This window comes from Mucilaginibacter rivuli (assembly GCF_019391655.1).
Taxonomy (GTDB): Bacteria; Bacteroidota; Bacteroidia; order Sphingobacteriales; family Sphingobacteriaceae; genus Mucilaginibacter; species Mucilaginibacter rivuli.
Genome location: NZ_JAHXPQ010000008.1, coordinates 115,343 through 230,685 on the forward strand (window position 1 = coordinate 115,343; position 115,343 = coordinate 230,685).

At 41.6% G+C, this 115,343-nt stretch carries 93 protein-coding genes and 3 tRNA genes (2 of these 96 running past the window's edge); 43 read left to right on the top strand and 53 right to left on the bottom strand.

Annotated features, from left to right (window positions below; translation table 11 throughout):
• A protein-coding gene (locus KXQ82_RS17725) for a bifunctional UDP-N-acetylmuramoyl-tripeptide:D-alanyl-D-alanine ligase/alanine racemase (RefSeq protein ID WP_219489829.1) crosses the window boundary here: on the bottom strand, positions 1-887 show its 5' portion. The gene continues 1,585 nt to the left of window position 1, outside the view; the window shows 887 of its 2,472 coding nt (coding positions 1-887); the start codon lies at positions 885-887; the stop codon falls past the left edge of the window.
• 58 nt (positions 888-945) lie between these two features.
• On the opposite strand from KXQ82_RS17725, the gene KXQ82_RS17730 reads away from it, so the two are divergent.
• From KXQ82_RS17730 to KXQ82_RS17750, 5 genes are all read left to right on the top strand, one after another.
• On the top strand, positions 946-1,431 hold the full coding sequence (locus tag KXQ82_RS17730; RefSeq protein ID WP_219489830.1) for a regulatory protein RecX: 486 nt from the start codon (positions 946-948) through the stop codon (positions 1,429-1,431).
• Between the two features lie 97 nt (positions 1,432-1,528).
• Entirely contained in the window at positions 1,529-1,990 is a 462-nt protein-coding gene (locus tag KXQ82_RS19895) for a cold-shock protein (RefSeq protein ID WP_255563712.1), read from the top strand.
• A 224-nt stretch (positions 1,991-2,214) separates the two neighbouring features.
• Positions 2,215-2,287: transfer RNA gene (locus KXQ82_RS17740), tRNA-Gly, on the top strand.
• A 51-nt stretch (positions 2,288-2,338) separates the two neighbouring features.
• Positions 2,339-2,423, top strand: a tRNA-Leu gene (locus KXQ82_RS17745).
• 171 nt (positions 2,424-2,594) lie between these two features.
• Entirely contained in the window at positions 2,595-3,974 is a 1,380-nt protein-coding gene (locus KXQ82_RS17750; RefSeq protein ID WP_219489832.1) for an eCIS core domain-containing protein, read from the top strand.
• 115 nt (positions 3,975-4,089) lie between these two features.
• Here the strand turns inward: KXQ82_RS17750 and KXQ82_RS17755 are convergent, their stop codons facing one another.
• From KXQ82_RS17755 to KXQ82_RS17770, 4 genes are all read right to left on the bottom strand, one after another.
• Positions 4,090-4,554 carry a hypothetical protein gene (locus tag KXQ82_RS17755; RefSeq protein ID WP_219489834.1) on the bottom strand — a complete coding sequence of 155 codons (465 nt, stop codon included), beginning with the start codon at positions 4,552-4,554 and terminating at the stop codon, positions 4,090-4,092.
• A 98-nt stretch (positions 4,555-4,652) separates the two neighbouring features.
• On the bottom strand, positions 4,653-4,964 hold the full coding sequence (locus tag KXQ82_RS17760; protein WP_219489836.1) for a YdhR family protein: 312 nt from the start codon (positions 4,962-4,964) through the stop codon (positions 4,653-4,655).
• A gap of 86 nt (positions 4,965-5,050) precedes the next feature.
• Entirely contained in the window at positions 5,051-5,932 is an 882-nt protein-coding gene (locus tag KXQ82_RS17765) for a helix-turn-helix domain-containing protein (RefSeq protein WP_219489837.1), read from the bottom strand.
• Positions 5,933-6,153: 221 nt separating this feature from the next.
• Complete coding sequence (locus KXQ82_RS17770) at positions 6,154-7,446, bottom strand: glycoside hydrolase family 28 protein (protein WP_219489838.1); 1,293 nt, start codon at positions 7,444-7,446, stop codon at positions 6,154-6,156.
• Between the two features lie 466 nt (positions 7,447-7,912).
• On the opposite strand from KXQ82_RS17770, the gene KXQ82_RS17775 reads away from it, so the two are divergent.
• From KXQ82_RS17775 to KXQ82_RS17805, 7 genes are all read left to right on the top strand, one after another.
• Positions 7,913-9,706: a hypothetical protein gene (locus KXQ82_RS17775; protein WP_219489839.1), complete on the top strand. Its 1,794-nt coding sequence runs from the start codon at positions 7,913-7,915 to the stop codon at positions 9,704-9,706.
• Between the two features lie 197 nt (positions 9,707-9,903).
• Complete coding sequence (locus KXQ82_RS17780; RefSeq protein WP_219489840.1) at positions 9,904-10,755, top strand: hypothetical protein; 852 nt, start codon at positions 9,904-9,906, stop codon at positions 10,753-10,755.
• A 2-nt stretch (positions 10,756-10,757) separates the two neighbouring features.
• Positions 10,758-12,155 (top strand): S1 family peptidase, encoded by a 1,398-nt coding sequence (locus KXQ82_RS17785; protein ID WP_219489841.1) that lies wholly within the window; start codon positions 10,758-10,760, stop codon positions 12,153-12,155.
• Positions 12,156-12,233: 78 nt separating this feature from the next.
• Positions 12,234-12,701 (top strand): pyrophosphohydrolase domain-containing protein, encoded by a 468-nt coding sequence (locus KXQ82_RS17790; protein ID WP_219489842.1) that lies wholly within the window; start codon positions 12,234-12,236, stop codon positions 12,699-12,701.
• A gap of 103 nt (positions 12,702-12,804) precedes the next feature.
• Positions 12,805-13,557, top strand: coding sequence for a proteasome-type protease (locus KXQ82_RS17795; protein WP_219489843.1), 753 nt, complete (start codon positions 12,805-12,807; stop codon positions 13,555-13,557).
• Positions 13,554-14,399 (top strand): transglutaminase-like domain-containing protein, encoded by an 846-nt coding sequence (locus KXQ82_RS17800; protein WP_219489844.1) that lies wholly within the window; start codon positions 13,554-13,556, stop codon positions 14,397-14,399. The genes KXQ82_RS17795 and KXQ82_RS17800 overlap by 4 nt, the downstream gene beginning before the upstream one ends.
• Before the next feature lie 98 nt (positions 14,400-14,497).
• Positions 14,498-15,682: an eCIS core domain-containing protein gene (locus KXQ82_RS17805; RefSeq protein ID WP_219489846.1), complete on the top strand. Its 1,185-nt coding sequence runs from the start codon at positions 14,498-14,500 to the stop codon at positions 15,680-15,682.
• A 16-nt stretch (positions 15,683-15,698) separates the two neighbouring features.
• Here KXQ82_RS17805 and KXQ82_RS17810 read toward each other — a convergent pair whose 3' ends face one another.
• Genes KXQ82_RS17810 through KXQ82_RS17885 form a run of 16 tightly spaced genes read right to left on the bottom strand, consistent with a single transcriptional unit; the run spans position 15,699 to position 37,081 of the window.
• A complete protein-coding gene (locus KXQ82_RS17810) occupies positions 15,699-16,301 on the bottom strand; it encodes a class I SAM-dependent methyltransferase (RefSeq protein WP_219489848.1) in 603 nt (200 codons plus the stop codon).
• A gap of 5 nt (positions 16,302-16,306) precedes the next feature.
• Entirely contained in the window at positions 16,307-17,656 is a 1,350-nt protein-coding gene (locus KXQ82_RS17815; protein ID WP_219489851.1) for an ATP-binding protein, read from the bottom strand.
• A complete protein-coding gene (locus KXQ82_RS17820) occupies positions 17,653-21,615 on the bottom strand; it encodes a contractile injection system tape measure protein (RefSeq protein ID WP_219489852.1) in 3,963 nt (1,320 codons plus the stop codon). The genes KXQ82_RS17815 and KXQ82_RS17820 overlap by 4 nt, the downstream gene beginning before the upstream one ends.
• 8 nt (positions 21,616-21,623) lie before the next feature.
• Complete coding sequence (locus KXQ82_RS17825) at positions 21,624-24,911, bottom strand: baseplate wedge protein (RefSeq protein WP_219489853.1); 3,288 nt, start codon at positions 24,909-24,911, stop codon at positions 21,624-21,626.
• A complete protein-coding gene (locus tag KXQ82_RS17830; protein WP_219489854.1) occupies positions 24,908-25,711 on the bottom strand; it encodes a hypothetical protein in 804 nt (267 codons plus the stop codon). The genes KXQ82_RS17825 and KXQ82_RS17830 overlap by 4 nt, the downstream gene beginning before the upstream one ends.
• 6 nt (positions 25,712-25,717) lie before the next feature.
• Entirely contained in the window at positions 25,718-29,533 is a 3,816-nt protein-coding gene (locus tag KXQ82_RS17835) for a baseplate J/gp47 family protein (RefSeq protein ID WP_219489855.1), read from the bottom strand.
• Positions 29,534-29,547: 14 nt separating this feature from the next.
• Positions 29,548-29,970: a GPW/gp25 family protein gene (locus KXQ82_RS17840; RefSeq protein ID WP_219489856.1), complete on the bottom strand. Its 423-nt coding sequence runs from the start codon at positions 29,968-29,970 to the stop codon at positions 29,548-29,550.
• A 6-nt stretch (positions 29,971-29,976) separates the two neighbouring features.
• Entirely contained in the window at positions 29,977-30,279 is a 303-nt protein-coding gene (locus tag KXQ82_RS17845) for a PAAR domain-containing protein (RefSeq protein ID WP_255563715.1), read from the bottom strand.
• Between the two features lie 13 nt (positions 30,280-30,292).
• Positions 30,293-32,086: a type VI secretion system tip protein VgrG gene (vgrG, locus tag KXQ82_RS17850; protein ID WP_219489857.1), complete on the bottom strand. Its 1,794-nt coding sequence runs from the start codon at positions 32,084-32,086 to the stop codon at positions 30,293-30,295.
• A 3-nt stretch (positions 32,087-32,089) separates the two neighbouring features.
• Entirely contained in the window at positions 32,090-32,764 is a 675-nt protein-coding gene (locus KXQ82_RS17855) for a CIS tube protein (RefSeq protein ID WP_219489858.1), read from the bottom strand.
• 1 nt (position 32,765) lies between these two features.
• Positions 32,766-32,930, bottom strand: a complete 165-nt coding sequence (locus tag KXQ82_RS17860; protein WP_219489859.1) for a DUF5908 family protein — start codon at positions 32,928-32,930, stop codon at positions 32,766-32,768.
• Between the two features lies 1 nt (position 32,931).
• Positions 32,932-33,408, bottom strand: a complete 477-nt coding sequence (locus KXQ82_RS17865) for a phage tail protein (RefSeq protein ID WP_219489861.1) — start codon at positions 33,406-33,408, stop codon at positions 32,932-32,934.
• Between the two features lie 6 nt (positions 33,409-33,414).
• Positions 33,415-33,870 (bottom strand): phage tail protein, encoded by a 456-nt coding sequence (locus KXQ82_RS17870; protein WP_219489863.1) that lies wholly within the window; start codon positions 33,868-33,870, stop codon positions 33,415-33,417.
• Positions 33,871-33,917: 47 nt separating this feature from the next.
• Positions 33,918-35,642, bottom strand: coding sequence for a phage tail sheath family protein (locus KXQ82_RS17875; RefSeq protein ID WP_219489865.1), 1,725 nt, complete (start codon positions 35,640-35,642; stop codon positions 33,918-33,920).
• Between the two features lie 15 nt (positions 35,643-35,657).
• Positions 35,658-36,494 (bottom strand): hypothetical protein, encoded by an 837-nt coding sequence (locus tag KXQ82_RS17880; protein WP_219489867.1) that lies wholly within the window; start codon positions 36,492-36,494, stop codon positions 35,658-35,660.
• Between the two features lie 17 nt (positions 36,495-36,511).
• Positions 36,512-37,081, bottom strand: a complete 570-nt coding sequence (locus KXQ82_RS17885; RefSeq protein ID WP_219489869.1) for a Pvc16 family protein — start codon at positions 37,079-37,081, stop codon at positions 36,512-36,514.
• A gap of 257 nt (positions 37,082-37,338) precedes the next feature.
• Between KXQ82_RS17885 and KXQ82_RS17890 the strand changes: the two genes are divergently transcribed.
• Entirely contained in the window at positions 37,339-39,459 is a 2,121-nt protein-coding gene (locus KXQ82_RS17890; protein ID WP_219489871.1) for a glycoside hydrolase family 18 protein, read from the top strand.
• 216 nt (positions 39,460-39,675) lie between these two features.
• Entirely contained in the window at positions 39,676-40,749 is a 1,074-nt protein-coding gene (locus KXQ82_RS17895) for a metallophosphoesterase family protein (protein ID WP_219489873.1), read from the top strand.
• A gap of 4 nt (positions 40,750-40,753) precedes the next feature.
• On the opposite strand, the gene KXQ82_RS17900 is transcribed toward KXQ82_RS17895, so the two are convergent.
• On the bottom strand, positions 40,754-42,232 hold the full coding sequence (locus tag KXQ82_RS17900) for a family 43 glycosylhydrolase (protein WP_219489876.1): 1,479 nt from the start codon (positions 42,230-42,232) through the stop codon (positions 40,754-40,756).
• Positions 42,233-42,510: 278 nt separating this feature from the next.
• Between KXQ82_RS17900 and KXQ82_RS17905 the strand changes: the two genes are divergently transcribed.
• The 5 genes from KXQ82_RS17905 to KXQ82_RS17925 all read left to right on the top strand — a co-directional run bounded on the left by KXQ82_RS17905 (position 42,511) and on the right by KXQ82_RS17925 (position 48,324).
• Entirely contained in the window at positions 42,511-43,629 is a 1,119-nt protein-coding gene (locus KXQ82_RS17905) for a GAF domain-containing protein (protein WP_219489877.1), read from the top strand.
• Between the two features lie 438 nt (positions 43,630-44,067).
• Positions 44,068-45,042 carry a ribonucleoside-diphosphate reductase small subunit gene (locus KXQ82_RS17910; protein ID WP_219489879.1) on the top strand — a complete coding sequence of 325 codons (975 nt, stop codon included), beginning with the start codon at positions 44,068-44,070 and terminating at the stop codon, positions 45,040-45,042.
• Between the two features lie 82 nt (positions 45,043-45,124).
• Positions 45,125-47,503, top strand: a complete 2,379-nt coding sequence (locus KXQ82_RS17915) for a ribonucleoside-diphosphate reductase subunit alpha (RefSeq protein ID WP_219489881.1) — start codon at positions 45,125-45,127, stop codon at positions 47,501-47,503.
• A 182-nt stretch (positions 47,504-47,685) separates the two neighbouring features.
• Entirely contained in the window at positions 47,686-48,012 is a 327-nt protein-coding gene (locus tag KXQ82_RS17920) for a phosphoribosylpyrophosphate synthetase (RefSeq protein WP_219489882.1), read from the top strand.
• Between the two features lie 93 nt (positions 48,013-48,105).
• Positions 48,106-48,324, top strand: coding sequence for a (4Fe-4S)-binding protein (locus KXQ82_RS17925; protein WP_219489883.1), 219 nt, complete (start codon positions 48,106-48,108; stop codon positions 48,322-48,324).
• Here KXQ82_RS17925 and KXQ82_RS17930 read toward each other — a convergent pair whose 3' ends face one another.
• Both KXQ82_RS17930 and KXQ82_RS17935 read right to left on the bottom strand, forming a co-directional pair.
• Positions 48,325-48,894, bottom strand: coding sequence for a HEAT-like fold family protein (locus tag KXQ82_RS17930; protein WP_219489884.1), 570 nt, complete (start codon positions 48,892-48,894; stop codon positions 48,325-48,327).
• 51 nt (positions 48,895-48,945) lie between these two features.
• A complete protein-coding gene (locus KXQ82_RS17935) occupies positions 48,946-49,515 on the bottom strand; it encodes a HEAT-like fold family protein (protein ID WP_219489885.1) in 570 nt (189 codons plus the stop codon).
• Positions 49,516-49,625: 110 nt separating this feature from the next.
• On the opposite strand from KXQ82_RS17935, the gene KXQ82_RS17940 reads away from it, so the two are divergent.
• Entirely contained in the window at positions 49,626-51,254 is a 1,629-nt protein-coding gene (locus KXQ82_RS17940) for an ABC-F family ATP-binding cassette domain-containing protein (RefSeq protein WP_219489886.1), read from the top strand.
• 126 nt (positions 51,255-51,380) lie between these two features.
• Positions 51,381-51,453 (top strand) — tRNA-Lys (locus tag KXQ82_RS17945).
• 119 nt (positions 51,454-51,572) lie between these two features.
• Here the strand turns inward: KXQ82_RS17945 and KXQ82_RS17950 are convergent.
• Both KXQ82_RS17950 and KXQ82_RS17955 read right to left on the bottom strand, forming a co-directional pair.
• On the bottom strand, positions 51,573-57,059 hold the full coding sequence (locus tag KXQ82_RS17950) for a cellulose binding domain-containing protein (RefSeq protein WP_219489887.1): 5,487 nt from the start codon (positions 57,057-57,059) through the stop codon (positions 51,573-51,575).
• A gap of 285 nt (positions 57,060-57,344) precedes the next feature.
• Positions 57,345-58,583 carry a M20 family metallo-hydrolase gene (locus tag KXQ82_RS17955; protein WP_219489888.1) on the bottom strand — a complete coding sequence of 413 codons (1,239 nt, stop codon included), beginning with the start codon at positions 58,581-58,583 and terminating at the stop codon, positions 57,345-57,347.
• A 158-nt stretch (positions 58,584-58,741) separates the two neighbouring features.
• Between KXQ82_RS17955 and KXQ82_RS17960 the strand changes: the two genes are divergently transcribed.
• The 3 genes from KXQ82_RS17960 to KXQ82_RS17970 all read left to right on the top strand — a co-directional run bounded on the left by KXQ82_RS17960 (position 58,742) and on the right by KXQ82_RS17970 (position 61,361).
• On the top strand, positions 58,742-59,200 hold the full coding sequence (locus KXQ82_RS17960; RefSeq protein WP_219489889.1) for a VOC family protein: 459 nt from the start codon (positions 58,742-58,744) through the stop codon (positions 59,198-59,200).
• Between the two features lie 61 nt (positions 59,201-59,261).
• Positions 59,262-60,212 (top strand): alpha/beta hydrolase, encoded by a 951-nt coding sequence (locus tag KXQ82_RS17965; RefSeq protein WP_219489891.1) that lies wholly within the window; start codon positions 59,262-59,264, stop codon positions 60,210-60,212.
• 558 nt (positions 60,213-60,770) lie between these two features.
• Positions 60,771-61,361, top strand: a complete 591-nt coding sequence (locus KXQ82_RS17970) for a 2OG-Fe(II) oxygenase (RefSeq protein ID WP_255563719.1) — start codon at positions 60,771-60,773, stop codon at positions 61,359-61,361.
• A gap of 91 nt (positions 61,362-61,452) precedes the next feature.
• Here the strand turns inward: KXQ82_RS17970 and KXQ82_RS17975 are convergent, their stop codons facing one another.
• Both KXQ82_RS17975 and KXQ82_RS17980 read right to left on the bottom strand, forming a co-directional pair.
• Positions 61,453-63,408, bottom strand: a complete 1,956-nt coding sequence (locus KXQ82_RS17975) for an eCIS core domain-containing protein (RefSeq protein ID WP_219489892.1) — start codon at positions 63,406-63,408, stop codon at positions 61,453-61,455.
• Between the two features lie 91 nt (positions 63,409-63,499).
• Positions 63,500-64,039, bottom strand: a complete 540-nt coding sequence (locus tag KXQ82_RS17980) for a GNAT family N-acetyltransferase (RefSeq protein ID WP_219489894.1) — start codon at positions 64,037-64,039, stop codon at positions 63,500-63,502.
• A 266-nt stretch (positions 64,040-64,305) separates the two neighbouring features.
• Between KXQ82_RS17980 and KXQ82_RS17985 the strand changes: the two genes are divergently transcribed.
• The 5 genes from KXQ82_RS17985 to KXQ82_RS18005 all read left to right on the top strand — a co-directional run bounded on the left by KXQ82_RS17985 (position 64,306) and on the right by KXQ82_RS18005 (position 69,799).
• Complete coding sequence (locus tag KXQ82_RS17985) at positions 64,306-65,889, top strand: flavin monoamine oxidase family protein (protein ID WP_219489895.1); 1,584 nt, start codon at positions 64,306-64,308, stop codon at positions 65,887-65,889.
• Between the two features lie 37 nt (positions 65,890-65,926).
• Positions 65,927-67,102, top strand: coding sequence for a pyridoxal phosphate-dependent aminotransferase (locus tag KXQ82_RS17990; RefSeq protein ID WP_219489896.1), 1,176 nt, complete (start codon positions 65,927-65,929; stop codon positions 67,100-67,102).
• A 130-nt stretch (positions 67,103-67,232) separates the two neighbouring features.
• The gene (locus tag KXQ82_RS17995; protein ID WP_219489897.1) at positions 67,233-68,228 is read left to right on the top strand and encodes a Hint domain-containing protein; all 996 of its coding nucleotides are present in this window, start codon (positions 67,233-67,235) and stop codon (positions 68,226-68,228) included.
• A 90-nt stretch (positions 68,229-68,318) separates the two neighbouring features.
• Positions 68,319-69,092 (top strand): S1/P1 nuclease, encoded by a 774-nt coding sequence (locus tag KXQ82_RS18000; protein ID WP_219489898.1) that lies wholly within the window; start codon positions 68,319-68,321, stop codon positions 69,090-69,092.
• 47 nt (positions 69,093-69,139) lie between these two features.
• The gene (locus KXQ82_RS18005; RefSeq protein ID WP_219489899.1) at positions 69,140-69,799 is read left to right on the top strand and encodes a 4'-phosphopantetheinyl transferase family protein; all 660 of its coding nucleotides are present in this window, start codon (positions 69,140-69,142) and stop codon (positions 69,797-69,799) included.
• Here the strand turns inward: KXQ82_RS18005 and KXQ82_RS18010 are convergent.
• The 3 genes from KXQ82_RS18010 to KXQ82_RS18020 all read right to left on the bottom strand — a co-directional run bounded on the left by KXQ82_RS18010 (position 69,778) and on the right by KXQ82_RS18020 (position 73,574).
• Positions 69,778-71,400, bottom strand: a complete 1,623-nt coding sequence (locus KXQ82_RS18010; protein ID WP_219489900.1) for a glycoside hydrolase family 43 protein — start codon at positions 71,398-71,400, stop codon at positions 69,778-69,780. The two genes, KXQ82_RS18005 and KXQ82_RS18010, sit on opposite strands and share 22 nt — an antisense overlap.
• Positions 71,401-71,449: 49 nt before the next feature.
• Complete coding sequence (locus KXQ82_RS18015; protein ID WP_219489902.1) at positions 71,450-71,875, bottom strand: c-type cytochrome; 426 nt, start codon at positions 71,873-71,875, stop codon at positions 71,450-71,452.
• Positions 71,876-71,981: 106 nt separating this feature from the next.
• On the bottom strand, positions 71,982-73,574 hold the full coding sequence (locus KXQ82_RS18020) for a rhamnogalacturonidase (protein WP_255563720.1): 1,593 nt from the start codon (positions 73,572-73,574) through the stop codon (positions 71,982-71,984).
• Between the two features lie 150 nt (positions 73,575-73,724).
• Between KXQ82_RS18020 and KXQ82_RS18025 the strand changes: the two genes are divergently transcribed.
• The 4 genes from KXQ82_RS18025 to KXQ82_RS18040 all read left to right on the top strand — a co-directional run bounded on the left by KXQ82_RS18025 (position 73,725) and on the right by KXQ82_RS18040 (position 77,572).
• Complete coding sequence (locus KXQ82_RS18025) at positions 73,725-73,877, top strand: hypothetical protein (protein ID WP_219489904.1); 153 nt, start codon at positions 73,725-73,727, stop codon at positions 73,875-73,877.
• Between the two features lie 72 nt (positions 73,878-73,949).
• Positions 73,950-74,999 carry a tRNA preQ1(34) S-adenosylmethionine ribosyltransferase-isomerase QueA gene (gene queA / locus KXQ82_RS18030; protein WP_219489906.1) on the top strand — a complete coding sequence of 350 codons (1,050 nt, stop codon included), beginning with the start codon at positions 73,950-73,952 and terminating at the stop codon, positions 74,997-74,999.
• Positions 75,000-75,110: 111 nt separating this feature from the next.
• Complete coding sequence (locus tag KXQ82_RS18035; RefSeq protein ID WP_219489908.1) at positions 75,111-75,812, top strand: 2-C-methyl-D-erythritol 4-phosphate cytidylyltransferase; 702 nt, start codon at positions 75,111-75,113, stop codon at positions 75,810-75,812.
• A 113-nt stretch (positions 75,813-75,925) separates the two neighbouring features.
• Positions 75,926-77,572 carry a TlpA family protein disulfide reductase gene (locus KXQ82_RS18040; RefSeq protein ID WP_219489911.1) on the top strand — a complete coding sequence of 549 codons (1,647 nt, stop codon included), beginning with the start codon at positions 75,926-75,928 and terminating at the stop codon, positions 77,570-77,572.
• Between the two features lie 73 nt (positions 77,573-77,645).
• Here the strand turns inward: KXQ82_RS18040 and KXQ82_RS18045 are convergent, their stop codons facing one another.
• From KXQ82_RS18045 to KXQ82_RS18060, 4 genes are all read right to left on the bottom strand, one after another.
• Positions 77,646-79,553 (bottom strand): DUF294 nucleotidyltransferase-like domain-containing protein, encoded by a 1,908-nt coding sequence (locus KXQ82_RS18045; RefSeq protein ID WP_219489912.1) that lies wholly within the window; start codon positions 79,551-79,553, stop codon positions 77,646-77,648.
• Positions 79,550-80,248: a 3'-5' exonuclease gene (locus tag KXQ82_RS18050; protein ID WP_219489914.1), complete on the bottom strand. Its 699-nt coding sequence runs from the start codon at positions 80,246-80,248 to the stop codon at positions 79,550-79,552. Before KXQ82_RS18050 ends, KXQ82_RS18045 begins: the two co-directional genes overlap by 4 nt.
• Before the next feature lie 161 nt (positions 80,249-80,409).
• Positions 80,410-80,943, bottom strand: a complete 534-nt coding sequence (locus KXQ82_RS18055) for a hypothetical protein (RefSeq protein ID WP_219489916.1) — start codon at positions 80,941-80,943, stop codon at positions 80,410-80,412.
• Positions 80,944-81,212: 269 nt separating this feature from the next.
• Complete coding sequence (locus KXQ82_RS18060) at positions 81,213-81,743, bottom strand: DUF4142 domain-containing protein (RefSeq protein WP_219489917.1); 531 nt, start codon at positions 81,741-81,743, stop codon at positions 81,213-81,215.
• Positions 81,744-82,562: 819 nt separating this feature from the next.
• Here KXQ82_RS18060 and KXQ82_RS18065 point away from each other — a divergent pair.
• Positions 82,563-83,900, top strand: a complete 1,338-nt coding sequence (locus KXQ82_RS18065; RefSeq protein WP_219489918.1) for a PhoH family protein — start codon at positions 82,563-82,565, stop codon at positions 83,898-83,900.
• A 7-nt stretch (positions 83,901-83,907) separates the two neighbouring features.
• On the opposite strand, the gene KXQ82_RS18070 is transcribed toward KXQ82_RS18065, so the two are convergent.
• Positions 83,908-86,040 (bottom strand): FUSC family membrane protein, encoded by a 2,133-nt coding sequence (locus KXQ82_RS18070; protein WP_219489919.1) that lies wholly within the window; start codon positions 86,038-86,040, stop codon positions 83,908-83,910.
• A gap of 202 nt (positions 86,041-86,242) precedes the next feature.
• On the opposite strand from KXQ82_RS18070, the gene KXQ82_RS18075 reads away from it, so the two are divergent.
• Positions 86,243-88,828, top strand: a complete 2,586-nt coding sequence (locus KXQ82_RS18075; RefSeq protein WP_219489920.1) for a phosphoenolpyruvate carboxylase — start codon at positions 86,243-86,245, stop codon at positions 88,826-88,828.
• 757 nt (positions 88,829-89,585) lie between these two features.
• On the opposite strand, the gene KXQ82_RS18080 is transcribed toward KXQ82_RS18075, so the two are convergent.
• Positions 89,586-90,341: a TIGR03915 family putative DNA repair protein gene (locus KXQ82_RS18080; RefSeq protein ID WP_219489921.1), complete on the bottom strand. Its 756-nt coding sequence runs from the start codon at positions 90,339-90,341 to the stop codon at positions 89,586-89,588.
• Between the two features lie 2 nt (positions 90,342-90,343).
• The gene (locus tag KXQ82_RS18085) at positions 90,344-91,600 is read right to left on the bottom strand and encodes a putative DNA modification/repair radical SAM protein (RefSeq protein ID WP_219489922.1); all 1,257 of its coding nucleotides are present in this window, start codon (positions 91,598-91,600) and stop codon (positions 90,344-90,346) included.
• A 130-nt stretch (positions 91,601-91,730) separates the two neighbouring features.
• Between KXQ82_RS18085 and KXQ82_RS18090 the strand changes: the two genes are divergently transcribed.
• Entirely contained in the window at positions 91,731-92,609 is an 879-nt protein-coding gene (locus KXQ82_RS18090) for a diiron oxygenase (RefSeq protein WP_219489924.1), read from the top strand.
• A 200-nt stretch (positions 92,610-92,809) separates the two neighbouring features.
• Here the strand turns inward: KXQ82_RS18090 and bioB are convergent, their stop codons facing one another.
• The 4 genes from bioB to ribD form a co-directional block, all read right to left on the bottom strand.
• On the bottom strand, positions 92,810-93,814 hold the full coding sequence (gene bioB / locus KXQ82_RS18095) for a biotin synthase BioB (protein WP_219489926.1): 1,005 nt from the start codon (positions 93,812-93,814) through the stop codon (positions 92,810-92,812).
• Positions 93,815-93,840: 26 nt separating this feature from the next.
• Positions 93,841-95,190 (bottom strand): magnesium transporter, encoded by a 1,350-nt coding sequence (mgtE, locus tag KXQ82_RS18100; protein ID WP_219489928.1) that lies wholly within the window; start codon positions 95,188-95,190, stop codon positions 93,841-93,843.
• 213 nt (positions 95,191-95,403) lie between these two features.
• A complete protein-coding gene (locus KXQ82_RS18105) occupies positions 95,404-96,012 on the bottom strand; it encodes an IMPACT family protein (protein ID WP_219489930.1) in 609 nt (202 codons plus the stop codon).
• Entirely contained in the window at positions 96,002-97,054 is a 1,053-nt protein-coding gene (gene ribD, locus KXQ82_RS18110; RefSeq protein WP_219489932.1) for a bifunctional diaminohydroxyphosphoribosylaminopyrimidine deaminase/5-amino-6-(5-phosphoribosylamino)uracil reductase RibD, read from the bottom strand. The genes KXQ82_RS18105 and ribD overlap by 11 nt, the downstream gene beginning before the upstream one ends.
• A gap of 34 nt (positions 97,055-97,088) precedes the next feature.
• On the opposite strand from ribD, the gene prmC reads away from it, so the two are divergent.
• Positions 97,089-97,958, top strand: a complete 870-nt coding sequence (prmC, locus tag KXQ82_RS18115) for a peptide chain release factor N(5)-glutamine methyltransferase (RefSeq protein ID WP_219489934.1) — start codon at positions 97,089-97,091, stop codon at positions 97,956-97,958.
• Between the two features lie 44 nt (positions 97,959-98,002).
• Here prmC and KXQ82_RS18120 read toward each other — a convergent pair whose 3' ends face one another.
• Together KXQ82_RS18120 and xerD are read right to left on the bottom strand one after the other, a co-directional pair.
• Entirely contained in the window at positions 98,003-98,599 is a 597-nt protein-coding gene (locus tag KXQ82_RS18120; RefSeq protein ID WP_219489936.1) for a hypothetical protein, read from the bottom strand.
• 19 nt (positions 98,600-98,618) lie between these two features.
• The gene (gene xerD, locus KXQ82_RS18125) at positions 98,619-99,536 is read right to left on the bottom strand and encodes a site-specific tyrosine recombinase XerD (RefSeq protein WP_219489938.1); all 918 of its coding nucleotides are present in this window, start codon (positions 99,534-99,536) and stop codon (positions 98,619-98,621) included.
• 30 nt (positions 99,537-99,566) lie between these two features.
• Here xerD and aroQ point away from each other — a divergent pair, with 30 nt between their 5' ends.
• Together aroQ and KXQ82_RS18135 are read left to right on the top strand one after the other, a co-directional pair.
• Entirely contained in the window at positions 99,567-99,986 is a 420-nt protein-coding gene (aroQ, locus tag KXQ82_RS18130; protein ID WP_219489941.1) for a type II 3-dehydroquinate dehydratase, read from the top strand.
• Between the two features lie 8 nt (positions 99,987-99,994).
• On the top strand, positions 99,995-102,562 hold the full coding sequence (locus KXQ82_RS18135) for a mechanosensitive ion channel family protein (protein ID WP_219489943.1): 2,568 nt from the start codon (positions 99,995-99,997) through the stop codon (positions 102,560-102,562).
• On the opposite strand, the gene KXQ82_RS18140 is transcribed toward KXQ82_RS18135, so the two are convergent.
• Together KXQ82_RS18140 and KXQ82_RS18145 are read right to left on the bottom strand one after the other, a co-directional pair.
• Positions 102,531-103,607 (bottom strand): glycosyltransferase family 2 protein, encoded by a 1,077-nt coding sequence (locus tag KXQ82_RS18140; RefSeq protein WP_439650961.1) that lies wholly within the window; start codon positions 103,605-103,607, stop codon positions 102,531-102,533. The two genes, KXQ82_RS18135 and KXQ82_RS18140, sit on opposite strands and share 32 nt — an antisense overlap.
• A complete protein-coding gene (locus KXQ82_RS18145; protein WP_219489946.1) occupies positions 103,559-104,443 on the bottom strand; it encodes a lysophospholipid acyltransferase family protein in 885 nt (294 codons plus the stop codon). The genes KXQ82_RS18140 and KXQ82_RS18145 overlap by 49 nt, the downstream gene beginning before the upstream one ends.
• A gap of 41 nt (positions 104,444-104,484) precedes the next feature.
• On the opposite strand from KXQ82_RS18145, the gene KXQ82_RS18150 reads away from it, so the two are divergent.
• A complete protein-coding gene (locus KXQ82_RS18150) occupies positions 104,485-105,132 on the top strand; it encodes a WbqC family protein (RefSeq protein ID WP_219489948.1) in 648 nt (215 codons plus the stop codon).
• A gap of 88 nt (positions 105,133-105,220) precedes the next feature.
• Here the strand turns inward: KXQ82_RS18150 and msrA are convergent, their stop codons facing one another.
• Both msrA and KXQ82_RS18160 read right to left on the bottom strand, forming a co-directional pair.
• Complete coding sequence (msrA, locus tag KXQ82_RS18155; RefSeq protein WP_219489949.1) at positions 105,221-105,862, bottom strand: peptide-methionine (S)-S-oxide reductase MsrA; 642 nt, start codon at positions 105,860-105,862, stop codon at positions 105,221-105,223.
• A 120-nt stretch (positions 105,863-105,982) separates the two neighbouring features.
• On the bottom strand, positions 105,983-106,201 hold the full coding sequence (locus KXQ82_RS18160) for a DUF3820 family protein (RefSeq protein WP_219489950.1): 219 nt from the start codon (positions 106,199-106,201) through the stop codon (positions 105,983-105,985).
• Positions 106,202-106,428: 227 nt separating this feature from the next.
• Here KXQ82_RS18160 and KXQ82_RS18165 point away from each other — a divergent pair, with 227 nt between their 5' ends.
• Positions 106,429-106,671 (top strand): hypothetical protein, encoded by a 243-nt coding sequence (locus KXQ82_RS18165; RefSeq protein ID WP_219489951.1) that lies wholly within the window; start codon positions 106,429-106,431, stop codon positions 106,669-106,671.
• Between the two features lie 19 nt (positions 106,672-106,690).
• Here KXQ82_RS18165 and KXQ82_RS18170 read toward each other — a convergent pair whose 3' ends face one another.
• Complete coding sequence (locus KXQ82_RS18170; protein WP_219489952.1) at positions 106,691-108,043, bottom strand: GH1 family beta-glucosidase; 1,353 nt, start codon at positions 108,041-108,043, stop codon at positions 106,691-106,693.
• 439 nt (positions 108,044-108,482) lie between these two features.
• Between KXQ82_RS18170 and KXQ82_RS18175 the strand changes: the two genes are divergently transcribed.
• Positions 108,483-109,262: a hypothetical protein gene (locus KXQ82_RS18175; protein WP_219489953.1), complete on the top strand. Its 780-nt coding sequence runs from the start codon at positions 108,483-108,485 to the stop codon at positions 109,260-109,262.
• Here the strand turns inward: KXQ82_RS18175 and lysA are convergent, their stop codons facing one another.
• The 4 genes from lysA to KXQ82_RS18195 all read right to left on the bottom strand — a co-directional run bounded on the left by lysA (position 109,263) and on the right by KXQ82_RS18195 (position 114,090).
• Positions 109,263-110,462 (bottom strand): diaminopimelate decarboxylase, encoded by a 1,200-nt coding sequence (gene lysA, locus KXQ82_RS18180; RefSeq protein WP_219489954.1) that lies wholly within the window; start codon positions 110,460-110,462, stop codon positions 109,263-109,265. It lies immediately after the preceding gene.
• A gap of 104 nt (positions 110,463-110,566) precedes the next feature.
• Entirely contained in the window at positions 110,567-111,877 is a 1,311-nt protein-coding gene (locus KXQ82_RS18185; RefSeq protein WP_219489955.1) for an aspartate kinase, read from the bottom strand.
• Positions 111,878-112,169: 292 nt separating this feature from the next.
• Complete coding sequence (locus KXQ82_RS18190) at positions 112,170-113,198, bottom strand: LLM class flavin-dependent oxidoreductase (RefSeq protein ID WP_219489956.1); 1,029 nt, start codon at positions 113,196-113,198, stop codon at positions 112,170-112,172.
• A gap of 121 nt (positions 113,199-113,319) precedes the next feature.
• Complete coding sequence (locus tag KXQ82_RS18195) at positions 113,320-114,090, bottom strand: hypothetical protein (RefSeq protein ID WP_219489958.1); 771 nt, start codon at positions 114,088-114,090, stop codon at positions 113,320-113,322.
• Between the two features lie 489 nt (positions 114,091-114,579).
• Here KXQ82_RS18195 and KXQ82_RS18200 point away from each other — a divergent pair, with 489 nt between their 5' ends.
• A protein-coding gene (locus KXQ82_RS18200; protein ID WP_219489961.1) for an NAD-dependent succinate-semialdehyde dehydrogenase crosses the window boundary here: on the top strand, positions 114,580-115,343 show its 5' portion. The gene runs 604 nt beyond the window's last position; only the first 764 of its 1,368 coding nucleotides appear in the window; the start codon lies at positions 114,580-114,582; the stop codon falls past the right edge of the window.

Below are 115,343 nucleotides of genomic sequence, written 5' to 3' on the forward strand. Positions count from 1 at the left end.
GTCGCCCAACAGCTAATGGCATTTTCTATCGATGCTTCATCCACAAAAGGTACCAGGCACTCTATCTCCGTATCTTTAAACTTTGCCCGCAGATAATACTTTTTAGCTATCACAGTTTCGCTGAACACATACAGGTCGGCCTGGTTAAATTTCCGGCTCCAGGTAAAATGGCGCTTACCGGGCACTTTACCTTTATATGCCGCCAGGTCATCATACTGATAAACTAGCAGGTTACTGTGCGTAAACAGTTTGAGTTTTTCGGTGAGCTTTTCGGCATCATCTTTAAAACCTTCATTATGCGCAGTACCTATGTGTGTAAGCACCCCAACTGTAGGCTTTATCATGTGTTCCAGCTGTTCCATCTCGTGCGTGGTTGATATGCCCGCCTCAAAAATACCCAGATTATGCTGCTCCTCTATCTGCCATACAGAAAGCGCCACCCCTATTTGTGAGTTATAGCTTTTAGGGTTACGCACTATCTTTTTATCGGGGCAAAGCAACTGGTATAACCACTCCTTTACAATGGTTTTTCCGTTACTGCCCGTTACGCCAATTATTTCCAGATCAAATGCTTTACGGTGCTGTGCAGCCAGTTTTTGCAGGGCCTTTAACACATTGCTTACTACCAGAAAATTTGCTTTAGGGTATGCCGCAACATCATCGGGCAGGTGCTTAACCACAAAGTTGTGTACCCCTGCCTTATATACTTCGGGTATAAAGGTGTGGCCGTCCCTCCTGTCGCTCAGCGCGAAAAATACCGATGCCCCTGGATTGTTAATTTTACGACTGTCTGTTAAAAGGTTAGTTATTGGTGTATCGGTAATAAGTTTACCGCTGGCACCAATAATATGCTGTATTTTGCTGATGGTATAATGAATAGCTGGCATGTATGCGAATTTGAAGATATTTATTGTGATACAAGAATTTTAACGAAATTTGGTTTGGATGGATGTTGAAATTAAGCCCGTTAAAATTACCGACCCAAAAGTTGGCCTTGCCAAAGCCGAACATTATTGCGCCTACCAGGAGCGTGCCCAGCAAGAGGTACGCAACAAATTATACGATTGGGGCCTGTACCCAAAAGATGTTGAGCAAATTATATCCACCCTTATTGAGAACAACTTTTTAAACGAAGAGCGCTTTGCCAAAACCTTCGCGAAAAGCAAATTTAACCAGAAAGGCTGGGGCCGGATAAAAATAAAACAAGCCCTAAAATTTAAAAAAGTGCCCGATGTACTCATCAGGAAAGCATTGCTTACTATTGATGGTGATGAGTACCAGGCAACGCTAAAACATATGCTACAAAAAAAAGCCGCCACGGTAACAGAAAAAGAAGGCTTTAAGCGCCAATACAAATTACAGCAGTATGCCATGAGCCGTGGTTTTGAGGGCGATATTGTTGCCGACACAATTAAAAATATTGAATGGTAAATGCCCGGCTTAACAAGGCGCTATTGTGGAAAAGTATAGTATCATTAAAAAAGGTTAGCTTTGCGTTAATACCAAAATTAAAATCGTATATTCATAAATGGCTAAATCAGTAGAAACGTACAACAAAAAAGAGCGGGAAAAAAAGAAATCCAAAAAGCAACAAGATAAGCGCGAGAAGGCGGAAGAAAGAAAGGCTAACGGCACCAAAGGCAAGAGCCTTGAGGATATGATGGCTTATTTAGATGAGAACGGCAATATTACCTCCACCCCGCCGGATGAAACTAAAAAGAAAAAGGTTGTATCTGTTGAAGATATACAGATATCTGTACCCAAACAGGAAGCCATGGCACCTGAGGATCCGAACAGAAAAGGAACGGTAACATTTTTTAACGAAAGCAAAGGTTTTGGCTTTATACAGGATTCTGTTTCGCAGGAAAGCATTTTTGTGCACATAAAAGCCCTGGAAGAACCAATAGGCGAAGGCGACAAAGTAAGTTTTGAAACCGAACCCGGTTTAAAAGGCCCAAGTGCTATTAAAGTTAAAAAGATCACCAAGTAAACTTTCATAAAAAAAAAGTGAAAAAATTATCACAACATAAACTTACTGTTGCTTAGTTAATTACCGCCGCTGTGGTATTTAAATTGATACTTTTTTCATTTTTTTTAGAAAAAGTATTTGGAGGTTTTTCAATTCTGTCTATATTTGCACTCCCAACAGCGAAACAGGTTATCACAACCTAAGCCAAGGGAAGCTGAGATTGATACCAACATCTCAAAATATATGCGAAAGTAGCTCAGTTGGTAGAGCACGACCTTGCCAAGGTCGGGGTCGCGAGTTCGAATCTCGTCTTTCGCTCTAAATCCTTTCTGACCAGCAGAAGGGATTTTTTATAAAAGGTGAAAACCTGCCCAGGTGGTGGAACTGGTAGACACGCAGGACTTAAAATCCTGTGCCCGTCAAAGGCGTGCGGGTTCGATTCCCGCCCTGGGTACTCAAAATTAAATCGACAAAAAGGCTGACATTAATGTCGGCCTTTTTTGTTCAACCTAATCGAGATTACTCTTCCCCTTTTTTAATCCTCAAAAATTGTTTGATTATTTTTATATCATATTTATTAAAATATTATTGGTAGTTTTAACCTGCACGCTTTCATGTAGTTAATATGCAAAACACCCGGGTTAAAAAAAACACCGAAGATAGCAACCATGCCCAGGCTGGTATTAATAGTCGCACTATGCCGGCTGTTCCCATAGCTCAAAAACAAGGTGTACCTGATGAGGAGGCTATCCAGAAAAAGGAGAATAAAACCGGCCTGCCTGATAATTTAAAGTCGGGCATCGAACACCTGTCGGGTATGCCAATGGACGATACACGGGTGCATTATAACTCATCAAAACCAGCCCAATTAAATGCCCATGCTTACGCACAGGGTACAGATATACATATAGGCCCCGGGCAGGAAAAGCACCTCCCCCACGAGGCATGGCATGTGGTACAACAGGCACAGGGCCGCGTTAAGCCCACCAAACAAATGAAAGCCAGCGTACCTGTTAATGATGATGCCGGACTTGAGCACGAAGCCGATGTAATGGGTAGTAAAGCACTATCGGCAGCTACAGGTGTCGGGCAGATGAAATCAAAAAGTAACCCGATTATTGCGCCTGCTGTTAAAGTGGCACAGTTGGCTGGTACCAAACCTAACCAGCCATCCATGAGCGGGCAATACAGGATAAAGCTATCATCAGAACGGGAGGCTTTTACATATAACAACCGCGTTGCCCTGGGCCTTGATAATGTTTTGCCCGGGAGCCACAAGGTTATTGATAAGCTGGCCGGTGTAAAAGCCGACAAGCTGCATGCCGTAAAAATTGAAGGTAACCCCAGTTGGGTGGTTTTGGCCAAAGAGATACCCTGGCCGGCAGACAACCAGGAAGTTTTGTGTATTGATACAGTGGGCTGGGAAAACGAACGGAATAAACCCTTAGAAGAACGGGACAAAAAGTGCGTAATGGATATCAAAATAGGCACCTATACAAAAAGCACGGAGCAATTCGCGCTTGAAGGCGCCGGGATTTTCAAACGGTTCTTTAAACGGATAGAGCATGATATGAAAGACAGCAGCCGCGCCAACCGTCTAACGGGCTATGATATTGATGCCACCGATCTGGTTAATTTTACCGCGGCCTACAACAACCCGGGAAGCCGCGGTAATATAAAATTGGCTATGGCAGCGCTGCAGCCAAAATTAGCGGCAATAAAAACCCGCATGGCGGCAGCACCTGTAACTTTTGTAGGTAGCAGCTTATTTATTGTATTTAACATAACTACTCCTGAAAGTAGTGATGTAAAACTCATAGACCCCGACCACCCCATAGTAACGGATGCAACAGGCCTTAATATGCCAGACCAGTTGATTAAGAAGAAGAATTTTGACGGGCAAACCAGGACCTGGGATGAATATATTACCAAATGGAAAGGCAGCTTTGGAACCGGTATGGATAACTTTTTAGCATGGTTTAACCTTACCGCGGCTAAAAAGTAAAGCCCGAAATGCACTTATCAGGCCATAAAAAAACATAGCCCAGTATAATCCGGGCTATGCAAAAACTGATATATTTATTATCTTCCGGATGGCACACGGGATCTCGGACAATAGCTTATTTAAAACTGTAATTAACCTCTTTGAAAGTTTCGCCGGCATTGATCACATCAAAGAACCAGGAATAACCAACATCCTGAATAGTGTATTCAAAGCCGACTTTAAGTGTTGAAGGATCATTACCGGGCACTAAGCGTTCTACAACTATTTTGTGCAGGCTTTTAGGGATATCCTTAACTTTCATTGGCGGAAGTATAGAATCCCAAACGGTAGTATTGTTGGGCCTTTGCATAAACAACCTGAAGGTGATGAGTTTGGAATCTGTCGAGAAGTTTTGGTCCGTATAAAGCACATACTTTACTTTTCGTGGAGCTGTTGTGTTTTGATTATTTACAACTATGCCGATGTTATCAATAACCGGTTGAGTTGTACCATTGTTGGGTGTAACTGTTCCTTGTTTTTTGCAAGATGATGCGATCATTATGGCAAAAGCGCCAATAAGGATCATGTTAAATTGTTTCATTGTTATTATAGATTTAGATAAAAAAATACTGTGTTGGTTTATTATTTACTTATTTATTTAAACAAAGAACGGCTTAACGGGTAAACCGTTCTTTGATGTTATGCCGCTACTATATTCATTGTAATAGCGGTATCGAACTGCTCAATGCGTAAAGTTTCAGGTATTACACCGTACCTTTCCGGGATGCCTTTTGCCAGGTCGGATTCTAAAAAGGCCGTCCGTTGTTCCCTGTTTTCAAACAGGTAGATCCCGCTTAACGCTCCTGTAGATTCTTCTACGATGTAGTATTTTTGAATTAGCCCCGGAACTTTTTTGAATTGCTCCAGGTCGTTTTGGCAAATAGTCATAAGGTTATCCGCGCTGTGTTTCGAACTGAATTTTACTGATAATACTGATTTTGATTTTTTCATCTTAATAATTGTAAATAATATCAGCAAAGGTATCGGGGGTAACGTTGGCCGGATAGACTAAAAGGTTCAATAAATCGACTTTAAGGTTAAAATGCATATGCTAATTGTGTGTGATTTTGCCTGTATTGCAGTGGCGTCAGATCATACTTTTCTTTAAACACCCTGATGAAATGCGAAGGATCTTCAAAACCGCATTCAAATGCTACCTGGCTCACTGTCATATCAGATGTAATGATATGGCTTAGCGCAAGGTCAAGCTTTTTATTTTTGAGCCACAACGCTGGTGTGGTATTATATTGCTGTTTAAAAGCATTTTTGAAGGCAGATAAACTCATATTGCAAAGTTGTGCCAGTTCTTCAAGCTTTAGGTTATATGCAAAATTTGCCTCCATTATCCGGCTCATATGATCGTGCGGATTGCGGCACAGGGATACAAAATAATCTGTGAGATGCTTATGTCGTTCGTTTGCAAACAGGCTCAGCAAAAGCTCATCGAATTTTAACGATAGTAATTGCTTATTAGGCTCTTCGGACATCGATAAAAAGGAATGGACAGATTGGCAATAGTTTTTCAACAACTCATCAGGTTGTACCCGCAATACAGCATCCTGAGTAGCAACATCGCTAACCGGGCCTTCAAGCAGATTAACATTCCGTTTCAGGAACGTCCTGATAAAATCATCAGGTATAAAAACGAACGTGGCACAAAACTCATCGTCAAAAAATGCATGGGTAAGGTTGGCCCCTTTTTTCACAAAGATGATATCGCCATCGGCAACTTCGTAAGAGTTATAGATGGAGCGCCAGATCTTCTTGCCCGATGATATAAAGGCGAAATAGTTATTATCTGACCAAATACCGAACTGGCTAACCTTTTTTGAACAGGTATACTCAACAAAGAGCAACTCGTTCACCTCTATTTTTCGGTACAGGTTACTTTCTTTTATGGTGGAATAAAGGTTTACCATTAATTATAATGTGACTGGTTATTTGCTTTAGATGCAATTGGTTATTAAAAATTACGATGATCATATCAGCAGCGGGGAGCAGCTCATTGAATCAATTACATCAACATTACGCAAAGAATAACCTGAGGGTTGCTTAATGATTTTGATTTATTAAAAAGCAGAAAACAACAAAGCCCGCCATTTTGGGTGACGGGCCTTATAAATTGGAGTAATGTATGTAGCTATTTAGCTGTTGATGATTGAGGTGCTTTTACTGAGGTGCCATTAATAACTACGTTATCAAGCTTAGGGGCTTTAAATTTGCTTACATCGTAATCAGCATTCTTTAGGGTTACGTTAAAGTTTTTTAAAGTAATATCCTCAAATGTAGTACCATCATTACCCTTAACAATACCCAGCGATCCGCCGGTGCCTTTAATGTTTGATAATTTAATGTTACGCACCAACGATGTTGGCGGCGCCTGCCCTTTCAGGTCAAAATATTGTGTCCATGGCGCTACGCTCAGGATAACTACTCCCGGGCCGTTAATAGTGATATCATCAAGGCTGATGTTTTCGTATTGCTGTGGGGTATCGGGGCGCAGTTTTAAGCGTAATACGGTTGGGCCGGTGGTGGTGCAACGTTTAATATCCACATCGCGCACAATGGTAGCCTCGCTCCCGCAAGTCATTATACCACCGCCTGCTTCAAATACACAATCGTAAATATGAATACGCTCTACCGGCGGACTATCTTTATCCTGCATGGCAAAAGGGCCTTTTGATCCTTTTAAAGCAATATCATCATCCCCAACCGAAAACGAACATTTGGTAATGGTAATATCCTGCGAGCTGTCCACATCTATACCATCAGAACTTGGTGCATGATCGTTAGGCACGGCACCATGCGGGGCTTCAAAACGGCAATTGTCTACGGTAACCTGCTGGTCGCGGTACAGGTGCAGGTTCCAGAAACCGGAGTTATGGAAAGTGATACCCTGTATCAACACGTCTTTTGAGTTTTGAATAAAAGTAAGCTGCGGGCGCTCAACACTCAGGTTAGTTGTTGTACGGTCGGCACTGCGGCGGCTGTAAAACAATTTCCAGTAAGGCTCGCCGTTACCATCAAGCATACCTTTGCCGGTAATGTGCAGGTGATCCACCTTGTCGCCATTTACCAGGGCGGCGCGCCATGGCTCTGAGTGGCCCTCTATACGGCGCATTGATTTTGGATAATCTTCAATATTTTGCGATCCGCGTAATATACCATCTTGTTGTATCTCCAGATTAACACCCGGTTTCAAAAATATAGCACCGCTTAAAAACGCGCCTTTAGGTATTACCACCGTCCCTCCTCCTTTTTTAGCGCATTCGTCAATAACAGCTTGTATAGCTTTGGTATTAAGGGTGGTGCCATCGCCAACTGCACCATGCTCGGCAATGTTATAACGTTTAGGCCCATTTTCTGTTGCCATTGCTGCAGTAGCCAGCAAGGTTGAAAATGCCAACAGTGCGATAGATAGTTTATTCTTCATGTATATTGATAATATTGGTTCGACAATTATAGGTAAAATAAGCTTATTTAACAGCCAGCAACTGTAACGTATGTGCTAACATTTCCGTGTTACCTATCATTATTATTACAGATTGTTCTGATCAGCGGTTTTATTGAAATGCTAAATTATAGCTATAAACCAGCCTTATCATCCTGCACCGTCCTGACAGGTGTAAATACAACCTTACCCACAAGTATTCCCACACGTATATATACGCATATTTAAATTAAATATGATATTATTAAACCAAACACCCTATCTTGTATTGCCGTATAAAAACCACATAACAAACTGATAAATAAAATATTACACTTAAAATAGCTATTAGTTAACCGATATCACATAACGACAAAATCAACTTATTAGCAAATAACATTTTTGTATTTTATTAACTGACCTATAATATATATTTAACCATTACTCAAAAAACCAACCTTAACTAAAAATGAAAAGATCAATCAAGCTTATTGCATTTGTATTGCTATTGGGATTTACCTTATGGAAATGCAGCACACAGCATTCCGCGGTAAAGGGCGGGCTCCCGCAAGATGTTTATGCATCGTGTACATTGAGTGCCGACACCTTTAAAACCTGGTTTGCCGGCAACCAGGTAACATTAAATGGCCTGGTAACACCAGCCAACAGTGTTGCTTTTCCGCACCAAAACAATTGTGATTTTTATAAATGGAGCGAAAGGATGTTTTTATGGGCTACATCGCCTGTTAAAAGTGGCCTTGTACTTACATCGCCTGAGTTTTATAATGTTACCCCGCCCGATTCGGCCGGTAACCGTTACCTGATACAGCCTGCGGCAGGTGCGCCGGTAAAAATGAACGGGCATATTTCAAAATTTGGCCCCAACCGCTTACCTGTTGTAAAAGACAAAAAAGGCAGGTTCTTTGAGATCGAAAAATCACAACCAAAAGAAACTGTGAAAGACGCTACCGGCAACATCGTTGAAGTTGATCATATTATTGCAACAGCAGCTCATGCTTTTACTTTTGTAGATAAAGCAGGTAAAACCATTACACATCCGCAGGCTGTTATTCAACACTCAAATAACCCCGGGCACTTTGTGCACCGCTTTTTACTGGGTAAAAAGTCAATATTTCTTGATGCCCAAGGCAACGTTATAGATTCGGAAGAAGGACAAGCTACAGGTGATGCCCTGATGTCGCAATCGGGTTCGCTGGTATACTATTTAACATTGGTAAATGATGTGTATGCCGAATACCTTAACCTGGCAAAAAGCGATCCGTCAATGCGTAAAAAATTCCCTACTACAGCTGCAGACAGGGACTTGATTTACGCCTATGCCCTATTGCATCATGTTATTTTACCGCACCCAAATGCATTGGCTATCGAAATAAAATCATCGTGGGTTGAGGCAAGTACCCTGGCGGCCGATTCAAGCAATTATGTGTTGATGACGGCTACCGTACCAAAATATGCTAAAACCAATTCGGCGGATACGATGTGGGTACCTAAAGGCGACACCACGCTGAGGGTAGCTTTAGTTGGGATGCATATAGCAGGCAGCGTTGCCGGCCATCCCGAAATGATATGGTCAACATTTGAGCATCAAAACAATACGCCAAATGCAGCATACTCTTATCTTAACACCAAAAAAGACACCGTTAATGTACCGCAGGATGGCGGTACAGGCTGGTTGTTTACTGCAAACGCTGCGGATACTGTACCCAACCAATCATACATTACCACTAACGACCCAAGCATAGTAAACGGGCCAAATACGGATACGCTTTTTGCCCAGCCCACACACACCATCAGTGCAAGCAATACCTTAAGAACTATGCCATGGGGCAGCCAAAGCGCTGCAGGAGCTTATAGTAACCAGCAGGATACCACATCGGCAGCATCTAACAGTGAGATCCTATCAATTAACAACGCTATTCACGGCATGTTGGCAAAAGGCGATGTAAGGGCCAACTACCTGCTGATAGGTGCTGTATGGACACCTAATGGCACTGCGCCAACCGGCTATGGCTATGCCGGAACTGTTAGCCCCGGTATAACAATTGGTACCAGCGTGTTGGCAAACAGCACCATGGAAACTTATTTCCAATCGCCAACACAATCGTGCTTTACATGCCATAGCAATAACCCGGGCACGCCAACACTTAGCCCTGATACCATAAGCCACGTGTTTGCTAATATACAGCCCTTTGCGTTGGTATTTAATCCTGCCGATACGATAAAAAATAAGAAGAAAAAATAGAACTTTATAACAACAGAAAAACCCCGTGCTGTAAACGCCGGGTTTTTTTGTTAAATTACAGCTGCGATTTGCTTGAATAGTTATTTAATTTACTGATAGTATAATTATTTATTGATTGATAACTATAAGGTATAAAAGTCCATTTTTACACTTATCTATTTAAATATCTGTCGGTTTAAATAGTTATTATTGTAAACATGGAAGAAAATGATCAAAAGCTTTTTAAGAGCATAAAAAGAGCGACCATATTATCAGGAATAGGAATGGGTTTATTATTAGGCATAATAATGGGCTTATCCGTGTCGGAAGTTGTTAAGGTGATCATGGGTGCTATGACGGCTATCCTGGGTGCTTTTCTCGGTTTTGATAAACAAAGCTTTACCGGAATTGGCAACGAAGAATACCAAAAAATAGAAGAAAACAGATTATTTACTGCTTTGCGGGCTGGCTGGTTTGGTTTGGCGGTTTTGGTTGGTATCATATCGGGTATGTATATCAGAACGCACGAAGTTTTTACACCAACTGTATCAGCAAACGTTAAGCAATGGACAGATGCCGGTTACAGCGAAGATTATGCACGCAAACTGGTAGCCTACCAGCGGTTGGGTATTAACCCAAGCACGGGTGCAGTAGGGCCAATAACAGACGCCGGCAAGATACTGCAATCGAACCTTTTTAGTACAGAGCAGGTGCGTAGTTTATGTAATGACCTGGATACCGATCCGTATAATAAAAACTGGGCCGATTATAAAAAGCACCTGTTATCCTTAAATATATCTGTTATTAGTTCATTAACAACAGTTATCGAACAAAACGTTACAGACAATGAACAAAGATTCAGTATTATTAATAAACTGAATACTGTTATATGCAATATGAAAACCCAAAAGGATACTCAGTTATGCAAGCTGGGTACAGACCTTGATGCATGGAAAAAAAATGAGCTCACGGCAAGCTTGGCCCAGGAACTGATGACACTTAATCCCGATCAGCAAAAAGCGGTCGTAAATACGTTGTCTGGTTTATTTTGTGAATTGGAAAAACGATAAGCATGATGAAAAAAGCACTTTTATACCTTGTTCTTTTTTTAATTACCATAACCTATGGTTTTTCTCAAAGCCACCTGGTCAGTTCGCAATCGGTGGTAAAAGTAAAAACGGTGTTTACCAACAATAAGGGGCAGGTAGTAAATGGCACTGCAACAGGCTGGTGTTATTATAATCCACTTTATATAGTTACAGCATTGCATGCGGTGGCAGGTGTATCAAAGATCACTGTTTATAAAGACAATAACTTTGTTGATGCGACTATTGAAAGGGTAATATTAAAGGCAGATCTGGCATTACTTCGCTTAAGTACCAGTTTAAACCTATCGCCACTTTCACTGGAGCGGGTCGATCCTAACTCTGAGCTTACTTATTACGTGTGGGGGTTTCCACATGGGGTTTACGCCATACAAGGTAATAAGGTTGATTTTGCATTAACGCGCGAAACAACGCCTACACTAAACAGTATATTAAATGAAACCAGTAAACAGGTAAAGATCGACCTTACAAATCAGGGCTACCCATTACCCGATGTTCAGATCATACGTATTGGCTCTACCTTGCAGCCGGGCCAATCCGGCGCCCCTATACTTACATCACAAGGTAAGGTGATAGGTGTTGCCGATGGCGGATTATACGGTGGCGCTTCGCTCATTAACTGGGCTATGCCGGCAAGTGTTTACGTACCTCAACTGTTGTTCTCAACCGACAGGAAACCATCATCGCTCCCATTCCAGGTAAACCTGATGAATACCACTACGGTAGACTATAACGCAACTAACCAGCAACAGCGTTATAAAATGGAAAATGAGGCTAAAGCTAATACCATTGTAAATGGGACAAACTCTATTTCAAAAGTATACACTGCTACCATTGACCAGATCCTGGCTAACTTACCTGAAAATAAAGCAGTTAAATTGAGGAAAGATCTTATTGAGATGAAGGTTGCTACCTCAACTACGATGCTTGATGTGTACCAGGATTTTAAAACAGGCATAGCCATTACCATGCCGCGTGGCGGAATGTTTACAGGCGACCCGAACGGATGGTATAAAAATTCAAGTATAGACGGGATAACCTATGCTGTTTGCCCATGGAACTGTGCAAGCCCCGAAAAAGCGGCCGCACTTGCAACATCAACATATCAGAGCTATATTGACAGTAAAATATGGTTTAAAGACACTAAAAACCAAGACGTTATTGAACCTGTATGGGGTAATTATGAAAGATACCTTGTATCTGCTAATGGTGCAAACATGATGTTTTCATCGCATGTATATGGATCTACCCTGATTATGCTCTATATCATATACAGGGAAGATCAAACAAAAAACCTGGATTACTTAAACAAGCTTGTTTTATACCTTACAGCCTCTATGACATATTCTGGCTTTGCAAAATAGCCCGCACCTATTATTAAAAAAGAGTTTGATACTTGGTTTATTTAGCTATTTTTAAACCACCACATTTAGTTGATAATAATGAAAGATACCAATGCCCTGAATAAAGTAGCGGAGTTTCACAGCACATTTAAACACCCAATAATTGATGCCCCAGCCATCCCCTCGCCGCAACGTTGCGACTTAAGGGTGGCATTGTTAGCCGAAGAGCTTGAAGAACTGCAACAGGCAATAAAAGACAATGATATAGTTGAAGTAGCCGATGCACTTTGCGATCTGCAATATGTATTGGCCGGGGCGATACTTGAATTTGGATTAGGTGAAAAATTTGCCGACCTGTTTAACGAGGTACACCGGTCTAACATGAGCAAGGCCTGCAAAACCATTGACGAAGCTGAAGCTACAATTGCGCACTACAAAGCCAAAAGCGATGTAGATTGCCATTATAAAGAGATTGATGGCCTGTACCTGGTTTACAGAACGGCTGATAATAAAACCTTAAAATCGGTTAATTACTCGGCAGCGGAGTTGAAGGCTGTTTTGGATTAACAAGGTATATAAGCTTAATCTTAAAATGCATTTTAATACATTAATCCCGCTAAAGCCGGATTAATTAATTTACTTTGCAGCTCCTTATTTTACAACTACAATTATGACTTATTGCTTAGGCATCAAAGTACAAAAAGGGCTGGTTGCCGTTGCCGATACACGCATTACTTCGGGTACAGATGTAACCACCAAAAAAAAGATATATACTTTCCAGAAAGATAATTGTTCGCTTTTCATCATGACTAGCGGCCTGCGCTCCGTGCGTGATAAAGCGATTGTGTATTTCCAGGAAGTGCTGGAAGAAGGCATTGACGATTACAACAAAATGTTTAAAGCCGTTAACGCCTTTGGCGAACAGGTAAAGCGCGTTGCCGAAGAAGACAGAGAATCATTAGAACATGCCGGGTTTAAATTTAACCTCAATACCATTATTGGCGGACAACTGCGCGATGACGAAGAACATAAGCTATTTTTGCTGTATCCGGAAGGTAACTGGGTAGAGTTGGGCGAAGGCGCGCCTTATGTAATTATAGGTAACGCGGCCCAGGGCAAAGCCATATTGAACCGTGTACTCAAAAAAAACACGAGCCTGAAACTGGCGCTTAAAGCTGCCTTTGTTTCGTTCGATTCAACCCGGATAAGCGCTGCTGATGTTGATTTTCCGATCGATGTGGCCTTATATAAAAACAACAGTTTTGACCTGGTTGAATACCATTATGAGGAAGAAGACCTTAACCAGGTTTCAACACAATGGGATAAAGCCCTTAAATCGGCTCTAAAAAACATTTCAAACCATTGGATGGACTCTGCGTTAATAAAACTGAATAAAACGGCCAAAAAACGAAAAAAAGCATGAAGTTAAATGTTTCTGCAAACCTAACTTATGAAGTAATATCGTCATCAACCATAATTTTAAATATCCATGCAACCCGGTCAAAATCTCAGGCGATATTGTCGGAGTCATTTAAAATTGATCCTTATATTGAAATAGAAGAGTTAATTACCCTACAGGGCGAGAACAGGTATATCCGTTTTGAAGTGCCCGAAGCTGCAACAATAAACATTACTTATAACGCGCTGATTGATACAACTTTCAAAAAAACGGAAGGAAAACTGCTCAAGGATGTACCTGTTATGCAATTACCCCCCTTTGTTTTGCCCTATCTATCGCCAAGCAGGTATTGCCAGTCGGATAAACTATACCGCTTTGCCAACAGCCGTTTCGGGAAGATAAAAAACGCTTTCGAAAAGGTACTGACCTTAACCAATTGGATATATGAGAACGTGGAGTATTTAAGCGGCTCGACCAATTCTGAAACTTCGGCTTATGATACCGTTACTGAGCAGGCTGGCGTTTGCCGCGATTTCGCGCATTTAGGCATTGCCTTATGCAGGGCACTCTCTATCCCGGCAAGGTATTTTACCGGGTACTCATACATGCTTACACCGCCTGATTTCCATGCCTGTTTCGAAGCTTTTTTAGGCGGCGAGTGGGTATTATTTGACGCTACAAAGCTGGCTCCTTTAAACGGGATGGTTAAAATTGCCACCGGACGCGATGCAGCCGATACGGCCATAGCCACCATATTTGGTAATATTAACTGCACCGCCATATCAGCAAATTGTGCGCTTGCCGCAGATAAATTCAGACCGTTTTATTATAACGGAAAAACGCCGCGTGGGCTAACCTACCTATAATTTAGCCTGCATATAAGTGGTTGATAATTATTTTTTGCGTATTGCGTAAATAATAATTAGCTTTATGCTAAAGCTCTCTACTTCAATCTTATCTGTATATGAAAACATTTTCATACGAAAAGCAACCTGCATCAAGGTCAAACACTATTGATACTGCTGCCGGTGGCATAAAAATGCCCGCTGTACCCATCCAAAGACAAGGGCCGGTAGAAGAAGAAAAACCAGTGCAAGGCAAATTTGTAGCGCAATTAAAAGGCCCTGAAGAAGAAGAGCCTTTACAAGGTAAATTTACAACACAGCTTAAAGGCCCCGAAGAGGAAGAGCCGGTTCAGGGCAAGCTTACAACACAACTGCAAGGTGCAGAGGAAGAAGAACCTGTACAAGGTAAATTCACTACTCAACTAAAAGGTCCCGAAGAGGAAGAGCCGGTTCAGGGTAAGTTTACAACACAACTGCAAGGTGCAGAGGAAGAAGAGCCTGTACAAGGTAAATTCACTACTCAACTAAAAGGCCCTGAAGAAGAAGAGCCGGTTCAAGGTAAATTCACAGCACAACTAAAAGGTGAAGAAGAGGAAGAACCTGCACAAATGAAAACTGTTCAGTTGGCGGCTGCCGAAGAAGAATTACCTGTTCAAAAAAAAAAGAATAATACCGGGCTACCCGATAATTTGAAATCGGGTGTTGAAAGCCTGTCGGGTTACGCAATGGATGATGTTAAGGTACATTATAATTCGTCAAAACCGGCGCAATTAAACGCACATGCTTATGCTCAGGGTACAGATATACACGTTGCATCAGGCCAGGAAAAACACTTGCCCCACGAGGCCTGGCATGTGGTACAGCAAAAACAAGGGCGTGTACAGCCTACCCTGCAAATGAAAGAAGGCGTTGCCGTTAATGACGACAAAGGCCTGGAGAACGAGGCTGATGTGATGGGTGCCAAAGCTGTGCAGATGAAAGCGATAAGCAACTCGCTATCAACAGTGCAGCGGCTTATATTAATGAAAGATGTAGGTACACCGGCCGAAAGAAGCAGAGGCGGCAACGCCCGTTTAAGGCAAGATGTAACAGCAACAATTAATTCGAGAAGCCGCCAGGGAATGCTGGATACGATAGCACAACTACAAACATCTATAGCGGCAAGGGCAAATGACCCGGCCGGCGTTGCCGGTGGTCACTTAGTTAGGCTTAACCTGGAACGTGCACAGTTAGTAAGGCTGCAAACAGCTTACAATGCTATGCCGGTAAGGGCAAGGAGAAGAAGAGGGAACGTTCAGTTTTAGCAGACGCGTTATCCCGCTACTTATACATCCATATCGTAAAATCATCATCAATATAACCCTGGTGCATTACTACATTACTGGTAAGTGTACGGCAGTGCTCCAATATTACCTGTGGGTTATGTGCTACCAAAATACCTTCGGGTACCTCTACCCTGCTCAACAGGTTAAACCCGAACGCCACCCGGCAGGTAATAAACAGTTTAGTAATGATGTTATAGATAAAATCCGGATGGCTGCTATGGTATATCAGGCTGCCGCTTGCCAGTACATAATCCATACGGGGCAATTCAGCATTATAGCAATCTCCTAAAAAGAAAACAGTATCGGGCAAATGCGCGTAGCGTGATATTGCTATATCTAAAAACACTTCCATGTTATCGATACCCATATAACGCATTTTAGGGTATTTATCATCAAGATAAGCGCGCAGGTCGCCATGGCCGCAACCTACATCAAGTACCGAGCAATCATTCATATCGCCTATACCTTCCAGCATTTCAAAACGAGCCTGCTGACTGTGAAAGTTTTTCCAGCCGAGCGCTTGTATGCTTTCCTCACCAAAATCCTCAATACGGCTTTGATGAAAACGCTGGATCCTTACATTGTCTACTATGCTCATAATAACTATGCTGTTTTGCCGTCTTTACGGAACTCTTTACGAATGCCATTCATCACATCATCATACCTTAACTCGTTGTTGCCGCGTTTTATGGCCATAAGCGAGGCATATCTTACCACGTTAATAATAGCGCCGCCAGCCATTTCGTATTTTGTAGCAATTTCGGGCATTTTTTGGTCTAATGCCACATCGCAAACTGTTTTGCTGGAAAATGCTTGTTTCCACAGGATTTTTCGCTGTGCAGGCCCCGGCATGGCAAAGTGGATCATCGATTGAAAACGGCGACTAAAGGCATCATCAAGGTTAGCCTTTATATTTGTAGCCAATATTACCACCCCGGGAAAATCTTCAACCCGCTGCAGCAGGTATGATACCTCCTGGTTGGCATGCCTGTCGTTAGAGCTACTTGCCTGCGTGCGTTTACCGAATAAGGCATCGGCTTCATCAAAAAACAATATCCAGCTCTTGTTTTCAGCCTGATCAAATATATTGGCCAGGTTTTTTTCGGTTTCACCAATGTATTTTGACACCACCATTGATAGATCTATCCGGTAAACATCCAAACCGGTAGCTTTACCTAATAAACTTGCCGTTAATGTTTTACCTGTACCCGGCGGGCCATAAAATAAGGTACGGTAGCCGGGCTTGATTTTTTTATCAAGACCCCAGTCTTTAAGCAAAGTATTGCCGTGCGTTATCCAATCCTGAATTTCCATTACCTCGTCAAGCGTATCATGGTCAAGTACAAGGTCTTCCCAATTCAGGTTTGTAGCTATACGTTTAGCAGGGAAATTCACACTGTAATCGGGCTTGTAGCTTTGCCCGGTGGTTAACAAATTCAAATACTCGGACGAGATACGCAGCACACCGCTTAATAAAGGCTCACCCGAATGTATGTTCTCCAGTTTTAAGATATTAAATTTGCCAAAAAAATGATCTTCCGAAAAGATATCATATAACACAAAGCGCTGTTGCAGGTCATTCGGAGCCAATAAAAAAGCAATGGTTTCGCCGGTAGGTATAAAGCCATTATGGTTTTGCCCCTTAACACCACCAAACTCTGTAAAGGCCCGATCATAATCAGCATTCTTAACAAAAAAAACATCAAGCAAGTGTGGCTGAACATGCGGTACAAGTGCCATTAGCAATGTTAGCCGTTCGGCAATATCCATCTGGTAGTGCTTAACAATACTACTAAATACAGATTCGTCATCCAGCGATGGAACCGGCACCTCGGCAATACTTGTAAAACTGCAATCGCGCTGCCAGTATAATTGCATACGGGTATCAATTACATTGGCTAACCATTGCATTTGAGCGGTAAGTGCGGCAGCGTTATTCTCTATTGTGCTCATGTCCATTCAACATATAAAAAGTGATCCATCCACGGTGTTTTTATCATCCCGATATTCCATGGTAATGTTTGCAGTAAAACATCGTATCCCCGCTGTTCTACACGGAGGTTCCAGGCGTCATCTTTAAAATTAAGCGCGCCATCACGTTGTAAAAACGAAGCCTGAAAACTTTGAATACCCGTATTTTGCATTTTTTCCCAACGGTTGGTTACGGCTTTCAATAAATCTTCTGATACCTGTTTCTCATTCTCCGTTATCGTGATCTCAATAGGTATAGGCTCGGCTATGGGCACATTGCACAATATTTTATTGAGCACCAATTCATGCTCGGGTGTGTGCGTTGCCCCGTTAACAAGGTATTGCAATAAATGCACTGCCCGATGCTGCGTTTCTGTATCCACAAACTTGCCTTCCTGCATCATACCCAAACGGATAAAATAAGTAGCAATAAACGGGTTCAATATAACAAGCCCGGCATTATTAATATAAATGGTATCCTTTGAATTACGCGGTTTATCTTCTTCCGTATCAATACCTGTTACCGGGTCATCATTATTTATAGTATTGGTAATTTGTTTTACCGCCTCTTCATCGGCCTTGTTCAGTTCTTGCTTAACATCCTCTATAGCTTTATCAATCCGTTGCTGTGTTTGTAAGGTTTGCAGCAACAAAGGCAACCTGGTAGCTAAGATACTGTTACTGCCAACATCCGACAATATTTTTGCAACCTCGGCCAGCAATGAATTATTAACAGACGATATAAAGCTAAACAAGGCTTTTATATATTCATCTGGTGTTTTAGCTGTGATAGTACCGCTAAGTATCTGCAAATTAAATTCCCTTAACAAGATATTAAACCTGTCGCGCAACAGCGTATCAGTAAAGTTAACATTAAAAAACTGCTGCAATTGTTTAATCCATTCCACATTCTCTTGTCCGCCAATTAGTGTAGTTTGGTAGGTTAACAGTTTAAATACAACATCGTCACTATAATTGATGGCGACATACCGGTTAATAGCCGTTTGTTTTAACAAAGCGATAATAAAGCTGCTATTGCTTTCTGGCCGGGTGAAATATGGTTTGAGTAAGTCTGCCAGGCTGGTATTTGTAGCTATATCTGTACCGCTTTGTGATACCTGTTTTATATACGCCAATACATCATGCTCAAAATACGCTTTTAACGTTGCCACTACGTTCTGTTCGGCTGTGTTTGCAGGCGAGGTAAATACGTTATGCAATAGCATCCTTGCTGTGGCCGAGTGGCCACCTTTTTGCAGTAAACTGCTTAATCCAGACCTGTTATGGTAGTTTAAAAAAACCAATAACTGCCTTATTGACAAGTTTATACTAACGCTATTTAAATAATCAGGTAACTTAGCGTTGATGAGGAAGTATTCCAGCACGCGTAAGGCCTCATTGCCTGGTGTATCTGCGGTGGCGGCCCTTTTTTCATCCAGATAAGCGCTAATCAATTGCTCAATACCGCCCTCGATCTGGGCACCGGTTTTTTCTGTTTCAATTAGTTTATATAAGTCATGCCTGTTTTCATTTTCGAGCAATTGTTTTAGTTGTGCCGCATTGTCTTTATTCAGAAAATCAAGCAGTTGCTTAATTACCGCGTTAACATAGGCCGGGTTTGTGCCCTTAAATTGAGTTGGTAACTTATTATTGGTTAAAAAGTATTTTAGAATTTCAAATACCGCATTGGCAATGTTATTTGTAGTAATATTTTGCTCATCTAGATATTTACTGATAAGCAAATAAACATCATCACTACTATTGCCCATTGCTAACAGGCTTTCATCGGAAATAAAGGTGTCCCCTGACAATTCATTCAGTACATGGGTATACATCGCCCCTTCTGTTGTGCTTATGCGCTGTTTTAAAGCATTTAAAGTTGCAGCAGGCTGCACATTGTACTTACGCGATAGATATTGCGTAACAGCGTGTATAAATGCGACACTGTCAAACGTGGTGTAACCGCCTTGACTAAACGTATTCCAAAATATATGTAATACCTGTTTTTCTACCTCGGCAAGGTAGGGCTGCTTAATTTTTGTAAGAGCAGCCAACGCTTCGGTAATGTATTGGTAAAGTTTAACCGCCTCATCCCCGTTAGGGTATAGTTTTAATATATTGATGATGACTTGTGGTGTTAGCTGGTACAATATTCTTTGCTGTATGCTTGCCGAAGTAGCGGCAAACTTCAACAACAATGCTGCATCCGTTGGTGATTCAGCAAACAACATTTCGAACATTTTAACAGGCGCCCAGCCAAAATATTCCTTAGCCCACCATGGAATGTTGCCGTATCTTAACCAATGCAGCAAAACATCCTTCAACACAATAACACGCTGATTCTCTTCAATTTGCTTCCGCGATGCCATGGTGCTATCAGTAAGGTCTGCTCCTGTTATCAGTTCATTCAAGGACAAAGGCGCATCCCGGTCCTCGTGTAACAGCACAGCCAGCATTTTAAATAGTGGCGCGTGCTGAATGCTTCCCTGGTGCTGCTGACTTATGCTTTGTACAAAGTACGATAGCATATCGCTGTAGCGGATGTTATAATGGCCGGCAAGTTTCCTGATATTGCTTTGCAGGAACATCCGCTGGTTAAATTCAGACCCGCGCTCAAGCAATAAAAAATCGAGTACAAATTTCCAGACCGCTTTTTTAAAGTCTTTACTATCTGTTTTTACAACAGCTTTTTTTACATGCAGCTCTTGTGCTTCGGTAACATAATTTATAATGAAGGCTGCATTTGCAGGTTCTAACAACTTCACCACTGCGGCAATTGCTTCATCATTAAAAACAGATACTATCCGTTTACGTACTTCGTCATTTTGACCGGTGGTTACAATAATGTGCCTCAACCTGGCCGGTGATGTTTTTACCAAGTCAATAAACAAGTTAACAATATCATCGGCTGTATAAGGCTCTGCCCACCAGGGTAGGCTGCCAAAGGCCAGGTAATGCCTTATTAACTCAACCCGCTGTTCGGCAGGGTTACCTGCATCATTACCGGCATTTATAAAATATTCCTCCTTACCGGGATACCTCGCATCAGCATCTTCTAAAAATAATTCATCTATAATTAGGGCGAGGTTGCCATTTTGCCCGGCAAGCAGCAATTTATTGTTATTTAAAGCGATATTAAGTAATGAAAGCAGTTGGCCGTAATCCCGGTTATAATAATGGGCCATTTGTGTTAAGGTAGACTTAACAAACATTTTCTGATTGAAAAAGCCGCCCCTGTCAACCAACAAATAAGTTAATATAAAAAGCCATAGCGCCTTTTCAAAATCGCCGGAAGGAGCATTTTCTACCAGCTTATTTTCATTGTGCACCTTAACAGCGCTTGCATGGTAATCAAAAATAAATTCAGCCTCGGCAGGTTCAAGTAAAGTAATAATGCGGCGTATAACCCGGCTCGAAAACTGGTTTACCAATCGCTGCCTTACATAGCTGTACTGCCCTACCCTTAGTATCAGTTGCTTTAACACTACGGCATCCTGCACCAAAAGCAACTCCATTACCTTTAAGGGGTCGAGCATCAGGTCGCCGGTAGCCCACCATGGCATAGTACCGCTTAGCAAGAAATATTCGAGCAGATCGGCATAGCTGGTATTCAAACTTTTAATCTGCTCCTCCCCGGCGGATGGTTCGCTTTGTGTTCCCTGCCCTAAAGTAAGCCTGTATTTAATTTCATGTTCAAGCGCTGCAATCACTCTATCAACAAGTTGGTAATCCAACATGCCATACGTTATGCTGCCAATATCCAGGCTAACCTCACTTAATGATAAAACAGTATCCTCCGGCACCAGCCTGTCAAATAACCGCTCCATTTCGCCCATCAACGTATTATTAAAAATATCGCTTATCTTACTTTGCAGATCATAAGATTTGCCTGCGTTGGTGTACGCTACATCAAAAAGCTGATATTGGATAATATGCTGCATATCGGATCTTACTGTTCATCCTCTTTTAATAAAAAGGCGATAATATGCTGGGCTCCATAATTGTTATTGTTGGTAAGCAGGTTTTGTTTCCAGGTGGAGTAAAGCGGCTCAAAACGTTTCATTTTTTTTATACTTAACCACTTTATATTGATCTTAATATTTGCAGGCGCATGATATTTAAACAGGCTTTCTACACAAGCTTTAAAACCTGTATCCTGGAAACGCGCAGGCCATTCCGGAAAAATAACACTAATGGTAAAGCTGAAAAAATCTTCGTTAATGGTGTTGCTGCCATCCCCTTTGATCAACATTTTTAAACGTGGGTATGATTTTGTACCATAGGCCTTGATACTATTAAACAACTGTGCAAGGTTAGTATATTTATCGCCCGTATAATTTCTCATTTTACCTATTTGGGATAAAGACTCAATGAGGTGATTATTTATCGTCACAGCATTGCTATCAGCAAGATATTGCTGGTGCTTTGCCGTAATTAACAGACTATCAAGCGCGTCCCAATAATCATTAAGCGCGCTGCTATAATCATTAAGCGCCTTAACCCTGCTATTAACCGAAAACCTGATATCATCAGCTTTTCGGAGGTTGTCGGCAATACCTGCCAAAAGCTTTATTTCTTTACAGATGCGGACAGCAATGCTCAAATTACTTTGCGCAATATGTATGTTATCTTTTGTAACATGGCTATGTTTAACATGCTCCTGTCCATGTACAGCACCGGCGCTTTTTACTAAGCCTTCAGCCTGTTTCAAATACATTTCGGCATCTTTAACAAGACCAGCTATTCGATCAATATCAGTTTTATCGAAGTCAATTTTATCAATGCTCAACTCACCGGTATTTTTGTTCCACAACACAGCATTATTTAATTGCGATACATTTGCTGCCGCCATTTCCCTGTTCTTCTGTGCTATTCTGAAACCTTTACCTGCATCGTACTGAAGTAATCTTTTTATGGCTTGTTCGCGCTCACCAAAAGTTAACCACGGGCCATTCTCAAATATGATATTGTTATCCTTATCGTAAAAATTAAACCCATATACTTTAATATCGGGATCGGGTCTTAACAGTATATGCTCTATTAAATAAAAACCTTCAGAACCGGTGCTGATCCCGATCAGGTATTTGGTTAAACTTTCAAGCATCTCCACTGTAGGCACTGCACCTCCCGAAAACCGGCTTAATATACTCCAACGTTCTTCAGTAGGCGCTTTGTACAATAGCATGTACGCCCCATTAGCTTCCTGCGCTATGCGATAGTTGTTAATATTAATGGCATACTTTAGTACTGATATATCTTTATTAGGAAAAACAAATGAGCCCGAATATTTTGGCTCGTACACATCTATTTTACCATCTTTTTTAAGCTGGGCAAACTCTTGTTTACTCAGCGTTAATTTTTGCATTTCGGGGTTCCATGCAGTTTCGTCAACTACATGCGTCTCTGCCCCGTTGCCGGCGTTGCCTTTATCAGGGCGCATCTCAAATTTTACCCTTCCTGGATCAAATACGGATGTTAGCGAATGTTTGTTTTTATTAATGATGTACAGCAGCTTACGCATTTTTGATGAGAAGTTATATTCATCATCATTAGCCACAAGGTAGTTTACACCCCTTATACGGTTATAGTTAATCTTATCAAAATCACGCAAAACAGAACTCTTCCATATAATTTCGGATGTGATCCGCTCTGTCTTCCTGCTGTTATGGTAAAGCATTGCATACAGCGTAACCGGGTACACTACGGGCACCTCATTAAACCGTGCCATTAAGTGATCGGTCATCCGGTTTTTGCGGTCTGTGCGCACGTAATCGGGCTCTGTTGTTGTATTTAATGCCGCTACGTAGTCGTTATCGGGGTCGGCTTTAAATTTGTTCCAACCATCACCATCTTTCGGATACTCTTTTTTATTATAACCCGCAATGATGGAATTGGCCCCCGGTACATTGTATAACGTGTTTGTGAAATAGCTTTGCAGATTATCTTTTTCGTTAGAAAATAATTTATCTACTTTATGCACCTGTGCCTGGTAGTTTGCCAAAACTTGCTCAAAAAGCATCAAATAACCTTTTAATTGCTTTGCTTGTGCTTTTCTTTCAACGGTAGCTGTGCTGGGCAAACCACCGGGCCCAATGCCGTACACGTAAGGGAAATAGTTTTGTATTGAATAGTAAGTTGTAGCATCACGATAAGTACCTTTTATTTGTTCAACTTTTTGGAGCGATTGAACAAAGGCCTTGTTTCCCGTTTTAACTATATTCTGATAAATATCTTTCAGTAAGTTTTTCCGTATAGCTATCCGGTATTTATCAACTATTAAACTGATGTCAAAAGGTTGGTCTGTATCAATGGTTATAAAAGCCACCTCGGTTTCATCAAGTTTAAGCTTCTTGGTGTAATTGTCTGTACCATCGCGTGCAATTACCAGGCTTTTGGTAAAAAGCACACCCTGCACACCCGATATGGTCTGTATCAGGTCGTTAGCATCAATAACCAGCTGCCTTTCCTTCAGGTCGGTATCGGTAATTATTCCGTTCTTTAATGCCGGGCCGGTATAAATTTCATCAATCGTATATCCTTTTTGCAATAATTCCCTTTCAATGGAATATTTTATGGGGCGGTTAACTGCTTTTTGCAATACATCATAAATATTTGCAAGCGCCACCTCCGGAACCACAATGGCATCTATCTGTATTTCGGCCTTTATGCTTAATTTAACGGGTTTTAATATGGTAATATCGGCAACATCTTCGCAAAGGTTCCGGCTTTTTACAAAACTTGCTTTTACCGAATTTATAATCTTCTTTTTAGCAGCGTTATCGCCCGTCCATCCTTTTGCAACTCTGTCTGTTAACTGTACTACAATTTTATATAGCCCGCTTATGGCATTTACGGCATTTTCCGAAGTTAGCGGTGTTACCCAGGCATTTTCAACCTCATCAACCTCATCAATAATTACTTTGCGATAATCGGTTACGGTTACAGGGTTGGTAGTTAATATCTTTTGCTTATCAAAAAACGAGTTTGCCCGGTAATGAATATCTCCCTTCTGATCCGACAATAAATCGGTTATATCAAAGTCCGTTTGATAGGCAAGGTCTGTTATTGCATAACAGAGGGCTTCTAATATGGTTACACCCGGATCATGTAAGTTATAATCCGTCCAGGTATCGCCGGCCAATTTTTGAATAAGTTCGATCCCGTAATTTCTGAGCGAATCAAAATCAAGCGATACCTCACGTCCGTCACTTATATCGTCAAAAATGGAACCGCTCATTTGTGTGGGTTATCGGTATAATAATAATCTTCACTCAAAAATAGTTTATCATCCCATAATTGTGCTACTGTAAAATATATTTTCACACCATCGCCATAATGAGAGTTTGTTTTAATTTGAAGGGAATAGCCTTTAAAATCGCCTACCCAACGCAAATTTATTTTATTCCAAAAAAAGCCAAAGTAAGCATTTCTCCTGTGTATCTTTCCGCCGCGTTTTCCGGCAATACTTAATGCAATTGCATGCATAATAGCCAGTTTACCTGTTGCCTTTTTACCGGTACGTGCCATAATTTCAAAAGCCTGGGCATTTTGCAGTCCATCAATAATGGTATACCATTTACCATCAGCGTTTACACTTGAAACCTTGGTAGGGTACGTACCTATGCGACCTTTCATGGCAACAAAGCCATCAACATCAGCTTTGTATTGTTCTTCCGCTTTTTTGCCAATACCCAAATTGCCATTTGCATGAAAGAAAACGCCTACATCATCTGCGTTATCAAGCTTTGATTGTTCAAAAGATTGCATTTTAAGGCTATCCGGGGTAGGTTTATCTTTTGATATGGTAAAAAATGGATTGGTGGCATCGCTATCCTGGTAAAAAGAAACCAGCTTATTGTACTTATCGTCCGAATATATTTTAAACCCGTTCAGGTCATCCTTAGAAAATCCATCATCCTCTTTATGGATCATCGAGTTGATCAAATCAGAATAATGTTTTTCTGTTGGTATTTGCCCGTTTTTAAAATAGGTTAATACCTTTTCTCTGCCAGAAACTTTGTTTGTTTTATTTTCCATTTTCTGTTAATCTAAATTATGAGATACTACGAGGTCAAAAAAATCCAGATCATTATCGGCTTTTATATCATGTGTGGGCTCTGCCTCCATTATTACATCAACACTATCGTCCTCATCAACCAGCAGTTCGTCCATTATGGCAAACTCGCTTATCCCAATTTTTTTGGTATCACTATTATCATTAGTGCCAATTAATGTAATGAGATGATTTTTGTTAGGCACCAACACAGATTGCGGCAAAGAGCCTTTTATATAAACGTTATCTTTATACGAGTAATTAACACGCGCTTTTATCCCTTCGCTATCTATTTCTTCATCAAAATAAAAATGAGCAAGCGAAAAATCTGAGATCTCGGTAATATACGGCAGATTACGGATAAAGTTAAGCAGCTCTACCATGTAAATGCCGGAACCTATTTTAAACTCGGCACCCTGCTCAAATAACCACGGGCATAAAAACCGTTTTATATCATCATTCAGTTTGCCCATATTCATGCCGGTATCTGTTATACCGCCATCGTATTTAAATTTCACGGCACATATCACCTTTATGGTTTCATAAACCGGGCTTTTAACCTGTATGTTTAAAAATGATGGCGTTGATCTTTCTAAAAACTTATTAACGCGGTACCTTACATCTAAATTAACACCGGGGCGTTCTGTAGTGAAAAGGCCATTTGTTTGTTCTAATGGTACAAGTATTACTCTTAAGCCCGGGCGGTATTTTTCTATATATTCCTGGCTGTATTGCTTAGGATCAATACATTTGGCCATAAATATCTCCGGGAACTGCTGCAGTATAGACAGCTCAATATCCCTGTTTGTTAAAAGCCTTTGGCCATGCCTTAACCTTTCGCTTACGCGGGTATAATATTGCACATCTGTTTCGGCAGTTTTACCACCAAATGAAGGAAATGGCTGAGTAATGCTCTGAATACCCAGAATTTTCCGTTTAAATATTTTTACACTGCCCTGCGGCAAATTCAGCACAGACGAAGTATCGCTCACTATACGGGTTGCACGTGCAGCCTGTGTATAAATACCCCTGATGCTTGATTTAATATTATTTTTTGATGATGCCCTTAACCAATATAAGCCGGATGACAATATGGTATTGCCGGTTTTAAAGCCATCTGGTAACCTTATTTCGATAATACCGGTATTAATAAAATTGTTGGTTGCATCGTATAAAACATCCTCTTCAGCAAAATCTACCCAATCATTATTATCTAAATAACTCCATTGGGTTTTGGTTTCTGCGAGTTTAGAAAAATTCTTCTCGTCTAACTGAAAGAGCATAGATAGCACCTGCCCCGGCTTTACACCGGTTAAACCTATAAAAAGGTTATTGTTCTGATCGAAATCAGGAATTAAACTATAAGGTGCTTGTGTTTTACCGGGATATAGCTGTACATGCCCAAAAGGGTAAATGTGAAACAATTTCAGGTCATTATCTGCAGCCTTTTTATCTTTAACCACCAACACTTCAGAGTCTTCCAAAACATAATCAATACTTAGTGATCGTATGGAAGGTATATAAGGCTGATTAGGCAATTCGAGCTTTTTTGAATGTTTGGCATTATACACCACCACTTCCGGGAATATCTGGGCAAATAGCCTGTGACCAAAAGCGTCTTTAGGTGCAACCAGTTCAAGCCTTAAAGCCCCTTCAGTAAAGTTTTTATCAGATACTATATCTTGTTTATCCAAAAGCGGTTTCTTATTAAAAAAAAGCCGCTTCATATCAATATCCTGTAATTGTGTGGTGTTTTTTAAAGTGCCGTCATCATCACTTTCAAACAGGGCCATTTGCTGTTGCTGTATTAGTTTAGGAACAAATTTCCCATCGTTAAGCGTGCTCAGCTTTATCTGGAACGATTTGTTTGTGACCTTGTTATTGTATGCCCGGTAATAGGTTTCCCATCCTCCAACTTCTTTAGGCAGATCAACCCAATCAAGCCTGATGCAAAACGTTTTTGTGTACTTATTAAAAATGTTTGAACTTTTGATATCAATATATGACCCAACCGAAGGCATGGGGCCGAATATCTGGCTTGTACTTACCGCGCTAACAGGCCCTACGCTATTTTGCAGCTTTACAGCTCTGCTCCCTCTTACGTCGGCAATAATAGTGATGCGTTGCATTTTAACTTTGCGCAAATAGGTAAAAGGATTATTTACAGAATAGGTATTTAGCAACAACCTGAAAATTGGCCATTCTGTATCATAATCTTCGCCATGTACAATGGGGTTATACACATCAATAAACTCATCCGAATTGTTAATGTGTATCTCAATATCCAGTTTACGTTCTGCAACATCTAAAAAGGCACTATATTTTTCTATTCTTTTCCAGCCTTTGGTATCTGTATAATTAATTATAAAAGCATCCGATAGCAATTGATGGCTAACCGCCATGGTATCTTTTTTATTAACCTTCGAATAATTGGTAAAATAATCCATCAGGCCTTCATATGAGGCATCATCAAGATAAATACTAAATAATATGGTTCGCCGCCCTTCCGGCTGATACAATACCGGCGATGATATTAATACCCCCAGGGTGCTCATCCTCATGGTCCGGTCCACATCGGCTAAAAGTTCCTGATCTTCGCCAAATACAGGCCATGTTTTTGTCGGGATCTTACTTTTAAGATATGCAGCTGCAGAAATGAATGGGTATGCCCCATCGTAAACCTCCACTTCGCTTACAATGCCAAACTCGTTCCTTATTTGCTCGTGGGTGGCTAATACCAAAGTTTTTAATTCGGCTATTTGAGCCGCGGTGATGAGTGTTGGTTTAGTAAGCGCAAAAACTGCCTGCTCAATACTATCCGGCACTTTTGCCAACAACTCCTCTCCTGCCAATAAAGACACATCCGGCGATGCATCATCCTTTTCAAAAACAACATGCACTTCATCAGGCACAGGTTGTTTTAACTCAAGGCCAAGTATTCTTTTATAATAAAGGTCCAGGTGTTTTTTAGTGGTGAGGTTTAACCGCTTTTGCAAAGCCGAGTATAGCTCTAAAAATGCAATACATAGCGCCATATGTGGCTGGTATTGTCCAAATGGATCTGCTTCTCCGGATGACTGGCCATCTTTTTTAGAAAGCAGGTCCCTGTTTTTATAATAAAAAGTAGCTACACCCAACAAGCCGTTAAACTTGGTACCCAAATCTAAAAATATTGCTTTTATAGCCGGTAGCGCATTTAATATACGTTCATTAGTGCTTTGCCCGTTATCAAAAATATCAGCTGGCGTTTCTTCCAGTTTTAAGCGCGAAAGGTATTCCGGATAGCTTATTTTAAAATCCTGTTTAAATTTAGCAGTGGCTTCCTTGTTATATTCTATCAGTTTTAAGCTTTCCAGGTTAAAACTTTTCACTACACTATTTACATCATCAATTATCTTACTGCCATCTGCCGCTAAAACCAGCCTGTTACGCAGGTCGTTAAGCATATTAAGGGCGTCCATTACAAAGTTGAACAGGTCCTTCAAGGCCATGCATAATGCCTTATCGCTTTTAGCAGTAAACAGTTTATTTTCGAATGCCGAAAACTGATCTATATAAGCAAACATGTTGAATTTGGTGATCAAAACCAACAACACCCTTACATCCGATTTAAAAAAGTCTTCCCAGTTTCCGGCTATGGTATTACTTTCATTATAGTAATTAAACTGTGCCGAAAATTGGGTCATCAGTTTTAAAAGTTCATCCGTATCGCGTTCGTCAATATCAATAAAATCGGGCGCAAGGGCTTGCAATCGCCTTTTATCCTGCGTGATACCTTCATTTAAAGTTGACAGATCAATATACATTTTACAATATGGTATTAAGCAGAAACATTGGTACCCTCACCCTGTAAGTAGAACGGATACACAATATTGTGCCGTGTATTGGTGCTTATAATAGTAAAGTTTACCTGCAAATGCAGCACGCCATCAAGTTCGGTACGGTCGAGTATCTGGGTATCAAGGTAGTTTACCCGCGGCTCAAAATTCAGTAAGGCATTGTAAATCAGGTGGTCAAAGGTTGCGATAAGCGTAGAATCGTTTATCTCAAAGGCCAGCCTGTTCAAATCGCAGCCAAACTCGGGTTGCATAATGCGTTCGCCCGGTGTTGTGCTCAATATGATGTAGATACTTTGATAAATATCCTGCTCTTCTGATACCATGAGCGCCTGCGCCGGGCCCTTTAAAAAAGTTGGCGGGAAAGACCACCCTGTGCCTAAAAACGATTTTACAATATCTGCCATTTGCCGCTATCCCCCTATTAATACCGTTGGGCAGCCCAATACGATAGAACCACCATGTGCCGTGCTATCGCCCATACGTACCGCCGGTTTACCGCAAATCATTACCGTAGCCGATCCTTTTATAATTGAATCGGGCGGGCCTACACAAACCGCGTTATCGCCCATTACACATGCGGGTAACTTCCCTATCAGTACCGTTGGTGCGCCGGGGCCTATAATTGGCCCGCCAACGTGTGGTATTGGAGGTACGCCCGGTGTTACCATTGGGCAAACATGCATATCGGTTAATCGGGCGGCCATCATTCCCATATTCTTATCAATTTTAGTTTATCATTACTATACCACCTTTAACAGTGGTTTGCCCCGAGGCCGATAATTCGGCAGTGGCGTTCCCTTTGGCAGTAATACCCATTTGGGCGGTTGCCGTAACATTCATCCCGGTTATCGCGGTATCCTGCGTGGCCTGCAAATTCAATTTACCGGTTGCGTTAAGCGTAATGTTACCGGTTGCCTTGAGGTTGATATCTTTACCGCTGGTGATATCAATTCCCGACGATGTCATTTTAATGGAATTGCCATTCTGATCAACGATCTCGATCGATTTTGCATCATCACTCAGCGTGATAGAGTTATTACCGGGGGTTTCAATTTTAGTTATTTTCTTTTCGTCATCAAAGCTAACCTTCAGCTTGCTTTTGGTAAGGATGGCTTTAATGTAATTATTATTATCGGCCGGCGGCGTAGGTATTTGCCTGCCGCTGCTGTATAGCGAGCCTAATATTACCGGGTAACGTGGATTGCTTTCTAAAAAACCAACAACAACCTCATCGCCAACTTCGGGTAAAAAGGTAGCACCAATACTTGACGATGAATAAAAGTTAGCCATACGCGCCCATACACCTGTTTGTGTTGACGCGTTTGATGAGAGTGTAACCTGTATGCGGTACTGCCCGTCAGGGTCGTCAAAAAGTTTTTTAACTGTACCAACCTGCAAACCATGTATGGCAGGTAACTGCCCCGCAGCAACCGGATACGAAAAATTAGGTTTCTCGGCAATGGGAATGCTATCCAAACCAAATTTAGTTGTGGTTAACCAGGTCCCTTCTTCTATTAAATGGTTAACGGCGGTAACAAAGGCACTGCCATTATAACGTTCACCTACGCCATCGAGTTCAAGTATTGTTCCCGGCTTTACCAATGCACTGCCCTGGAAACTTACTTCACCTTTTATCGATCCTAAACGCATCCTTAACAAACTACCATCGGCCCATGCCTGTAGCTCATCATTGGCCATAGGGGTATTTGAGTTTAGTGCCATTGCAGCCTGGCTCAACTTTCCCGATAGTTGTTTAGGCGTTAAATTACCCTGTGTATTTACTGTTGGCTCTGCCGCGGTAACCGTTAAAAGCGCGAGGTTTTTGGGATCCCAGGCAGAAGCTGTTATGCTTGTAGCTTGCTTTTCTGCACTAAGCTCGGCTGTAAAATTATTGATCGACTCGCCCATGGCTACACGCAATACAGCGGCCCCGTCTACTTTGGGTTCAGCAATGGTGATAGCATCCCCGTCAAGCGTGATGATATAACCATAAAACTCTGCCCTTGATAAGATAAAATCCCAGTCTGTAGCGAGTTTTTGAAATACGAACTCTTGTGTAACGGAGGTGCTTTTTACAGTAGCACTAAGTCCGTATGTCCCTACAATGGTATTAATGATACTACTATCTGTAGATGCCGAATACTCCTGTTCCTTTTTAACATAAGTCATCTGCACTGCCTTATGCTTGCACGTAAGAACTACATGATAACCTGACAATGATATCTGTATACCTTGTTTAACGATGAGGCCTTTAAATATCGACTGATCGGCCTCATCACCATAACCGGCTTTAATTTCAAGTTCGCCACCGGGTGCAAAGTTCGCGCTGTCGCTGATGGGAAAAGTTCCCTTCTCCATATCACCATCAGCAAAAACCAATTCCGCGTATGAGATCTTATTTACTTCGTGACTGATGTTAACAGATATTACAGGATAATAATCAGGGATAGGACTGCCGCCTATTGTTATTGAAAGGGTGACGATTATTTCTGCTTTATCAACCGGAGATGGAGTAGGCATGGCTTAGTTTTTTGATGCAAGTGGGTGAAAATACAAAACATCGCCGGGCTTTATGGCACTAAAACTACTCAAATTATTCCTCCTTGCTACCTCTACATAATGCGAGCTGTCGCCATAAATGCGGTAAGTCATTAACGGTAAGGTATCGCCGGCTTTCACCACACGCATATGCGTAAGGTCGGGAGATGATTTTGCAGCTTCTTTTGCCTTGGTTTTATAATCGATACTTTCGGTAAGTACAATATCAATGGTGGCCCGCAGGGCATTACCTTCGGGGGTAAACAAGCTATAGGTAACATCAAGATTTGAGCATACGCCTTTAAACTTGAGCTTACCCCAGGTTACCAGCAGGTAATAAGGCCGGTGAATATTACCTTTAAACCCGTACACCAGGTTGGTAAAGTTATCGATATAGGCATCAACCGTTTTATACTTTTTTTCGAGCGGTACAACGCCCGTTCCATCAACAAAAAAACTCAGGTTAAGGTCGCTTTCACCAATACGTTTAAAAACCTGCGTTGGTGCGGTACCTTCTACCTCTTTGGTTGTTTCGTAAATAGATTTATAGTTACGCTTATAGGTAGACGGGTTAATAAAGGCATTTATCTCACCTTTTTTTTTCGCTACACAAGCGGGATCTTCATAAGCAGCAATATTTAACTTAACAAGGTTTTGCATATTACCTCTCTGTTAAATTGTTTAATTTGGCCATCACTTTATCTACACATTCCTTCACAATCCTGTTAGTTAATGCGTCAATGTCCTTAACGTCTAAACCGTTTTTCTTTTTCACGTTATCGTCAACAGTAACCCTTATCTTCAATTCTCTTATCTCTATCGGCATTTTAGTTACTTAAAGTAAAATAATCATAACTCAACTCCAGTGTCTCTAATACGATGGAGTTCTCCTGCGCCTTAAAATCGGATACCTTTAACGATACCGGGTAGGCATTCACAATATTCCATGTTGCCACGGTTTTAAATGTAGGCTCTTTTTTGGCATCAGAATAAACTAAGTTGTTGAGTTTTACAACCACAGTTTTTGGCTCGAACTTAAAATTGCTTACGGCATCTGTAGCCCATTGAATAAGGGGGGAGCCTATCAGCATCCCCCTTTTTAATACCAGGTTATCGTACTTGGGTTGTAGCGGAAATTTATGTATGAACCTATTTTCGCCACCTTCTTCCATGTCCTTACTACCAACCTTAAAACTAAGGCCGGTCACTTCCTGGAAACTACCTTCGCCGTCTGCGCCTATTCCTTTTATATTAAGCACTTTCACTTCAAAGAAAAGGCCCAATAACGGGTAATCTGACGCCATCAGCTATTATTTTTTAATAGTTAAACCTTCGTGCGCAAGTTCCATTGTTTCAACAGCAACTTCGTTCGCGTCCGATTTCATATCGGTTACCGTAATTTTGCATGGGAACGCGTTTAACAGCGTCCAGCTCATGGCAACCGCGTTGGTTTCATCAAGCAGGCTGATCAAAATTGTTGAACGTTTAATGGTGTTCATTTTGATCAGGTTGTAATTATCCCATAGTGCAGTATCGCCTTTGAAAATACCTTTCTTCAAAGTAATATTTCCAAATTTTTGTATACCCGGCATTTTAACTGTCGAGTAAACTTTGCTGCTGCCGCCACGGTATTCAATTACCTGTGTTTCTGAAGAAAGGCCTGTTACTTCCTGGAATATTAATTCCTTGTCATCCCATTTTACCTGGAATGAAAATTTAACTAAAGGCCACGTTGCCGCTGATTGGGCTGATCCATCATCTGCCATAATTGTATGTTTTTAAGATTTAGTGATAAATTTTGTTACTTGGTTGATTATGATTGTTGCATTTGTTGCTGGAATGTGATCTCGATAAACTCAGCAGGGCGAACGATGGCCACTTTTACGGTGATCAGCATTTTTCCGTCGAGTATATCATTACCTGTCATGGTCGATCCTAAGCCTACCGAAACATTATAAGCCTGCTCCGGCACTGCACCGGCAAGGGCGCCTTGTTTCCATAGGTTGGTTAAAAAGTTATCGAACATGCTTTTTACGGTGATCCAGGTATTGGCATCATTTGGCTCAAATACATAAGCGCGTGAAGCTAATTTTAATGATTGCTCTATCATGATGAGCGTACGGCGAACGTTGATGTAGCGCCAGTCCTGGCTGTTGCCATCCAGCGTACGGCCACCCCAAACTAAGGTACCAACACCAGGGAACGCCCTGATAACGTTGATTGATTTACCTGCCTGAACGTCAACATTCAGATTTTCCTGCTGTTTGCTGGTTACATTTACTGATGGCGCGTTAACCATATTTACCGAAACGTTTGCAGGCGCTTTCCAAACCCCCCTGTTGGTATCAACAGCGGTATAGATACCGGCCATTGCACCGCTTGGCGGCAATTCGTTCATCATCAGCCTGATCTTGTCCATCAACGCAACAAAAGTTGGGCTGGCAGCTTTCAAGGCTTTATTGTAATTGCTTTTTATTACACCTTGTGTAGTTGGCCAGTTAGCTAAAGCAGATTTAAGATCGTTGTATGCTTTTGTATCGGCAGCAGCAGTTACTGATAACGGATCATCCGCAGGTTTTCCATTGGCAGCGGTAACTGCAGCATCCATAGCTGCTTTTGCTTTATCAACATCATCTTGTGTTGGCGCCACGCTATCTTTTGCATATTTAGCGATGATTGCCAGTGCATCTGTTTCAATAGCCGGTAACAAGGTAGCCAGATCATCGCCGGCAAGGTTTTCAAAGCCAATCTCATCAGCAGTAACAACCGCGGTTTTTAACCATGGGTAATAAGCAGCACCATAGTTTAGGTTATTGATGCCTATTTTATCTCTAAAAGGGTCAACAATATCTTTTGTTTCAACAGTACCCGACTGTTGAGCTAAATCAAAAATACCAAAACGGCTTTGCATGTATTTGCAATGATCCAGTATAGAGGTATATACTGTATTATAAGCATCAGCACCTAATGATATCGCGTCAGGAGATAAAACCAAAGTAGGTTCTTCTTCTTTCTTCAGCAACTCCAATGCAGCAGCAATTTCATCGGCTTTTACTTTAAAAGTAGCATCGGCAGCACTGTAAGTACCTACCGGTAAAATATAACAAACGCTGCCCCCATTATCATAAAATAAACGGATGCTGTTGTAAAGGTAAAGTTGTTGTGCCGGTGGGGTAATATACAACTGTTCGTTTTTAAGCACCAATAAATGATCTGCCTTTGTTTTATCGGCTGCATTAGCTGCTACTTCTGTTGCTGTTGTTTTCGCAGGATCTTGTAGTGCGGCGATAGCGGTAGCATCTAAAACCTTATGAACGGTGTAAACCGGTTTGTACGGCTTTGCCCCCGGGCCAAATCTTTCCAAATACTCGGCAAACGACGTAATACGTGTTGGCTTGTTAAGTAAAGAGTTATTATTAAATGCGGCTGTTTCAGTGTAGCCGATGAACACCGGCACTGCGGTCTCTACCGCTACTGCCGAATTTGGGAAGGCGTTTTGCTCTACAATGTAGACGCCCGGGGTTTTGTAATCTGCCATGTTGTTTAAGTTGTTTTAATGTATAAAAATGTCTGAATAGTTAGCTGGGTTTGTGTTGTTTACTGATAGGCGCGATATTGACCTTACGTCCGGATAAGGCAATGCCCCTATTACATCTTTATGTTTTGCAGCACCGGTTTCATAATTTTCGACCAGGCGGAACATTTTAGCCTGCCGTTGGCTCAATGCCATTTTATTTGCTGATACAAAACCACGGACTCTTTTTGTATCGGGCAGTTCCAGGTCAAACTGCTCACCAAAAATATTACCGTCTTTATCGTCAATTATAGCGGGGTTGCTTAGCTTGTGCAAATAATCGCTCACTAAAATATACCGCCAGTACGTTTGGCGCACATCAAAATTAATAGCGTAATGTGTTTCAAGCTCCGGGTGAACAAGTATGCTAAGTTTAGCGAATGGTTTTTTAAAGAAATGATGCCTCTTGTCTGACAGGTTAACCACATCCTTTTCGTTAACAAACTCATCGTTATGTAAAGGGTTTGCCACACCGGGTGTTGTTTTTAACGAGTTGCGGAAATAGTAAATAGATTTATCTATCTGCTGGGGTAAGTTGGCGGTGTAATTATAAAATAACGGATCTTTAAGCTCCAGTGTAAAATTAAATATCACCTTTTCTGTAAGTACATCTTCCCGTTTGCGTTCGGTACTTACAATATGCCTGTCGAACAAAATATAGAATCCTCCTTTAAAAGGCTTATACATCAGGCCCAGGTTATCCATCATTTTTTTTGTGGCTATATCCATATTCACATCCAGGCCAGCAAACACGCCATCCGAAAAATAGCTGTGGCTAAACTTCACCTGGGTTAATATGTCAAAAGCAAATCTCATAGGTTTATATATAGCACTTATACACCGCTGTTTCCATTAACATCAGAAATAACCGGCCTGTATTCTTTTATTATCGACTCATCAAAAGTTAACATCCTCATTTTATAAACTACCGATGGCATATACTTGGCACCTAATGATGCCCATATGTTATTTAATTGCTCAGGCGATATACTGGCCATTTCAAAAATCAATTTATCAATACCGGCATCCAGTTTTGGTGTATTAGCCTGTGTAAAAACATTCTTATACTGAAAATAAGCCACAACAAACGATAAAAACCTGAGTGCCTCACTATAATTCCCGGTTTTAAAATAAGCCGAAAACAACACGTACAGGTTTATATTAAGCGGTGCCGATTGGCTTGTACCTATGTTACCGGCCAATCGTCCGGGTGTACCCGAGCCTAATACTTCTTTCTCAACGTTTACAAGTGTTACTACAATTTTATTTTCGCCCTGAATGGCTACAGTGCCATCCTGGTTTATAATGCCCGATAATACAACCGCATCTTCGGCCGTTTTAAGCTTATTTTTGAAATACTGATTTATCTCATCTGTTAAGCACGATAACGATTCGTAAATCATTTTTATTTATAATTTTAATATTACCCAAGCCAAAACATGTATATATTTCAGAATGGGGGTATCTCTTGAAATTAATTATATTTATAATCGGGGAAAGATTAATTTATAATTAAGTAAATTAAACACGAATAAAATATCTACTAATGCGCTCCTTAATCACTAATCTTCAGTAACGTTACGAATAAAAGGTTAAAAAAAAAATATCATTTAAATATTTTTTTTGAACCTTTATATAAAATTTTGACACAGGCAAAACCATGGGTAAACCCTTAATACTATTTATTTCTTTATGGGCAATTATACTTATTCATATCTCTTTTTCGCCTGCCGATAAAATACCGGTACTTTATCAACAAACTCAAATTGACAGTACTAAAAAAGCAGCAGCCGATATAAAAGCTAAAGCCATAGCCCAAATAAATGCGGCAAAAAAAGCGGCAGCCGATGCAAAGGCCAAAGCAGATGCCAAAAAAATTGCTGATGCTGCTAAAAAAGCTGCACAGGATAAGAAGAATATAGCCGCTTTATTAGCTAAACTAATAAAACCCTTCAGATTCAGGAATAATGAGAAGATACGTATAGAAAACCTGATACATAGCTATATTATTAACGACTCGATTGCGGCCGCCCCTGTTGTAAAAGATATTAACACTCAAATGGCTGATGTAAGGGCATTACTTGAGGCTATTAATAAACAATACACTGCCGACTCGATAAGCTACGAGGCTAATAAACAGGATGTAAATGTGCACCTCCAAAAATTAGACAAGTATGATAATGCAGTTAAATTGATCCAGCAGCAAATTGATGCCATAAACAAAAAAATCACAGCAAAAAAAGATACGCCCAAAGTTGTTATCCCCCCCCCTCCCCCAAAAGACCAGCCATTGGCGGTTACAGATGCCATGCAGCAAAAGATCAATATACTGCGAAAGCTGATCAAAGCACCCTTATTCGATACCATATATACTGCAAACAAAGACTCACTTATTGTAAGGAAATTTACCATAGGCCAAAAAAAGGAAGTATTGGGCTTTTATGATTACAACGCTCCTATAAAGTTTGATGCGATAAACTACAAACTCATTACAACGCTTGTGTATGCAATAAACGCAGATGGATGGCCGCTTAGTTTAGGAAAAAATCATACTATTATCGACAGTGCCAAAAAGCATCATCTCAATGTGGTACTGTCTTTTTATACTAATGCAACAACAACAAATACCATATTAACCAGCAAAGCCGGCAGAGATACATTTATCAATCAATCGGAAAGGTTATTGAAAATAAAAAAAGCAGATGGCATAAATATTAACTTTACAGGAGTTAATTCAAGTGCAAAAACACTATTTGTACAATTTATTAATGCAATTGATGGAAAGTATAAGAAAAAGGCCCAAGACTTTAGTATCAGCATAAACGTTCCGGCTAATGACAAGTTTGCAGCTTATGATCTGAATACCCTTGCTCCTGTTGTAAAGCACTTCATTATAGATTTCACGCAGGTACCAAACGCGCCGGGGCCAATGTCAACCTTAACAAGCCTGGGTACTTACAGTATAAAAAACTGTTTTAATACCTATTTGGGATCGGGCATACTGGCCAATAAGTTTATCCTCGGCATACCTTATTATGGGTCGATATGGAATAAAAAAGCTAAAGCAAGCCCTCCTACAATAACCTATACCGATATACAAAAGCAATATGCCGATTCTGCAGTTTATTATAATGATGATGTATCGGCAGCGTATATTAAGGTAAATGAGGGTAAAGCGCCGCTTACCATATGGTTTGATGATGATAAAACACTGAACGGCAAATATGATTTTGTTTTGGCAAATGCACTTGCCGGTGTTGCCATAAAATATATTGGCGATGATAATACAACAGGTGAGCTAAAGAACGAACTTATTTATAAGTTTGCAATAATAGATACAACCAAGGTGGATACATTCAGAAATAACCAAAAGCCTTCTTTCCGTGATTTTTGGGAGCATATCACAACGAGCCCTTGCGGTCACGCTATACTGCCTGTTTATGGTGAAATATTATTGATCGTCAACCTATCGTTAATTGCGGTGCTTGTTATAGGAGGTTTAATACTTTTTTTCGGTGTTAAAAATAACGGCGAAACCTGGCCATATAAAAAGAACCTCACTTACGTGCTGATCGGTATATTTGTACTCTGGACATTTGTATTCCTGATGTGGCTGTTCTTTTGGGATAAGAACCCCTACTTTGGCCCTGGCCCACCATACGATAGCGATTGTATCAACATCTCATTTGCTACACTGTTTATCATCCTGTTAATAGGTACGTGTTTAGGCGCGGCCGTTTATTGGTTTTACAGGAAAAACACACCCGACGAGCAGCCGTAACAAACTTATCATACACCTATTCATAACATGTTATTAACTTAAATTTAATTTTAAGGGGTGTATTTTTGTGACTTTATCCTCACAATGAATATATCGAAAACTTCACCAGTCATCTCTATTTTAAATACATTTAAAAGTCTCTGTCTTTTATTCGTAATTATTTATGTACCTCAAACTACGTTTGGGCAAAGTGTAAAAAAGCCCGTTGTAATTAACATGGTTTTTTCTTCGGATGCTCACTACGGCATCAGCAGACCCAATTTCAGGGGCGACACCGCTGTAGCGGGATACAAAGTAAACGCTGCGATGATAAAGCAGATAAACAGTCTGCCCGGCCTTACCTTGCCGCAAGATGGTGGAGTTGGCGGTGGCCGTACCATTGGAGCCGTAGACTATGTGGTACAAACAGGCGATATAGCCAACCGGCAGGAAGTGCCTATTCAGAGTGCTGCAGCATCATGGGGGCAATTTGAATATGATTACATCAAAAGTATCACACTTAAAGGACACGATGGCAAACCAGCCGGATTGCTTGTTGTACCGGGCAATCACGATATATCAAACGCAATAGGTTTTCATAAAGCAATGAAGCCTTTAACCGATCCTACAAGTATGGTTAAAATATACAACCTGATGCTGAAGCCTAAAGTGCCTATGACTAACGTGAAATATAATTATGCGAAAGATAAGATCAATTACTCGCACGATATACAAGGCATACACATGATGTTTATTACCCTTTGGCCTGATTCTGCAGAACGGATATGGATGGAACGCGATCTGGCTATTGTACCTAAAAGTATGCCTGTAATAATATTTACACATGATCAGCCAACCTGCGAGGCCAAGCATTTTACTAATCCTCAACCACCTCACGATATTAATGCTGAAGCCAAATTTGAAAATCTTACAACGGAATATTACAAAGAGAGCTATAATGCTAAAGGCGATGGTGGCACAACTGATATTGAACAGCGTGGATGGGTTAAGTTTTTAAAACTACACTCAAATATCAAAGCTTACTTTCATGGCAACAGTAACTGGAACGAGTTTTATACTTATACAGGCCCGGATAATGATATTAGCCTGAATACCTTCCGTGTTGATTCGCCAATGAAAGGCAAGTACTCAGCTAAAGATGAAACCCTGTTATCTTTCCAACTCATATCATTAAATGCGGCAAGCCAAACACTAACGGTAAGAGAGTGCCTGTGGAATACAAAACCACAAGATATAAACCAACAAGTTGTTTTTGGTAAAAGTGTTACAGTTTCGCTAAAGGTGAATTAAGGGCTTAATATATCTTTATCTCCCATAAGCCCGGCGCACCTGATAGTATGGTAAGCTTGAGGTAACGGGCTTGTCCTATTTTACCCGCACTTTCGGGCGACATCAGTACCGGCGCCGATTGCGTTTTAACTGTTTGCCATGTTTTACCATCTTTTGATGCCTCTAACTTCCAGGTATGGCCCAGGGTTGATTCAACAAAGAACAAGTCAACCGATTTTATATTTTTAACTGCGCCCAGGTCTGCCTGTATCCAGGGTTGCGTATCGGTAACGTTAGCCATCCAATAAGTGCTGTTTAAACCATCAAAAGCATTTTCGGGCTTAGCTGTTGATATACGCTCTGTATTTACCACATCAAGGCCGCTGTAGCGCGATGCCATAGTTTGCAGTTTATCCAAAGCAGTATCAATAGCTACCTTGATCAATCTATCTTCTCTTGAACCTGATGCGTTTACACCAACAGGTTTAACAGTTGCCGGTGCTGTGCTTTTAAACATTGCGGCAGTACCATCCAGATTTACCTGTATAGGCTTAATGGTACCATCGGCGTTAAACTCCATCTTATTTGCATAAACCAGGCGGGTTGTACCGCCGTTGCCATATTCCAAATAAAAGAACAGGTAATTATCCGTTTCCGGAATATGTAATACATTACCATGGCCTGGCCCCCAAACCCTTGTTTTTATATCTGAACGCAGGATGATATCAGTACCGGCAGGCGCGGTATAAGGGCCTAACGGGTTTTTACTCATCATATAAGCATAACAATAATTTGCATTGCCCGATAAGGTGTACACATAATAATAAAGGCCGTTACGCTTAAACATGAACGGGCCTTCGGAGTACCCCCCACGTTTGGTAAGGATGCTAACCTTTTCGCCTGCCATAGCCGCCCAGTCTGCGTTAAGCTTAGCGGCATTCCTGCGACGCCATACAACATAGGCCGAGCCGTCATCATCCGCAAATACATCACCATCAATATCAGGTGCTACAGGTTTAGCTTCTTCGGCGGCTTTTTCGGGTTGGTTATAATAAACACCGGTACCACCATTAAACCTGAAAGGGCCTTCGGGTTTATCTGCTAATAAAAGGTAAGTGCCCATAGTTTCATCGGGCTTTACAATAGTGGCATACAGGTAGTATTGGTTATTCCTTTTTAATACTTTACCCGGTGCCCAGTAACGGAAATAACCTGTTTTTTGTGCGCCTTTAGCATCGGTATAGGTGTATGCCTTATTAAAATCAATGTTACTGAACAGCGTACCCTTATAACTCCAATTCACAAGGTCTTTTGATTTCCATACCACCGGAGGCCCCATTTGGGCAAGGCCATGATTGATATCCGATGTAGCGTACATATAATAAGTCCCATCAAAATATGACACCGATGGATCGGCAACATAATCGGGGATAACAGCATTTTGCGCAAATGCCACACGGCATATAGTTAACAGGCACAAGGTTATAAGGATGCGTGGTCTCATTATTATTGGCTATTGATGCGGTAAAGCTAAAAAACTATTCGGAATGGTTAATTACAATTATTTTGTGAGACTATGCACCAAAGTGCATGGCATCATATTGATCCTATGCCTAATAAACCTAAAACATACAAACAATGTATTTCAAATACAGAAAATGCCTAGCAGTTAAACTTAAAATGTCTTTTTTGCGTAGTTTCCTGTAAAAACCGCGTATAAATACTATTTTTATAGTGTAATATGCCGTTAGCAAATACTATCTATACTCAATCTATCCCTAAATGCAGAACCCCGAGCTCAAAAAACCTGATACGGTAAAACAATTTGAGCAGTTTGATTTTGACAAAAACAAAGACCTGAACGAATTGGTGAGCCTGGCATCGGCATTGTGCGATACACCTATTGCCATGATAACGTTACTGGATAGTAATATACAATGGATCAAGAATAAAAAAGAAGAGCCCATTAGCAGCACGGGCCATGAAAGCTTATTTTGCAAGCAAATGGCCGCTGACGAGCAGGTATTAGCCATACCTGATACATTATTGGATGGACGCCTTGTCAACAATCCCGGTATTACGGGCAAAGATGCTATTCGTTTTTATGCAGGCGCGCCATTAATAACAACATCGGGTTATCATATTGGCACTTTATGTGTTTTAGATCACAAACCGCATGTTTTCACCAAACAGCAATCAGAAATGCTGGAAATACTCTCAAAACAGGTAATCCGGGTAATTGACCTGGATGTAAACTTAAAACTCATTAAACAATATAATATCGCATTAAAATTCCAAAAAGAAAAGATAGATGCTTCGGAAAGAAAGCTACGTGCATTTTTTGATAGTTCTGAATCATGCCATGTATTATTAGATAAGGATATAAAGGTGCTCGATTTTAATAAGGCAACCGATGCAGTTGTGAAAAAACTATCTGAAAGAACTTTAGAAATAGGCCAGGATATGATAAAATATGTAAGCCCGGCTTTACAAAATGATTTTTTGACCTGCTTTAAACGTGCATTTAAAGGTAAGAGTATCAATAACGAGTTTTTAATGCATTATGGCAAAAAAGGTTCTATCTGGTGGCAAATGAGCTTTGAGCCCGTACGCGATCAAAATGGGCTGATTTTTGGTGTTGCACTCACAGCATCGAATATCAATGAACGCAAAAACCACCTTGCCGAAATATCAACGCAAAATGAGTCGTTACGAAATATTGCAAATATACAATCGCATGAGTATCGTCGTCCTGTAGCTTCAATAATGGGCTTGATGGATCTGATCAGACATAGCAATTACAAACCTGGCAAAGAGTACCTGCTAATGATGGAAAAGGCTGTGCAAGAACTTGATGAAAAAATACGAAATGTGGTTAACTATACACAAACAGGTACATAACAAAAACGCTGTTTAACAAGCCTTGTTAAGTCATGGTTTTGTAATCGTAAATTTTATAAACATTTCCCTTTCTATATCGGCGTAAGCACATTGCCAAAAACTGGGCTGCAAACGTCACATTTTGCTTACAGATTGTTGAAAAGTACCCCCTGTTGTGTATAACTATCGCATACTAACAATACGCTATTGCCTTAACTTTGGTTTAGTTCTTTTAGGGATCTTTCAGGATTTGTCAAAATAGGTCGCAATGACCTTATGTAATTCAAAAACAGCGGATTACTTTGCAAATCTTACAACATCAAAAAAGATCATATCAGGGCTTCACGTATAAAGTTTTATAAAATTAAGATAGTCCCCTTGTCTGCAAAAAATAAGGGATAATGGCTTGTCGTCTTTTGTAAGATCGGGTTAAATTTTTAATGGGGACAATACAATACTATGGATAACGAACAAGAATTACTGCTGAGAGAAAACAAAGACCGCTTTGTTATTCTGCCCATTAATTATCCCAAAATATGGGAGATGTATAAAAAGCACGAAGCCAGTTTTTGGACAGCCGAAGAAATTGACTTGGGCGATGATATGAAAGACTGGAATGCCATGAACGATGGTGAGCGCCATTTCATTTCGCATATCCTGGCATTCTTCGCGGCAAGTGATGGTATTGTTAACGAAAACCTTGCAGTGAACTTTATGAGCGAGGTGCAATTGCCCGAAGCGCGTTGTTTTTATGGATTCCAGATCATGATGGAGAATATTCACAGCGAAACTTACGCGTTGCTTATTGATACCTATATTAAGGATACTACCGAAAAAAATCGTTTGTTCCACGCTATCGAGACCGTGCCTTGTGTTAAAAAGAAAGGCGAATGGGCATTAAAGTGGATAGAGAACGGAACGTTTGCAGAACGCCTGGTTGCTTTTGCCGCTGTTGAGGGTATTTTCTTCTCGGGTAGCTTTTGCTCGATATTCTGGTTAAAAAAACGCGGTTTAATGCCGGGATTGACCTTTAGTAACGAATTAATATCGCGCGATGAGGGTATGCACTGCGAATTTGCATGCTTATTGTACGGTATGTTGAAAAACAAGCTATCGCAGGAAGCAGTAACAGGCATTATTGCTGATGCTGTGGAAATAGAAAAAGAGTTTATCAGCGAGGCTTTACCTGTTTCATTGATCGGGATGAATGCTAAGCTGATGAGCCAATATATTGAATTTGTAGCCGACAGGTGGTTAGGCGAATTAGGGTATGATAAGCTGTACAACGCCACTAACCCGTTCGATTTTATGGAAATGATATCGCTGCAAGGCAAAACCAACTTCTTTGAAAAACGGGTTGGCGATTACCAAAAGAGCGGCGTTTTATCATCGGATGCGAAGAGCCAGTCGTTCTCAATGGATGAAGACTTTTAAGCCGAAACTTTAAGAATAAGTAAATAATCAATCAACAATAATAAATTAATCGTTCCCGTAAGGGAATAAAAGGAGGGTCTCAATGTTTGTAATAAAACGCGACGGAAAAAAAGAATCCGTAAAATTTGATAAGATAACAGCCAGGATTGAGAAACTGTGCTATAGTTTAAATGCAACATTGGTAGACCCGATAGACGTTGCCCAAAAGGTAATTGAGGGCTTGTTTGACGGTGTAACCACATCGGAGCTGGATAACCTTGCTGCTGAGACCGCGGCTTCGTTAACCACCAAACACCCTGATTACGCGTTATTGGCATCGCGAATAGCGGTATCAAATTTACATAAGAACACGCTGAAATCGTTCTCGGAAACGATGCGTTTGCTGCATACTTACGTTGACCCTAAGACCGGAAAAAACGCTTCGTTAATTGCCGATGATGTTTGGGATGTGATAGAAGCTAATGCTGAAGAGTTAGATAGCTCGATTATTTACGACCGTGACTTTGGTTTTGATTATTTCGGATTTAAGACCCTCGAAAAATCATATCTGTTAAAGCTTGATGGCAAAATAGCCGAACGCCCGCAGCATTTATTTATGCGCGTATCGGTAGGTATTCACAAAGGCGATATCGACAGCGTTATCAAAACTTATAACCTGATGAGCGAGCGTTGGTTTACCCACGCTACACCTACCCTATTCAATGCAGGTACACCTAAACCACAAATGTCATCGTGCTTTTTATTAGCCATGAAAGATGACAGCATTGATGGTATATATGATACTTTAAAACAAACAGCTAAAATATCGCAAAGTGCAGGCGGTATAGGCCTTAGTGTGCATAATGTACGTGCTACAGGCTCATATATCAGCGGTACAAACGGTACCAGCAACGGTATCATCCCAATGCTGAAGGTATTTAATGATACCGCACGTTATGTTGACCAGGGCGGAGGTAAGCGTAAAGGCGCTTTCGCGATATATTTAGAGCCTTGGCATGCGGATATATTTGAGTTTTTAGACCTGCGTAAAAACCACGGTAAAGAAGAAATGCGCGCCCGCGATCTGTTTTACGCCCTTTGGATATGCGATTTGTTTATGGAGCGCGTTGAAGCTGATGGTGAGTGGAGCCTGTTCTGCCCGCATGAAGCACCGGGATTGGCAGATTGCTGGGGTAAAGAGTTTGAAGCCCTGTACACCAAATACGAAAAAGAAGGCCGTGCCCGCAAAACCATTAAAGCGCAGGAGCTTTGGTTTGCCATTTTAGATGCCCAGGTTGAAACCGGTACGCCATACCTATTGTACAAGGATGCAGCCAACGGAAAATCTAACCAACAAAACTTAGGTACTATAAAAAGTTCGAACCTGTGTACCGAGATCATCGAGTATACTTCGGCAGATGAGATCGCGGTATGTAACCTTGCATCGTTAGCATTGCCTAAATATGTTACTGCAGGTGTGTTCGATCACCAAAAACTGTACGAAGTGACTTACCAGGTGACTTTGAACCTGAACAAGATCATCGACCATAACTATTACCCTGTTGTTGAGGCCAGCAATTCAAACTTCCGCCACCGCCCTATCGGTTTAGGTGTGCAAGGTTTGGCAGATGCCTTTATCCGCCTGCGTTTACCGTTTGAAAGCGAAGAAGCTAAACAACTGAACAAAGAGATATTCGAGACCATTTACTTCGCGGCTATGACGGCTTCGAAAGACCTGGCCATAAAAGACGGTGCTTACGAAACCTTTAAAGGTTCGCCTTTATCTAAAGGACAGTTCCAGTTCGATCTGTGGAACGTTACGCCTGACAGCGGCCGCTGGAACTGGGATGATTTGCGAAGCGACGTAATGAACCACGGTGTACGTAACTCTTTATTGGTTGCACCAATGCCTACAGCTTCAACATCGCAAATATTGGGTAACAACGAGTGCTTTGAGCCTTATACCTCAAACATTTATACCCGCCGTGTATTAAGTGGTGAGTTTGTTATTGTAAACAAATACTTGTTGCGCGATTTAGTGAACATGGGCCTTTGGAACAATGATATGAAGAACCAGATCATCAGCGCTAACGGTTCGATACAAGATATCCCTGAAATTCCTCAGGATATGAAGGACCTGTACAAAACCGTATGGGAAATTAAGATGCGTACCATTATTGATATGGCTGCCGACCGTGGCGCTTATATCTGCCAGTCGCAATCGCTAAACCTGTTTGTTAGTTCGCCTAATGCTTCTAAGTTGACTTCGATGCACTTCTACGCATGGAAGAAAGGTTTAAAAACGGGCATGTATTACCTGCGCACACAAGCGGCATCACAAGCGGTTAAATTTACTGTAGAGAACCAGGGCGGTAAAAATATGGAACCCGTTATACCGGAACATGTTGAGGCCATTATTGATGAGATACCGGCCGGCCCAACCTGCTCAATGGAAGAAGGCTGCATTAGCTGCTCAGGATAAAGTTAATTAATTGATTGGTCGTGTTGTCCAATATCTGAATAGTAGAAGGTTACCTGTAAACGGGTAACCTTTTTTATTGTATGCCCCTTTTATCTCAAACAAAATATTGGGCCGCCTAAAACAAGCAGCGTTATTAAAGGTTATTCATATTAAACTGAATAACCTTTTTTAATATATACGCTATGAAAAGTTATGAAACTATGGTTGATGCCCTGGCCGACCTGAACAAACGCGGTTATACCGCAAACCTGACACTGGACGAAGACACCGTAAATGCTAACGACCAGAGCATACAGATGTATGCCGATGATTTTGAGATAAAGGAGTTTTATCGTTTTGAGGGCGTTACCAACCCGTCGGACATGTCGATAGTTTACGGTATCGAGTCTGAAAAATACGGGTTGAAGGGTGTTTTGGTAAATGCATACGGCACCTACGCCAATAACAGTTCATCGGCTATAGAAGCTAAGCTGAACCACCCCCAAATAGCAGCATCTAACCATCCGTGATCTAAATTTTAGAATGATTGATTTGTTGAATGATAGATTGTTTTTGTAATTTTAACCATAAATCACTCAATCAATAAATCAATCATTGGTAATATGAGCAGTTTAAACAAAAAATACAGCAACAACGATATCACTGTTTTTTGGCAACCGGAAAAATGTATCCACAGTGCAAAATGCGCGCGTAGCCTGATACAGGTTTTTAATCCAAGGCGCAGGCCATGGGTGGTGATGGAGAATGGCAGCACTGAAGATATTGTGCAAACAGTGCAGAATTGCCCTTCGGGCGCTTTGTCTTTCGAGTATAAAAGCTGATCAGCGTTTTAGCTTAGACCATATAGATTTACCACGCGCCCGGATGGCGGGTCCGCCCCCATCCATCAATATCTGGATCTGGCTAATTAAAATATCTTTTATCCAATCCTCTCGATGGCGCAGGTTGTACAGCAATTCCATAGCAAAAACCTTTAGCGCTATTGGCGATTCATCGTCTATCAGCATATCAAAACAGCGGCTTATTACCTCGTTAAAATCTACAGCCACAATTTTTTGAGCGATCTGTTTCTCCGCCTTTTTATCGGTTAATAAAATAAATATCCGGAGATAATGGCGCAGGCTGCCTTCGTTCTTTAATAAAGGAAATTTAACGACCAACTCATCCACACAGCTTATGTATTTATCCGGCTGGAGCAAAAACAAGTTCTCCAATAACCACGTAGCCCTAAAGGCCACTTCCTTTTGAGGGGAAAATGTTATCGCAATAAGGTTGGCAACATCAAATTCAGGGCTATAGTGTAGCCTATCGGTCAGTTCCAATATCCTGATCTTACCTAAACTACGTGATATGAGCTCCGAAAGCTGCTGTTTATCCTTGATGTTTTCCATTAATTTACCGGGAGCATAAATTTATGAAAGTGCCTTGAATATGACAACGGATTAATCGCAAACCAAATAACTTAATAATTTACGGCCTTTGGCTTTAATGGCAGGTTCGCCGCCGTCCATCATAATTTTGATCTGGTCGGTTAGTACTTCGGCTATCCAGTTATGTCGGCAACGAAGGTTAAACAGCACCTGGCTCGAGAAAGCTTTTACTGCCACCGGAGAGTTTTTATCAATGATCAATTCAAAACAACGCTCAATAACCTGCTCCATATCAATTGTACACAGCTTGCTTTTAACAAGCTTATCGGCTTGTGGTGCAGTAAGGTGCATAATAGTCTTGGTGTAGTGCCTTAAACAGCTTTTGTTTGTCACTTTAGGAAAGGCTTCACATATCTGCTCAATATCATTTACATATTTAGCAGGATTTGATAAGATGAGGTTCTCCAATAACCAAGCAGCACGGAAAGCGATCTCCCGTTTCGGGTGAAAAGTGATCGGTACCAGGTTGCTGATAGCGAAGTTACGGTTATACAAAATATCCGTCAGCTTGAGCACTTTGCTTTTACCGATGGTTTCGGATATATGCAATAAAAGCTCCTGCTGGTCTTTAATGGTTTCCATAGGTATTACAGGTAAGTAAATATACTTAACCCTATTATATTTTACAATTGGTTTATAAAAGCTTTAGGCTTTCAAATATATTTTTGCCACAAAAAGCGTACCTTTGCGGCATGATTACAGTTTCTAATCTTTCGTTGCGTTATGGTAAACGCACACTTTTCGAGGATGTAAATTTAAAGTTTACACAAGGCAACTGTTATGGCATTATTGGTGCTAACGGTGCCGGCAAATCAACTTTTTTAAAGATCCTCTCGGGCGAAATTGACCCTACCAGTGGTTCGTACAGTTTTTCGCCGGGCGAACGTATGGCTGTTTTAAGGCAAAATCACTACGAGTTTGACGACTTTCCGGTTATCGAAACTGTAATGATAGGCTATAAAGAGTTATACGCCATAATGAAGGAAAAAGATGCCATATACCTGAAAGAAGATTTTACCGATGCTGATGGCGAACGTGCCGGCGAACTGGAAAACCTTTTCGCGGAGATGGACGGGTGGAATGCAGAGAGCAACGCAGCCACCATATTGAGTAACCTTGGCATTAAGGAAGAACACCACTATAAGCTGTTAAAAGAGCTTGACGGTAACCAAAAAGTACGTGTATTATTGGCACAAGCCCTGTTTGGCAAACCTGATATTTTATTACTTGATGAGCCTACCAACGATTTGGACATCAATACCATTGCATGGTTAGAAGATTTCCTGGCGGGATATGAAGCCATTGTATTGGTAGTATCGCACGACAGGCACTTTTTAGACACCGTGTGTACGCACATTGTTGATATTGACTTTAGTAAAATGACCATTTATACCGGTAACTACACGTTCTGGTATCAATCGAGTCAGTTAGCTTTGAAACAACGCTCGGATCAGAATAAAAAGCTGGAAGATAAGGTTAAAGAGTTGCAGGATTTCATCCGCCGCTTTAGCGCGAATGCCTCAAAATCAAAACAGGCAACCAGCCGTAAAAAGGCATTGGATAAGATCAACCTGGACGAGATACAACCATCTAACCGTAAATACCCTGGAATTATATTTAATAACCTTGGCCGTGAAGCCGGCGACCAGATATTACAGGTTGAAGGTTTGAGCAAAAGCCTTAATGGCGAAGTACTGTTCAGCGATATCAGGCTGATGGTAAATAAGGGCGATAAGATCGCGATCCTGTCGCAAAACAGTTTAGCCACTACCGCTTTCTACAATATATTAATGGGCCGCGACAAGGATTTTAAAGGCGACTTTAAATGGGGCGTAACCATTAAGGCTGCCGATATACCTGTTGATAATGCTGAATACTTTAAAGGTAAAGACGAAAACCTGATAGATTGGCTGCGCGAATACAGCGAAGGCGACCAGGACGACCAGTTTATCCGTGGCTTTTTGGGTAGGATGCTATTCTCGGGAGAGGAAGTTTTGAAAAAGAGCAACGTATTAAGCGGTGGCGAAAAAATGCGCTGCATGTTTAGCCGCATGATGCTGCAACAAGCTAACGTATTGTTGTTTGATGAGCCTACCAATCACCTTGATTTGGAATCTATCACGGCGTTGAATAACGGCATGCAGGACTTTAGGGGGACTATCCTGTTCACATCGAGTGACCATGAGCTTACCGAAACCGTAGCTACCCGCATTATCGAGCTCACCCCAGCCGGTGTAATTGATAAATTAATGACTTATGATGAATACATTAACAGCGAAGCCGTAAAAAAGCAGCGTGAGGAAATGTATGCTTTAGCATAGCCATTTGAGCGAAAAGCTTAAAGCAGAAAGCCAAAAAGATAAAAGCTTTGCACTTTTTGCTTTAAGCTTTCTGCTAAAAATTGACTTTCTGTTAAAAAACCGTTTATTTGCTGTCCTTAAAATAACGACTCCTTAGCTCAGCTGGTAGAGCAAATGACTCTTAATCATTGGGTCCAGGGTTCGAATCCCTGAGGGGTCACAAAATAAAAAAGCCTTCTTTCGAAGGCTTTTTTATTTTACATCATTCCCGTCTAAACCTTATATCATTTAGTCGCAAAATTAAAAACGGCTTACAGGTAACTGTAAGCCGTTTAAATTTTAACGGTTAATTAAGAACCGTATAGAAGATTGATTATTGATTGTGACAAAGTAAACGCCTGGGGCGTATTGCCCGTTCAATAAAACATTCAACACACCATCATTACTGCGGTAAGAATTGGTTTGAAGTATCCTGCCAAAGGAGTCTATTATCTTCAGATCAATGTTCTTATTCAACAGGTCGGCAGTGAGTTTAAGTGAGAACTGTTTGCCCGTTAATGGGTTAGGATACAACACAACGTTCTCCGGCAAAACTATAGCCGGGCTATAGTTGTCCTGCCCTGCCGAAGTATACAAAGCTGTATTTGCTGCGAAAGAGCTGAATGATACCGGGGCGGGTTCTGTGCCATATATTAGTTGTCCCTGGTAGTAAACGGTAATGTGGCTATTCTCCTGCATGGCCGAAGTACGGGCAGCATACGAGTAATCATTACTTGTATTAAATGCCGACCAATCGGTTTTAGCTAAACGGTACTGCACATTACCTGTGTTGCTCAATGGGCTTAACACACCTGCCGACGGATTGAACGAAAGTTCAAAATAGCTATCGGCATTCGTAAGCGCCGGTGATAACGATACGAATTTGCCGCTCACCAGGTTACTGCCCAATTTAGCATAATCAATAAAGTAATTCAAGCCGGCCGTTCCCTCTTTGGTAAACCAGTACCTTACTTTAACATCGGCATAGTTTAATGATGTATTGCCGGTATTATTTACAGCAAGGTAAGTACTGATGGTATTGTTACCTGAGTTTTGGCTTTGGTAAGATACATTTACTTTGGTTACTGGCGGGATAACTGCAGGCTCCTGACCGTATATCAACTGACCGTTGCGGTAAAGTGTAATATGCGGGTTGGCGGTATAATTACCCGGGTTGCCCTGGTACGAATAATCATCGGACTCTGATAAATTGGCCCAATCCTTATTGGCAAAGCGTGACTGGATAGGCCCGGAATTAGTATTAGGCGCAAGCATAGTATTGTTTGTGAAACTGTACTCAATGTATCCCAATGCGCCGTTACGCGGCAAATCAGAAGCAACGTACTTCATCACAATATTATTACCACCAATTTGGGCATAGTCGATCCAGGTGTTTATTCCTGCAAAGTTTTCGGCAGTAAACCAGTAACGTAGTGTAAGCTGGTTATAAGCAACAGCAACCAAATCGTTATTCACAATTTTGAGGTATGGCTTGCTATTGTTATTGTTTACCTGTCCGTTATCGCCATCCAAAGCTTGTACAACTAAATTTAAACCACTTACGGTATAAGCCTGGCTTGCAAAAGCGCTTGAATATTCCGCATTACCAGCTTGCGTGGCAGTAATTTGCGTAGTACCAGCACCGGTGATATGCACGGCACCATTCACTATAGTTGCAACCTGAGTATTACTGCTGCTATAGGTTACAGGTAAACCGGAACTGGCTGTTGCCGAAAGCAAAAGATCAGCATCGCCAAGGGTTTTAGCCGGTAAGGCGTTGAATGTAATGGTCTGTGTTTTTTTGTTTACAGTAAGTTGCTGACTTACATCGGCAGCAGGGTTATACATCGCATTGCCTGTTTGCGAGGCTGTAATGGTTGCTGTACCTGCGGCCTTAATGTGGATAAGCCCGTTAACAATAGTGGCTACAGTGGTATCCGAACTTGAGTACACCAAAGCCAAACCAGAACTTGCTGTAGCGCCAGCGTTAAAATCGGCATCGCCAATAGTTTTTACCGGTAAGGCGTTAAACGTGATGCCTTGCTCCTTTTTGTTGACAGTAAGTTGCTGATTTACATCGGCAGCAGGGTTATACACCGCATTGCCTGTTTGCGAGGCTGTAATAGTTGCTGTACCGGCACCATTAATGTGGATAAGGCCATTAACGATAGTAGCTACGGTGGTATCCGAACTTGAATACACCAATGCCAGACCTGAACTTGCTGTAGCACCGGCGTTAAATGTAGAGTCGCCAAAGATTTTAACCGGCAATGCATTAAAGGTAATGGTTTGCTCCTTTTTGTTGACAGTAAGTTGCTGATTTACATCGGCAGCAGGGTTATACACCGCATTGCCTGTTTGCGAGGCTGTAATGGTTGCTGTACCGACACCATTAATGTGGATAAGGCCATTAACAATAGCAGCTACCGTGGTATCCGAACTTGAATACACCAAAACCAAACCAGAACTTACAGTAGCGCCAGCGTTAAAATCGGCATCGCCAACAGTTTTTACCGGTAAGGCGTTAAACGTGATGCCTTGCTCCTTTTTGTTGACAGTTAATTGTTGGCTTACATCCGCGGCAGCGTTAAATGTACTGTCGCCAGCTTGCGATGCTGTGATTAACACTGTACCTGCACCTTTAATTTGGATAATGCCGTTAAGTACCTTAGCAACAGATGTATCTGAACTGCTATATGCCAGTACCAGGCCCGAATTTGTAATAGCGCCCGCGTTAAAAGCGGTATCGCCTACTGTCCTTACCGGCAGGGTGTTAAAGGTGATGGTTTGATCGTACTTGCTAACGGTAAGTGTTTGGCTAACCGATGCTGCTGCGTAATATGAAGCATCGCCACCCTGGGCAGCTATAATGTTTGCTGTACCGGCAGCTACAATGTGTACTTTACCAGCTACAATAGTAGCGACGCTGGTGTTAGAACTGCTTAATGTTACAGGCAAGCCCGATGTAGCACTTACAACAGGTGCAAAATCCGCATCGTGAACCTTTTTGGCATCTATCGCTGTAAAGGCTATGGACTGGGTGTTTTTAACACTCGAAAGGGCGGTAATTTCGGAAGTAGAAAGTACGTAGTTGTAAATCCTCACTTCGTCGAGCATGCCTTTATAAGGCGCAGGTTTATTGGTGGCCGCTAAAAATTCCAATTCTCCAATATTACCTAAAGCTAACGCACTGGCCTCGCCAATGCCTGAGTTAGCTTTAGTAATGGCCACTGTGCCTACCTGTGCACCGTTCATGTACATTAACAGCTTTTTATTGGTTACATCGCGCACAACAACTACGTGCACCCAGTTATTGGTAAAGAAAGGTATACCGTTCACCTGTAACTCATCCTTACCGCCGCCGCCTGCATCGTTATCATCATCAATGGCAAAACGAATTTGTTTGTTTTTAAACTCGATATCAAAACGTTTACCTAAAGCCCCGGTTGTGGTGTTTTTAGTAATAGAACCTTTGCACAACAGGTAAGCGCTGGTATTATTATCCTGCGGAAGCAATGCTGCAGGAGCCTTCATCCAAAAAGAAACAGAGAATGAGCTTTTATCTAAATATAGCTGATCCTGGTTAGGGATACGTACCACGTAAATGTTCGGATCGGCAGAAGAAAAATCTAGCCCGTTTTTCAGTTTACCGGTTACACGCACATTATGGCTATCGGCATCTAAACCAATGGTACCGGTATTGGCATAAGCGGTAGAGTCGGTTACCTGGCTTGTACCTGCATTTATAGCCTCGTCAAAAGCGTAATAGCCAACTAAACCTTGCGGGATAACAGGCGGCGTACGGAAGTTCCACACCGTGCCTGTTGCTACACCTTTAGCGTTTGTAGCATCAACACGCCAGTAGTAGGTGGTGTTATCATTAAGTACCACCGTGGTGTATGTTGGGGCCGCAGCGTAGGCTACATCAGCCTGTTTGGTAAGTGTATTAGGATCGGTACCCAAATAAACCGAGAATGTTACGGTGTTACTGCTACCAGTCCATTTTAGAGCTAACTTGCCCGATGTTAAGGCCGCGTATTGGAAACCATTGGTTGGGTTAGGGTTTGCTGTAACCGCAGGCGCCGATGGTATGGGCGGTGTAGTGATGGATACCGCGGCAGTATATGACGAAGCATCGGTAGCGTTTACTGCCTTAACACGATAATAATAGGTGGTGTTAGGTAACAAACCTGCATTATCGGTATAAGTAAGGGCGTTAGCCGCCGGGTGAAAAATATCGGTATATGTAGTGCCGTTAGTTGAACGTTCCACTACAAAATTATCTTCATTATCAGAGTTATCGGCCCAGGTTAGTTTAACCGAGCTGTTTGGTGTCGGTGTTTCTGATGATGTGGCCGTTAAAGCCAGCGCGGTTGGCGGCTTGATAAACAGCGCGGGTATAGTACCAACCAGCGAGTTCACATACATTTCGATGTTAAGGTATCGGGGGTCTTCGGTACTGAAAGCTACTGCATCGGCCTTGCTGTTTTTATTGAGCCCGTGGGCATCTTCCCAGGCATCTGGTATGCCGTCGGCATCGCTATCTAATGCAGCCGGGGCGCTAAACACGTTGCCCAAACCACCGTTGGCCAAGGGCATATCGGTTTCGCGGTAAACGTAAAGGCCCTTGGTACCTTTTGAGCTCACCTCATCAAGCATAAAATTATCAACCTGGTCGCGGCGCGGAAATATGGCGCCAACACTGTCTATCACATGCTGATAGGCTTGTGCTGCCGTCATGATGGGATAGGCCGTTGGATAAGCAAAAGGCTGTTGCTTAAACGCACTGCCCGATATGCCCGGATAACCTACGGTATCAAACGGAACTACAGCACCATCTAAAATTCCGTTCTTGTTATTATCAAAATAGTTACCAGCACCATAGATATTGAAGGTTCCTGTTCCGCGCGAGAATGGCGTGGTTTTACTTGGTGGCGTTAAAGGGCCGCCGCAAAAATAGTTGTTAATAACGTTAACCTGCGATACGCCATCAGAGCCGCCCATAATATAAGCGTCGCCTGCCCAGCCATAGTTAAAATCCTGATCTAAACGGTTACCGTTACCCCAGTCATAAACAACATTGTTTACAAACTCGTTAATGCCCTTTACTTTAGGGTTACGGGTTTTATTACTGATGTACAGGTTTTGTAACAAGCTAACCTTACCGCCATCGGGGGTTTGAATTAAACCACCTGCAGAGTGGTTTTCCCTGAACAAGCCCTGGCCTATAATAGAGTTTTGTATGGTAATATTATCGGGCGCGTTGCCTTTGTTATCCCAGTTAATAGAAAAATCTTCATCCATACCCCATGAAACAGACATGTGATCGAAGATGATATTGGCGCCATGTGCCAATCCGCAGGCATCATTGCCCGAGTTACCTGTAGCGCCCAACCTTATCCGCAGGTAGCGGCAAATGGTATTATCGGCACCGGTAAAGCTAACGCCTTTATTGAACAGCACAATACCATCGCCGGGAGCTGTTTGGCCCGCAATGATACAGTTTGATGCTACAGCTACATCTGTAGTGAGTTTAATGATACCGCCTACAGCGAATACAATAATACGGCCCGATTTGCTTACGGCATCTCTGAATGAGCCGGTGCCGCTATCGTTAAGGTTGGTAACGATATAAACCTCGCGCGTGGATGCCGCGCGTGGCCCCTGGGCAAAGCGCCCAAAACCCATAGCGCCGGGAAAGGCCGGGGTTTGTGCCTGGGCCTGCCAGGCGAATAAAAGTGCCATCAGCAATAATTGACAGCGTTTTAAAAAAGTAGAATTTCTCATAAATGGTTGTTTGGTTGTTGATTGAATTAGTTGAACCCTATGGTATAGGTAACAGGTACTAAGGTGCCGTACCACCGCCAAAAAGCGATAGTACAGCCCTACCGGAACGCAGGATGCGCCCGGGCAAAGCAAGGTTTTTCATAGTAAAATAGGTTATATAATTATTACAATAATATATATAAAACCGCAAAAACCAATACTTAAATCAAAAAAAGAAACCGATTGCATTTTTTTATCGGGGAGGCAAAAAAAAGAGAGCCCCTTTGTTTATGAGGGGCTCTATTACTACTGTTTATCAAGCACTTTTAAAACGGTGCCGTATAATATTTCGGTACCCAGGGCAAGGTCTTCATCAGATGAAAACTCCAGAGGGTTATGGCTGATGCCATCTTTACAGCGTATAAATATCATTCCGTAGTCGCAAGCATAAGATAAGGCCAGCGCATCATGAAAAGGGCCGCTCATCAGTTCGGGAGCGTCAACACCCAAGGTTTCACATTCACCACGGATAATGTCTTTTATCCATGGTGCGCAATATCGGGGCTCGCTCATGGTATCAACGGATATCTCGTAAGTTAATTGGTGCTGTTCGGCTGTAGCCGATATGAGGTCGCGTACTTGTTTCTCGTAGTTGTTACGGCGTTCCAGGTCAATATCGCGCAGGTCGAGTGTAAATACTACCTCTTCGGCAATGATATTCCGTGAAGCCGGGAAAACATCGATGGTTGCCACTGTACCTACTGTTGGTGCACCAGGTACCTGAGTTACAATATCATTTAAACCTACAATTACTTTCGCCGCGCCTAATAAAGCATCCTTACGTAAAGGCATAGGTACCGAGCCTGTATGCCCGGCCATACCTTTCAGCTTTACCGTAAGCCATAGTGGCCCTGCTATACCGGTAACAATACCGATGGGTTTATTGCCCCAATCCAGCACGGGGCCTTGTTCAATATGTAATTCCAAAAAGCAGTAAATGCTGTTAGCCGCATACTCTGATTCTTTGAGCTTCGTTGGGTCACAACCAAAACTAATAAGCGCCTGCTCGCGGGTTATACCGTCTTTGTCGGCACGCTGCAGGTCGCCTTCTTCCAGCATCCCTAAAATACCTTTAGAGCCAAATAATCCCTTTTTAAAGCGCCAGCCTTCTTCATCGGCAAAGGAAACGATCTCAATGCTACGCTCGGGTTTAATGCCATTCTCGACTAAGGTAGTAATGGCCTCTATGGCACATAGCACTCCAGCAACGCCATCAAAACGGCCGCCATAAGGTTGCGAATCCAGGTGTGAGCCGAGCATTAGTACCGGTAGTTCGGGTTTGCTGCCATCCAGCCTGCCTATCAAATTACCAAAGTTATCTATATGCGTTTGCATGCCTGCTGCCTGCATCCAGCTTGCTGCAAGTTCAAAGGCTTGTTTTTCTTCGGGTGAGTGTGCGGGGCGACAAGTACCCGTCTCTCCTATTTTACCGATCAGGCTCATTTGGGTAAAATGCTGGCTTAACCGTTGTGCGTTTATCTTCATCAGTACATTATATTTTATTCAACAAAGCACAATATAGTAATTTTGTTCATGTACAGATAATAACAGGCATGCGCAATTCACCCCGATAAATGACGGGATCATCCCTTTTTTAATTAACTTGCTGAACCTAAGTTTGTACCACACTAAACAACAAGATCATGCAAAAGATAGTTCCGTTTTTATGGTTTGAAGACCGCGTTGAAGAAGCGCTGGAATTTTACACTTCGGTTTTTACCGATTTTGAAGTAGTAAGCAAACAAGGCTTTGGCGGCGCGGGCGCGTTCAAGTCGGCAACAGTGCGTATTTACGGGCAAGAATTTATCCTGTTCAGCGCGGGGCCGTTCGCAAAGTTTAGTCCGGCCACATCATTTTTCATCAACTGCGAAACACAGGAAGAAGTTGATATGCTTTGGAATAAATTAGGCGATGGCGGCAAACCAAACCGTTGCGGCTGGCTCGATGATAAATTTGGCCTGACCTGGCAAATAGTACCAACGGCATTGGGCAGGCTTTTGGGTGACACCGACCGTGTAAAAGCCAACCGCGTAATGGAGGCAATGATGAAAATGAACAAGATAGTTATTGCCGATCTGGAGAAAGCTTATGATGGCGAATAACAAGATTTAATAATGCCTCATATTTATTATTCTATATTTAGGGTAATTTTATGAGGCATTAATGGAATTAAAGCACAGACGGGCATTAAAAAAATCATTATTTATTTTGATGATTATATTTATCTTGATGAATATAATTGCCTGTTTTCATGCTTATAAGTTTACACATTTTGACACTTCTGCAAGCTCAAAAACAAAAGACGCAGCTCATCTTTCAGTTTCGGATAAGATAACGACATTATTATTTGGAATAAATAACCCTCGGCCAAAGAATAAATGGCTACCTGATAAACCATACGAATCCATCATATTAAAAAGTAACAAACGGATTGAATGCTGGTACATCAAGGCCGAAAAACCTATAGGCACAGTAATTTTATTTCACGGATATAGCGGAGACAAATCCGGATCTATAAAAGAAGCGGATGTGTTCCTTAATTTGGGTTACAATACTTTACTTGTCGATTTTATGGGCTCCGGCGGCTCTGAGGGCAACCAAACAACTATAGGTTTTTTTGAAAGCCTCGAAGTTAAAACTGCTTTTGACTATATTAAGAACACTGGAGAGAAAAATATTATTCTTTTCGGTACATCAATGGGTGCAGCAGCCATAATGAAATGCTTGAATGATTCACAATTAGACGTAAAAGGAATAATAATTGAATGCCCGTTTGGTTCGATGCTCAAAACTGTACAGGCGCGTTTTAAACCCATGCATATTCCAAGTTTTCCTATGGCTAATCTACTGGTATTTTGGGGTGGGGTACAAAATAACTTTAACGCTTTTGGCCATAATCCTATTCAATATGCTAAAAACATCAAATGCCCTGTATTATTGATGTACGGGCAAAAAGACGACAAAGTATCCTATAAAGAAATCGAGGATATTTACCAAAACCTGCATAGCCCTAAACAACTTCAATTATTTCCTCTTGCAGGGCACGAAGATTACCTGAAAATGTATTCCCAAAAATGGGTTATTGATGTTACTGCTTTCTTATCCTCTCTATAGCAATAGTAACACTCTTTTCACTACAGATGCGTATTTGTACACATATCGTTTAACGTAAAATTCTATCCATCCCGTTAAAATACTGATAAAGTACGGTGTTTTCACTGATTAACGACCAAGGGCATAGCTGTAAATTTGTAGCAATCAACAACGTTACTCAATCAACATCTAACCTTTGCCTTATGATCAAAAACACAGCATCAACAAACAAACCTTATAAAGAAGTATTTGGTTTGCTACTCGTAATTATAGTACTCATTTACCTGGCTTGCACTAATTAATTGCTATGCATCTACCCATGAAAAGCAATCTACTATTAAAAACACAAGAAATGAGAGCCTTTAAACTAATGTTTTGCCGGTTGGGTTTTCACAATTGGAGCCAAATGAGTATTAAACATCGCCATTGTAAATGGTGTGCTAAACAACAGGTACTTGATAATTTTGATGTGATCCAATATTGGAACGACGTAGAGGCCAAATAACCTTAGTGTTTATTACAGATAATTAAAGCTACCTTCACCAACAGCGGCCTTGTACATTAAGTGCGGCGTGAATATTGAACAATAGTTTTGATGAACTGATAAATAGTTTTATAGCGGATAATATTGGCATATCAGAAACCTTTTTGAAAGATGCACTGGCCTTGAGCCTGGCCGCTAACCTGCAAAACTTATACTTTGGTGGAAAACTGAATAATGCCGGAACAGGCAATGAAACACTCGCTGTATTAAATACGCTGGTAAGGGGCGACAAAATATACTGGCTTGACCGTGCACACAACAATGCTACAGAAAACACGTTTTTCGACCTGATGGACAGCTTTGTATCTCATCTGAACCGTACCTGCTACACTGGTATTACCGGCTACGAATTTCATTATACCTTATACGAAATAGGCAGCTTTTACAAAAAACACCTTGATCAGTTTAAAAGCAACAGCAGCAGGCAATACAGTATGGTGATGTATCTTAACGTTAATTGGCTAGCTGTTGATGGCGGCGAGCTGTGCATACACCAAAATGGCGTGGAACAACTCATATCGCCCATGAACGGAAAAAGCGTATTTTTTAAAAGCAGCGAGTTAGAACACGAGGTATTGCTCTGTAATAAGGCGCGTATGAGTATCACAGGATGGTTGAAGATATGAGGGATAATTATGCACACGCGTGCACCCGTATGCAATTACCTGAAAATATATCCAAAAAAAGAATGGCTTAAAACATTTATAGGTACATGCATCAAACTGCCTTTATCTCTGCTGCCAGATCATTATAAAGCTTTTGCGTTGCATCGTCACGACCCCAACCCCAGCTTCCGCGCTTGGTCAGAATTTTACTGATATTGGTTATTACCTCTTCTGGATTGTGATTCACATAATAAGACATGATCTCACCGTTTATCGCAACATATCCCTTTGCTTTTTTTACAACCTCAGGCGCTGCATTAAAGATTGTGAGCAGCCGTTCCATTTTTATATCTGCAGTACTTTTTGCGGGTGCAACTGATGAAGCAGCGGCGGCTGATGCTGCGGCTGGTTCCGCCCGTTTCTTCCTTTTCTTCGGCTTTTCAACAGAGGCAGACGGCAGCGCGGCGGGCGAGCGTGCAGGCAAGCTCACAGGGCCACTGGCTGAAGCTGGCGCCGGTAATACAAGAACAGGTGCTGCGCTGCCCAATGGTGATAACGGTGCCTTTGGCACCACGTTACCCTTTGGTGCTGGCAGTGATGCGCCCGATGATGCTGCTGGTGATTGAACAGGCGCCGCCATTGGGCCGGGTTTTAATGGAGCCGGCGCACTAGCAGGGGGCTTGGCCGGGCTTGAAGCTGCCGCGCTTACTTTTGGTGCTGCAGCTGAGGCCGGACCTACAGCAGATACAAGTTGATATTCAGTTTTATATGCTGCCTTCTCTAACACTACCACACCGGCGGCCGGCTTTACCCCCCGCATGTCTATCGCATGATCATTACCTACTTTATATATAGTTTTATCCAGGGACCCGGAAACATTCACTATCCGTTCATACATTTCCTTACTTCGCGCCATTCTGAGGGGCCCTTCTGCCAATGGTATACCCCTAAATCCGGTAGTGGCATGTATCTTGGTAACGGCTTTTTCTACAGTGGCCAGTTCCCTCAGTATCTTTTTTGCCAGGCTAACTCTTAAAACCTCCTCAGCCTGCACTAATGCAAGCTTGTTTCCTTTTATTACAGCCCTTACCTCCTTCAACGCCTCTACGGCAGGTTCTTCGCTATGATCGTTTAACGCTTTCCGTAATATTGGCATCAGGTAATTTAACACATAGGCAGTTTCACCCATCTCAACAGCTTTTTTGCCAGGTTTGGCCATCTCGGTAAGGTAAGGACTTACCCGGTCCATCATTGCAGCATAGGCAAACGAAAGTCGTAACTCAGGTGGATCGGGAGTTTCATTTAGTTTAGGCGCACCGGCATTAAGCGGGATAGTTTCTTCCTCATAATTAACCTTGATACCTATTCTGTTCCAAGCCGCAAGCTCTTCATCTTCAGGTATTTCATGATGAGTTTCCCCGGCGATGGCTACCCTTACTTTTGCGCTTAGGAGATCTGTATCAAGGCGCAGTTGCGTCACTACCGGCGAGTTTACAGGAGCATTGAACTTATTTTGCAATTGTGTAGTTGTTGATAACGCCTTCGCCCCCATCACATCCGCCTCGTTTTCCAATCCTTTGTCATCATTAACAGCAACGCCGGCCTTCATTTGCATGGTGGCTTGTACCCGCCCTTGCTTTTGCTGTACCACATGCCAGGCTTCGTGTGCAACGTGTTTTTCCTGGCCAGGGGCTACGTGTATATTATTGCCTTGCGCATAAGCATAGGCGTTTAGTTGTGCAGGTTTTGATGAGTTATAGTGCACCCTGGTATCGTCCATAGAAAAGCCCGAAAGGTTCTCAATACCGCTTTTCAAATTATCAGGCAGGCCGGTATTGTTTGCCTTCTTTTGAACAGGTGGGATTGCGGCCAAATCAAATCGTACTAATTGTGCAGGGACGCTGTTTACTTCAGGCTGCAGGCTATATTCCTGCTTTTTATCAGGTCCGATATCTTTTTGTTGCATAGCCGGCACAGCGGGCATACTTGTACCCATGGCGCCAGTATTGTTATTGGCACTACCTTTTGAGGCCACAGAGCGGCTCTTATCGGTGTGGGCAGCTTGCATACAGAACAGACAGATGATTATGATAAAGTTATAATAATATCCTGACAGATAAAATCTTATCAAAAATATCAGGAGTTAACCTATAAAGAAATCAGTAATTTGCCAGGTAATAAACCAGCAATCCATCAGCTTCAGACTCAGTTACAAAACTATGATCGGCATCTAATAAAAATCTATGCTTTAGCAGTGTATTTATTGATCGCTCATTCTCCTTAACGGTCAAGGCTGTAATTACTTTTAACTCCATTTGCCCGAAGCCATAATCAATAACTTGCTTTATCGCCTCTGCCATAATTCCTTTTCCCTGGAAAGTGGTATTCAACTCAAATCCTATCTCGGCCATATCGAGTTCGTAGTTTAAGTTCCAAAGGCAAATGGTGCCTACCAGGGTATTATCATTATTTAAATTAATGGCCCAATACATACTCCTGTTATCTATTATGGCTTTACCTATCTTCTCAATAAAAGCATAAGCATCATCCATCGTAATAGCCGGCACCCTTCCAAGAAATTTATTGACCTGTGGATCGCTACGCAGCAGCATTATTTGTTGAGCATCATCAAAAACCAACTCACGCAAAGTAACGCGGTTGGTTTTAAGAACAGGAAATGGTGAAAAATTGATATTCATTTAAAAAATTACTTTATCCGAAAGTTATATAAAATTCTATTACATCTGCGGCTGGTTAAGCTAAATACTACAAAATCAATCGATTTTATAGGTGAATTAAAAATTTCATAAATTATAACACTTTGATTGTTTAATAAATGAAAGTCGTTAACAATTAGCTCACATCAAATTATCATTTCCTTAAAAACAGGAGCCTCGCTTTTTATAAATTACAAAAAAGACTATCTTTAAATTAACATTAAATCTTACCTCACAATAAGTTACGCTTGAAAACTATATCCAGACGCAGCTTTTTAAGTAAAGGTGCCATGCTTGCGGGTGGCACTTACCCGGCTATGATGGCATTGGGGATGCTGCGCCCAGCCCCTACTTATTCGTTTAACCTTACAGGTAGTGGCGATGGCAAACATATTATTATTTTAGGAGGCGGCCTTGCCGGGATGACCTGCGCTTACGAACTATCCAAATTAGGTTACAAATGCACCATACTGGAAGCCCGCGAACGTGCAGGCGGGCGTTGTTGGAGCATACGCAATGGCAGCATCAATACCGAAACTGATAAACCAACCACTACTGCCAAATTTGATGATGGCTTGTATTTTAACGCGGGGCCATCTCGCATACCGCACCATCACGAGCTTACAATGCACTATTGCAAGGAGCTCGGCGTACCTATCCAGGTATATAATAATGTTAATGAAGGCGCTTATTATTTTGCCGAAGGTAAAGGACCTTTGTCTAACAAAAAGGTGCGTGCCCGCGAAGTGCATAATGATACCCGTGGTTATATGGCCGAAATGCTGGCCAAAAGCATGGATCATGGTAACCTTGATGCCGCTTTAACCAAAGAGGATGCACAAAAGGTAATAGAATACCTTATGGCCGAAGGCGGCCTTGACCCGGATAAGCTGTACAAAGCATCAGCGCGGCGGGGTTATGCGGAATCGCCGGGGGCTGGTGATAAACCGGGCAAAGTATCCGAAGCGCACAAGTTGGCGGATATGATACATTCCGGCTTGCTCGACCCTGATTTTTATAATGTTGCCGAATACACCTACGAGTTACAGATGACCATGTTCCAGGCTGTAGGTGGTATGGATATGATAGCCAAAGCCTTACAAAGCAAAGTTGCGACGATGATGAAACTTGGCGCCGAGGTAACCAATATTACCAACCTGCCGGAAGGTGTGAGGGTAATTTATAAGGATGCTTTGGGTGAACATGCCTTACAAGGCGACTTATGCATCTGCACGTTGCCACTACCTGTATTAAGCAATGTAAACAATAACTTTTCGGGCGATGTAAGCCGCGCTATAGACTATATCAGCTATATGCAAACGGGTAAGATAGGCATGCAATTTAAGCGCCGCTTTTGGGAAGAGGATGACCACATTTATGGCGGTATTACCCATACCAATAACGATCTGACGCAGATATTCTACCCATCATACGATTACTTAAGTAAAAAAGGCATCCTGATAGGGTATTATAATTTTAATGAGAAAGCGGTTCGGACAGGTGATTTAAGTTATGCTGATCGCGAGAAGCTGGCTTTACAAAAAGGCCGCTTGATACACCCGCAATATGATGCCGAATTTGAAAACTCATTTTCGGTAAGCTGGCATAAAACAAAGCACAGCCTGGGTGGCTGGGCGGTTTACAGCAGCGAGACACGCAAAAACCAATACCCTGTACTGTTAAAACCTGATAAGAACGTATACTTTGCAGGCGAACACCTCACCTACCTGAACGCATGGATGGCAGGGGCGTTTGAGTCGGCACGGAGCGTGATTACAGCAGTACACGGGCGCATAACTGAGCAGCGTGTAAGTTATCCGGTAAATAAATAGACAACGAACATTAACTAACGAAAAAAACTATAGGATCATGTCAAATTCACTCAATCGCAGAAACTGGATCAAATCCAGCGCATTAATGGCCGGGGGACTGGCTTTCCTTTCGGGGACAGTTGGGAAGCTGTCGGCAATGCCCGCAAAAGTAAAAGCCGTAGCACCATTTAAACGCGTTACCGACCAGACCGCTATTTTAAGCGCCCCTCCGGGCCCAATGAAAGCGCGTTTGCTTGCCAATGAAAACCCCTTCGGCCCATCAGCGGCGGCGAAAAAAGCTTTGACCGATGCGATTGATACCGGATACCAATACCCTTTCCAGCAGCTAGGCGACCTGGTTAAAAAGATATGTGACTACGAAGGTGTAACACGCGACAACGTTTTATGTGACTCCGGATCGACCCCACTATTACTTGCCGCTGCCATGTATTACAGCAAAGGTGGTAAAGAGATCATCACCGGCGACCCATCTTATGATGACCTGCCATCGCATGCACAGCTTTTTGAAGGCAAATGGGTAAAGGTGCCTTTAACAGCCGATTATAAGCTTGATCTGGATGCTATGGAAGCAAAAATTACCGACAATACCGGCCTGGTTTATATTTGCAACCCCAACAACCCTACAGCTACCGTATTGGATACCGAAAAGTTGAAAGCATTTTGCGAGCGCGTATCTAAAAAAGTTACCGTATTTATTGATGAGGCATATATTGATTATATGCCGGATGTAAAGGCAGCGACCATGATAGGCTGCGTAAAAGCAGGCAATAATGTTATTGTGGCACGTACCTTCTCCAAACTTTACGGTTTCGCGGGTTTGCGTTTGGGTTATATTATTGCACAGCCGGATACTGTTGATAAATTATCAATTTACACGCCGGGTGCATTTAATATCTCGGCTACAACTATTGCCGCCGCTATTGCGGGATACCGTGAAGAAGACTTTTTAAAAGATGCCCTTGCAAAAACTTTAGCCTCTAAGGAATACTTATATAGCGTATTGAAAGCCGAAGGCTACGAATATATCCCATCATCAACCAACTTTGTGATGTTCCCGTTAAAAATGGACGGGAAGCAATTTGTGCAGGAAATGATGAAGCGTGGTGTAGGTATTCGTAACTGGAAATTTAACGGTAAAGACTGGTGCCGTGTAAGCATTGGCCGTATGGATGAAATGCAGGCATTTGCAGAAGCTTTTAAACAATTATCATAATATCACTTAAAAAGAGCTGTCATGCTGAACTCGTTTCAGCACCCCATCATACATATAGTTCAAGCATAGTTTGTAACTTAGCATGTGGGGTGCCGAAATAAATTCGGCATGAAATATATATTTTTACCCAATGCGCAAACTACTACTTACAGCAATCTTATTTTCAATCATAAACTTTAGCCGGGCACAAACCACGCCTACCCCACGTCCGTTAACACTGGATGAATACAACAAGGCATTAACTTATACCATTACCGACCTGGATAAGGACACCTACGTTAAATTTGATAACGCTTATGTGCTTGACCGCTATGAGGGCCGCAAGCCCTATTTTATTACCGGCAGCGATGGTTTGAAAAAACGTATCGACCTGTACAAGCTAATCGCGAAGCAAGGCTTACAGGAAATTGGCCTGATGGTATTTTATACGAGCGAAACCGGCAAACGCTACCAGGCTTTGGTACCCGACTTTACTGCCGATGGAAAAGTTTGGGATAAATACTTTAACGATATTGATAACATCAATAAAGTGGAGAAGAATTTTATTCTTAAACTATCTTATATCCTGTCGAGAGAGTTGAGTTTCCAGCAATATAAAGTATTGAACGGCGGCAAGGATATGAAAGAAGAATCGGCTACATATGGTAATGATATCTGTTTCCCGGGCGATGAAGAAGTAACCATGAGCAATGGGGCCAAAAAGCTCCTTAAGGATGTGAAGAGCGGTGATGAGATCACTATTATTGACCCGGCTACAAACAAGCCATCCATCACCAAGGTAAAAGAACTCACTACCCACGAAGCTAAAAACTATGCTTTAACGCAACTGGTGCTTATCTCTGCAAAAGAGTTAAAAACAAGCGAGGGCATTAATGTAGCGTTAAACACTAAAGTACTGAAAGCCACACCTAACCACCCTATGCTAACCAAACAAGGCAGCGCAAAAATGGGCGAAATTACCATTGGCCAGCAAGTGCTTTGTTTAAATGATGTTACCGGTAAATATGAAACCTATACCGTATTGCAAAAAAGCGAACAAGGCGAAGGTGTACAAAAGGTATATAACATTGTTGCCAACGGCGGCAGTACCATGTTAATGAATGGCGTTATGGTGATGCAGAAGTAAGGATTTATAAGATTTAATATTATTTGCAATAGGGTTTATTAAATAATAAACCCTATTTTTATTTCAATAAACCTAACCTTATCAGTAATCATGAAAAGATCAATCACCATTGCATTTCTTTTGGTTATTTCGCTCACTGCTTCAATTAACAATGTGTTTGCATGGGGCAAAGCGGGCCACCAAATGGTAGCCGAAGTAGCTTTTAATTACCTGGATGCGGCTACCAAAGCTAAAATACTACAAGCTTTAAACAGCTATAATATTGAGCAGGCTGCTACCTGGATGGACGATGTGCGTGGTGATGCTTCACTGGGCTACATGAAAAGCTGGCACTTTGTTAATATTGATAAGGGAGCGGTTTACAAAACACATGGCAGTGATGCTGCGTTTCAGCTAAACCGGGTTATAACGGCGTTAATGCATAAAGCAACCCTTACTGCTGATACAGTAAAACGCGACCTGCTTATCCTGTTCCACTTAATGGGCGATCTGCACCAGCCATTACATGTTGGTTATGGTACCGACCTTGGAGGGAATAAAGCCACCGTTTCTTTCCTCGGTAAACCAAATAATAATTTACACCATGTATGGGATGGCGATATCATCTACAACAAAAAAATAAAACTTGCCGATTGCATTAAAGCAAATAGCACCTATACACCCGCACAAATAGCCGCTATACAAAAAGTTGATGTAATGGCCTGGCTAACACAATCAAGAGCTTATTTAAACACCAATGTTTATACTTTTCAGAATGCCACTATATCACAGGCTTATATTGACCATAATGCGCCCGTAATAGAAAAGCAGATAGGCATTGCAGGTTTACGTTTAGCCGGTATTTTAAAAGCGGCTTTTAAATAAAGCAGGTTTCTGTAGGCTGATAATTGATCACTGATTATATTTGATCAATGTTTGTTGATCTTCAGCTTTTATCCCCGCACTTTTACCAGCATTTTACCACAACTTTTAACGGTGATGAGGTGTTAACAGCGCGCGAAAAAGCATTAATTGAGCACTCGGCCGAACAGCGAATAAAACACTTCAGCACCGGGCGCTTTTGTGCCAAACAAGCACTGAATAAAGCAGGCATTGCCGATGGCGAAATTTTAGTTGGCGAAAGCAGGGAACCGCTATGGCCCGAGGGTATTGTTGGCTCCATTAGCCACTCAAAACAGATGGCAGGCGCGGTTGTGGCTGCTACCGGTAAAATATTTTCGGTAGGGCTGGATATTGAGACTATTGGCGGTGTAAGGCGTGATATGTGGGATATGCTCTTTACTCCATCGGAACAGCAATTTTTGAATAGCCACGCTGATGATGAACTGGCATTATATACTACCATCCTGTTTAGCGGAAAGGAGGCGTTCTACAAATTTCAACACCCTTTAACCAAAACCTTTTTGGATTTTACGGATGTGGAAATGAGCTTTGTTAATGGCAGGTTTTGGTTAAAGGTAATTAAAGATTTTGCAGGTAAGGAGGTACTGCCCACCCTTACACAAATTCACTTTACTAAACAAAACGATCAAATTATTACGTTTTGTTATCATTTAAATGACAGAGGTTGATTATGGCTATAATCATAATGGAAAAAATCGACATCAATGTACCCGGTATCGGCCTTGTTATTGTAATTGAAGATACCTACACGATCGCCCCGGTATGAGCCCCAGGCCAGTTGATATGGTGTGCCAAAATCGGTATAATTCTTTCCATCCAAACTATAGGCGTACTGGCTCAAGCCATCAAGCCCCCATGTTGAGCGTAACCATAACATATTGCCTGTAACCGCAGGTCCTGTTACGGTGGGTATGCCGTTAGCCTTAAATTCGAGTGTTTTTATGCTACCATTGCAGCTTATCGTTAAGGTGGAATAATGTTGCGGATTGTTAAAGTGGCAAAGGCCGGCTTTTTCACCATCGGCCATGGCAGTAATATCAAGCCTGGTTATTACCTGGTTATTGCTGGTGCGCAATACACGTTGCGTTATGGTATTACCTGCCTTTAGCAAGTTATCGGCCTCGATAGGTTTAAAAGCGCTTAGCCTTAACCACCCCGGCCTTTGTGCTAATGACCATTTATCAGCGCGGGGTTGGTAGTTCCATTCCCATTGCGGCGGCAAGGCTTTTTCGTTAAATTCATCACTGCTTTGTGGTGTAACAGTAGTTGTGCCTTTTACCGGCATTTTTCCCGACCATTGCATGCGGCCAATACCATCGGCTCCTACTTCGCCAATAATTGGCCAGCCATCTATCCATGTAACGGGCAATAAGCTGTTTACCCTGCCCGACCAATCGCCGGTGCCGTGATGGGTATAAAAATACCAGTCGCCATTTTGGGTATCAACAATACCCCCCTGGTTAGGTTCGTTAAACTGCTTTTCGGCATGGTTGAGCTGTTTTACTTCACCATAAGGCCCCCAAATGTTTTTTGAACGCTCCATCATCACCACACGCCCTTCAGGTTTTACTTCGCTGAAAAAGTGGTAATACCAGCCATTAATTTTATAGAGTTTGTTGGCTTCGCTTCCGCGGGATTGGTGTATTACCTTATCCGATTCTTTTACCAGGTCACGCCCATCGGCAGTTAGCTTAAACAAATGTATTTTGTACGCATCGGCATAGTTTGTACCGATAAAGTAACCCTGGCCATCATCATCCCAAAACGGGCAGCAATCATCCCAACCTTTTTCGGCTAATACCGCATGTAATGGCTCCCATGGGCCGCTGATGTTTTTAGCAGAGCTCATAAAATAACCCTCATCCGGCGTACCGAAATAAACCCAAAACTTATTATTATGGTAGCGGATAGCACCTGCCCAAATACCTTTGCCGTAGCGGTTCAGCATTTTATCCCAATTCATTTCGGGGCTTATCTGGTTCAGATCGGTTACTACGTGGCCCGAAATACTCCAGTTTACCAGATCTTTTGAGTGCAGGATAACTACACCCGGCGAAAACTGAAAGGTTGATGAAATAGCATAATAATCGGCACCTACGCGGATACAATCAATATCGCTGTAATCCGATGGTAATACCGGGTTTGTATAAGTACCGTTTTGCTGATCGCCCCAAGTTTGCCAATCACCCCATTTGCGGGCATTTGATTGCCCGATAGCCTGCCGGGTGATACAGGTAGTCAGCAAAATAAATAAGATAGTATAACGCATTTTACGAGCTGATAGTAAAACAAAGGGCAAAATTTAATTTGCCCTTTGTTTATTTTTTAGCCCTAACGGCTTTAACCTGCGCAGCGGTAATGGCAGTACCTTTGTTACCAAAGCTGTTACGTACGTAGGTGAGCACATCGGCAATTTCCTGGTCTTTTAAAAAGTTATGTGGTGCCATTACGTTTGAGTATGACTGACCATCGATATCAACAGGTACAGGAAAACCGTTCAATATAACTTTTATCAGTTTTGCCTTATCGCCTTTTATGTATGATGTTTTTACGAGTGGAGGGTTCATGTTTGGCGCACCGCCCCCATCGGCCTGGTGGCATGACAGGCAGTATAGTTTGTAAACGGCTTCGCCGTGCGTCATTGCTGCAGGTGAAATACCCGCAGGAGCTTTTGCTTTGCTTTGCGCCAAAGCACATAAACCAAATGGTATTAATAAGGATAGTACAAGAAAGACTTTCTTCATAAAACAGATGAGCTTTTTATAGTTAAATTAATATGTGTTTGCCTGTTAAACAACACTGACGTAAATATGGCTATTTTCAATTTAAAAGAACAGCGCATCATAAAACTTACAGTTCTTTTCCGTCGGCATTGGCCAGTTTGGTGTTTGGTACTTGTTCGGTATTAAAAATATTAAAGTTAGTTACCTTATTTAAAATAAACGTTGGCACCCCTGCCGCTTTTTGTGAGCGGATATGCTGAAAATCAGCACCGTTAACATTATCCAATATATAAGCCGGGCGTTGATCATCATTTATCAGGTTAGTTTCAACATTGCTAACCTTCAGATCCTTTACGTTGCGGATAAAGAAACCGTATGCCGGTGTAGTGCCAAAGCTTGAAGGCTCGGGGTAGCCTTTTTCCAACTCGGGCACCTGCCTTGCGGCTTGCTCTTTTGTGCCGCCCCCTTTGTAATAAAAACGAATATTATCCAAAGTAAGATCTTGTATCTGGTGGCCGGGTAAACCTACAATTAAAGCACCTTGTGCAGGGTCGATATTATAACCAACAATATTGCTGATAATGATTCGGCGACACTCTCCTATTGGTGTGCCGGCAGGGCCGCGCATACGTGCCCCCAAGCGGATAAATATTGGTGCGTTAACAATATCGCGCATGGTTATGTTGGTAATGGTTACATCTTCCAGCAAAGCGCCGTCAACAGTTTCTAATGCCAGCCCACGGCAGTAATCGAACACGCAATTACTGATGGTTACATTTTTATACCCACCGTTTGACTCTGTACCAAATTTAATGCGGCCGATAGGCTTACCTTTCATTACGGCATTTGGGTCGCGCTTAAAGGTACCATCAAGCATTGAACCTTCATCAAAACCCGAAACCTGGCAGTTTGTAATGGTTACGTTTTCGGTAGCGCGGGCATAGTTTAACGAGTAATCACTTTTCAGGCATATCCCATCATCCTCGGGCGAGTTAACAAAGCAATTTGATACGCGTACACCACGGCACGATATAATGTCCATACCATCGCGGTTGGTATCCATTTTCAGGTTATCGATGGTTACATTATCATCTCCGGTAAGGAGCAAAACAAACCAGCCACCATGCTCAACCGTAAAATCTTTTAATATTATGTTACGGCACAATTTAAGGCTGATGGTTTTGTTTCCGTGGCCATTCTCGTCCTTAGGGTCTTTTTTTGATGTGCGGAGTAAACCTTTACCCCATATTTTACCTGGACCCATAATCGAAATATTTTCGAGATTTACACCAACTATCAGGCTGTTGTTAAAATGGCTATGGCCATAATCCTGGTAAATTTCGTTATCGTTTTTTTCGGGCAGATCATACTGCGCTGTTGGCGAAGTTTCGGCGGCTACTAAAACTGCTCCCTGATCAAGGTACAAAGCGATATTACTTTTTAAATGAATAGTTACCGATGCATAATTACCTGCCGGAAAATAAACTGTGCCGCCACCTGCTTTAGATGCCGCGTCAATAGCCTTTTCAATAGCTTTCGTATCCAACGCGATGCCATCGCCTTTGGCTCCGTACTTTTTTACATTATAAAATTGTGATTGCGCCAATAAATTGCCGGTTATAAACAGTAATAACGCAGCAATTACATAACTATGCAGCTTTTTCATAATAGTTGATAATTGGTTTTTAACAGGCTCAATGCCACTGGCGAAGATATTCATTTTACAATAAGTATGGCATCCTGTTCTATCCTAATGATTATGGCTTTTTGGCTTTTTACTAATAAAAGAAAACATTATGGTTAATTTAGTCTTATTGTAAAACTGACCTAAATATCCCTGAATTAAATTATTTCACAAAAAACGCATGTTATGGAAAATCCCATTATCATACCTGTTATCGTTGTTGCTGTAATTATTATCATCTTTCTTATCTGGCGTAATTATAAAGACAAAAATGACAGCAACCCTGAGCTTACCGATGAGTTAAAGAAGAAGGGTGAACAGGGCGAAGAAATTAAATAAGGGTAAAATTGTTGAAATACATATTAAAAAATAAATTTGTACATTTGCGCCCTAAAATTCTTTTCTTAAAATATGAAATTATCTCAATTTAAATTCAATTTACCGGAATCGTTAATAGCACATTCGCCTGTTGAAGCCCGCGACGAATCGCGCTTAATGGTATTACACCGTGATTCAGGTAAAATTGAGCATAAAATTTTTAAAGATGTGCTTGGTTACTTTGATGATAAGGACGTAATGATATTGAATAACACCAAAGTTTTCCCTGCCCGCTTATATGGCAATAAAGAGAAAACAGGTGCTACTATAGAAGTATTTTTATTGCGCGAATTAAACAAAGAATTGCGCCTTTGGGACGTATTGGTTGATCCGGCCCGTAAAATACGCGTAGGCAACAAACTTTACTTTGGTGATGACGATCTGCTTATTGCAGAGGTTGTTGATAATACCACATCGCGTGGCCGTACCATACGCTTTTTGTTTGATGGCACGGATGAAGAGTTCCGCCGCAATGTGGAGATATTGGGTGAAACACCGCTCCCAAAATACATTAAACGTAAAGCTACCGAAGAAGATAAAGAACGCTACCAAACCATTTTTGCTAAAAACGAAGGTGCTGTGGCTGCCCCTACTGCCGGTTTACACTTTAGCCGTGAACTGATGAAACGCCTTGAATTAAAAGGTATTGAGTTTGCCGAAGTTACACTACATGTTGGTTTAGGCACTTTCCGCCCGGTTGAGGTTGAAGATTTGACCAAGCACAAAATGGATTCGGAGCAATTTATCATTGAGCAAAAACAAGCTGATATTGTAAATAAAGCTATCGAAGAAAAACGCCGTATTTGCGCTGTGGGTACAACATCAATGCGCACTATCGAATCGGCAGTATCGGCAAACAGAACACTGAAAGCTGCTAACGACTGGACAAGCAAGTTCATCTTCCCGCCGTATGATTTTAGCATTGCCAACTCGATGATCACCAATTTCCACACGCCCGAATCAACTTTATTGATGATGATTTGCGCATTTGGCGGTTACGAAAATGTAATGAACGCTTACGAAGTTGCTATAAAAGAAAAATACCGATTTTATAGCTACGGCGATGCGATGTTACTAATTTAAGTAGTTAGTAATTAGTACATAGACTTGCATTTTATGGGTGTTATTTCATATTTTTATGAAATAACACCCATTTTGCTTCTAATGCTTATCATAACTATTTAACGCACTGTTGTGGATCTAACTACTAACTACTCAATACTAAATACTCAAAAAAATTACGCCATTATAGTTGCCGGTGGCTCGGGCAGCAGGATGAAAAGCGCTGTTCCGAAACAATTTTTATTGCTGAATGGGAAGCCTTTGATGATGTATACCATAGCGGCTTTTTATAACAGTGAAACCAGCCCCACCATCATTGTGGTACTCCACCCCAACCAGCACCAATACTGGAAAGAGCTGTGCATAGAACACGACTTTAGGATACCTCACCATTTAGCTAATGGTGGCGATACCCGCTTCCAGTCGGTTAAAAATGGTTTGGCACTTATAAAAAGCGATTCGATAATTGCGGTACACGATGCAGTAAGGCCATTAACACCTATTGCTGTAATAGATGCTTCTTTTAATTATGCTGCAGAACACGGTAATGCCATTGTTGCCGTACAAAGTCGCGATTCTATCCGGCAACTGAAAAACAACAGATCGGCCGCGTTGCTGCGGGATGAGATATACCTGGTACAAACTCCGCAGACCTTTCAATCGCCCATCCTAAAAAAAGCCTACGAACAAGAATACAACACCGCTTTTACTGATGATGCCAGTGTTGTAGAATTGTCGGGCGTTGATATTAATATTATTGAAGGCACTTATACTAATATTAAAGTTACGTTTCCGGAGGATATCGCTGTCGCGGAGATGTTTTTAAAGAACTGATTGTAAATACACGTCCTATTAATTTGATCCGGAGCCTGCAACCATTGCCATTACATTTGCGACTTGTCTATAATAAACCTTTCTAAGTTTAACTGCATCAACCTAAGCCACAAATGAAACGTTCTTATAAAACTTATATCAAAGCTGTTCTGTTTTTTATTTTATTGGCTTTAACTACTGATGGTTTTTGCTATCAAAATATTACCATTAGGGGTAATGTAAAATACCTTGGTGATAAAGTAAAGCCAAACGCTTTATGCTTTGAATACGATGATATGCTATCGGGCAATAAAGTTCTGGTTCCTGTTATTACTGATACTAAAGGAAATTTTGATTTGAACATGCAAATTAACTATTGCCAGGAAATTAACCTGAGCAGGATAATAACATATAATGGCAAAGCAATAGATGGTGTAAAATATACTTCGTTTTTTGCACGGCCCGGCCAAGCTATGCAGCTAACATGCACATTTACAGCAACGGGAGATTTTACCGTAAGTTTCAAAGGGGATGTTGCTACTGAAAACAATCAGTACCAGGATTACCTGCGCGCGCTTGATAAGCCGGATCTGCGTTATTATATTCCTTTATCTAAACAGTCTCCGGGCGCAGATTACCATAAAGTTGGGCAAATTGTATTAAGTAACTATAACAATATCCTAAATTTCAATACCGGCTATTTTAAAACACACAATACTAACCCATTTGTAAAACAGCAGGTTACCAATAATTTAATATACTCCGCCGCACATAATTTTATCAACTTAATGCCTCCTGATAAAACGACCGACTCAATATTACTGGATTTTGGCAAAGCGATACATCTTAACATTAATAACCCTGGGGCTTTAGGTAACAGTTTTTATAAAGACTTCATTCATGATTATCATTCGCTGCTTTTAAAAAGCGTAAAAGGTAAAAGCCCTTATTTTAAAGAAACCGAATTTGCGAAATATATACTGGACAATGGCAGCGGGTTAACTGCTGCTGACCGCGACTTACTCTTAAAAAAAGCCGACACAACAAAACAGTTAAATAAAAAAGAGAGCGACAGATTTTTAAACCTGATGGGGCGTAATGTGAACGATTACTTTGCAACGCTTGAACATAATTTATCGGATTTTGATTTCTTTTTACAGCTAAAGGATACCTACCAACGCGACCTTTTTGCCACAATTACATTATACAAGTTAATTGATAGCAGGCAGTTTGCGTACATTAAACCAAACTTAAACAGCTATAAGGCTACTGTTAAAAATGTTACGTTTAAAAATAGCTTTCTATCGGCCTACCAAAAGCAGGATGAAGTTTTAAATGGCAGTAAGCTATCTCCAAAATCAATCATTTACATACCTGATAATTTAAAGGGATTGGAGTTGTTTAACACGATAATTAAAAAATACAATGGTAAAGCAATTTATGTTGATTTTTGGGCAACATGGTGCGGACCCTGTATTGCCGAAATGGAGTTTTCCAAAAAATTACGTGAACAACTCGCCGGAGAAAACATAGTTTTCTTATATGTTTGCTTAAGCTCACCCAACACAAATGATTGGAAACGGTTGATAGCTGCAAAAAATATTGAAGGCGAAAATTACTTTCTCGACTTTGAACAGTCGGCCGTAGTTAGTAAACAGTTTTCAATTAATACCATTCCGCGTTATATGATAATAAACCGTGTGGGCGAAACTGTAAATCATGACGCGAAGAAACCAAGCGATAGCGGTACCCTTAACGAGTTAGAAAAATTGCTCAGATAAAGTTACTGTTATTTAGCTTTATTGATTAGCTTCTAATAACAGTTTGCTGTTTTTAATTTGCACATCAAAAAACCTATCCCAACAAACTCCCCGTAAACTCCATCCTGATCTTAGTTTGGAAACCTTCTATGGTTTTGAATATCTCTTTTAAGGTAACACGCTCAATTTTAGTCAGTGTGTCCGGGTCAATGTAATTATCGGGCGCGGTTTTATCATGCATGATCTGGGCCGATTGCTTGCGCAGGCGCATTCCCATGAGGTAATAGTACGATTGTATGAGTTCCAGGTAAGCGGTTTCAGTAAATACGCCTTTCGCTTTGAGAGCCTTTAAGCGCTCGCCTGTATTTACCTCAAAAATATGGTTTTTAAGGGCGTACACGCGCGCCAGATCAACAATAGGTGTCATAGTGCGTTTGATATCAAAAACCTCTTGTGAGCCTTTTGTAAACGTTTTAATATTTTTAAAGAAAGTTAGAGGCGGCTCATACTGTAAAGCGTTTTTTGCCATGTGGAAGAACAGTTTTTCCATAGGTTTTTTGAGCTCCTCATCTAAAAACTCTTTCAGTTCCGTCATTATCGATTCATCACCATAAATAGAGCGGCAATCAAAAAAAGTAGAGAACTTGATCACACTTTCGGGAACGGATTCTGCCATCCAACTCATGTAATTACGTTTCCAGTAGGATAATGAATGCGTCCACTCGGGGTTCTGCGCCATAAAGCCGCCTTCGCAATACACAAAGCCAATAAAGTTGAGTTTATCAGATACGATACGGGCAAACTCGAGAAAATACTCCCTCACTTCTTCGCGGTGTTCGTTAGCCTTGTCTTCATAAATAATAGCGTTATCCTGGTCGGTTTTAAATGTTTGCTCTTTACGGCCCTCGCTGCCTAAAACCATAAATACAAATTTGGCCGGCGGAGCGCCCAGCTCTTCAATAACGCTTTCAATTACTTTTTGGGCAATGGTATCGGCAACGGTAGTTATTACCTGGTTCACAATTTCGGCATTTACGCCACGACCCAGTAACTGGGTTACCATTTGCGGCACCGATTCCCATTTACGTTTCAATTCATTTACAGATAGGGCCAGTTTAACCGATTGTATAAATACCATTGGCGATTGCGCCTGGTCGCTCAATAATTTGCTGCGGCTGATAAAGCCTACAAAATCGCCATCTTGCTTAATTAACAGGTAACGCGTTTTGGTGCGGAACATCATCAATATAGCCTCGTACACGTATGCGTCCGAATCGATAGAAACGATAGGGTTATCCATAATATTCTTCACCGGATCGTTGGCATTGCCAGCTTTCGCGGTCACATTATCCCGTAGGGTAATATCGGTAACGTAACCTATTATTTTATTGCCGCCATCATTAATAAAGATACAGCTGGTTTTATTAGCTGCCATTTTACGGGCGGCCTCGTAAATAGGCGCATCGGCATGGCATGATATGATATCGCGGTACTCAATGCTGTCTATTTTGCGTGAATACAGTTGTTCGGACGCCACATAGCTTTCTTCGAAAGTTGCCGGGCGCTTAAAAAAATGAGCGAACTCATCATTGAGCATGTGCCTGCCAAACTCTGATGTAAAGTACTGAAAAAAGTCTTCGTACGCTTTAATTAATGATCTGAAATATCGCCTGTGTAAAAAGTAAACTGTTGTGCCCTTTTTGGCAATAACAGTACGGATACTCTGCTTACGGTTAAGCAATACCGATATGCCACCATAGCAGTAACCCGGACCGTGTATCTCTATCTGCCGTTTGGTTTGTGTACTATCGTAAAAAAACGACTCATACTCGCCTTCGGCAATAATATCAACACCGCGCATTTTTGATATCTCTTGCTGGTATATTACAGTATCTTTACTGTACCTGATCTCCTGCAGTTGCTCTGCCACCTCCATTATTACCTCATCGGGCAATAAATTAAAAGGCTCCGATCTTTTTAAAAACTCTACCCTGTTTATCATAACCAATGCGCAATTAAAATGGTAAGTATAAATAAAACTACAGCTGGTATGCCGCAACCGCTTTGCAGCTTTGGCTTATTCGTTCTTAACCTTTCTACCTGTTGCCTGGCAATTTTATCATCATCAATACTACCCATACGCACTAACTCAAAAAAGCACTCGGCAGTAGCCAATGCATCAACCATCGCATTATGATGATTTGATAATTGCCTGTTGAACAACAAACTATACAATTGATTTAACTTAAGATACCGTGTTTGCGGGTTCCTTAAAAAATTGGTAGTACCCAACATAGTACAATACATTTGTAAACTATCCATAGGCTGGCTTATGCCTGTACGGTAAAAATCAGCACCGGTGATATGAAAATCCAGCTCTACAAAATGGCCCACCACCAATGGCTGATATTTATTCAGATCATCAGCTAACGAGCTCAATACATCTTTACGATACACCCCATGCATGTTTAAAAAACTGCGGGTAATGCCATGTATTTTAAAGGCCTCGTTATTTATTTCAAAATCGTCATCCTTAATATAATGATCTTCGCGTTTAACCTCAACCTGGTCGCTGGTGTAAATTATCCATGATATCTGTACCGCATGAGGCCAATTTTTATCATCGCTATAAGGTAAGTTCCAGTTTTTAGGTAGACCGCTGGTTTCGGTATCTATAAATAACAGGTATTGTTGCACGGAATAAAATTATAAAATATTTATCAGCTTAGTACACGCAATTAGCATGATATTGATCATATCTATGTTTAAATGATGTAATATTTAAAAACTATTGGAAAAACCGGGCAAAAAAAAGGGCCATCATAACTGATGACCCTTTTGCAATTAAGTTAAATTTATTACAATTTAAAGCCGTAAGCTACGCGTAAGCCTACAAAGCCATAGTTATTGTTCTGTCCCGAAAAGTTTTCGTAACGTAAGCCAACATCTAAACCTTGATTACCCGCATAACCTATACCCGGCGAAACTATCAGTTTTGTATTTTTAGCATAGTTTGTTTCAAAACCTGCGCCAACCTCGCCACTTATGTAAATATTGCTGGTCGGGTAAACTTTTAAACCGGCTTTAAGCGGAACAATGCCCAGATCGCTCGGGGTAATTGTACCTACTTTTTTGGCAAATACATTATAATAACCTGATGTAAGTGTGTACGAAAGGTTACTTTGGCCATCATATTGTAAGCGTGCTGTGCCACCAAGGCTAAAGCTTGAGAAGTTATTTAAATCTCCTGTTGGGACACCGGCTTCAACACCAATACCTAAACGCCATACGTTTTTAGAATCGGCACTGGTGGTTTGTGCTTTAACATTTGATGCGAACATTAGGGAAGCTGCTGCAAAAGCTGATGCTAACCATTTTGTTGAATTTTTCATAATATTAGTTTTAGTTTGAATTGTGATCTTTCTTTTTTTTAGATCGGTAACACTAAGGCAAATACGTTGCCATAATTGTTAAAACCGTGCCAAAACATAGCCAAAAGCCTAAAAATCAAGGAATAATAACGCTTATAAACATTTGTTAACAGCGTAGCATTTTGCACTAAAAACTTGGCAAAACTGTCTGAATTACCTAACGAAATGTAGGCACAAAAAAATAGCGATGAGTTATCAACCCATCGCTATCTACACGTTAAATGTGTTAACTATTTTATGCCTGCAGCTATTTTTTTAGCTTCTTCCAGGTGCTTTTTAACTACAGGAAGGCCTTTTTCAACTACTTCCCTAATTTCAGGATAGTTGCTTTTTTCGTTCCATTTAAATAGTTCTTCAGCTTCGGTATGGTCTTCAACCATCATTTTTATGTATTCTTTATCAAACTCAGCACCTGTTTTTTTAGCCAAACTATCCAATATAACTTTATGATCATGACTAACAGAATCTCTGATGATAACAAATTTGCTTTCTGCCAGTTCATCTACTGCTTTTTGCAGTTCAGCATGGTCTTTCAACATCATATCGGCAAAACCGGTGATCTCTGCATTGGTTGAGTTTTTCTTAGCAAGTTGTGATGCCGCAATTTCAGTTAAACCACCTTCGTGTGCGCCACGGATAAATGCCAACCCGTTAATATCAACTTTAGTTTTAACAGCCGTTGAAGTGCCTCTGCCTTCGGTACATGATTGTACAGACCACGCTCCTACTAATATTGCCAGGGCTAAACTTAATTTTCTCATTCTTTTGTATCGTTTGATTTGTTGTTATGCAACAAAACTAACAATAAATATTTTACAGGGAATTTTTTAGCGTAAAATTTCGGCTAAATCTAAGTATGGTACAAGCGCCCAAAAGCATATTACGGCCCTTAGCATTTTCAATGTAATTTTAACAAAATGACAAAACCGGAAATTTTATTGCACGCCATTTTATCATAATTCTAATAAAGTGTTGATTTTGACAAATGTTAATAACATACCTTAAACTATCCAAAACTTGCAACAGACAATCTGCGAGCATTTTATTTTTCACACAACCTGTTGATAAGTAGCTATTTACGGTTAACAACCTGTTTATAAAAAGCAGTACTTTTTATTTGCCTGATAACAAATATCAACCTACATTTAAATCAACAAGAACGACGTAATTTGACAGCCTGGCAGATAACCAGAAATTGAATCGGGGAAATCTAAGGAAGACCTAAAGAACAATGGAGGGAATCAAATCGCAACAAAAAATGAGCAGAAACCGAAAGGAAAAAACTCAAAACTGATGTGATGCTAAAGAAAGGTATTACGGGAATCATTCCGAAAGCTTTACGGAGTCGAGAAATGATTTTGGTAAGAGATTGCAGATAGCAAAGCTTGCAAGAGCTACGAAATATCGGATCATGGTCAAAAACACAAAAGGCTTGGCGCTTTGGGAAAGCTACGGCAAACCCGGAGTTGGAAAACGGAAGATCAAATCGAAAGAGGCGGCTTCCGTTTTCTATTTTATAACAATCCTAATTCTCTCCACATTTCCAATTGCTTTTAACTTAATTTTATAATTTTATCCTCATGTTAAAAGAGGCTAAAAAAGGCAGGCGCAAAATATTTGTGCTCGATACATCAGTTATATTATACGACCACGATGCATTTAATAACTTTCAGGAACATGATGTAGCCATCCCTATCCAGGTGTTAGAAGAACTGGATAACATGAAGAACGGCAACGAAACACGCAATTTTGAAGCCCGCAGCTTTATCCGCCTGATGGATGATTTTTCTAAAAGTAACCTTATCAGTCATTGGCTGCCGTTGGAAGGTGAAAACAAGGGACATTTTAAAGTTATCATTGATAAAAAGATCCATGCGGATGCCGAAGAGATTTTTGGTAACGATAAGATGGATAACCGCATATTGAACTCGGCACTGAGCCTTCAATATGATAACCCGGATAAAAAGGTTATACTGGTATCAAAAGATATATGCCTGCGCCTTAAAGCCAAAGCCCTTGACCTGCATGCCGAAGATTACGAAACCGGTAAAATTAAAAATCTCGACCAACTCTATACCGGTAAAGCCATCATTAATAAAGTTGATGATAAAGTACTTACCGGCTTTACAAAAACAGGCACCTTACCCGCCGCCGATATTGAAGGCGAATTGCAGAACAATAATTTTTATATTTTGCATGGCAAGCGCAAATCTGTACCGGCATTTTATAACGGTCAAACCCAACAACTGGAAGAAGTTGTGGAGCAACCTGTTTTTAACATCAGCCCTAAAAACATTGAGCAATCATTCGCCATACATGCTTTGCTTAACCCTAACATTAAACTGGTAAGCATACAAGGTAATGCGGGTACGGGTAAAACGCTGCTGGCATTAGCAAGCGCTTTAGAGCAACGCAAAAACTTCAGGCAGATATATGTTACGCGCCCTATAGTGCCTTTAAGCAATAAAGACATTGGCTTTTTACCCGGCGATGTAAAATCGAAAATAGACCCATACATGGCCCCTATATGGGATAACCTGAAGTTTATAAAAGACCAGTTTGCCGATGATGAAAAGATGCAGGGCAAAATTGATGAACTGGTAACCAACGATAAAATAGCTATAGCGCCGCTGGCATTTATCCGTGGACGCACGCTTACCAAGATATTTTTTATTGTTGATGAGGCTCAAAATCTTACCCCTCACGAGATAAAGACCATCATATCCCGGGCGGGCGAACACAGCAAATTTGTTTTTACAGGTGATATTTACCAGATTGATACGCCTTATTTGGATGCTGAAAGTAACGGACTTTCTTATTTGATAGATAAGGCAAAGAGCCATCCGCTGTACGCGCATATTACTTTACAGAAAGGAGAGCGCAGTGAGTTGGCTAATTTAGCTACGGAGTTATTGTAGGTAGCAATTATTCCAATATCGCATCTGTGATCTTGGCGATATCGGTACTTACTTTAGTGATAAACTCCAGTTGCTCTTTCAGCAGGTGCGAATCCATTGTCGTTTCGGTGGGGGTAACAGTTGGCGTGTTGCCTAACTTAGGTACTTCATCACTCCTTTGTTGCACCTTTTTGAGTGTTTCGTGCAGGATATTGATAGAACGCTTGGTAAGTTTCACGTTTTCGGGATGTACGGCATCAACCCCCTTATTTAACAATGATGAGGCAATAGTACCAATATATGAGGTAAGGATATGGTTTAGCACCACAAACTTGTGGATATCCTTTAAGTGCTTTTGCTGCTTTTTAGGTTCGGATGTCATCCGTTCAAAAGCCGCCGAAAGGTTGGCCGATTTTACGTAAATATCCTTGCGCACCAGTTTGTACTCGGTAATATTAACCTGCTTTCCCGATAATGTTTCGGCAACTTTTAACAGGTAGTTGATATTAGCATCGAGCACATCGCCCAGGTATTCGCGTATCTGGTAAAACTCCCAGGTAGGTAAAATAAGATAGCTCGAAACAAAGGCCAGTGCCGAGCCAATGGCGGTATCGGCAATACGCTCCTGAACCACGTTCCCTATCCCTAAAAACTTAAATAGAATTAGAATATAAGGCGTCATCAGGATAACGCTTACAATATAGTTAACGCGCTGGAAGCTGTAGGCACCTACCATCAGTACAGTAAGAATGATGAACAGTGCTGTATTATCCGGAATAAAACCGAGTATTAAAACACCCAGCAAACCACCTGCAATGGTGCCCAGTAAACGCTGATAGTTGCGTTGCTTGGTTAAACTGAAACCCGGTTTCAGTATCACGATAATGGTTAGCAATATCCAGTAACTGTGATGGCCGTGCGAAATGGTTTTAGCCGTTATAAACCCGGCCAGGCATACCAAAGCAACCCGCATAGAATGCCTGAAGATGGATGAGCTAAGGGCCAGGTTATCCAGATATATCTGCGGATCGTATTCCTGACGGCTTACAAATTTAGAGTATTCAACATCGCTCTTATTCTCCAACAATACCACCGATTGGGAATTGTTATATTTATGAATATTGATCATCTGCTGGTTTAGGTTACGCAGGTTGATGAGTATTTTTTTAAGTGCGAGTGTGCTTATTTCTTTATGAGTTGCCCCAATGGCATCTATCCTTATTTTAAGGCGCTCCAATTCGGGATTAAGGTCAACCAAATGATGGTAACGCGAATTGGATTGTACGGCAGCACCTATATTATCCAGTTCATCGGCAATATGTACAATGGCGCGGCCCATCTCTTCCAATATGCCTGTGGGCTCAAATTTCGCGTGCAGTTCAGCATAATCATAATGCGTGGCCATCATGGCTTCAAACATATCTACGGCGTCAACAAAGGTAAGTATGAGCAAGCGGCTGGCATTGGTAGATTCTTTTACGGCAAGCCTGCTTTTAAAAAGCAACTCCCTAACGGCATCCTGGTTATGGCTTACATGCACCTGCTGCAATATTACCTTATGATAGTTATCTTCAATATCTATCCCCGGAAGGTAAAAATTAGCCTTTAACCTCAAAAATTTTGATACATCAAGGATATTTTCGCCCAGAGCCTGCTGCGCCGCGCGGTACGGCCTGATGCTGAAAAATGTAATGCTCATTACCATATACCAGGCCCCGCCTGCAAGTATAGTAGCACTATAGCCTAATACCTCTGATGGTGCAAGCTCCTTATCCATCATGAGCACCATAATGAGCAGACAAGATGTGCCTATTGACGCCGCCCTATTACCATAAACATTTAGCATGGAGAAAATGAAAGCCAGCATAACGATCTCGATACCAAGCGTGTATACATTCATCCGTGCAAAACCGGTAATAATGGCAACGGCAAACATTAACAGATTGCAAATAAGCATCCCGTTACGTTTATGAAATACGGGGCCTGGATTATCCGCACCACTGGCACAAAGCGCGCCTAATGATAACGTTAAGCCGGTTTCCAGCATATCAAACTTTACAAACACAAGCGATGGCAGTAATACCCCAAGTGATATACGGAGGCCATCAGAAAAATATTGGCTGTATAAAAAGTTCTGTATTGCTCGGGTTTGTTTTCTCATGCGGAACGATCGTACGAATATAGGTTACTGCAAACAGGCGGGCAAATAATATGAATATTGTATTTTGGGCAGTAAAGTATATTACTTTGGTAGAAATTATCTTCAATTCAATAAATTTTAAAGTTTTTTAACTATTTTCAGCCTTTGTTACAAATAGTGTAAAAAACCGACTAATTTTCAACCAAACTACTATCGCTACAGCATGACCCAAGTTTCAAAACTCAGCCAAAAAGAAACCGCTTTTAACCAGGAGGTTGTTACACGTTTTGAGTTATATAACAGTCTGTTTTTAACCTTGCCTTTTTACCAGGTAAAAGATACCGGGATATTGTTGCCATTTTTCAGCTCGCATTGTGAGCAGGGAGCGGCCGAGCAGCTATCGCCCCTGGAGATCATCAAGAGTTTTTTTGAAAAGTATGTACCCGATATCGACCGCGAAGAGCGTCTTAACCGACTTTTCCGTTTTATACAATACATTGAGCGCCAGGTAGTATTATTTGATTCGATTGAAGACGCGGCTTTTAACAAACTGAGCTATACCGAAGAGGGGGGCACGGTGAAAGGCCTTGTGCAGCAAGCTACCGCACGCGACCAGATGCGCAAAACCATTGCCGAAAAGTTGGAAAATTTTTCGTTAAGGTTGGTACTTACCGCCCACCCTACCCAATTTTACCCTGGCCCGGTTTTGGGTATTATGACAGATCTGAGCGAAGCTTTAAAGCATGATGATATTAACTCTATCAACCTGCTGTTACAGCAATTAGGTAAAACACCTTTCTTTAATAAAACATCGCCAACGCCGGTTGATGAGGCTGTTAGTCTTGCCTGGTTTTTGGAAAACATATTCTATTTCGCCGCAGGTGCTATACAATCAAGTTTAGATGATGAGTTCGATCTGAACGCTAATGGCGGCCACCGCGCCATTGAACTTGGCTTTTGGCCGGGTGGCGATCGTGACGGTAACCCTAACGTAACCGTACAAAGCACCGAGGCCGTTGCCGCGCATTTGCGTAAAGCATTGTTCAGGTGTTATTACCGCGAGTTCCGTACGCTTAAAAAGCGCATTACCTTCCGCGGTGTAAACCAGGCGATGGAAGCGCTCGAAAAAATATTTTATGAAGACGCTTTTAACAGTCCTAAACCTCAAAATTTGCAAGCCGAAATATTAAAACAGCTTGCTATTGTAAAAGATGTTTTAATAAGCGACCATTACTCGTTGTTTGTTGAGTTGGTAGATAGCCTTGTTTGTAAAGTAAAACTTTTCGGCTGCCATTTTGCAACATTAGATATCCGCCAGGATAGCCGTGTGCTGCGCAGCGTACATAAATACTGCATAGAAAACAGTTCGTTGAAAAACCTGGTTAAACCCGATTATTTTGACCTGGGCGAAGAAGATAAGCTAAAAGCTATACAGTTTACCGAAATAAATTACAACCCGCTCGATGACGCGGACGCGATGGTAAAAGATACATTAGGTACAATCCGCCTGATGAAAGAGATACAGACCGCAAGTGGCGAAAAGGCTTGCCAGCGTTTTATCATCAGCAATTGCCAGCAGGCATCGGATATTTTGCAGTTGATGAACCTGTTTTTATGGTCGGGATGGAAAAAAGAGAGCCTGAGCGTTGATTTTATGCCATTATTTGAAACCGTAAACGACCTGACCGTTGCAGCGCAGGTAATGGAACGCCTGTACACTCACCCTTTCTACAAAGAACATTTACAACGACGCGGAAATAAGCAAACCATAATGCTTGGTTTCTCGGATAGTACGAAAGATGGCGGTTACCTGATGGCCAACTGGTCTATATACAAAGCCAAGGTTGAATTAACAGCCAAAGCGAATGAGTACGGTATCCAATTGGCATTTTTTGACGGCCGTGGCGGCCCACCTGCACGCGGTGGTGGTAAAACGCACAAATTTTACTCGTCAATGGGTAAAGAGATAGCTAATGATCATATCCAGTTGACGGTACAGGGGCAAACAGTAAGTTCACAATACGGATCATTCGATACGGCGCGCTTTAACATGGAGCAGCTGATTAACGCGGGTATTGTATCGGCGCTAAACCCTGACAGTAAAGACCTGATAGACGACGAGCACAAAGAATTGATATCTAAATTGGCCGAAATAAGCCACGTTGCGTTTATGGAATTGCGCGAGCACCCATTATTCCTCAAATACCTGGAAAAAATGAGCCCGCTTAAATTACTGTCCAACATCAACATCAGCAGTCGTCCGACTAAGCGTAACGCCGGCAGCGAGTTAAAACTGGAAGATTTGCGTGCCATCAGCTTTGTAACATCATGGAGCCAGTTAAAACAAAATATACCGGGCTTTTATGGCGTGGGTACCGCACTGCAGCAAATGAAAGATGCCGGTAGCTGGAATGGCTTAAAAGAATTGTACAAGCAATCGGGTTTCTTTAAAACGATGATAGATAACTGTATGATGTCGATGTCGAAATCAGATTTCCGCATCACTGCCTACCTTGTTGACGACCCTACATTTGGTGATTTCTGGAAAAAACTTAAAGCTGAATTTGATTTAACCCGCGAACTGTTATTATCATTAACGGATAGTGATGTGTTGATGCAGGAATACCCGGTTGAACGCAAATCAATTGCCATACGCGAAAAAGTGGTATTACCATTGGTAATATTACAACACTTTGCCTTACAACAGCTTAACACACTCCCACCTGATGATAAGTTTTACGCAGTGTATAACAAATTAGTTGTTAGGACTGTGTACGGTATTGTTAATGCAGGCAGAAATTTGGCGTAAAACAAAATCTGTCATTTCGAACGATAGTGAGAAATCTTTACAAAATGAGTGTAGTGCTATGCATTGGCGCCAATAACATTTCGTAAAGTATTCCCCTCGTTGTCGCTCGAAATGACAAGATATTAAATTACAAAACCCTATAAAAACGAAAACGGAAGCCGCATCTTTCGAGTTGACTTCCGTTTCATCCTTTGGTTTGCCGTAGCTCCCCATAGGTTATCAAGTTTTGTGTAATTAACCTCGATCCGATCTTTCGTAGCCCTTGCAAGCTTTGCGATCTGCGATCTCTTACTCCTTTTTGTTGTTTCCCTCCGTGGAGTTCTGCAACGTAGTTGTAATGCCTTTATTAGCGTCACATTTCCACAGTCATGTTTTGCAACCGCTGTTTCTGATATGATTTGAAAACATCCCTTGATCTTTAGCTCCCCCGAAGGTTTACCCGATTCAATTTCTGATTTTCTGCCAGGCTGTCAAAGTACGTCGTTCTTGATGATTCTAAGATAGTATGCCGGGGTGCATTCTACAAGAAAAAAATGCGGCTATTTATCAACCCGTTTATCAACCGTTTTGGTATAGTTATCAACTTTGAGTGTCGCACATAACTATCAGTCAGTTTGAGCGTTCGCTAACCTTTATCGTAGTTATCAACATTTTAATAACTCACACTTTTTAAAATCCAAGTCCAAATTCATATTCAAAAAACTCATATTTTATATAAAATCCATAAAAAGTTAATGTTAAACAGGAGTTACCCCACCTACAATTTCTCTGTTAAATTCTTCCAATATCGTTTTGGTACATGCCTTAAATGTAGTTTGGTATTTTTACGCGCCGCAATGTTCACGCTTTTAAAATAATCTTTCCATAACAACTGATAAATACCTTCATCACTGTCATATTGTGATACAAGACCATTATTGTTTTGTGTATTAAAATCAAAAGTTACATACTCTACCCTGTGCTGATCGTAATATAAACCATAAGCCCGAAGTGTATCATAAATTATCCATTTCTGATCGGCATAACGATTTTTAAAATGACGTAATATAAGTGGCAGTACATTAAAGTCCGGCTCCACCGTGGCATAAAATGTACCATCGTTTAGTTTCTGAAACCGGATAAACGCCTCCATCCTATGCTTTTCGCGCCTAACCATCCGTACTATCTCTGATACCCGCCTCACATACTTATTACCATAGTTCTCTTCTATTGACCGGTCGCTGTCGAATACATACCTTATGTACCCTACTACCGGGTTATCTTCTTCCTTTATCTCCGAAAGGTATGCAGCATACAGCCGCTGCAAGCCACCTGACGTTAATTTATCACTCAACCCTTTAAGTACCCGCTTTGCTTTAGCCTCATCCGTTACCACCGTCATTTCGCTGCCAAACAAAGCGGTATCATAGGCACCGTTCAGTTTAAGCTTAACCAAACCCAGTTTGTGCGTATAAATATCAAAAACAGCGGTAAGCAGCCCCTCAAAGCTGCCATCGTAAAAAAGGGTGGTCATTTCTAAAACAGGCTTAACTGGTTGGGTTTATTTTTAAGATACTTGCTTGATGATTCGGCCAATATAAACTGCTTGATCCTGGTTCCCGTCAGGTCGCGCCGCTCAAACCCGCTGCTGCTGCATATCACAAAATACCTTGCCCTGTTTACCGCCACGCCCATGCGTTTTAAATGCTCCCAATTAAGTTTTCCAAACTTACGGGCCGCCACAATCTTCGCGGCCGAGGTAAGGCCTATTCCCGGCACACGCAATATCAGGCGCAGGTCGGCTTTGTTGATATCTATCGGGAAGGTTTCCATATTTCGTATTGCCCAACCCAGCTTGGGATCGATATCCAGATCAAGGTGCGGCACATCATCATTTACAATCTCGTTTACCTTAAAGCCATAAAAGCGCATCAGCCAATCGGCCTGGTAAAGCCTGTTCTCGCGCACCATGGGTACTTCGGTATTTAAACCCGGCAGGCGCTTATCATTGCTTATCGGTACATATCCCGAATAATACACCCGCTTCATATTATAAGTTTTATAAAAATGATTGGCGGTAACCAGCACCTGCCGGTCGTTCTCGGGCGTTGCACCTATTACCATTTGTGTGCTTTGCCCTGCCGGTGCAAACATGGGTGTACTTTTAAACAGCTTCTTTTCTTCTTTAAATTGTATCAGTTCATTCTTTAAAAAGCCCATTGGCTTTAGCATGTCGTTACGGTTTTTATCCGGAGCTAAAAGCTTTAACCCTGCTTTTGTAGGCATTTCAAGGTTAACGCTTAACCTGTCGGCATAGAGCCCGGCTTCATACATCAGGTCATCACTGGCGCCAGGGATGGTTTTGAGATGAATATAGCCGTTAAACTTGTGTTCAGTTCTTAACTTTTTTGCGATACGTACCAGGCGCTCCATGGTATAATCAGCATCTTTAAATATGCCCGAACTCAAAAATAATCCTTCGATATAATTTCGACGATAAAAATTAATAGTCAGTTCTACTACTTCCTGCACCGTAAATGCTGCCCTTTTGATATCGTTGCTTTTACGCGACACGCAATATGCGCAATCGAAAACACAATGATTGGTGAGCAATATTTTTAACAGTGATACGCAGCGCCCATCTTGCGTGTATGTATGGCAAATACCGTTGCTGGCATTACCAAGTCCGCCGTTATCATTCTTCCGCTTGCTCCCACTCGACGCGCATGACACATCATATTTAGCCGCGTCGGCCAAAATTGACAGTTTTTCCCTTATCCTTTCCTCATTCATATCAATTCAAATTTACTAATATTTTTAGCAATTAAAGATGAAGAGATACTTTATTTTTAACAATTTTATGGCTACAACCGATTAGTTTGAAACTGTACAACCAAACAGGTAAATTGAACGTTATTATGTTATGAACGACCAGGAAATTGAGCGCCTCATTAAAATAAGCAAAGAGCGGCCGCTGCTGCCCGAAACTTATGTACCCTGGCACGAGGATATAAAACCTGCCGAAGTTTACCTGCCTGCGCAATTAACCTCGCTACACGGCTTGCCCTTATATAATTTGCTTAGCGCTGAACAAAAACTGGATCTGGGCCGGCACGAGATGGTACAGGTACTGTACTCCTACGCATGGGGCGAAGGTTTGTTTTGCCTGTTTATGAGTAAATACATTTTAACGCTGCAACCCGAAAGCGTGGAATACCGCTTCCTGATCCGCGAATTGATAGAAGAGTACCGCCACCAGGAAATGTTTGCGCAGGCTATACAAAAGTTGAATGGACAACCTATTAAACCAACGCGCATCCATAAATTTATTGGCTTGTTTACCGCCAAATACCTGCCAGTAGATTTTCTGTTTATGGGCAGCCTTGCTGTTGAACTGGTGACTGATACTTATGGCGACCAAAGCCGTAGACATCCCGACTCCTACCTCGTACTCAAAAAAGTGTTCGACTTGCACAGTATAGAAGAGGGCCGACACATCTACTTCACTAAAAACATGCTGAAACGGTACACGGATAAAGCAGGTTACATCCGGCGGACGGTTTACAGCTTTGTTATACTGTTCAATATCTATTTTGTACGAACGCTATATGTTCGGCGCGAGATCTATCAGCGTATTGGGTTAGAAAATACTAACGCGGTTTACAAGCAAGCTTTTAAAAATTACAAATACAAGTTTACCGATATTGGCTTAGCTGGCGTTATTGAATTTGTAGATAGTTGGGGTGGTTTTAACCGCTTAACTAAATGGGCCTGGCGGGGTTTGATGGGTGTTAGTGTATAAATTACCGAATCTTTTCAAAAGCCGCCCATTGTTAGGAACAAAGTTATCCTAAACTATGCATTGGCGCCAATGTATATAGCCGACATACCTATCGAAGATTGCTTCGTGCCTCGCAAAGACGTGATGGTGTATGCTTTGTTAAGATTTGACAACTTTTAAAAAGTTGTCAAATCTAATTTATCATAAAGATATGGTGGAAATTAATTAGCTTCTACAGCCTCTTCCACTTTTTTCCCTGGCCTGCCATTCTTGAATGCCTCACGCGGTTTCAATCCCAAAAGTTCCAGCATGGCCATATCATCGCTAAAGCTTGGATTTGGAGTGGTCAGCAATTTCTCACCGGCAAATATGGAGTTGGCACCTGCCATAAAGCAGAAGGCCTGCTCAACGGTGCTCATTTCGGTACGGCCAGCAGAAAGACGTACTACCGATTTAGGCATTACGATCTTTGTGGTAGCTATCATCCTCACCATATCCCAAACCGAAACACGAGGCTGGTCGGCCAATGGTGTTCCTTTTACAGGGACAAGCGCGTTGATAGGCACCGACTCCGGATGTTGCGGCAGGTTTGACAATGTGCGCAGCATGGATATACGATCAGCATCGGTTTCACCTAAACCTATGATTCCACCACTACAAACCGATATATGAGCTTTGCGCACGTTATCTAATGTTTGTAAACGCTCATCATAAGTACGCGTGGTGATGATACGTTTGTAATCATCTTCCGATGTATCTAAATTATGGTTGTAAGCATATAAACCGGCATCGGCTAAGCGTTGCGCCTGGCTTTCGGTAAGCATACCCAGGGTACAGCAAACCTCCATATCAAGGCTGTTAACAGCCTTCACCATGTCAATCACCTTATCAAAGTCGCGGTTATCGCGCACCTCGCGCCAGGCAGCACCCATGCATAAACGTGATGCACCACCTGCTTTAGCTTTCTCAGCAGCAGCGATTACTTCATCCTTGGGCATAATGGCATGCACATCAACACCGGTATTGTAACGGGCCGCCTGCGGACAGTAAGCGCAATCTTCAGGGCAACCGCCTGTTTTTATTGATATCAGCGAGCTGATCTGCACTTCGGAGTAATCCTTATTCTCGCGGTGAATAGTTGCCGCGCGGTAAACAAGATCCAATAAAGGGCTATAATATATTTCGGATATTTCTTCTTGCGTCCAGTTGTGTCTAACTTCGGTCATAGTAGTTCCTATTTAAAGCTTCAAATTTACAATAAAAGTTTCGATGCCAAATACAGCGGCAAAAAGAAACCAAAACAATCTGTAAATGTGGTAATGATAATAGACGATGCTACGGCAGGGTCTATACCTACACGTTTCAACAATAAAGGTATTGAAGCACCTGTTAAGCCAGCAATGATGAGATTACCCGTCATTGCTAAAAACAATACCACGCCCAGCATAGGATTCTGATCGTAAAACAATGCTACGCAAAATACGATCACCCCGTTACATGCTCCGTTTATCATCCCAACTAAAAACTCTTTTAAAACCGTTTCACGTGCCTGTTTATCGTTCAGGTCATTCAGGGATATACGCCTTACCGTTACCGCCAAGGCTTGTGTTGCCGCATTACCGCCCATACCGGCAATAATGGTCATGTATGCTGAAATGATGCTCAACTTAGCCAATGTAGAATCAAAGCCCCGTATTACTGAGGCCGCCATAAACGCCGTACCGAGGTTGATAATCAGCCATGGTAAACGGCTTTTTATCGCGTCTTGCCAATTACCGCTCAATTCTTCATCTTCAGATACACCGCTGATCTTTAAGATATCCTCGGTATTTTCTTCTTCCATTACGTCGATGATATCATCAACAGTAATGCGGCCCAAAAGCCTCATGTAATCATCTACAACGGGGATACTGTTCAGGTTGTATTGCGAGAATAGCTTCGCCACATCCTCCTGATCCATATCGGCCTTTACGTAAATATGATCTGTTTTTACGAGGTCGGCCACATGGGCGTCAACGCGCGATTTGATCACGTCTTTTATCGAGAGGATACCTTTTAACGTGTCGCGGTCATCCACCACGTAAATGGTGTAAAACTCTTCCATCTCTTCGGATTGATGGATAATTTCATCTAACGCCTGTTTTTTATCCATGTGGATGTTCACCTTGATGATGTCGGTGTTCATCAAACCGCCTGCGGTATCCTCGTCGTAGTTTAACAGCGATCGTATTTCGGTGGCATCCTCCTCATCAACATCCTTTAATATCTCGTGCTGCTCGTGCTCCTCTAATTGCGATATGATGTCGGTCGCGTCGTCATAATCCAGCTCTTCGATGATATCCGAACGCTTTTCCGGGTCGAGCTTGAATAAAATATCTTCGGGGTGATGCTCCTCATCCATCTCGGATATTACATCCGAAGCTTCGTCAACAGGTAGCACATTGATAATGCGCTCGCGCTCTTCCTGCGTTAGCTTCTCAAAAATAATGGCAATTTCCGAAGCATGATAATCCTCCAGAACCGTTTTCAGTTCCGCATCATCGCCCGCCAGCGCCTGGTGGATACGTTCAAGATCGGCCTTATTGATTTCGAAGGATTGCATACACGCCTAAAATACACAAATATGCCGCAACGGCGAATTAAAAACGGCAAAAAGCGTGGGTTATTTTGGTAAGATGTTTAGGATGATGGGGTTATATCTATTTCCATTTTTTATCCACAGAGGTCACAGAGAAATTACGCGGAGTTACACAGAGTCAGGCGCAAAACTCTGTGTCTTCAACCTCTGTTAACGCTGTGGTTAAATAGCAAACCATTACCCTACCCAGGATAATTTCACCCCATTTATATTTTGAAGAACCGGCACCACCCTCTCCACAGCACTCTTCCTCACCCCAACATGTACCTCACAGCCATCCTCCATCATCTGTTTCAATACTTCTAAGTTCTCCTGCTTTATCACCCGCATCACCTCATTCATCAAAGCATACTCGAATTGAATGCTGTACATATCGCAAACCACCTTCTCAATAACAGTGGCAGATTTAATCGCCCCTTCGACTGCAGTCTTATAGGCGTTAATTAATCCGGGCACACCCAATAGCGTCCCGCCAAAATAGCGAACTACCACCACAAGCACATTGGTTAAATTATGCGATAATAAGGTGTTCAATATCGGCCTGCTGGCGGTACCTGAAGGCTCTCCATCATCGTTTACCCTGAATATCGACCGATCGGGACTGAGCCGCATGGCCCAGCAATGGTGGTTTGCTTTGCTATGCTCGGCCCTTAGTTTATTAAGGATGGGTTTAATATCAGCCTCGGAAGCAATCGGGTAAGCAAAAGCCATAAACTTGCTACCTCTGTCTTTAAACTCGCCTTTTGCAGGTTCAGCTATGGTGCGATAGGTATCCTCAAACAGCATAGGGTGTTATTATACGGAGGCTATCTTCACCTAAGCTATCTGAACTCACTATATCTCCTTGTATAACAGGAGATTTAATACCATTATTTAATTTAATATTTCCGATAAAAACACGGGCTTCATCCCATAACCCGGCATCAATAAAGGACTGCAAGGTTTTGGCGCCGCCCTCAATAATTATAGATTGGATATCCTGCAGATACAACTGGAACAAAATATACTGCGGTACAAAATTGTCAAAATCTTCCAGGGATATGTATTTGATATTATCATCCACTTCCATTTTTATGGCATTAAAAACAATCGTTTCAACCGACTTGTCGAACACATTCAAATGCTTCGGCAAATCAAGGTTACGGTCTATCACTACCCGCTTTGGCGACTTGCCCGAACCATACCGCACATTCAGTTGCGGGTTGTCTATTAGGGCTGTATTCTTACCTACAAGTATGGCATCTTCCTCGCTGCGCCATTGGTGTACCAGGCGTTTAGCCAGATCACCGGTTATCCAAAACTGACTGCCATCATCAGGCGCGAAAAAGCCATCTGCGGTTTCGGCCCATTTTAAAATGATATAGGGGCGTTGTTTTTTAACGCGGGTAAAAAAGCGCTTGTTCAGATCGAGACATTCCTCTTCCATCACACCCAAAATCACCCCCACTCCTGCTGCAATTAGCTTCTCTATACCCTTACCATTTACTTGATCGAACGGGTCGCGGCAACCAACTATTACATTAGGGATGCCGTGTTTGATAATGAGATCGGCACAAGGCGGCGTTTTGCCATAATGTGCACAGGGTTCCAGCGTAACGTAAATGGTGGAGTGTTTCAGCAATTCTTCAGCATTGGTGTATTTGGCTAAAGCATCGTTCACCGCGTTAACTTCGGCATGTGCCTGTCCGTAACGCTCATGATAGCCTTCGCCAATAATGCGGCCGTTATGTACAATAATAGCGCCCACCATAGGGTTAGGACTAACCGACCCTGCACCCAAACGGGCAAGTTCCAGCGCACGCTGCATGTATAAATGATGTTCCGCCATTTTTGCAAAGGTATAATTTATGTTTCTTTGCAGGATGATAATCAGCGATGCCTTGCAACTATTTACCGAAAGCTTATCCGCCGTTTATGATAAGGACGAGATTGATTCGATAAAATACCTGGTATTGAGCGATATATTGCAAACATCAAAAGCTAAACTGCATGCCTTCCCGGATGAGAAGCTGGATGAAGCCACCGTTCAAAAATTTCAGCAGATCATCCAAAAACTACAAACCGGCGAACCGGTACAATATATTTTAGGCCATACCGAATTTTACGGATTGCCCTTTAAAGTAAACCCGTCAGTACTTATCCCCCGCCCTGAAACGGAGGAATTGGTGGAATGGGTGTTATCTGAAAGTCAAAAGTTAAAAGTTAAAAGTCAAAAGTTTGATAGTATTTTAGACATTGGCACCGGCAGTGGTTGTATACCTATCGCACTAAAAAAGCACCTGCCTCAAACCCAGGTAACCAGCGTAGATATATCAGCCATAGCTTTACAAACCGCGAAACAAAACGCTGAATTGAATGAGGTTGAGGTGCAGTTTATTGAGGCAGATATACTAAACCCAACTCATAACCCACAACTCGCAACCCGCAACTCTATCATCATTAGCAACCCACCCTATGTTACCGAACATGAGCAATTAGAGATGCACACCAACGTGCTGAACCATGAGCCACATAACGCGCTTTTTGTTCCTGATAATGACCCGCTAATATTTTACCGTGTTATAGCAGACTTCGCCCTGCAGCACCTTGAGCCAAATGGCCTGCTATTTTTTGAGATAAACGAAAACCTGGGCAAAGAAACCATTGAATTGTTAGCCGGTAAAGGCTTTAAAAACATTGAGTTACGGCAGGATATGCGGGGGAAAGATAGGATGATAAAAGCGAATTTATAGTAAATAATTTCTATATTCTTCTAATCAATGCGGTGAATAAACTACTATTTTCGATTATTGTTTTTCTCGTATTCATCAAGTTCTTTGAAATTGAAAAATGTCTTAAATATAGTTGGGTATCTTGTTGAATAAATTAGTAATACAGTTTGCCCACGATAATAGTTGTTGAACTCCCCTTTAGAGATTGATGTTGTGACAAAAGCTGAGTCTCCGCTTTTTTTAGCAAAACCTACTATAATATAACTTAAATCCATTTTGCGAGTTGCCATCATCTTGCCATTTGTAATTGTACCTGTTGTAACAACACCATACTGGGTTAATTCATTATCCTCAATTTGAATTTCGCGAATAAGAAACAGAATAGCTGATAAAAAAAACACAACTAAGCATGAAACAAAAAGCATACCACCTATATTCCGTATTCCTTTTTCCTCAAAAGCAACGCTTTTTCTTTCGTTTATTACCCTTAATATGAAGGAAATCATTTTGAAAAACGAATATGTTAAACCGACTGCACCCACAATTACGAAGAAGTACAGACCAGCAGCATATATGTCTACCGGAATAAGCCAAAAAAATAAACTAAACATCGTTAATGTAATAATCGACCATTTAATGGCATTAATAGTGTTTTTGGTCATGATATGTCGATTTAGCTTTTTATTGATTTTTCCTCCCCGAACTCCGCGGATGATGGCTAATAATTACACTCTTTAAATACTCCCTATCCAAATGCGTATAAATTTCAGTCGTAGTAATACTTTCATGCCCCAGCATTTCCTGTATGGCGCGCAGGTCGGCGCCGCCTTCAATCAAATGAGTGGCAAATGAGTGGCGAAACGTATGCGGGCTAATACTTTTCTTCAGACCTATTTTTTCGGCAAGGTCTTTTATCATGGTAAATACATAAACACGCGATAAGCCTTTACCCCGGCGATTCAGGAAAACGATATCTTCTTCCCCGTTTTGTATCGGGATGTGTACCCGCACTTCGTTCAGCCACAGCTTTAAAAACTGTATGGCTTCGCCGCCTATGGGGACCAACCGTTCTTTGTTGCCTTTACCTACTATCTTAATAAAGTTAATTTCCAGATAAAGGTTTGAAATACGCAGTGTTGTTAATTCCGTTACACGTAAGCCGCAACTGTATAAAACCTCCAGTATGGCTTTGTTGCGCATACCTTCGGGTTTGGATAGGTCGATGGCGGCTATCAGCTTATCAATATCGGCAAGGCTCAATGTATCGGGTAGTTTGCGGGTAAGCTTGGGGCCTTCAATCAGTTCGGATGGGTCGGTTTGGATCTGGTTATCCAGCAGCAGGTATCGGTAAAAACCTTTAATGCCTGATATAATGCGCGCCTGTGTGGATGATATCATACCCAACTCATTTACCCAGGCAATAAACTCGCTCAGGTTTTGGTGTGATATCGTGTCGGGTTTGAGTTTAGTTTCCTTGCTTTCAGCAAATTGTATCAGTTTATCTAAATCGCCAAGGTATGCCTCTACCGAGTTATTGGATAGTGAGCGCTCCAGCTTTAAATACGAACGAAAACCCTTTTTTGCCGCCTGCCAATCCAAATTTGCTGATTTATGATTATGTTTGAACTGATGAAGATACAAATTATCAACGGACCAAACCTAAACTTACTCGGCGTTCGCGAGCCGTCTATTTATGGCAGCGCTACTTTTGAAGATTATTTAAAAGAACTGCGCGCACAATATCCTGACATTCAAATTGATTACTACCAAAGTAACGTTGAGGGCGAACTGATAAACAAATTGCACGAAATTGGGTTTACATACAACGGCATCATTATGAATGCAGGTGCTTACACACATACCTCTATCGCTATTGCCGATGCCATATCCGGCATTAAAGCTCCTGTAATAGAGGTGCATATATCTAACGTGTACAAACGCGAGGAGTTCCGCCACCATTCCATGCTGGCTGCTAACTGCAAAGGCGTTATAGCGGGGTTTGGTATGGACTCGTACCGCCTTGGTGTTGAACACATTATAAAACAATAAAATCCATTATGCGCAACTTTTTTAAACTGATATGTTTATGTTTCACTGCCTTGCTCCTGTTTACGGCAGCTGAAAACAGTTGCGCACAACAGGCAGATACCGTAAAAATTATAAAACCTGCTACAATTGTTAAAGCCAAAAAGCAACTTTCGGTAAAAGACTCTACCCGTAGGGCTATTTTAAAGCGTAGCGCCATCATACGCTCGTTTAAACATTCTGATGGTGTGGTAAACGATTTGCTCGATAAGATAGATACTTATACCAGCGGATATAATGATAAAATGACCGATCTGGACCATGGCTTTGATACATTGGAAATAAGCCAGCGCCTGGGGACATTGGAGCGCCGCATGGCTTTGATGAAAACCACTATTAACAACTCCAACACAATGGGTTATCTTGTCACCATCCGTGATCTGATCGATCATGTAGGCGAGCAAACCAAAGAATGGCAAGACCGGCTGAACACCTATAGCGATAAGCTGGACACCACCCGCCAATGCATTACGCAATTTAATAAAGACACAACCTTTGATACCGAACCCCAGGATAGTGTACTGCAGATTAAAATTGCCTTGCAGATATACGCCCTCAGAAAAAAATGGGACAGATTAGATTCGGCGAGCCAGAAAGCGGTTATACGTATCGGGATAATGGCTAACCGTGTTTCATCGCTTTCTATTTTGCTTATCGATCTGGATAACCGTATAGACGACAAGATACACGATTTTACCCTGAACGCCCTCGAAAACGAATACGGATTTATCTGGGATATGCACAAAAAAAACAGCTCTGCCCGGTTAGATACTGCTGTTGTTAAAACGTACGCGCTCAACAGTAAGCTTTACAAGTATTTTTTTATCAATAAAACCAATTACTACGGGCACCTGGGCAGCATACTTTTACTTATAGGCTTTTTTGCCTGGATATATTCCAGCAAAAGCAAGTTAGCCCGGGTTAATGAAAATTACAAAACCGCTTTCGATCAAACTCATTATATCGTAAAACACCCCTACTTAACTACAGTAGCGGTATTCGCGCTTATCGCACCCTATTTTTATGATCACCCCGCGCTAATATTCACGCAAACGATGCTCATCATCATGATGGCATCAATAGGTTCATTAATTAAAACCAACTGGCCAAAACCGTTATTCAAATTTTGGCAGGTACTCATGGTTTTGGTGGTAATATTCAGCATCAGCGGGCTGATGATATTGACCACTAATATTGAGCGTATACTGCTTTTATTATTATCAATATGGGCAATTTACGCAGCTTTCCAATTGTTAAAATACCTTAAACGCAAACCCGATGGTTACCCGCCCTACCTTTCCATCGCCATCAAAATATTTGTATTTGTACAGTCTGTCGCGTTTTTATTGAATGTAGCGGGCAGGTTTAGTATAAGTAAAATAGCGGGTAGCATGGCCGTGTTTAACCTTTGCCTGGCCATGGGTTTTTATTTGTTAGTGCAAATATTAATGGAGGGTTTGTTTTTGCAACTGGAAGCCAATAAAAAAACGGATAACACCAGCGTAGCATCATACCTGGAGTTTAAAGTATTGCAAAAGAAGTTCAAAGATGCTATTGTAAATATTACCGCGTTACTTTGGTTAGTGGCGCTGGCTAAAAACCTGGTTATTGATGATTATTTATATGATAACATATCCGATTTTTTAAACAACCACCAGGTTAGTTCAACAGCTTTTACTTTTAAAAGTATACTTGTATTTGTATTTGTAATATGGGTATCGGGCATACTGGCGCGCATTATCAGCTATTTTTACGATTTTACCGCGCAACAAACCAAGCTTACACCCGAGGCTAAAAAAACGCGCTCTTCAATCCTGCTTATCCGTTTAACCATATTTATCATCGGCTTCTTTATCGCGATAAACGCGGCAGGCATACCGTTAAGCCAGGTAACTTTAATTATTGGTGCATTGGGCGTAGGTATCGGTTTTGGTTTACAGAATTTAGTAAACAATTTAGTGTCGGGTATTATCCTTGCTTTTGAAAAACCCATACAGGTTGGCGATGTGATAGAAGTAGCCAATAAATCGGGTACGATAATAGAGATCGGTATCCGCTCCAGTAAAATATCATGTGGCGATGGCTCTGAACTCATCGTTCCTAATGGCGACCTGATATCACAACACGTAGTTAACTGGACGTTGAGCGATAACAACAGGCGTATAGAACTCATTATCCGTGTTGAGTATGGTAGCGATGTAACCAAAGTGCAGGAAATTTTACATCATATCATTGATACTCACGATGACATCATGAAACTGCCAAAGCCATCGGTATACCTTCATAACTTCAGCGAGAGTTCAATTGATTTCAGGATGTTTTTCTGGGCATCAGACCTAAGCACATGGCTAAGCCTGAAAAGCAGCGTACTAAGTGAAATATATGCCCGGTTTGCCAAAGAAGGCATCGAAATACCGCACGGAAAAAATGATATCCAGTTATCCTTCCCCGAAGGTGCAGAACAGGAAATTAAAAAGGCCGCGGCTGTTAAAAAGACATCAAAGCTGGTTAAAGGAAATCCGAAGGATCAAGATCAGTAAAATGCTTTTTGCCTTTGGCGAAGAAAGCGATGATAACGCTCTTTTTGTACATCCCGTGAAGGTTATAATTGCGGTACCGCGATTTTACTGAAGTAATGCTTTTGTTAAACAACCGCACCAAAAAACTCTGGTGCGCCCGGCTCACTGCCCAGGCATCTTTGCGTTTGCCCTCACTCAAAAAGCGCAGTAAAGCGATAAAATCAAAGCAAATCCTTACCGGGATAATAAAACAGGCCCGCCCAAAGGGAAGGTTCTTTTTTAACAGGATAAGGTTATTGCGGAAATTGAGATACGTTTTAAATGGGTTCTCCGCATTCAGCGTACCGCCACCAACGTGGTATACTTCCGATTCGGCGCAGTACATCACTTTCAGCCCCTTATTCTTTAAGCGCCAGCACAGGTCTATCTCTTCCATGTGGGCAAAAAAGCGGTCGTCAAAACCACCGCACTCATCCCAGTATTTCTTTTTGATGAACAGGGCCGCACCCGATGCCCAAAATACCTCGTGCGAAACATTATACTGACCCCTGTCCTCCTCAATGTCAAAAAATATACGGCCCTGGCAAAACGGGTATCCAAAATGATCTATAAACCCTCCTGCAGCACCTGCATGCTCAAAATGCGTTTTTTGGCGGAATGATTTTATTTTAGGAGCAGCCGCGGCTATCAGATGGTCGGTTTCCATCAATGCGATCACAGGCTCCATCCATCCCGGCACCACTTCAATATCCGAGTTCAATAAAATATAGTAGTCGGCTTTAACTTGTTTCAGTACGCGATTATAACCACCTGTAAAGCCGTAGTTCGCATCGTTTTGTATAATGGCTATATCCGGGTAAGTAGTTCTTAAAAACTCAACAGAATCATCCGTAGATGCATTATCGCCAACCACAACTTCAAAATTGGTATAAGTTGATGCCATTACCGACGGCAAAAAATCATGGAGGTATTTTTTACCGTTCCAGTTTAAAATAACAATGGCTACTTTGGGCTGGCTCATCTGTTCATATCCTCCGGCATATATTTCCACCTTCTGTGCGACCATAGCCAAAACTCGGGTTCGCGCTTTATCATATCTTCAAGGTGTTTAACATATAGTTCTGTTATTTCGTTAGGGTTGGTTTCTTTTGGTTTATCGGCCAAAGGCACAAAGGTATACTCATAATAGCCACGTTTCAAATATTTCACATCGCCAAATAAAACAACGCTGTTAAACATGGTTCCCATTTTTTCGGCACCCATAAAAAAGGCAGTTGGCTGGTTTAAAAATTGTGTAAAGTATTGTGCCTCGTGCTTCACAGGTGCCTGGTCTGAGGCCAATACAGTAAATGTCAGTTCATTTTTCAACTCCACTAACTTACGCAACGTATTTCGCATCGGCACTAATAAAACACCAAAACGGCCGCGCATTTTTTTGTAATACGTATCCGACTCTTTGTTGTTCAACGGTTTATATACCATTATTTTTTTATACTGTGGTATCAGGCTGAAGCGCAACACGCACAACTCCCAGTTGCAATAATGGCCTACCGCGGCAAACATGCTCCTGCCCTCTTTGTAGTATTTTTCAACAAGTTCCGGGTTAGTGAGGTGCATCCTTTTCAGCACCTGCTTTTCGGATATGGAAAGCATTTTAATGGTTTCCACCATCAGGTCGGCCATGTAATGGTAATACCTTTTAGCTATTCGTTTTATCTCTTCGTCGCTTTTTTCGGGAAAAGAATTGGCCAGGTTATCATGCACTACCTTGCGGCGATAACCGGGAACGTAATAAAGAATTATGAACAGGAAATCGGCTATGAGATACAGTATCCAAAAGGGCAGCAGCGATAATAGGTACAAAAAGAATATAACTAAACCTGAAAGCCCTTTTTTAATCATTATTTTTGCAAAATTCGCGACCACAAACATAAAAAATATATATGACCGAAGCAGGTGCTGTTTTACCAATGTTTTATTTACCCCCTGTTGAGTATTTTATCCAGCTCAACAAACACAAAGCCAATATTTTAATTGAGCACGAAGAGCATTTGGTAAAGCAAAGCTACCGTAACCGTGCGCATATTTATTCGCCTGATGGGTTGCTGCCTTTAACTGTTCCGGTGGTAAAAGGATCTAAAACGCACACCAAAGTTAAAGATGTTAAAATAAGTTATGATTTTAAATGGCAGCGACTGCACTGGATGAGCCTGCAAAATTGCTACCGCCGCTCAACATATTTTGAATTTTACGAGGATGATTACGCCCCCTTTTACGAAAAGCGATTTGAATACCTGTTCGATTTTAACGAGCAGTTATTTAACACTATTTTAAAACAGGTTAAGATAAAGGCAAACTTAAAATTTACCGAAGAATATATGCCAGCCTATCCTGACATGGCAGACCTACGCGCATCGCTCGATCCTAAAAAGCCAATAACAACCGGCCAAAAACCATACTTCCAGCTTTTTGAAGAACGATGTGGCTTTTTAGAGAATTTGAGCATAGTTGACCTGCTGTTTAACCACGGGCCGCAGGCTGCATCCTACTTAGCCCCCTACCCCCCTGAAGGGGGAATTGAAAAGCTTTAAAAAAAGCGCTTGGTGATTTTCACCAAGCGCTTTTTTAGTTTTTATCTGTAGCAAACTCTTAGTTCCCCCTTCAGGGGGTTAGGGGGCTTTATTTCTTAAACTCCGGCTTCAACAAATCGGGTACCGCGGCGCGCATTTTCATTACTTTTGGTACCGATACACCTTGTATATAGCCGCTTTCAGGGTGTATGCGATAATATCCCTGGTGGTAAACTTCGGCGGCGTATAATACTTTATACGGTTCAACTTTGGTAACAATGGCCGCGTTATAATGCTTGGTTGCATTTACTTTTTTGATCTCATCCATTACAATAGCCTTTTCTTCGGGTGTGCGGTACCAAATTTCAGAGCGATAATCATCACCTTCATCCGGGCCTTGATAATTCAGCTCTGTTGGATTATGCGCGTATAAAAACGCATGCACCAATTGCTGGTAAGTAATTACTTTCGGGTCGTAGTAGATCTGCACCGATTCGGCATGGCCTGTATTCTTTTCGCATACCTGCTCGTAGGTAGGGTTTTTAACTGTTCCACCGGCATATCCTGCTATAACCTGGTTAACGCCCTTTAATTCGCGCATGGCCTCTGTCATAGCCCAGAAACAGCCTCCTGCAAAGGTGGCTAACTTTTCATTAGGCTTGGGTTCGGGTAGTTTGGCTATCGAATGATCCTGCGCGTTAACGCATCCATAAAATACTATCGCCAATAAAAACAAACTTAGGTTCTTCATGATTTTTTTGATTCTTAATGCAATTTACGTTTTTAGTCGAATGATGGTTGTATACCTTACAGCCGCTTTCATCATTTCAGTTTCATATTTGGTATGACGGCTTTTAACCCATTAGGTTTATTAAACCTGGCCACGTTTTATAGGGAGGAGCAGGTATTCCAATCCATTGATCTTTATCTCGTGTATGGTGTGCAGCAGCATCCCCAAATTACCCGGTGGGAAACCCTGGGTGTACATCCACTCTAAGTAATGTACGGGCAAGTTACATATCAGCGTGCCCTTGTATTTACCGTAAGGCATGGGCGTAATAACGAGCTTTTTTAAGATATCAGGATTCAAATGGTTGTGGTGTATCAGCACAAATATAATAACCTAAGCCAACCTTTTCTGTAAACTGCAGGCAATAAAAATAGCCCGCAACTGCTGATGTTGCAGTTATGTATAACGCTTAACTGTTCTTGTTTAAATAATTATTACCTGTTGATTAAATAATCTGCACTTCGCAGATTATACCAAACAGAAAACACTATCCCATGTTAATACTCAAACCAAATACAAAAAAGTATATGAAAACGTTTGAAACCACATTAACCGGAAGTGACGATAATATTGATGGCATTGTAAGCGTATTACCAGAGTCGCCATACCCGGAGACTTACCAATTTAACTCGATTGATGATTCCTTACATTTGGTTATTGCTAAAGACATTGACGGCAACTGGATACGCATTGGCGGCAGCGAGCCATATCTGTTAGGCTGGGTTGATGAACTGGCCGATAAGATAGGACGCTCGAAGCAATCAGCGTAGTAATGTATAATAAGCTTGCCTATTTCAAAAACCTCCCGTACCATAAACCTGATTCTTTTATGGTACGCTGCAATGTTTTAAAATCAATGTGGATAATGCCAAAACGCGCGTGGTAGCCTTCGGCCCATTCAAAATTATCCATTAAGGTCCATACAAAATAACCTTTTACATTGCAGCCTTCGTTTTTGGCTCTTAATACCTGGGCAATGTGTTGTTGCAGGTATTCAAGGCGTTGCGGATCGTTTACTTTATTATCAACAACCTCATCCGGGAAAGCGGCGCCGTTCTCGGTGATGATAAGTTTTTTAACGCTTGGGTAAGCGCAGAATTTTTTGATCACTTCGTAAATGGCATCAGGATATATCTCCCATCCCATCGCGGTTTCGGGTACGCCACGTTTTTTAGCTTTTACAAGTTTAGCGCCAATATAGGGTACAAAAAAGGAAGCCTTTACAATTTCGCGGGTATAGTTTTGTATGCCGATAAAATCAAAATCAAACTTCATCAACTCCTCGTCGCCGGGTTTAATAAAATGTTTAATCTCGCTGAATACTTTTACCTCATTCGGGTAACCCATACCCGATACCGCTTCGATAAACAAACGGTTAATAAAAGCATCGGCACGTTTAGCGGCCGCAACATCACGCGGCTTTTGCGAGTAAGGCTCAATATGTGAGCAGGAAAATGTAGTACCAATTTGCGCTTGCGGCAGTAACTCACGTAATATGCGCCCGCCTGCTGCCATACATAAAACGGCGTGGTGCACAGCAGGTAAAAAATTACGGATGCCTGTACGCCCCGGGGCATGAATACCTAAAAAATAACCCGCCCCTGTAAATACTGCAGGTTCGTTCATTACCATCCAGTGCTTTACGCGGTCGCCAAAGCTCTGGGCGCAAACGCGCACGTAATCACTAAACCAGTTTACAATTTCGCGGTTGGTCCAGCCACCGCGTATTTCAAGTTCAAAAGGCAGATCCCAATGATATACAGTTATCCAGGGTTCAACACCTTGCTCCAGACAAAAGTCAATTACTTTATTGTAAAAATCTATCCCGGCTTTATTAACCTCGCCGGTGCCTTTTGGCATTATGCGTGGCCAGGCAATAGAAAACCTAAAGTTAGGAATGTTTAATTGTTTAATAAGCAGGATATCCTCACGGTAGCGGTTATAAAAATCGCTGGCGATGCGGGCGTTATCATTATTGAGTATTTTACCCTTGGTGTCTGCAAAAACATCCCAGATAGATTGACCCCGGCCATCAACATCATGGGCACCTTCAATTTGCGCTGAGGCTACAGAAACTCCCCATGTAAAATCATCACCAAAAAGGGCCTTGTTAAGATTATTATTTTCGATAGCAGAACTCATTAAAAGTTTGGGCAAAAGTGAATAAGGCCCTAAACTCTAAATTTTAATTTAAAATCAAACAGAAAAAGAAATAATAAATTCAGATCAGTGCATGAACGAAGAGCGCATGCTTCTTAAAAAAAGCGCCTTTTTGATCGTTCTGATCAGCATAAACAAATTTAAAGATCTCATATGCTATTATTTTATTATTATAAAGGTAAAGGGTAACCATTAAACTAACATAAAAGCAATATCATTTGTTTGTTAACAAATGATAAAAACACAGCGCCATTTAAAGAACCGGCTTTTGATATTTTTATTTTATAAATTCTCAAAGAAATACATCTTTTAAAAAACAATCATCAACAGATTATTAGAGTTGATATAAATTTAATAATTAAATTCAATATTTTCACTTTATTTCTCAAAACAAAGTATCTTAGGTAAACCAACCGCTCCCATGAAAAAAATATTGTGGCTCAATGTATTAATTGTGCTCGTTTTGTTTACTGCCTGTAATAACCACCTTTACGAGCCCGCGCTTTATAAAACTGATATCAATTACCAGTTTAAACCCATGGCTGCCGATTCGATTAAATCGGCCAATTCCATTTCAGCGAAACTGAAAGTATCCGGTGGCACCAATGCCAATGACGCCATTACAATTGGCGAAGTAGCCTACAGCAGGGCAAATACATTTAAGCATTTTAATATTGCCTATGGCGGTTATGGCTTTTTAGGTGAGTATTACAACAATTCGATTAAAGAGAATGAACCTGGATATTTTGATTTCAAGTACTTCTCCGGGTTTGGGCTTCACTTTTCTGCCAATGCTTATTTTACTGAAGGCCGAATAGATTACAGGTTTATTGGCTTTGAGGCAGCATTTAGTAAGGAGTTTGGATCGTACCCCGATTTTAGAAAAAGTATTAAAAACACGCCAAACTTTTATACTGATGCCAGCACATCACTATTTACAGGAGGCTTAACTACCGAAATTATCTGGCACAGGGAGAATGATCAGGCTATCAAATATGGGTACCGTTTGTTTTTGGGCACGGTATTCGGCAGCCACGAATTTACAAACCTGGCAAGTTCGGGCAGTGCTTATTCAAGCATAGTAAATACAGGCAGAATGTGTTATGCCGGCGCTTTATTTGCACAGGTTGACCAATTGCAAATCGTTTTCCAGGTACAGAATTTATCAGGGATTACATTTGGCCTTGGCTATAGTTTCTGATCACTCAGCATACACACTTGCCACTCGCTCGCGCAGGTTATAGCCCGATGCCATTACCTCGCCATAAGCACCGGCGGTGCGCACTACAATAAGGTCTCCCCTTTTTGATTCGGGCAGCTCAACATCTTTACGGAAACAATCTGTGCTTTCGCAAATGGGGCCTACAACGTCGTACTTGATCGCTAAGTCTTGAGTCTTGAGTCCTGAGTCAATGTCCGACTTCTGACTTACGACTTCTGACTTCCGACTCAAATTCTCTATCTGATGATATGCCTGGTATAACATCGGGCGGATCAATTCGGTCATTCCGGCATCCAGTATCAGAAAATTTTTGTTGATACCGTTTTTTACATACAGCACGCGCGATACTAACGAGGCCGATTGCGCTACCAAGGCACGGCCCAGTTCAAAGTGAACTTCCTGATGTGGCTTAATATCTAAAAAATCATTAAAAACTTTAAAATAGGCTGCAAAATCACATATGGCGTTTGTATCAGGGTTATAATAGTCAACCCCTAACCCACCACCAAGGTTTAGCACCTTTATTGGCAAGCCATGATCCTGGAACCATTGCTGCAGTTCGTTTACACGCACACACAGGTTTTTGTAAACGCCCAAATCGGTAATTTGTGAACCGATATGGAAGTGTACACCTAAAAATTCAAGATTGGTGCATTCTTTTAAAGCCTCAACTACCGCAGGTAACTCCCAGGTGTTTACACCAAATTTATTTTCTTCTAAACCAGTGGTGATAAAATGGTGGGTATGGGCATCAACATTAGGGTTAATGCGGATGGCAACACCGGCAACTTTATTTTTGGCTTTAGCCAGATCGTTAATGATACCCAGCTCCTGCACCGACTCCACATTGAAGCAGAATATACCACGATCAAGCGCTTCGTTTATTTCTTTGTCAGATTTACCAACACCGGCAAACACAACTTTTCCCTTATCAAAACCATGATCAATGGCAGCCTTAACTTCGCCACCGCTTACACAATCGGCACCAAAACCATACGACTGCACCATATCGATCACCTTCGGGTTAAAATTGGCTTTCATGGCATAATGCACATGAAAATTATACTGCGCCGATGCCGCACGGCAAGCCTCAAGGGTTTTGCCAAGCAGATCAAGATCATAATAATAAAAAGGTGTTTCTAATTGCTGAAAACGTGTAAGGGTATTGATATTGAACATCGAATTTGAGTTATTGGGTTGTTAGGTTGTTAGTTATTAGGTTACCGGATAAAAATAATATTGAAGTGATTAACAACTCAATAACCCAATAACCAACAACTATATTAAAATAAACGGCTGTGCAAACTGCGCAATGCCTCTACCTTATCGCCTGTTTTTACCAGGATGGAGATGTTATACGCGCTGCCACCGTATGATATCATGCGCAAAGGTAAATGTTTTACCGATTCAATCACCCGGGCGGCGTAGCCATGCGTTTCGGTACCAAAATCGCCTACTATACAAACTATCGACTGGTTAACATCAACCTCAACCGAGCCAAAGTCGTTCAGTTCTCTGGTTATCTCGCCCAGGTAAGTGGTATCATCAATAGTTACCGAAACGGCCACTTCTGATGTGGTGATCATATCGATAGGTGTTTTATAGCGTTCAAACACCTCGAATACGCGGCGTAAAAAACCATAGGCCAGCAACATCCGGCTCGATTGTATTTTGATAGCGGTAATGTTATCCTTAGCGGCGATGGATTTTATTGCACCTTTATCTGTAGTACTACTGATAAGTGTACCTGCGGCCGAAGGCTCCATGGTATTTAACAGCCTTACCGGTATTTTATACCGCTGTGCCGGGAAAACACTTTGCGGGTGCAATATCTTTGCGCCAAAGTAGGCCAACTCGGCAGCTTCATCAAACGATAGCTGCGCGATTGGCTTAGTGCCTTTAACAATCCGCGGATCATTATTATGCATACCGTCAATATCCGTCCAGATCTGTACTTCTTCAGCACGTATGCCTGCTCCTATCAGCGACGCCGTATAATCGCTGCCGCCACGGCGTAGGTTATCAATTTCGCCAAAGGAGTTGCGGCAGATGTAGCCTTGTGTAATGAACAGTTTATTATCAGGGTACTGCTGCAGCAGCGGTGTGATATGCTCGGTGAGGTAATCAACCATGGGCTCATGATCGCCATCAACTTTCATAAAATCAAGGGCGGGCAACAGTACCGATGGTACACCAATTTGCTTCAAATAAATATGGTACAGCGTGGTTGACAGTAACTCGCCCTGGGCCAAAATGATCTTTTCCTCTACGGGTGTAAACAAATCATTAGCTAAAGCTGCCAGCAGGTCAAAATGGTAAGTTATTACCTCTTTACCCATTTGCAAATACTCGTCCTTATCAAACAACTCCTGTATAAAAGTTTCGTATTTAGTTTTCAGCGCGGCTATTAAGGTGCTTGCCTTAGCCTTATTATCGGTTAAATATGCGTTCGCTATTTCAACCAGGCTATTGGTTGTGCCCGAAACTGCCGATAGTACAACGATCTGCCTTTGTGCCGGGTTAACAATATCCAGTAATTTCTTCATCCTTTCGGGACTGCCTACCGATGTACCGCCAAATTTTAAAACTTTCATATGTATATCTTTTATTCAGAAAAATAGACGATCAAATCTACCTTCTTTATTGAGCGGCTAAAATTAGGGTTTAAGCTTTATATACGAAAGTCTTTTTTGAGGACCTGTACCAACGTTTACATGATAAGCACTAAGAGGTACTATAAACCACTATGAAATGTTTATTAAAACTACTTTACCAAATCCGGTTGCATAAATGGGACGAAACCATCGATAGCCGCCAATGCAGACGCTGCCGCATTAACAAAAACTGGTTTCCCCTATCCTGACGACTATAGTTACCCAAAATAGGTTACGATTGAAAAGGCTGCTCAACCTGTTTCAAAGCAAAAACATCCGCCAATAATTCAAACGAACGAACTTTGTCTTCAGGAGCAAAGGTAATAGCCGCGGCCATAATTTCATCGGCATCGCAATCTTCTGCAAGCTCAATAATTTGCTGTTTCACTTGTTCGGGAGTGCCTGCAATAAGGCGCTTGCTGTTGGCATCCATGCGCATGCGGTCTTGTATGGTGTATGGGTAGTCTTTTATCTCATCATAAGGTGGCATGCCTGTGCGCACCTCGCCTTTTTCCATTTGTAAAAATACGTGCAGTAAAGATTGCTTCAGCTCATTAGCTTTTTCCTCGGTATCCGCGCAAAGCACCCAAATAGCGATGATCACTTCCGGCTTCGGGAATATATCAGATGGTACAAAATTTTGCCTGTACGTAGCAATGGCCTGTTTTACACCTGCGGCTGATATAAATTGCGCGAAGGCCAACCCTAAACCCATATCCGCGGCGGTAACAGCACTGCTTCCGCTCGAAGTAAGCATCCAGATGGGTGGTTCATCATACACAACAGGAATAGCCTTAACTACTCCAAATTGCGTTTGCACCTGGTCGTTAAAATACAACTGCAGTTCGTTTACCTGTTGTATGTAATCTTCTTCCTTAAAACGGTTGCCCGGGTTAAGTAATGATGCTGTTATCCTGTCGCCACCCGGCGCGCGGCCAATACCCAGGTCAATACGCCCCGGTGCCATGGTTTCCAGCAGCCTGAAGTTTTCGGCCACTTTAAGCGAGCTATGGTTAGGCAGCATAATACCGCCCGAGCCAAGGCGTATCTGTTTGGTAACCGCAGCCAAATGGGCTATCAACACTTCGGGTGCCGAACCAGCTATGCTGGCCAGGTTATGGTGCTCTGATACCCAAAAACGATGATATCCGCACTCTTCGGCTTTTTGAACCAGTTGTACTGTTTGTTGTATGGCATCGATAGCTCGCCCGCCTTTGCTTATGGTGGATTGATCGAGTATGCTGAGTTTAATATTTTTCATGTATGAACTGCTGAAAGTTTTGCAGCCAATACAAATAGACAGATATCAATTGATTTTTACGTAATGCAAAAATCATAAAACAGCCCGGGGCTGTTTTATGACATTATACATATCAAAAGGCTTATCGCTCCCCAAAGCTAAACTCACGGGTTTGGAATGTTTCCAGCTTGTAGCCACCTTTCTCATATTCGTCTTCGGTAAAACGGCAGTAATCAATACGGCCATTAAACTCATTACTGTAATAAAACTTATCGGGGCCTAAAAGCTTATACCTTAGTTTGGTTTGGTAATTACCAATGCTAACATCATCTGCAATAAATGCCAGTGCTTTACCCGGCAAAATATGTTTGGTAATGTAACTATTGCCACATTTACTGTAGCGCCAATATTGCACTGGCTTCCATTTATTATCCAGATCAACAGCTTCCAGGATACATATAAAGCTAAAGTCCTGCACACCTATCTTTATTTCTTTACCGGTATTATTTACTACATAAACCAATTGCTTTGCAGCCAGGCTCAATTTATGCAATGAATCGGCCCTAACCCCATTGGACAGTCTTTGTTGTTCCATAAACTTACGTTTTTCAGCAGTGCTGAACTGTCTCCATTTCGGGTATATCAAATCGAAAACAGATGTATCTAACACTCTGGCCTGTTCACGATGATATTTTTCCATGGGCGATACAAAATCGACCTGCTTGGATTTTACCAGTATGGCCAGATCATGAGGTAGTTTGGATACCTCCGGAAAAGGTGCATCGGTAAACTCATTGTAGGCAAGGGTCATGTGTTTATTTGAGCAAGCATCTGTAAGCGTTGCTTTTTGAGCGTAGGCAGGCATAACAATAAGCAGGCTTGCAAGCAGAAATAAGGTTTTTATGGGTTTCATATTAATTTTTATTTGCAGATGCAAACAGTAGCCCCTTTCCACAAATAATATTATTATAAACAAAAAAAGAGTGGCCACCCTATGGTGATCACTCTTTCGTTTCAAGGTTTCTAATTGGTTAGATAAAATAATTTACAACTCCGGCTAAACCGATAATTAATACGGCAAACCCTTGTATTTTTTGTTCGAAGGTTAATTTAAATCGCATAGTTTATTATCATTAAGGTTAATTCAAATATCAATACTAAAAACTTTAATATCAATACAATGAAACACTTTTACTGTATTTTTAAGTAATAATAAGATTATATTGAATTGATTTAAATTTAACTCAAAATCAATAAAAAAATGATAAAAAATTATTGTGTAAACACTACACCAACCTCAAAAAGCATATTGATTTTAACTATTTTCAATGCTTAAAAGGGATAATTTTACGGAGTTAAAACTTTTTTAAGTTTTTCTTTATTATTCATCAATTAAACCGCTATGAACATATTTTCTGTTAATCCGCTAAACGGAGAAAAGATAACAAAATACAAGCTGCATAATAACAAACAGTCGGCACAAAAAATTGCACAAACACACCAGGCCTGGCTCGATTGGAAAGAGAGCTCATTTACAGAACGCAGCCGCCTGCTTAAACAAATGCATGCCGTATTACTTAACCGCAAAAATGAACTTGCTACCTTAATGGCAATTGAAATGGGCAAGCCCATAAAGCAAGGTATTGCTGAAATTGAAAAGTGCGCCGATGTATGCCTCTATTATGCAAGCCATGGCGCCGCCTTTTTAAAAGACCAGCAGGTAAAAACCGAAGCCACTAAAAGCTATGTTACTTTTCAACCCATTGGTATTGTGCTGGCTGTTATGCCCTGGAACTTCCCATTCTGGCAGGTTTTCCGTTTTTTGGCCCCTGCCCTTGCTGCGGGTAATTGCGGTGTATTAAAACACGCATCAAACGTACCGGGTTGCGCTTTGGCTATTGAAGATATTGTAAAGGAGGCAGGTTTTCCCGATCATGTGTTTCAAACACTGATGATCAGCAGCGCGCAGGTAAATAAAGTAATTGAAAACCCATTGATAAAAGCGGTTACCTTAACGGGAAGTACCAACGCGGGCATACAGGTGGCTCAAAAAGCGGGATCCCTGTTAAAGAAAACAGTATTAGAACTTGGTGGCAGCGATGCCTATATTATTTTGGAAGATGCCGACCTGGAACATGCCGCCGAAACTTGCGTGAACAGCCGCCT

Bases quoted from the DNA above. Each gene is read 5' to 3' on its own strand.
- KXQ82_RS18080 (WP_219489921.1), bottom strand. From the start codon at position 90,341: ATGACCACCCTTTTTTACGATGGCAGCTTTGAGGGGCTGCTTACCGCT.
- KXQ82_RS18190 (WP_219489956.1), bottom strand. From the start codon at position 113,198: ATGAAAAATATTAAACTCAGCATACTCGATCAATCCACCATAAGCAAA.
- KXQ82_RS17765 (WP_219489837.1), bottom strand. From the start codon at position 5,932: ATGGTAAACCTTTATTCCACCATAAAAGAAAGTAACCTGTACCGAAAA.
- KXQ82_RS17940 (WP_219489886.1), top strand. From the start codon at position 49,626: ATGATTACAGTTTCTAATCTTTCGTTGCGTTATGGTAAACGCACACTT.
- KXQ82_RS17845 (WP_255563715.1), bottom strand. From the start codon at position 30,279: ATGGGAATGATGGCCGCCCGATTAACCGATATGCATGTTTGCCCAATG.
- KXQ82_RS18150 (WP_219489948.1), top strand. From the start codon at position 104,485: ATGACCGAAGCAGGTGCTGTTTTACCAATGTTTTATTTACCCCCTGTT.
- KXQ82_RS17830 (WP_219489854.1), bottom strand. From the start codon at position 25,711: ATGGAAAATAAAACAAACAAAGTTTCTGGCAGAGAAAAGGTATTAACC.
- KXQ82_RS17860 (WP_219489859.1), bottom strand. From the start codon at position 32,930: ATGCCGATAGAGATAAGAGAATTGAAGATAAGGGTTACTGTTGACGAT.
- KXQ82_RS17810 (WP_219489848.1), bottom strand. From the start codon at position 16,301: ATGAGCATAGTAGACAATGTAAGGATCCAGCGTTTTCATCAAAGCCGT.
- KXQ82_RS17805 (WP_219489846.1), top strand. From the start codon at position 14,498: ATGAAAACATTTTCATACGAAAAGCAACCTGCATCAAGGTCAAACACT.
- KXQ82_RS17835 (WP_219489855.1), bottom strand. From the start codon at position 29,533: ATGTATATTGATCTGTCAACTTTAAATGAAGGTATCACGCAGGATAAA.
- KXQ82_RS17955 (WP_219489888.1), bottom strand. From the start codon at position 58,583: ATGAAGATAAACGCACAACGGTTAAGCCAGCATTTTACCCAAATGAGC.
- KXQ82_RS17965 (WP_219489891.1), top strand. From the start codon at position 59,262: ATGGAATTAAAGCACAGACGGGCATTAAAAAAATCATTATTTATTTTG.
- KXQ82_RS17795 (WP_219489843.1), top strand. From the start codon at position 12,805: ATGACTTATTGCTTAGGCATCAAAGTACAAAAAGGGCTGGTTGCCGTT.
- KXQ82_RS17980 (WP_219489894.1), bottom strand. From the start codon at position 64,039: ATGAATATCAATTTTTCACCATTTCCTGTTCTTAAAACCAACCGCGTT.
- KXQ82_RS17785 (WP_219489841.1), top strand. From the start codon at position 10,758: ATGATGAAAAAAGCACTTTTATACCTTGTTCTTTTTTTAATTACCATA.
- KXQ82_RS18085 (WP_219489922.1), bottom strand. From the start codon at position 91,600: ATGAATGAGGAAAGGATAAGGGAAAAACTGTCAATTTTGGCCGACGCG.
- KXQ82_RS18195 (WP_219489958.1), bottom strand. From the start codon at position 114,090: ATGAAACCCATAAAAACCTTATTTCTGCTTGCAAGCCTGCTTATTGTT.
- KXQ82_RS17890 (WP_219489871.1), top strand. From the start codon at position 37,339: ATGGGTAAACCCTTAATACTATTTATTTCTTTATGGGCAATTATACTT.
- aroQ (WP_219489941.1), top strand. From the start codon at position 99,567: ATGAAGATACAAATTATCAACGGACCAAACCTAAACTTACTCGGCGTT.
- KXQ82_RS18075 (WP_219489920.1), top strand. From the start codon at position 86,243: ATGACCCAAGTTTCAAAACTCAGCCAAAAAGAAACCGCTTTTAACCAG.
- KXQ82_RS18015 (WP_219489902.1), bottom strand. From the start codon at position 71,875: ATGAAGAAAGTCTTTCTTGTACTATCCTTATTAATACCATTTGGTTTA.
- KXQ82_RS17895 (WP_219489873.1), top strand. From the start codon at position 39,676: ATGGTTTTTTCTTCGGATGCTCACTACGGCATCAGCAGACCCAATTTC.
- KXQ82_RS18090 (WP_219489924.1), top strand. From the start codon at position 91,731: ATGAACGACCAGGAAATTGAGCGCCTCATTAAAATAAGCAAAGAGCGG.
- KXQ82_RS18000 (WP_219489898.1), top strand. From the start codon at position 68,319: ATGAAAAGATCAATCACCATTGCATTTCTTTTGGTTATTTCGCTCACT.
- KXQ82_RS17950 (WP_219489887.1), bottom strand. From the start codon at position 57,059: ATGAGAAATTCTACTTTTTTAAAACGCTGTCAATTATTGCTGATGGCA.
- KXQ82_RS18170 (WP_219489952.1), bottom strand. From the start codon at position 108,043: ATGAGTTCTGCTATCGAAAATAATAATCTTAACAAGGCCCTTTTTGGT.
- KXQ82_RS17870 (WP_219489863.1), bottom strand. From the start codon at position 33,870: ATGGCAGATGATGGATCAGCCCAATCAGCGGCAACGTGGCCTTTAGTT.
- KXQ82_RS17920 (WP_219489882.1), top strand. From the start codon at position 47,686: ATGAAAAGTTATGAAACTATGGTTGATGCCCTGGCCGACCTGAACAAA.
- KXQ82_RS17990 (WP_219489896.1), top strand. From the start codon at position 65,927: ATGTCAAATTCACTCAATCGCAGAAACTGGATCAAATCCAGCGCATTA.
- KXQ82_RS17840 (WP_219489856.1), bottom strand. From the start codon at position 29,970: ATGGCAGATATTGTAAAATCGTTTTTAGGCACAGGGTGGTCTTTCCCG.
- mgtE (WP_219489928.1), bottom strand. From the start codon at position 95,190: ATGCAATCCTTCGAAATCAATAAGGCCGATCTTGAACGTATCCACCAG.
- prmC (WP_219489934.1), top strand. From the start codon at position 97,089: ATGATAATCAGCGATGCCTTGCAACTATTTACCGAAAGCTTATCCGCC.
- KXQ82_RS17760 (WP_219489836.1), bottom strand. From the start codon at position 4,964: ATGAAAAAATCAAAATCAGTATTATCAGTAAAATTCAGTTCGAAACAC.
- KXQ82_RS17865 (WP_219489861.1), bottom strand. From the start codon at position 33,408: ATGGCGTCAGATTACCCGTTATTGGGCCTTTTCTTTGAAGTGAAAGTG.
- KXQ82_RS18105 (WP_219489930.1), bottom strand. From the start codon at position 96,012: ATGCTGTTTGAGGATACCTATCGCACCATAGCTGAACCTGCAAAAGGC.
- KXQ82_RS17755 (WP_219489834.1), bottom strand. From the start codon at position 4,554: ATGAAACAATTTAACATGATCCTTATTGGCGCTTTTGCCATAATGATC.
- KXQ82_RS17925 (WP_219489883.1), top strand. From the start codon at position 48,106: ATGAGCAGTTTAAACAAAAAATACAGCAACAACGATATCACTGTTTTT.
- KXQ82_RS17770 (WP_219489838.1), bottom strand. From the start codon at position 7,446: ATGAAGAATAAACTATCTATCGCACTGTTGGCATTTTCAACCTTGCTG.
- KXQ82_RS18120 (WP_219489936.1), bottom strand. From the start codon at position 98,599: ATGACCAAAAACACTATTAATGCCATTAAATGGTCGATTATTACATTA.
- KXQ82_RS18010 (WP_219489900.1), bottom strand. From the start codon at position 71,400: ATGCGTTATACTATCTTATTTATTTTGCTGACTACCTGTATCACCCGG.
- msrA (WP_219489949.1), bottom strand. From the start codon at position 105,862: ATGAAGAACCTAAGTTTGTTTTTATTGGCGATAGTATTTTATGGATGC.
- vgrG (WP_219489857.1), bottom strand. From the start codon at position 32,086: ATGCCTACTCCATCTCCGGTTGATAAAGCAGAAATAATCGTCACCCTT.
- KXQ82_RS17815 (WP_219489851.1), bottom strand. From the start codon at position 17,656: ATGAGCACAATAGAGAATAACGCTGCCGCACTTACCGCTCAAATGCAA.
- KXQ82_RS17800 (WP_219489844.1), top strand. From the start codon at position 13,554: ATGAAGTTAAATGTTTCTGCAAACCTAACTTATGAAGTAATATCGTCA.
- KXQ82_RS17820 (WP_219489852.1), bottom strand. From the start codon at position 21,615: ATGCAGCATATTATCCAATATCAGCTTTTTGATGTAGCGTACACCAAC.
- KXQ82_RS17930 (WP_219489884.1), bottom strand. From the start codon at position 48,894: ATGGAAAACATCAAGGATAAACAGCAGCTTTCGGAGCTCATATCACGT.
- KXQ82_RS18055 (WP_219489916.1), bottom strand. From the start codon at position 80,943: ATGAAAAATTCAACAAAATGGTTAGCATCAGCTTTTGCAGCAGCTTCC.
- KXQ82_RS17885 (WP_219489869.1), bottom strand. From the start codon at position 37,081: ATGATTTACGAATCGTTATCGTGCTTAACAGATGAGATAAATCAGTAT.
- KXQ82_RS18065 (WP_219489918.1), top strand. From the start codon at position 82,563: ATGTTAAAAGAGGCTAAAAAAGGCAGGCGCAAAATATTTGTGCTCGAT.
- ribD (WP_219489932.1), bottom strand. From the start codon at position 97,054: ATGGCGGAACATCATTTATACATGCAGCGTGCGCTGGAACTTGCCCGT.
- KXQ82_RS17975 (WP_219489892.1), bottom strand. From the start codon at position 63,408: ATGCAAGCTGCCCACACCGATAAGAGCCGCTCTGTGGCCTCAAAAGGT.
- KXQ82_RS18165 (WP_219489951.1), top strand. From the start codon at position 106,429: ATGAAAACGTTTGAAACCACATTAACCGGAAGTGACGATAATATTGAT.
- KXQ82_RS18040 (WP_219489911.1), top strand. From the start codon at position 75,926: ATGAAACGTTCTTATAAAACTTATATCAAAGCTGTTCTGTTTTTTATT.
- KXQ82_RS17905 (WP_219489877.1), top strand. From the start codon at position 42,511: ATGCAGAACCCCGAGCTCAAAAAACCTGATACGGTAAAACAATTTGAG.
- KXQ82_RS17960 (WP_219489889.1), top strand. From the start codon at position 58,742: ATGCAAAAGATAGTTCCGTTTTTATGGTTTGAAGACCGCGTTGAAGAA.
- KXQ82_RS17825 (WP_219489853.1), bottom strand. From the start codon at position 24,911: ATGAGCGGTTCCATTTTTGACGATATAAGTGACGGACGTGAGGTATCG.
- KXQ82_RS17775 (WP_219489839.1), top strand. From the start codon at position 7,913: ATGAAAAGATCAATCAAGCTTATTGCATTTGTATTGCTATTGGGATTT.
- KXQ82_RS18185 (WP_219489955.1), bottom strand. From the start codon at position 111,877: ATGAAAGTTTTAAAATTTGGCGGTACATCGGTAGGCAGTCCCGAAAGG.
- bioB (WP_219489926.1), bottom strand. From the start codon at position 93,814: ATGACCGAAGTTAGACACAACTGGACGCAAGAAGAAATATCCGAAATA.
- KXQ82_RS17875 (WP_219489865.1), bottom strand. From the start codon at position 35,642: ATGGCAGATTACAAAACCCCGGGCGTCTACATTGTAGAGCAAAACGCC.
- KXQ82_RS17780 (WP_219489840.1), top strand. From the start codon at position 9,904: ATGGAAGAAAATGATCAAAAGCTTTTTAAGAGCATAAAAAGAGCGACC.
- KXQ82_RS17750 (WP_219489832.1), top strand. From the start codon at position 2,595: ATGCAAAACACCCGGGTTAAAAAAAACACCGAAGATAGCAACCATGCC.
- KXQ82_RS17995 (WP_219489897.1), top strand. From the start codon at position 67,233: ATGCGCAAACTACTACTTACAGCAATCTTATTTTCAATCATAAACTTT.
- KXQ82_RS18025 (WP_219489904.1), top strand. From the start codon at position 73,725: ATGGAAAATCCCATTATCATACCTGTTATCGTTGTTGCTGTAATTATT.
- KXQ82_RS18005 (WP_219489899.1), top strand. From the start codon at position 69,140: ATGTTTGTTGATCTTCAGCTTTTATCCCCGCACTTTTACCAGCATTTT.
- KXQ82_RS18145 (WP_219489946.1), bottom strand. From the start codon at position 104,443: ATGATTAAAAAAGGGCTTTCAGGTTTAGTTATATTCTTTTTGTACCTA.
- KXQ82_RS18140 (WP_439650961.1), bottom strand. From the start codon at position 103,607: ATGGTCGCACAGAAGGTGGAAATATATGCCGGAGGATATGAACAGATG.
- KXQ82_RS17900 (WP_219489876.1), bottom strand. From the start codon at position 42,232: ATGAGACCACGCATCCTTATAACCTTGTGCCTGTTAACTATATGCCGT.
- KXQ82_RS17915 (WP_219489881.1), top strand. From the start codon at position 45,125: ATGTTTGTAATAAAACGCGACGGAAAAAAAGAATCCGTAAAATTTGAT.
- KXQ82_RS18020 (WP_255563720.1), bottom strand. From the start codon at position 73,574: ATGAATATCTTCGCCAGTGGCATTGAGCCTGTTAAAAACCAATTATCA.
- KXQ82_RS17730 (WP_219489830.1), top strand. From the start codon at position 946: ATGGATGTTGAAATTAAGCCCGTTAAAATTACCGACCCAAAAGTTGGC.
- KXQ82_RS17910 (WP_219489879.1), top strand. From the start codon at position 44,068: ATGGATAACGAACAAGAATTACTGCTGAGAGAAAACAAAGACCGCTTT.
- KXQ82_RS17935 (WP_219489885.1), bottom strand. From the start codon at position 49,515: ATGGAAACCATTAAAGACCAGCAGGAGCTTTTATTGCATATATCCGAA.
- KXQ82_RS19895 (WP_255563712.1), top strand. From the start codon at position 1,529: ATGGCTAAATCAGTAGAAACGTACAACAAAAAAGAGCGGGAAAAAAAG.
- KXQ82_RS17790 (WP_219489842.1), top strand. From the start codon at position 12,234: ATGAAAGATACCAATGCCCTGAATAAAGTAGCGGAGTTTCACAGCACA.
- queA (WP_219489906.1), top strand. From the start codon at position 73,950: ATGAAATTATCTCAATTTAAATTCAATTTACCGGAATCGTTAATAGCA.
- lysA (WP_219489954.1), bottom strand. From the start codon at position 110,462: ATGTTCAATATCAATACCCTTACACGTTTTCAGCAATTAGAAACACCT.
- KXQ82_RS18070 (WP_219489919.1), bottom strand. From the start codon at position 86,040: ATGAGAAAACAAACCCGAGCAATACAGAACTTTTTATACAGCCAATAT.
- KXQ82_RS17855 (WP_219489858.1), bottom strand. From the start codon at position 32,764: ATGCAAAACCTTGTTAAGTTAAATATTGCTGCTTATGAAGATCCCGCT.
- KXQ82_RS18135 (WP_219489943.1), top strand. From the start codon at position 99,995: ATGCGCAACTTTTTTAAACTGATATGTTTATGTTTCACTGCCTTGCTC.
- KXQ82_RS18060 (WP_219489917.1), bottom strand. From the start codon at position 81,743: ATGAGAAAATTAAGTTTAGCCCTGGCAATATTAGTAGGAGCGTGGTCT.
- KXQ82_RS18175 (WP_219489953.1), top strand. From the start codon at position 108,483: ATGAAAAAAATATTGTGGCTCAATGTATTAATTGTGCTCGTTTTGTTT.
- KXQ82_RS18045 (WP_219489912.1), bottom strand. From the start codon at position 79,553: ATGATAAACAGGGTAGAGTTTTTAAAAAGATCGGAGCCTTTTAATTTA.
- KXQ82_RS17880 (WP_219489867.1), bottom strand. From the start codon at position 36,494: ATGAGATTTGCTTTTGACATATTAACCCAGGTGAAGTTTAGCCACAGC.